107 protein-coding genes and 2 tRNA genes (1 of these 109 running past the window's edge) are annotated in these 115,343 nt (G+C 57.6%); 21 read left to right on the top strand and 88 right to left on the bottom strand.

Annotated features, from left to right (window positions below):
• From ACQQ92_RS02365 to pyrR, 27 genes are all read right to left on the bottom strand, one after another.
• On the bottom strand, positions 1 to 954 hold the 5' end (the start) of the coding sequence (locus ACQQ92_RS02365) for a polyribonucleotide nucleotidyltransferase (RefSeq protein ID WP_154516316.1). The gene continues 1,293 nt to the left of window position 1, outside the view; only the first 954 of its 2,247 coding nucleotides appear in the window; it begins with the start codon at positions 952 to 954; its stop codon lies beyond the left edge, outside the window.
• A 150-nt stretch (positions 955 to 1,104) separates the two neighbouring features.
• Positions 1,105 to 1,383 (bottom strand): 30S ribosomal protein S15, encoded by a 279-nt coding sequence (gene rpsO, locus ACQQ92_RS02360; protein WP_154516313.1) that lies wholly within the window; start codon positions 1,381 to 1,383, stop codon positions 1,105 to 1,107.
• Positions 1,384 to 1,521: 138 nt separating this feature from the next.
• Positions 1,522 to 2,271, bottom strand: coding sequence for a DNA repair protein RecO (recO, locus tag ACQQ92_RS02355; protein ID WP_427748019.1), 750 nt, complete (start codon positions 2,269 to 2,271; stop codon positions 1,522 to 1,524).
• Positions 2,272 to 2,286: 15 nt separating this feature from the next.
• Entirely contained in the window at positions 2,287 to 3,360 is a 1,074-nt protein-coding gene (era, locus tag ACQQ92_RS02350) for a GTPase Era (RefSeq protein ID WP_195838553.1), read from the bottom strand.
• Between the two features lie 12 nt (positions 3,361 to 3,372).
• Positions 3,373 to 3,750 carry a diacylglycerol kinase family protein gene (locus ACQQ92_RS02345; RefSeq protein WP_427726826.1) on the bottom strand — a complete coding sequence of 126 codons (378 nt, stop codon included), beginning with the start codon at positions 3,748 to 3,750 and terminating at the stop codon, positions 3,373 to 3,375.
• 9 nt (positions 3,751 to 3,759) lie between these two features.
• Positions 3,760 to 4,269: an rRNA maturation RNase YbeY gene (gene ybeY, locus ACQQ92_RS02340; protein WP_427747937.1), complete on the bottom strand. Its 510-nt coding sequence runs from the start codon at positions 4,267 to 4,269 to the stop codon at positions 3,760 to 3,762.
• Positions 4,266 to 5,252: a PhoH family protein gene (locus ACQQ92_RS02335; protein ID WP_427717503.1), complete on the bottom strand. Its 987-nt coding sequence runs from the start codon at positions 5,250 to 5,252 to the stop codon at positions 4,266 to 4,268. Before ACQQ92_RS02335 ends, ybeY begins: the two co-directional genes overlap by 4 nt.
• On the bottom strand, positions 5,233 to 6,525 hold the full coding sequence (locus ACQQ92_RS02330) for a MiaB/RimO family radical SAM methylthiotransferase (RefSeq protein WP_427795677.1): 1,293 nt from the start codon (positions 6,523 to 6,525) through the stop codon (positions 5,233 to 5,235). Before ACQQ92_RS02330 ends, ACQQ92_RS02335 begins: the two co-directional genes overlap by 20 nt.
• Positions 6,526 to 6,534: 9 nt before the next feature.
• On the bottom strand, positions 6,535 to 7,683 hold the full coding sequence (gene dnaJ, locus ACQQ92_RS02325) for a molecular chaperone DnaJ (protein ID WP_427795676.1): 1,149 nt from the start codon (positions 7,681 to 7,683) through the stop codon (positions 6,535 to 6,537).
• Between the two features lie 81 nt (positions 7,684 to 7,764).
• On the bottom strand, positions 7,765 to 8,868 hold the full coding sequence (locus ACQQ92_RS02320; RefSeq protein ID WP_427793467.1) for a DnaJ domain-containing protein: 1,104 nt from the start codon (positions 8,866 to 8,868) through the stop codon (positions 7,765 to 7,767).
• 58 nt (positions 8,869 to 8,926) lie between these two features.
• Positions 8,927 to 10,159 (bottom strand): radical SAM family heme chaperone HemW, encoded by a 1,233-nt coding sequence (gene hemW, locus ACQQ92_RS02315; protein ID WP_427726836.1) that lies wholly within the window; start codon positions 10,157 to 10,159, stop codon positions 8,927 to 8,929.
• A gap of 2 nt (positions 10,160 to 10,161) precedes the next feature.
• The gene (gene dusB / locus ACQQ92_RS02310; protein ID WP_427726838.1) at positions 10,162 to 11,205 is read right to left on the bottom strand and encodes a tRNA dihydrouridine synthase DusB; all 1,044 of its coding nucleotides are present in this window, start codon (positions 11,203 to 11,205) and stop codon (positions 10,162 to 10,164) included.
• Positions 11,206 to 11,209: 4 nt separating this feature from the next.
• The gene (lepA, locus tag ACQQ92_RS02305) at positions 11,210 to 13,021 is read right to left on the bottom strand and encodes a translation elongation factor 4 (RefSeq protein WP_427726840.1); all 1,812 of its coding nucleotides are present in this window, start codon (positions 13,019 to 13,021) and stop codon (positions 11,210 to 11,212) included.
• 96 nt (positions 13,022 to 13,117) lie between these two features.
• A complete protein-coding gene (rpsT, locus tag ACQQ92_RS02300) occupies positions 13,118 to 13,384 on the bottom strand; it encodes a 30S ribosomal protein S20 (RefSeq protein WP_022094714.1) in 267 nt (88 codons plus the stop codon).
• A 133-nt stretch (positions 13,385 to 13,517) separates the two neighbouring features.
• Complete coding sequence (gene holA, locus ACQQ92_RS02295) at positions 13,518 to 14,480, bottom strand: DNA polymerase III subunit delta (RefSeq protein WP_427795675.1); 963 nt, start codon at positions 14,478 to 14,480, stop codon at positions 13,518 to 13,520.
• Between the two features lie 78 nt (positions 14,481 to 14,558).
• The gene (locus tag ACQQ92_RS02290) at positions 14,559 to 16,862 is read right to left on the bottom strand and encodes a DNA internalization-related competence protein ComEC/Rec2 (protein WP_427795674.1); all 2,304 of its coding nucleotides are present in this window, start codon (positions 16,860 to 16,862) and stop codon (positions 14,559 to 14,561) included.
• Positions 16,859 to 17,569, bottom strand: coding sequence for a helix-hairpin-helix domain-containing protein (locus ACQQ92_RS02285; protein ID WP_427795673.1), 711 nt, complete (start codon positions 17,567 to 17,569; stop codon positions 16,859 to 16,861). Before ACQQ92_RS02285 ends, ACQQ92_RS02290 begins: the two co-directional genes overlap by 4 nt.
• A 214-nt stretch (positions 17,570 to 17,783) precedes the next feature.
• Positions 17,784 to 19,028, bottom strand: coding sequence for a tRNA uracil 4-sulfurtransferase ThiI (gene thiI, locus ACQQ92_RS02280; protein WP_427726849.1), 1,245 nt, complete (start codon positions 19,026 to 19,028; stop codon positions 17,784 to 17,786).
• Positions 19,029 to 19,310, bottom strand: a complete 282-nt coding sequence (locus ACQQ92_RS02275) for a DNA-directed RNA polymerase subunit omega (RefSeq protein ID WP_370450597.1) — start codon at positions 19,308 to 19,310, stop codon at positions 19,029 to 19,031.
• Positions 19,311 to 19,315: 5 nt separating this feature from the next.
• Entirely contained in the window at positions 19,316 to 19,885 is a 570-nt protein-coding gene (gmk, locus tag ACQQ92_RS02270; RefSeq protein WP_427794783.1) for a guanylate kinase, read from the bottom strand.
• A complete protein-coding gene (mihF, locus tag ACQQ92_RS02265; protein WP_006236130.1) occupies positions 19,886 to 20,194 on the bottom strand; it encodes an integration host factor, actinobacterial type in 309 nt (102 codons plus the stop codon). It abuts the gene before it with no gap.
• Positions 20,195 to 20,434: 240 nt separating this feature from the next.
• Positions 20,435 to 21,151, bottom strand: a complete 717-nt coding sequence (gene pyrF / locus ACQQ92_RS02260; RefSeq protein ID WP_427747926.1) for an orotidine-5'-phosphate decarboxylase — start codon at positions 21,149 to 21,151, stop codon at positions 20,435 to 20,437.
• Positions 21,145 to 22,053, bottom strand: a complete 909-nt coding sequence (locus ACQQ92_RS02255) for a dihydroorotate dehydrogenase (protein WP_154516266.1) — start codon at positions 22,051 to 22,053, stop codon at positions 21,145 to 21,147. Before ACQQ92_RS02255 ends, pyrF begins: the two co-directional genes overlap by 7 nt.
• Before the next feature lie 14 nt (positions 22,054 to 22,067).
• Positions 22,068 to 22,835, bottom strand: coding sequence for a dihydroorotate dehydrogenase electron transfer subunit (locus ACQQ92_RS02250; protein WP_154516544.1), 768 nt, complete (start codon positions 22,833 to 22,835; stop codon positions 22,068 to 22,070).
• 116 nt (positions 22,836 to 22,951) lie between these two features.
• Positions 22,952 to 24,241, bottom strand: coding sequence for a dihydroorotase (locus ACQQ92_RS02245; RefSeq protein WP_154516264.1), 1,290 nt, complete (start codon positions 24,239 to 24,241; stop codon positions 22,952 to 22,954).
• Positions 24,225 to 25,169, bottom strand: a complete 945-nt coding sequence (locus ACQQ92_RS02240) for an aspartate carbamoyltransferase catalytic subunit (RefSeq protein ID WP_035138537.1) — start codon at positions 25,167 to 25,169, stop codon at positions 24,225 to 24,227. The genes ACQQ92_RS02245 and ACQQ92_RS02240 overlap by 17 nt, the downstream gene beginning before the upstream one ends.
• A gap of 4 nt (positions 25,170 to 25,173) precedes the next feature.
• A complete protein-coding gene (pyrR, locus tag ACQQ92_RS02235) occupies positions 25,174 to 25,758 on the bottom strand; it encodes a bifunctional pyr operon transcriptional regulator/uracil phosphoribosyltransferase PyrR (protein WP_138374176.1) in 585 nt (194 codons plus the stop codon).
• 450 nt (positions 25,759 to 26,208) lie between these two features.
• On the opposite strand from pyrR, the gene rpmB reads away from it, so the two are divergent.
• A complete protein-coding gene (rpmB, locus tag ACQQ92_RS02230) occupies positions 26,209 to 26,397 on the top strand; it encodes a 50S ribosomal protein L28 (protein ID WP_022094725.1) in 189 nt (62 codons plus the stop codon).
• Positions 26,398 to 26,593: 196 nt separating this feature from the next.
• On the opposite strand, the gene ACQQ92_RS02225 is transcribed toward rpmB, so the two are convergent.
• Positions 26,594 to 27,037 (bottom strand): hypothetical protein, encoded by a 444-nt coding sequence (locus tag ACQQ92_RS02225; protein ID WP_427795672.1) that lies wholly within the window; start codon positions 27,035 to 27,037, stop codon positions 26,594 to 26,596.
• 233 nt (positions 27,038 to 27,270) lie between these two features.
• Here ACQQ92_RS02225 and adhE point away from each other — a divergent pair, with 233 nt between their 5' ends.
• Together adhE and ACQQ92_RS02215 are read left to right on the top strand one after the other, a co-directional pair.
• Positions 27,271 to 29,919, top strand: a complete 2,649-nt coding sequence (gene adhE / locus ACQQ92_RS02220; RefSeq protein WP_427795671.1) for a bifunctional acetaldehyde-CoA/alcohol dehydrogenase — start codon at positions 27,271 to 27,273, stop codon at positions 29,917 to 29,919.
• 87 nt (positions 29,920 to 30,006) lie between these two features.
• Positions 30,007 to 30,771, top strand: a complete 765-nt coding sequence (locus ACQQ92_RS02215; RefSeq protein WP_154516259.1) for an aminoglycoside phosphotransferase family protein — start codon at positions 30,007 to 30,009, stop codon at positions 30,769 to 30,771.
• A 173-nt stretch (positions 30,772 to 30,944) separates the two neighbouring features.
• Here the strand turns inward: ACQQ92_RS02215 and ACQQ92_RS02210 are convergent, their stop codons facing one another.
• The 26 genes from ACQQ92_RS02210 to rpsP all read right to left on the bottom strand — a co-directional run bounded on the left by ACQQ92_RS02210 (position 30,945) and on the right by rpsP (position 57,690).
• The gene (locus ACQQ92_RS02210; RefSeq protein ID WP_427794825.1) at positions 30,945 to 32,654 is read right to left on the bottom strand and encodes a proline--tRNA ligase; all 1,710 of its coding nucleotides are present in this window, start codon (positions 32,652 to 32,654) and stop codon (positions 30,945 to 30,947) included.
• Positions 32,655 to 32,666: 12 nt separating this feature from the next.
• Positions 32,667 to 33,749 carry a flavodoxin-dependent (E)-4-hydroxy-3-methylbut-2-enyl-diphosphate synthase gene (ispG, locus tag ACQQ92_RS02205; protein ID WP_427795670.1) on the bottom strand — a complete coding sequence of 361 codons (1,083 nt, stop codon included), beginning with the start codon at positions 33,747 to 33,749 and terminating at the stop codon, positions 32,667 to 32,669.
• 13 nt (positions 33,750 to 33,762) lie between these two features.
• Positions 33,763 to 35,124 carry a M50 family metallopeptidase gene (locus tag ACQQ92_RS02200; RefSeq protein WP_427795669.1) on the bottom strand — a complete coding sequence of 454 codons (1,362 nt, stop codon included), beginning with the start codon at positions 35,122 to 35,124 and terminating at the stop codon, positions 33,763 to 33,765.
• 25 nt (positions 35,125 to 35,149) lie between these two features.
• The gene (dxr, locus tag ACQQ92_RS02195) at positions 35,150 to 36,337 is read right to left on the bottom strand and encodes a 1-deoxy-D-xylulose-5-phosphate reductoisomerase (RefSeq protein ID WP_427795668.1); all 1,188 of its coding nucleotides are present in this window, start codon (positions 36,335 to 36,337) and stop codon (positions 35,150 to 35,152) included.
• Entirely contained in the window at positions 36,337 to 37,236 is a 900-nt protein-coding gene (locus tag ACQQ92_RS02190) for a phosphatidate cytidylyltransferase (RefSeq protein WP_427717552.1), read from the bottom strand. Before ACQQ92_RS02190 ends, dxr begins: the two co-directional genes overlap by 1 nt.
• Before the next feature lie 2 nt (positions 37,237 to 37,238).
• Positions 37,239 to 38,033, bottom strand: a complete 795-nt coding sequence (locus tag ACQQ92_RS02185) for an isoprenyl transferase (RefSeq protein WP_427795667.1) — start codon at positions 38,031 to 38,033, stop codon at positions 37,239 to 37,241.
• A 1-nt stretch (position 38,034) separates the two neighbouring features.
• Complete coding sequence (frr, locus tag ACQQ92_RS02180; RefSeq protein ID WP_006236112.1) at positions 38,035 to 38,571, bottom strand: ribosome recycling factor; 537 nt, start codon at positions 38,569 to 38,571, stop codon at positions 38,035 to 38,037.
• 2 nt (positions 38,572 to 38,573) lie between these two features.
• Entirely contained in the window at positions 38,574 to 39,296 is a 723-nt protein-coding gene (pyrH, locus tag ACQQ92_RS02175) for a UMP kinase (RefSeq protein WP_427795666.1), read from the bottom strand.
• A 117-nt stretch (positions 39,297 to 39,413) separates the two neighbouring features.
• The gene (tsf, locus tag ACQQ92_RS02170) at positions 39,414 to 40,283 is read right to left on the bottom strand and encodes a translation elongation factor Ts (RefSeq protein ID WP_409064982.1); all 870 of its coding nucleotides are present in this window, start codon (positions 40,281 to 40,283) and stop codon (positions 39,414 to 39,416) included.
• A gap of 45 nt (positions 40,284 to 40,328) precedes the next feature.
• The gene (gene rpsB / locus ACQQ92_RS02165) at positions 40,329 to 41,057 is read right to left on the bottom strand and encodes a 30S ribosomal protein S2 (protein ID WP_055285135.1); all 729 of its coding nucleotides are present in this window, start codon (positions 41,055 to 41,057) and stop codon (positions 40,329 to 40,331) included.
• 230 nt (positions 41,058 to 41,287) lie between these two features.
• Positions 41,288 to 42,196, bottom strand: coding sequence for a tyrosine recombinase (locus ACQQ92_RS02160; protein WP_427795698.1), 909 nt, complete (start codon positions 42,194 to 42,196; stop codon positions 41,288 to 41,290).
• An 8-nt stretch (positions 42,197 to 42,204) separates the two neighbouring features.
• A complete protein-coding gene (gene trmFO / locus ACQQ92_RS02155) occupies positions 42,205 to 43,542 on the bottom strand; it encodes a methylenetetrahydrofolate--tRNA-(uracil(54)-C(5))-methyltransferase (FADH(2)-oxidizing) TrmFO (RefSeq protein WP_427795665.1) in 1,338 nt (445 codons plus the stop codon).
• A gap of 14 nt (positions 43,543 to 43,556) precedes the next feature.
• Entirely contained in the window at positions 43,557 to 44,489 is a 933-nt protein-coding gene (locus tag ACQQ92_RS02150) for a DNA-processing protein DprA (RefSeq protein ID WP_427793438.1), read from the bottom strand.
• The gene (locus ACQQ92_RS02145; protein ID WP_427793436.1) at positions 44,489 to 46,012 is read right to left on the bottom strand and encodes a YifB family Mg chelatase-like AAA ATPase; all 1,524 of its coding nucleotides are present in this window, start codon (positions 46,010 to 46,012) and stop codon (positions 44,489 to 44,491) included. Before ACQQ92_RS02145 ends, ACQQ92_RS02150 begins: the two co-directional genes overlap by 1 nt.
• Entirely contained in the window at positions 46,012 to 46,497 is a 486-nt protein-coding gene (locus tag ACQQ92_RS02140; protein ID WP_154516246.1) for a YraN family protein, read from the bottom strand. Before ACQQ92_RS02140 ends, ACQQ92_RS02145 begins: the two co-directional genes overlap by 1 nt.
• Before the next feature lie 188 nt (positions 46,498 to 46,685).
• Entirely contained in the window at positions 46,686 to 47,474 is a 789-nt protein-coding gene (locus ACQQ92_RS02135; RefSeq protein ID WP_154516244.1) for a ribonuclease HII, read from the bottom strand.
• Positions 47,475 to 47,567: 93 nt separating this feature from the next.
• Positions 47,568 to 47,909, bottom strand: coding sequence for a 50S ribosomal protein L19 (gene rplS / locus ACQQ92_RS02130; RefSeq protein WP_117583231.1), 342 nt, complete (start codon positions 47,907 to 47,909; stop codon positions 47,568 to 47,570).
• A 209-nt stretch (positions 47,910 to 48,118) separates the two neighbouring features.
• On the bottom strand, positions 48,119 to 50,869 hold the full coding sequence (gene ppdK / locus ACQQ92_RS02125; RefSeq protein ID WP_427795664.1) for a pyruvate, phosphate dikinase: 2,751 nt from the start codon (positions 50,867 to 50,869) through the stop codon (positions 48,119 to 48,121).
• 340 nt (positions 50,870 to 51,209) lie between these two features.
• Entirely contained in the window at positions 51,210 to 52,085 is an 876-nt protein-coding gene (locus tag ACQQ92_RS02120; protein WP_154516238.1) for a pyruvate, water dikinase regulatory protein, read from the bottom strand.
• Positions 52,086 to 52,119: 34 nt separating this feature from the next.
• Complete coding sequence (gene glyS, locus ACQQ92_RS02115; RefSeq protein ID WP_427795663.1) at positions 52,120 to 54,216, bottom strand: glycine--tRNA ligase subunit beta; 2,097 nt, start codon at positions 54,214 to 54,216, stop codon at positions 52,120 to 52,122.
• Positions 54,217 to 54,219: 3 nt separating this feature from the next.
• Positions 54,220 to 55,131 (bottom strand): glycine--tRNA ligase subunit alpha, encoded by a 912-nt coding sequence (locus ACQQ92_RS02110; protein WP_006236091.1) that lies wholly within the window; start codon positions 55,129 to 55,131, stop codon positions 54,220 to 54,222.
• A gap of 59 nt (positions 55,132 to 55,190) precedes the next feature.
• Entirely contained in the window at positions 55,191 to 55,754 is a 564-nt protein-coding gene (gene lepB / locus ACQQ92_RS02105) for a signal peptidase I (protein ID WP_427795662.1), read from the bottom strand.
• A 2-nt stretch (positions 55,755 to 55,756) separates the two neighbouring features.
• On the bottom strand, positions 55,757 to 56,515 hold the full coding sequence (gene trmD / locus ACQQ92_RS02100; protein ID WP_427795661.1) for a tRNA (guanosine(37)-N1)-methyltransferase TrmD: 759 nt from the start codon (positions 56,513 to 56,515) through the stop codon (positions 55,757 to 55,759).
• 10 nt (positions 56,516 to 56,525) lie between these two features.
• Positions 56,526 to 57,017 (bottom strand): ribosome maturation factor RimM, encoded by a 492-nt coding sequence (gene rimM, locus ACQQ92_RS02095; RefSeq protein ID WP_427795660.1) that lies wholly within the window; start codon positions 57,015 to 57,017, stop codon positions 56,526 to 56,528.
• A gap of 34 nt (positions 57,018 to 57,051) precedes the next feature.
• On the bottom strand, positions 57,052 to 57,297 hold the full coding sequence (locus ACQQ92_RS02090; protein WP_154516529.1) for a KH domain-containing protein: 246 nt from the start codon (positions 57,295 to 57,297) through the stop codon (positions 57,052 to 57,054).
• 42 nt (positions 57,298 to 57,339) lie between these two features.
• On the bottom strand, positions 57,340 to 57,690 hold the full coding sequence (gene rpsP / locus ACQQ92_RS02085; protein WP_427717582.1) for a 30S ribosomal protein S16: 351 nt from the start codon (positions 57,688 to 57,690) through the stop codon (positions 57,340 to 57,342).
• A gap of 201 nt (positions 57,691 to 57,891) precedes the next feature.
• Here rpsP and dinB point away from each other — a divergent pair, with 201 nt between their 5' ends.
• Entirely contained in the window at positions 57,892 to 59,148 is a 1,257-nt protein-coding gene (gene dinB, locus ACQQ92_RS02080) for a DNA polymerase IV (protein WP_427794791.1), read from the top strand.
• Positions 59,149 to 59,318: 170 nt separating this feature from the next.
• Here the strand turns inward: dinB and ACQQ92_RS02075 are convergent, their stop codons facing one another.
• The 20 genes from ACQQ92_RS02075 to ACQQ92_RS01980 form a co-directional block, all read right to left on the bottom strand.
• Complete coding sequence (locus ACQQ92_RS02075) at positions 59,319 to 60,068, bottom strand: transposase (protein WP_195838550.1); 750 nt, start codon at positions 60,066 to 60,068, stop codon at positions 59,319 to 59,321.
• 230 nt (positions 60,069 to 60,298) lie between these two features.
• Positions 60,299 to 60,754: a ribosome silencing factor gene (gene rsfS / locus ACQQ92_RS02070; protein WP_427718691.1), complete on the bottom strand. Its 456-nt coding sequence runs from the start codon at positions 60,752 to 60,754 to the stop codon at positions 60,299 to 60,301.
• A 27-nt stretch (positions 60,755 to 60,781) separates the two neighbouring features.
• Entirely contained in the window at positions 60,782 to 61,315 is a 534-nt protein-coding gene (gene yqeK, locus ACQQ92_RS02065; RefSeq protein ID WP_427718844.1) for a bis(5'-nucleosyl)-tetraphosphatase (symmetrical) YqeK, read from the bottom strand.
• 87 nt (positions 61,316 to 61,402) lie between these two features.
• Positions 61,403 to 62,080, bottom strand: a complete 678-nt coding sequence (gene nadD / locus ACQQ92_RS02060; RefSeq protein ID WP_427795659.1) for a nicotinate-nucleotide adenylyltransferase — start codon at positions 62,078 to 62,080, stop codon at positions 61,403 to 61,405.
• Positions 62,081 to 62,083: 3 nt separating this feature from the next.
• A complete protein-coding gene (gene obgE / locus ACQQ92_RS02055) occupies positions 62,084 to 63,550 on the bottom strand; it encodes a GTPase ObgE (protein ID WP_427795658.1) in 1,467 nt (488 codons plus the stop codon).
• Positions 63,551 to 63,635: 85 nt separating this feature from the next.
• Positions 63,636 to 63,893, bottom strand: coding sequence for a 50S ribosomal protein L27 (gene rpmA / locus ACQQ92_RS02050; protein WP_154516202.1), 258 nt, complete (start codon positions 63,891 to 63,893; stop codon positions 63,636 to 63,638).
• 33 nt (positions 63,894 to 63,926) lie between these two features.
• Positions 63,927 to 64,301, bottom strand: a complete 375-nt coding sequence (gene rplU, locus ACQQ92_RS02045) for a 50S ribosomal protein L21 (RefSeq protein WP_035138585.1) — start codon at positions 64,299 to 64,301, stop codon at positions 63,927 to 63,929.
• Positions 64,302 to 64,368: 67 nt separating this feature from the next.
• Positions 64,369 to 65,181 carry a TIGR03936 family radical SAM-associated protein gene (locus tag ACQQ92_RS02040; RefSeq protein ID WP_427748093.1) on the bottom strand — a complete coding sequence of 271 codons (813 nt, stop codon included), beginning with the start codon at positions 65,179 to 65,181 and terminating at the stop codon, positions 64,369 to 64,371.
• Entirely contained in the window at positions 65,178 to 67,055 is a 1,878-nt protein-coding gene (locus ACQQ92_RS02035; RefSeq protein WP_427795657.1) for a TIGR03960 family B12-binding radical SAM protein, read from the bottom strand. Before ACQQ92_RS02035 ends, ACQQ92_RS02040 begins: the two co-directional genes overlap by 4 nt.
• A gap of 9 nt (positions 67,056 to 67,064) precedes the next feature.
• Positions 67,065 to 67,994 (bottom strand): YcjF family protein, encoded by a 930-nt coding sequence (locus ACQQ92_RS02030; RefSeq protein ID WP_427795656.1) that lies wholly within the window; start codon positions 67,992 to 67,994, stop codon positions 67,065 to 67,067.
• Between the two features lie 18 nt (positions 67,995 to 68,012).
• Positions 68,013 to 69,239 carry an FtsW/RodA/SpoVE family cell cycle protein gene (locus tag ACQQ92_RS02025; protein ID WP_154516190.1) on the bottom strand — a complete coding sequence of 409 codons (1,227 nt, stop codon included), beginning with the start codon at positions 69,237 to 69,239 and terminating at the stop codon, positions 68,013 to 68,015.
• Positions 69,240 to 69,248: 9 nt separating this feature from the next.
• Positions 69,249 to 71,318 carry a penicillin-binding protein 2 gene (gene mrdA, locus ACQQ92_RS02020; protein ID WP_154516187.1) on the bottom strand — a complete coding sequence of 690 codons (2,070 nt, stop codon included), beginning with the start codon at positions 71,316 to 71,318 and terminating at the stop codon, positions 69,249 to 69,251.
• A gap of 13 nt (positions 71,319 to 71,331) precedes the next feature.
• A complete protein-coding gene (locus tag ACQQ92_RS02015; protein WP_154516184.1) occupies positions 71,332 to 71,898 on the bottom strand; it encodes a hypothetical protein in 567 nt (188 codons plus the stop codon).
• Between the two features lie 12 nt (positions 71,899 to 71,910).
• On the bottom strand, positions 71,911 to 72,852 hold the full coding sequence (gene mreC / locus ACQQ92_RS02010; protein WP_427794828.1) for a rod shape-determining protein MreC: 942 nt from the start codon (positions 72,850 to 72,852) through the stop codon (positions 71,911 to 71,913).
• A gap of 78 nt (positions 72,853 to 72,930) precedes the next feature.
• Complete coding sequence (locus ACQQ92_RS02005; protein ID WP_006236061.1) at positions 72,931 to 73,962, bottom strand: rod shape-determining protein; 1,032 nt, start codon at positions 73,960 to 73,962, stop codon at positions 72,931 to 72,933.
• 127 nt (positions 73,963 to 74,089) lie between these two features.
• On the bottom strand, positions 74,090 to 75,394 hold the full coding sequence (locus tag ACQQ92_RS02000) for a tetratricopeptide repeat protein (RefSeq protein ID WP_427726917.1): 1,305 nt from the start codon (positions 75,392 to 75,394) through the stop codon (positions 74,090 to 74,092).
• Positions 75,395 to 75,406: 12 nt separating this feature from the next.
• Positions 75,407 to 75,949, bottom strand: coding sequence for a peptidylprolyl isomerase (locus tag ACQQ92_RS01995; protein ID WP_154516178.1), 543 nt, complete (start codon positions 75,947 to 75,949; stop codon positions 75,407 to 75,409).
• Positions 75,950 to 76,054: 105 nt separating this feature from the next.
• A complete protein-coding gene (locus tag ACQQ92_RS01990) occupies positions 76,055 to 77,209 on the bottom strand; it encodes a zinc ribbon domain-containing protein (RefSeq protein WP_427795655.1) in 1,155 nt (384 codons plus the stop codon).
• Between the two features lie 215 nt (positions 77,210 to 77,424).
• Positions 77,425 to 80,142, bottom strand: coding sequence for an HAD-IC family P-type ATPase (locus ACQQ92_RS01985; RefSeq protein WP_427795654.1), 2,718 nt, complete (start codon positions 80,140 to 80,142; stop codon positions 77,425 to 77,427).
• Positions 80,143 to 80,217: 75 nt separating this feature from the next.
• Positions 80,218 to 80,294, bottom strand: a tRNA-Arg gene (locus tag ACQQ92_RS01980).
• A 203-nt stretch (positions 80,295 to 80,497) separates the two neighbouring features.
• Between ACQQ92_RS01980 and aroF the strand changes: the two genes are divergently transcribed.
• From aroF to ACQQ92_RS01920, 12 genes are all read left to right on the top strand, one after another.
• The gene (aroF, locus tag ACQQ92_RS01975; protein ID WP_427795653.1) at positions 80,498 to 81,520 is read left to right on the top strand and encodes a 3-deoxy-7-phosphoheptulonate synthase; all 1,023 of its coding nucleotides are present in this window, start codon (positions 80,498 to 80,500) and stop codon (positions 81,518 to 81,520) included.
• Between the two features lie 3 nt (positions 81,521 to 81,523).
• Positions 81,524 to 82,438, top strand: a complete 915-nt coding sequence (locus tag ACQQ92_RS01970; RefSeq protein WP_427795652.1) for a prephenate dehydrogenase — start codon at positions 81,524 to 81,526, stop codon at positions 82,436 to 82,438.
• Positions 82,439 to 82,474: 36 nt separating this feature from the next.
• Positions 82,475 to 83,581: a 3-dehydroquinate synthase gene (aroB, locus tag ACQQ92_RS01965; RefSeq protein WP_427795651.1), complete on the top strand. Its 1,107-nt coding sequence runs from the start codon at positions 82,475 to 82,477 to the stop codon at positions 83,579 to 83,581.
• Positions 83,575 to 84,894 (top strand): 3-phosphoshikimate 1-carboxyvinyltransferase, encoded by a 1,320-nt coding sequence (gene aroA, locus ACQQ92_RS01960; RefSeq protein ID WP_427794801.1) that lies wholly within the window; start codon positions 83,575 to 83,577, stop codon positions 84,892 to 84,894. Before aroB ends, aroA begins: the two co-directional genes overlap by 7 nt.
• A gap of 1 nt (position 84,895) precedes the next feature.
• Positions 84,896 to 85,993: a chorismate synthase gene (gene aroC, locus ACQQ92_RS01955; protein WP_427795650.1), complete on the top strand. Its 1,098-nt coding sequence runs from the start codon at positions 84,896 to 84,898 to the stop codon at positions 85,991 to 85,993.
• A gap of 169 nt (positions 85,994 to 86,162) precedes the next feature.
• On the top strand, positions 86,163 to 87,308 hold the full coding sequence (gene pheA / locus ACQQ92_RS01950; protein ID WP_427795649.1) for a prephenate dehydratase: 1,146 nt from the start codon (positions 86,163 to 86,165) through the stop codon (positions 87,306 to 87,308).
• Positions 87,309 to 88,547, top strand: coding sequence for a shikimate kinase (locus ACQQ92_RS01945; RefSeq protein WP_427795648.1), 1,239 nt, complete (start codon positions 87,309 to 87,311; stop codon positions 88,545 to 88,547).
• Positions 88,548 to 88,647: 100 nt separating this feature from the next.
• Positions 88,648 to 89,085, top strand: coding sequence for a type II 3-dehydroquinate dehydratase (aroQ, locus tag ACQQ92_RS01940; RefSeq protein ID WP_427795647.1), 438 nt, complete (start codon positions 88,648 to 88,650; stop codon positions 89,083 to 89,085).
• A 129-nt stretch (positions 89,086 to 89,214) separates the two neighbouring features.
• Positions 89,215 to 89,664, top strand: a complete 450-nt coding sequence (locus tag ACQQ92_RS01935; RefSeq protein WP_427748113.1) for a DUF4869 domain-containing protein — start codon at positions 89,215 to 89,217, stop codon at positions 89,662 to 89,664.
• Positions 89,664 to 90,665: a hypothetical protein gene (locus tag ACQQ92_RS01930; protein ID WP_427795646.1), complete on the top strand. Its 1,002-nt coding sequence runs from the start codon at positions 89,664 to 89,666 to the stop codon at positions 90,663 to 90,665. The genes ACQQ92_RS01935 and ACQQ92_RS01930 overlap by 1 nt, the downstream gene beginning before the upstream one ends.
• Before the next feature lie 164 nt (positions 90,666 to 90,829).
• Positions 90,830 to 91,954: a UDP-galactopyranose mutase gene (gene glf, locus ACQQ92_RS01925; protein ID WP_427795645.1), complete on the top strand. Its 1,125-nt coding sequence runs from the start codon at positions 90,830 to 90,832 to the stop codon at positions 91,952 to 91,954.
• Positions 91,955 to 92,190: 236 nt separating this feature from the next.
• Positions 92,191 to 93,966, top strand: coding sequence for a phosphotransferase (locus ACQQ92_RS01920; RefSeq protein WP_427748118.1), 1,776 nt, complete (start codon positions 92,191 to 92,193; stop codon positions 93,964 to 93,966).
• Between the two features lie 264 nt (positions 93,967 to 94,230).
• Here the strand turns inward: ACQQ92_RS01920 and ACQQ92_RS01915 are convergent.
• From ACQQ92_RS01915 to ACQQ92_RS01905, 3 genes are all read right to left on the bottom strand, one after another.
• Positions 94,231 to 94,307 (bottom strand) — tRNA-Arg (locus ACQQ92_RS01915).
• Positions 94,308 to 94,360: 53 nt separating this feature from the next.
• Entirely contained in the window at positions 94,361 to 95,128 is a 768-nt protein-coding gene (locus tag ACQQ92_RS01910; protein ID WP_117776189.1) for an ABC transporter ATP-binding protein, read from the bottom strand.
• Between the two features lie 12 nt (positions 95,129 to 95,140).
• The gene (locus tag ACQQ92_RS01905) at positions 95,141 to 95,986 is read right to left on the bottom strand and encodes an ABC transporter permease (protein ID WP_427748120.1); all 846 of its coding nucleotides are present in this window, start codon (positions 95,984 to 95,986) and stop codon (positions 95,141 to 95,143) included.
• A gap of 161 nt (positions 95,987 to 96,147) precedes the next feature.
• Here ACQQ92_RS01905 and ACQQ92_RS01900 point away from each other — a divergent pair, with 161 nt between their 5' ends.
• Positions 96,148 to 97,083 (top strand): glycosyltransferase family 2 protein, encoded by a 936-nt coding sequence (locus ACQQ92_RS01900; protein ID WP_427748122.1) that lies wholly within the window; start codon positions 96,148 to 96,150, stop codon positions 97,081 to 97,083.
• 173 nt (positions 97,084 to 97,256) lie between these two features.
• On the top strand, positions 97,257 to 98,333 hold the full coding sequence (locus ACQQ92_RS01895; protein ID WP_427748124.1) for a LicD family protein: 1,077 nt from the start codon (positions 97,257 to 97,259) through the stop codon (positions 98,331 to 98,333).
• A gap of 157 nt (positions 98,334 to 98,490) precedes the next feature.
• On the opposite strand, the gene ACQQ92_RS01890 is transcribed toward ACQQ92_RS01895, so the two are convergent.
• The 5 genes from ACQQ92_RS01890 to ACQQ92_RS01870 form a co-directional block, all read right to left on the bottom strand.
• Positions 98,491 to 100,383, bottom strand: coding sequence for a DUF4422 domain-containing protein (locus ACQQ92_RS01890; RefSeq protein ID WP_427795644.1), 1,893 nt, complete (start codon positions 100,381 to 100,383; stop codon positions 98,491 to 98,493).
• Between the two features lie 11 nt (positions 100,384 to 100,394).
• Positions 100,395 to 101,405 carry a hypothetical protein gene (locus ACQQ92_RS01885; RefSeq protein WP_427795643.1) on the bottom strand — a complete coding sequence of 337 codons (1,011 nt, stop codon included), beginning with the start codon at positions 101,403 to 101,405 and terminating at the stop codon, positions 100,395 to 100,397.
• A 149-nt stretch (positions 101,406 to 101,554) separates the two neighbouring features.
• Positions 101,555 to 103,612 carry a DUF6541 family protein gene (locus tag ACQQ92_RS01880; protein WP_427795642.1) on the bottom strand — a complete coding sequence of 686 codons (2,058 nt, stop codon included), beginning with the start codon at positions 103,610 to 103,612 and terminating at the stop codon, positions 101,555 to 101,557.
• A 161-nt stretch (positions 103,613 to 103,773) separates the two neighbouring features.
• Complete coding sequence (locus ACQQ92_RS01875) at positions 103,774 to 104,112, bottom strand: DUF2304 family protein (protein WP_427795641.1); 339 nt, start codon at positions 104,110 to 104,112, stop codon at positions 103,774 to 103,776.
• 6 nt (positions 104,113 to 104,118) lie between these two features.
• A complete protein-coding gene (locus tag ACQQ92_RS01870) occupies positions 104,119 to 104,793 on the bottom strand; it encodes a glycosyltransferase family 2 protein (protein WP_427795640.1) in 675 nt (224 codons plus the stop codon).
• A gap of 204 nt (positions 104,794 to 104,997) precedes the next feature.
• Between ACQQ92_RS01870 and ACQQ92_RS01865 the strand changes: the two genes are divergently transcribed.
• Together ACQQ92_RS01865 and ACQQ92_RS01860 are read left to right on the top strand one after the other, a co-directional pair.
• Entirely contained in the window at positions 104,998 to 105,975 is a 978-nt protein-coding gene (locus tag ACQQ92_RS01865) for a glycosyltransferase family 2 protein (protein WP_427795639.1), read from the top strand.
• 83 nt (positions 105,976 to 106,058) lie between these two features.
• Positions 106,059 to 107,174 carry a glycosyltransferase family 4 protein gene (locus ACQQ92_RS01860; protein WP_427795638.1) on the top strand — a complete coding sequence of 372 codons (1,116 nt, stop codon included), beginning with the start codon at positions 106,059 to 106,061 and terminating at the stop codon, positions 107,172 to 107,174.
• A gap of 56 nt (positions 107,175 to 107,230) precedes the next feature.
• Here ACQQ92_RS01860 and rfbB read toward each other — a convergent pair whose 3' ends face one another.
• From rfbB to ACQQ92_RS01840, 4 genes are all read right to left on the bottom strand, one after another.
• A complete protein-coding gene (rfbB, locus tag ACQQ92_RS01855) occupies positions 107,231 to 108,247 on the bottom strand; it encodes a dTDP-glucose 4,6-dehydratase (RefSeq protein WP_427795637.1) in 1,017 nt (338 codons plus the stop codon).
• A gap of 77 nt (positions 108,248 to 108,324) precedes the next feature.
• Complete coding sequence (wecB, locus tag ACQQ92_RS01850; RefSeq protein ID WP_427795636.1) at positions 108,325 to 109,431, bottom strand: non-hydrolyzing UDP-N-acetylglucosamine 2-epimerase; 1,107 nt, start codon at positions 109,429 to 109,431, stop codon at positions 108,325 to 108,327.
• Complete coding sequence (locus tag ACQQ92_RS01845; protein WP_427795635.1) at positions 109,428 to 110,579, bottom strand: acyltransferase family protein; 1,152 nt, start codon at positions 110,577 to 110,579, stop codon at positions 109,428 to 109,430. The genes wecB and ACQQ92_RS01845 overlap by 4 nt, the downstream gene beginning before the upstream one ends.
• Before the next feature lie 26 nt (positions 110,580 to 110,605).
• The gene (locus ACQQ92_RS01840; protein ID WP_427795634.1) at positions 110,606 to 112,129 is read right to left on the bottom strand and encodes a hypothetical protein; all 1,524 of its coding nucleotides are present in this window, start codon (positions 112,127 to 112,129) and stop codon (positions 110,606 to 110,608) included.
• A 62-nt stretch (positions 112,130 to 112,191) separates the two neighbouring features.
• On the opposite strand from ACQQ92_RS01840, the gene ACQQ92_RS01835 reads away from it, so the two are divergent.
• The gene (locus tag ACQQ92_RS01835; RefSeq protein WP_427795633.1) at positions 112,192 to 113,055 is read left to right on the top strand and encodes a glycosyltransferase family 2 protein; all 864 of its coding nucleotides are present in this window, start codon (positions 112,192 to 112,194) and stop codon (positions 113,053 to 113,055) included.
• Positions 113,056 to 113,089: 34 nt separating this feature from the next.
• Here the strand turns inward: ACQQ92_RS01835 and ACQQ92_RS01830 are convergent, their stop codons facing one another.
• Positions 113,090 to 113,893 (bottom strand): glycosyltransferase family 32 protein, encoded by an 804-nt coding sequence (locus tag ACQQ92_RS01830; RefSeq protein WP_427795632.1) that lies wholly within the window; start codon positions 113,891 to 113,893, stop codon positions 113,090 to 113,092.
• A gap of 22 nt (positions 113,894 to 113,915) precedes the next feature.
• The coding region (locus ACQQ92_RS01825; RefSeq protein ID WP_427795631.1) for a hypothetical protein at positions 113,916 to 115,343 on the bottom strand (1,428 nt) is incomplete at its 5' end.

Genomic DNA, 115,343 nt, shown 5'->3' with positions numbered 1-115,343 from the left:
CTCACCGGTCTCGACGACCATGGTGCGCATGGCCTTCTTCTCGAGCTTCTTGAGTGCCACGGGGATCTCGCGCTCCCAAGCGGCCTGCTCCTCCTCGGTGAACTCGGCACGGATGGACTCCTTCAAAGCCTCGACCTTGCCGATACGGGAGAGCTTGTCGGCGTCGCGAAGGGCGGCTGCCATCTCGTCGTAGTGGGCGAAGATGCGCTCCTGGACCTCCTCGACGGGCTGGTCGAGCGGGTACTCCTTCTTGACGATAGCGCCGTTGACCTGCTCCCACTCGGCAACGAACTCGTCCTGAGCCCGGCAGAAGGCAGCGAGGGCCTCCTGGCCAAACTTCATGGCGGCGAGCATATCGTCCTCGGAGATCTCATCGGCGCCGGCCTCGACCATCGAGATGAAGTCGGCAGAGCCGCCCAGCTCCAGGTCCAGATCGGAGTTCTCGCGCTCCTCATAGGTGGGGTTGACGATAAACTCGCCGGTCTCCACGTTGCGGCCGATGCGCACGCACGCAAGCGGGCCCTCGAAGGGCACGCCGCCGAGCGTCATGGCCAGGGAGGCACCCATGACGTTGATGACGTCGAAGGGGTTGACCTGATCGGCGACGAGCGAGGTGGCGACGATGTGCACCTCGTTGCGGAAGCCGTCCGGGAAGCTCGGGCGAATAGGACGGTCGATCATGCGGGCCGTGAGCGTGGCCTTCTCGCTGGGACGGCCCTCGCGCTTGAGGTAGCCACCCGGAATACGGCCGGCAGCGTACATCTTCTCGTTGAAGTCGACGGTCAGCGGAAAGAAGTCGTAGTTCTTGCGCTCCTTGGAGACGACCACGGTGTCGAGCATCGTGGTGTCGCCCTGCTTGACCAGACAGGCGCCGGTGGCCTGCTTGGCAAGCTCGCCCGACTCAAAGGTGTAGGTCTTGCCGTACAGCTCAAAGGTCTTGGATACGAGTGTCATTGTTCTCCTTTACCCCGCAGGCCCCTTGCCTGCGGGCTTCTCATGTGACGCGGGCCCCCTGCCCCCGCCACGCTTCAGAGCGTGATTGTTCACGCCCTTACACAAAAAGAGCGCCCCGCTGCGCAGGACGCTCTTAGCATGTACAAATCCTTACTGGATGTTGTCGCGGATGCCCAGAGCCTTGATGAGCTCACGATACTCGACGACGTCGTTCTTCTTGATGTAGGAGAGAAGACGACGACGGCGACCGACGAGCATGAGCAGACCACGACGGGTGTGGAAGTCCTTCTGGTGGGACTTCATGTGCTCGGTCAGCTCCTTGATGCGCTCGGTCAGGATGGCGACCTGAACCTTGGGGTTGCCGGTGTCGACCGGGGTGTTACCGAACTGGGCAGTCAGCTCCGCCTTGCGCTCTTTGGAAACAGTCATTGTTTCACCTTTCGTTTCGCGTCGCCCGCGGGCGACTCTATTCGCCTCGGACTGGGAAGCCGCCGGTGGAGCGAGCATCCAAGGTCGAGGTACCAACAGGTCGGTATGTTACCACAAGCGGACCGCGTATGCCCATCATCACCGACCCAACATGAATTCCATCGCGCGAAGACGCTGATCGGTGTGCGTCGCAGCCCAAACATGCGAAAGCCCCAGCAAAAAGGCGGCAGTATGGGGATCGACCCTCTCGGCCATGAGCGCATCGAAGGTCATGGACATGAGGGCGCGCAGCCATGCGACCTCGCCGGTCGACACCAGCTCGGCACCCGGAACGCTCGACGCGCACGACCCGCACATGAGCCCGCCCGCCTGGGGCGAAAAATACGACAGCATGGGGTCTCCGCACAGTACGCAGGCCGAAAAATCGGGTCGATAGCCAACGTGCGACAGCAGCTTAAATACATATGCCGCCACAAGCAGGTCCATATGTGCCGTGTCGAGCCTGCTGCCCACCAGGGCAAGTGCTCGCTGCGTAATGGCAAAGGTAAACGGGTCCTCGGCGTCCTCGAACGAGCACACGCGCGCGACCTCGGCGATCGCGCTTGCGGAGCAGGTCGTCTCGTAATCGGGCGCGGCGCCGAGCGGCGCCTCCATAAGCTCGGCCTGGGAAACCACGTCGAGCGACCGTCCGTGCGCGAGCAGCATATCGACGGTACAGAACAGCTCGCAGCGCGCCGCCAGGCGCCCGCCGGGTTTGCGCGCGCCCTTTGCCACGGCACGGACCTGCCGGCCACGCTCATCAAGCATCGTCAAGATCAGATCGGTCTCCTTGAGCTTGGTCTTATCGAGGACGAGTACCTTTGTGCGATATGTCCGTGAGCCTGCCATGAGCGCCGCGCGCCCTTAGTCCTCGGCGTTGTAGCCAAAACGGCGAATCTGGGCCTCGTCGTCACGCCAGCCGGCCTTTACCTTCACATCCAGCTCCAAAAAGACCTGCGTGCCAAAGATGCGCTCAAGATCGCGACGGGCGTCGATGCCGATATGCTTGATCATCTCGCCGCCCTTACCGATGATGATGCCCTTTTGGCCCTCGCGCTCGACGTAAATGGTGGCATGCACGCGCAGCACCTTCTTGGTCTGCTCGAGCGCATCGCAGATTACGCCAACGGAGTGCGGAATCTCATCACGGGTGCGGCGCAAGACCTTCTCGCGCACAAACTCGGCAACGAGCGTCTCGTCGGAAGCGTCGGTACCCATGTCCTCGGGGAACCAACGCGGGCCCTCGGGCAAAAAGTGCGCAACGGTCTCGATGAAGGCATCGACGTTAAAGTTCTTGACCGACGACGTCACGATCTCATCGTCATATTCCATGAGCTCGTGGGCGGCCTTAAGCTGCTCCATGACCTGTGCGGGATCGGCCTCATCGGCCTTGGTGAGCACCAGGACCTTCTTGGAACGGGCGCATCTAACGCGCTCGGCAACCCAGGCGTCTCCCCTGCCGATCGGTTTGGTGGCATCAATCAAAAACGCGACGACATCGACATCGTTCAGCTCGAACAGCGCGCTCTTGTTGAGCTCGGACCCCAGGCCGTCCTTGGGTTTGTGAATACCCGGGGTATCGACAAAAACCAGCTGGTAACCGGGGCGATTGACGACGGCGCGCATGCGACGGCGGGTCGTCTGGGCCACCGGCGAGGTGATGGCGACCTTTTTGCCATAGCAGGCGTTGAGCAGCGTGGACTTACCGGCGTTGGGGCGACCGACCAGGGCCACGAAGCCGCTGCGGAAACCGGGCTCAACGTCGCCAAAGCCCGCGAGGCTGTCGTCCTCGTCGCACAGGGCGTCGAGCTCCTCGTCACTCATGCCCTCAAACGGGTCGAACTCCTCGACCTCGCAAGCCTCAGTCGCTTCGGCATCCACAGCATCCAGGGGCTCGTCGTCCAGCGTTTCATCGATAGGCTGCATATTGTCGGACATGAAGATCCCTTTCTAAATAAAGCCGAGCGCGTGGGCAAATACCAACAAGCCCACAATCGCGGCGGTGATGGAAAGAACGTATACGGAGGCGGCGGCGATATCCTTTGCACGCTTTGCCAGCGGATGGAACTCCTGGGTCGCCAAATCGACAATCGCCTCCATGGCGGTGTTGCACAGCTCGCCGTGAATCACCAGGCCGCAGCAAATGATAATCGTAGCCCACTCGGCAATGTCGAGCCCCACGATGCAGCCGGCAATGACAGTGCACACACCCGCCACGAGCATGACCTTAATGTTACGCTCGGTCTTGACGGCGGTAACGAAGCCCTCCATGGCGTAGGAGAACGACTTTAAAAAGGACGGATGGTCCTTGTTCGATCCGGGAATCATAGACGGCTCCTAGTCGTGGGCATGGTTGGTGATGGGGCCGACGTGAACCAGCTTGGGGTCCTCGCCGCGCTCGAGCGCCAGATCGCGCAGGATGGCGTCCTCGCGGGCCTCCATGACCTCGGCCTCGTCGTCCACGATATGATCGTAGCCCAGTAAATGCAACATGCCATGCACGAGCATCAGGCGGCACTCATCGGCAGGGCTATTGTCAAAGCCGGGGGCCTGACGGGCAATGACCTGCGGGGCCAAGATGATATCGCCGAGCTCGAGCGTCTCGTCGGCTGGGATATCCTCGTCAAAGGCCGAGTCGCATTCAAACGAGAGGACATCGGTGGTACGGTCGATACCGCGCCACTCGTGGTTGAGCTCGTGCATCTCATCCTCATCGACATACGAAAGGGAAATCTCGACTTTTCGCTCAACGCCCTCGGCAGCAAGCACGACCTCGCAGATGTGCTCTACCTCCTGCGCGTCAAGCAGCGTATCGAGCTCGGCATCGTTGCTGATCAATACACTCAACGGGACTCCTTTCGGTCGCGCACGCGTTTCTCGCGCACGTCATCATAAGCATCATATGCCTCGACGATTCGCCCCACCAAGGCGTGACGCACCACGTCGGCACGCTCGAGGTGCGAAAACGCGACATCGTCGACACGACCCAAAATCTGCTCAACGTCGGCAAGACCGCCACGACGACCTACCAAGTCACGCTGGCTCAGGTCACCGGTAATCACAAACTTGGAGTTAAAGCCCAAGCGCGTCAGGAACATCTTCATCTGCTCGGGCGTGGTATTTTGAGCCTCGTCGAGCACCACGAAGGCATCGCTCAGCGTACGACCGCGCATGTAGGCAAGCGGGGCGATCTCGATCACGCCACGCTCCATAAGCTCATCGGTGCGCTCGCGATCCATCATGTCAAAAAGGGCGTCGTAGAGCGGACGCATGTAGGGATCGATCTTTTCCTCGAGGGTACCGGGCAAAAAGCCCAAGTTCTCCCCCGCCTCGACAACCGGACGCGTCAAGATCAGACGGCCCACCTCGTGACGCTTGAGCGCGGCAACGGCAAGCGCCATGGCCAGATAGGTCTTACCGGTACCGGCAGGACCCAAGCCAAACGTGATGGTATGCGAGCGGATGGCATCCACATAGCGCTTTTGACCGAGCGTCTTGGGGCGAATGGCACGACCGCGATACGACAGCAGCACATCATCGCGAAGCGACGTAGCCCCGTACTCACCGTCGCGCAAGACGGCCAGGCAGCGAGAGACATCGTCGACAGACAGCGTCCGTCCGGCGGCAACCTCGCGAAAAGCATGCTCGAAAAAGCGCGCCACGAGCTCGACCTCGTCCGGGTCACCGCACACGGCGATACTGTCGCCACGGGCGACCACGTGGGCGCGAACCAAGCTCTCGAGCGCACGAAGGACACCGTCGCCGGCACCCAAAACGCGCGAGGGATCAATTCCATCGGGAACGGTAAGTCTAATCTTCGAGGCTTCCATGAACCTCCCTGCGTGCATGGACCAAGCCGGAATCATCGACTCCGATGATAGCAACATCGAGCAGGCACGGGGCTGTGAGTCCGCAGGTATCGTCAAGACGGGCATGATGGAACGAACCGAGCGTCAGGTTGTCGCCATACTCGAGCACGGCACGCTCGACGGTGCCCACGCGACGGCGGGCGTCGGCAATGGCGAGTTCCTGCGCCGCGGCTCGCATACGACGGCTGCGCTCAGCCATAACCTCGGGCGGCACCTGGTCGGGCATGTCGGCAGCAAGGGTACCGGGACGCTTGCTATAGCGGAAGACATGCATGCGCGAAAAGCCCACGCGACGGCACAACGCCAGCGACTCCTCAAATTCCTCGTCCGTCTCGCCGGGAAAACCGACGATGACGTCGCACGAAAGGGACGCCTGAGGCAAGTTAGCGCGGATCATACGCACCGTCTCCTCAAATACCTCGGCGCTATAGGGACGGCCCATGCGATGCAGGGTCGCCGTACAGCCAGACTGCACGGGCAGGTGCAAAAACGGGGCGATGCGCTGCGGATAGCGCGCCATGACCTTAAGCAGGGGCTCGGAGATATCCATGGGCTCGACCGAGGAAATGCGCACATGCGGAATAGACGTACGCTCCATTATGGCCTCGAGCAGCTCATCGATCTCGACGTGTTCGTCAGTCGCACTCTTGCCATCGTAGGCGCCCAGGTTCACGCCCGTCAGCACCACCTCGGGCACGCCGGCCTCCTGAGCCTCACGAACTTGTTCGAGCACAGACTCGACCGGCACGGAGCGCTCGGGGCCGCGGGCCTTCCACACAATGCAATAGGTGCAACGATGGTTGCAGCCGTCCTGGATCTTCACACCCAGACGCGAGCGACCGAGCGCGTCGACCACATCGCCGTCGCTACAGGCGGCCACGCTATCGGACTCAACGCCCAGCACCTCGCAGACGCGTTCGGCGACATCGATCTTAGACGGCTCCGCGATCACGCGGTCCGAAAACTCCAGAAGCTCCTCGGGGTGCAAATTGACAACGCACCCGGTCACGACCACATAGGGCTCTTTTGGATGAGCCAGCGCATGGCGGACGGCCTTACGGGTCTTGGCCTCGGCCTCGCCCGTAACGGCACAGGTGTTAATGACGATCAGCTCCGCATCCTGAGGCTCCACCATTGCAAAACCCAGGCGCATAAGATCGGCAGTGATACGGTCGGACTCAACCCGGTTGACACGGCAGCCGAGGTTGACAACAGAGATATGAGGTGCGAGCACGCGGGCTCCTTAATCGAGGATGTCGTCGAGAGCGCTCTTAATGCGATCGGTCACCGATTTCTTGCCGGAAGCGACATCGTCGCCCGACTCGGCGGCGAAAGCCTCGAGCAGCTCGCGCTGCTTGGCGGAAAGGTTCGTGGGGACGAGCACGCGCAGCTGAACGATCAAGCGTCCACGCGAGCCGCCACCGCCGATACGGGGCATACCGTAGTTGTTGACACTCACGGTGTCGCCGTACTGCGTACCGGCGGGGACGCACACCTTGACGATCTCGTCGGGCAAAATGCCCTCAACCTTAATCTCGCAGCCGAGCGCAGCCTGCGCAATCGAGATATCGCTCACGAGGTACAGGTCGTCGCCGTTGCGTTTAAAACGCTCGTGATCGGCGACGCGCACGTTGACGATCAGGTCGCCCGAGGGCTCACCACGAAGGCCTGCCTCGCCAAAGCCGCTCACGCGCAGCTGACGACCGGTCGAGACGCCAGCGGGGATATCGATGTCGGTCTTTTCGTGCGAAGGCGTGCGGCCCTGACCGTCGCAGGTCTCGCAGGGATGGTCGATGACCGTGCCTTCGCCATGGCAGTCGGGGCAAGGCGAAGAGGACTGAACCTGACCCAGGAACGAGCGCTGGACCGTCGTGACATAGCCCGTGCCGTGGCAACGGCTGCACTGCTTTTCGGCCGCACCCTCGGCCCTACCGGTGCCATTGCAATCATCACAGGGGGCAAGGCGGTCATAGCTGATCGTCTTTTTGCAACCGAGCGCCGCCTCCTCAAGGGTCACCGAAAGGGAGATGGCCATATCGCGGCCGCGACGACGCTCGCGGCGATTTCGGGCGCCACCGCCGGCACCGCCGCCAAAGAACGACGAAAAGAGGTCGTCCATGCCCATGCCGCCAAAGATATCGTTAATGTCGACATAGCCGGAGCCACCGGGGCCGTCGGGCGAACCGTAGCGATCGTAGTTTGCACGCTTCTGCTCGTCGGAAAGAACGGAATATGCCTCGTTGAGCTCTTTGAACTTGGCCTCGGCATCGGGGTCGTCCGAAACGTCCGGGTGTACGATACGGGCCTTCTTTAGAAACGCGCGCTTAATCGTCCGCGCGTCGGCATCCTTGTCGACGCCAAGTACCTCGTAGTAATCCCTATTTTCCGACACGACCGAATCCTTCCGACTTTCATTATTGTCACAGTGCGTCCTATACCCAAGCTGGGCCGACCGCAAACAAAGGGTTTGATGTTATTGCATTGCGTAGGGCGAAAGCATGGCACGTTGCGAGCAGCTCGCAAACCAAACCGACACGAGAGCAAACATAAATCCGTTGGCAAAACCGTTGGCAAACTGCATCGCGCCGCGCTTCCACCACAGCAGGCTGCGGTGAAGCACGCCGTCCGAGAGCACCATGAACAAGCCCATGGCAAACGGAACAAAGCACATCATGGCAAAGGCCGAGAACACGCCCGAGATGGCCGACAGCACCAAAAAAGGCGCCACGATGCCCATCAGGTAAAAACCGGTACGAGCCTTGCCCTCCAGGCGTTCGGCCTCGACATGGGCGCGCCCGACCAAATCGCCGCCCGAGGCACCGTTGGTGCCGGCGTGACCCATGCCGTCAATATGGACCTCGTCGCCATCATGCGTGCCGGCGGGAAACTCAATCGTCTGCTCGGAGGTCACACGGGTCCGCCCGCTGCCACCGCAATAGGGGCAGGGGTCGGCGACGACCTTACCGGAACCGCCGCACTCGGGGCAGACCGACTGGAACGTTCCGGCACCAAACAGGAAGGACAGGTCGACGTCGATGTGGCCGCGACCGCCGCAGCTCGGACAGGTATGTGCATGCTCGGACGAGACAGAGCCCGAGCCTCCGCAATGACCACAGGTATCGAAGCGCGTATAGCGGACGGTCTTGCGGGCACCGCCCTTGGCCTCCTTGGCGTCGAGCTTAATATCGACCACCACGTTGGCGCCGTTCTCGGGATTATAGGCAGCCTGGCTGCGACGCTGCTGGCCCCAGGCGCCACCAAAGGGAAAGCCGCCCTCAAAGGGATTGCCATAGCCTGCGCTGCCGGCGTAGCCGCCGCCATAGGGCGAAGCAGAAGGAGCGCCGGCGAAGGGATTGCCCGAGCGCATGGCATCATAGCGCGCACGCTTCTGCTCGTCCGAAAGCACGGCATAGGCCTCGGAAACCTCTTTAAACTTTTCCTCGGCATCCGGCTCTTTGTTGACGTCCGGATGGAGCTTGCGGGCCTTTTGCTGAAAGGCCTTCTGGATATCACGCGAGGTGGCGTCCTTGGAGACACCCAAGATCTCGTAGTAATCTTTTTCGTTCATCGTCGCCATGCGCGGCAACCTCCTGCTCACAGCAGCGTATATATTGCGGTAATTCTACCCGAGCGGCCTAAGCTAGACCCCAAAACAGCTCGAACAGCATATTTCCATCGAGCCAGCCCAAGTGGGTGGGCGCTAAACGGGCGCGGGCGCGACCTGCTACAACATCTTTTGAGGTGATGCGCCCCGCATGCCCCTCGACATTATCGGGTACCCAGGTGGCAAGGCCCAACTCGAGCGCACGGTCGCAGGACGCCGCCAGCTCGTCTGCAGGAATCACGCTTGCCGAGCGAACCAACAGGTCGGGCCCAATGCCACGCGTCATGCGGCAGGCGAGCATCAAATCCTCCGCCGCCGCCTCGCGCTGCGAGAGATACTCGGCATCAAACGTCGTCGCGGCATCGTCGCGTTGCACCAGACGCACGCGATACGCATCGCCGCGAGCGGGCACGTCGGGATAAAGCCCGGCCAAGCGATCGAAATCCTCGGCGTCGAGCATGCCCGCGGCAGAGCGACCCAGGCCCAGATAGCCCCGTCCGGTCCAATAGGCGATGTTATGCGAGCACTCATGTCCGTCGAGTGCATAGCTTGCCACCTCATACGGGTGATAGCCGGCCGCACCAAGACGCTCGCGCGCCGCTTCCATGCACGCAGCCTGAAAATCCTCGTCGGGCTCGAGCGACTCGTCGTAACACGCCATGCGGTAGAGCGGCGTGCCTTCCTCGAGCGTGAGCGGGTACACCGACACATGATGCGGCGCCGCTGTCAACATGCCATCGAGCGTGCGCTTCCAACTCGCTGCGGTCTGCCCGGGAAGGCCGCACATAAGGTCGCACGACACATCGAGTCCAGCGTCCTTAACCGTCGTGATGGCAGCGAGCGCCCGATCGGCATCGTGAATACGGCCGATGGCGGTAAGTTCGGCATTATCGAGCGTTTGCACACCCAGAGAGACACGTGTGACACCAACCTTGGTAAGCGCAGCGGCAAGCTCGGCGGTCAGCGACTCAGGATTAGCTTCGCAGGTAAACTCAACGGGCTTGCACCACATGCAAATACGCCGGGCAAGCTCCACCAGACGCTCTCCCGCCAGCGACGGTGTGCCGCCGCCAACATAGACGGTGCGGACTTGCGCAAGCGCCCCGGTGTCTCCAAAGGCATCTAGGCGCGTATACAGCTGCTCAAAATAGGCATCGAGCGCAGCGCTCAGGTCGCACGGAGCAAAGCTGCGTGAGTCAAAGTCGCAGTACCGACACTTTTGAGCGCAAAACGGCACATGCACGTACAGCGCGGTAACGGCCACCGTTAGGCCTCCAGCGGATGAGCGGGCACCGACTCGCCAGCGGCAAGTGCGGCCTCGCAGGCCACCACATCGTGCTCGATATCATCGACCAATGCCATGAACTCCTCATATGTGGAGCAACGCACCACCTGGGCACGCCAGGCGGCAGCATGGGGCATGCCCTTTAGATACCAGCTTGCATACGTACGGGCACGAGACATGAGCGGCAGAAGCTCATGCGTCAGCGTGAGATGCTCGCGCAGGGCGTCCAGGCGCTCGACAGAGCTGCGCACCGGCACCTGTACGCCATTGAGCGCAAGGGCGCGAGCATCACCAAAGACCCAGGGATTACCGTAGATACCGCGTGCGATAAACACCGCGCTGGCACCCGAGTTGCGCAGATGCTCCGCGGCATCCTCGGCCGAGAACACGTCGCCCGAACCGATAACGGGAATCTCGACGGCATCGGCCACCTCATCGACGACCGACCAATCGGCCTGACCCGTATAGAGCTGCGTGGCACAGCGACCATGCACCGCCACAGCAGCGGCGCCCGCCCCCTCGAGCATCTGGGCAAACGTCGCGGCATTGCGATCTTCGGCGTAAAAGCCTTTGCGGATCTTAACGGTCACGGGCACGTGCGCCGCGCCCACCGCCGCCTCGACGATCTTTTCGGCCAGCTCGGGCGTGCGCATGAGCGCCGAGCCCTCGCCTTTGGTGACGACCTTGCGAGCCGGGCAGGCCATGTTGATATCGATCAGCGACAGGCGATCGCCCACACGCTCCTCGACGGCAGCGACGGCACTCGCAAATTGATCGGGCTTGGAGCCAAAGAGCTGTACGCAGATCTGCCGCTCCTCGTCTGCCGGCAGCACCAGGCGCCACGTCTTATTGCTGGCATAGGCAAGGCCCGCCACGCTCACCATCTCGCTATAGGCAAGATTGGCGCCGCGGCGTCGGCACATGATGCGATAGGCGGGATCGGTCACGCCGGCCATGGGAGCCATAAGGAACGGCTGCTCGGCATAGGCACCCAGCAGCCGCGTACTGTATTCAGAAAGCGCCATGGAACTACTCGTCCACCTTGAGGATCGCCATAAAGGCCTCTTGCGGGACCTCGACCGAACCGATGGCCTTCATGCGCTTCTTGCCCTCTTTCTGCTTCTCGAGCAGCTTGCGCTTACGCGAGATATCGCCGCCATAGCACTTGGCCAAAACGTCCTTGCGGCGCGCCTTGACGGTCGAGCGGGCAATGATCTTGTTGCCGATGGCACCCTGAATGGGCACCTCGAACAGCTGGCGCGGAATAATTTCCTTAAGCTTGTCGCACAACCCGCGGGCCAGGCCATAGGCCTTGTCCTTGTGCACGATAAACGAAAGCGCGTCCACCTCGTCGCCCGAAAGCAGGATATCGAGCTTGACGAGCTCGGAGGGACGATACTCGTTGAACTCATAGTCGAGCGACGCATAGCCCTTGGTGCGGCTCTTGAGCTGGTCAAAGAAGTCCAGGATGAGTTCGGCGAGCGGCATGTCGAAGCGCATCTCGACCGATTTGCTCGTGAGGTGGATCATGTCGGTCGTAATGCCGCGGTGCTCGATAGCGAGCTGCATGACGGCTCCCGTATACTCGGGCGGGCAGATAATCTTGGCCTTGAGGTAGGGCTCCTCAATGCGCTCGATGCGCGTAGCCTCGGGCAGATCCTGCGGGCTGCGGACATCAATCATCGCGCCGTCGGTCTTGTAGACGTGGTAGTCCACCGAAGGGCTCGTGGCGATGAGGTCCAGGTTGAACTCGCGCTCCAGACGCTCCTTGACGACCTCCATATGCAGCAGGCCCAAGAAGCCAACGCGGAAGCCAAAGCCGAGCGCCACCGAGGTCTCGGGCTCCCACACCAACGACGGGTCGTTGACATGCAGCTTATCGAGAGCGTCACGCAGGTTCTCGTAATCCTTGTTGTCGATCGGGAACAAGCCCGTATAGACCATGGGCTTGGCCTCACGGTAACCGGGAAGCGGCTCAGGGCAGGGATTCGACGCCCACGTGAGGGTATCGCCCACGCGAACGGCCTCAGGGTCCTTCAGGCCCGTGACCACGTAGCCCACCTCACCGACCGTCAGCGCGTCGACCGGAGTCTCGGCGGGACGCTTGACGCCCACGCCATCGACCAAAAAGTCGCCCTCGGCCTGCATCATGCGCAGGGTATCGCCCTTCTTGATGGAGCCGTCAAAGACGCGGACCGTGGCGACGACACCGCGGTACTCGTCAAAATACGAATCCAGGATGAGCGCCTTGAGCGGCGCCGTCGCATCGCCCTTGGGCGGTGAGATCAAAAAGACGATGGACTCCAGCAGATCATGGATGCCCTCGCCGGTCTTGCCCGATACGCATACGGCATCGTCGGCAGGAATCGCAAGGTCATCCTCGATCTCGGTCTTAACCTCGTCGGGGTGTGCCGACGGCAAGTCGATCTTGTTGATAGCGGGCACGATATCCAGGTTGGCGTTCATGGCGAGCGTCGCGTTGGAGACGGTCTGCGCCTCGACGCCCTGCGTGGCGTCGACGACGAGCACTGCACCCTCGCAAGCGGCAAGCGAACGCGAGACCTCGTAGGTGAAGTCCACGTGGCCCGGCGTATCGATCAGGTTGAACTGATACGTCTCGCCATCGTCGGCGTCATAGGAAACGCGAACGGCATTGGACTTGATCGTGATGCCGCGCTCGCGCTCGATATCCATGGTGTCGAGCAGCTGCGATTCCATGTCGCGCTCGTCGACGGTATGGGTGAGCTCGAGGATGCGATCACTGATCGTGGACTTGCCATGGTCGATGTGCGCAACGATCGAGAAGTTGCGGATGTGGGAAATGTCAATTGAAGTATTCATGCGGACTATCTTACCCGAGCGGTACAAAAAATGGAGCCTGTTCCATAAAACAGGCTCCATTTATGCGCGTAATCTGTGTGGTGTGAAATTTACAACTTAGGCGTTGATGCTGTTCACGAGCTTGGCAAGACCGGACTTGCGGTTGGAAGCCTGGTTCTTGTGGATAACATGCTTGGCGGCAGCCATGTCGAGGCGCTTGGTGACGGTCTTGAGGGCAGCCTGGGCCTTCTCGGCGTCGCCCTCGGCGACGGCGGACTGGACATGCTTGGTCAGCGTCTTGAGCTCGGACTTGACAGCCTTGTTACGCATGCGAGCTGCCTCATTGGTGCGGATACGCTTCTTCTGAGACTTGATGTTTGCCACTTCTGGAGTTCCTTTCGAGTTCCTTGCAAAAAATGTATGACACCTCTGAGACACGGTGAGGTCATGCAAGCGCCTACTATAGCACGCTCCCCCTCAAAGGGATAGAACGAATTTGTCAAATAGACAGGTATCATCACGATTTTCTCAAGATGTTCGTAATCCAGAGCAAAAGCGCGTTCTGAGAATCGGCCGAACCCTTAAGAGCGAGCTCAACATCGACCGCGCCCTCGAGCGCCGCGACGAGCTCCGCCATCGAAAAGCGGCGTGCCCAGGTCAGGTGATTCTTAACCTGCCAGGGTTGAAGCTTGAGCGTCGCGGCAAGCTCGCGACCCTGCCCACGCGCATCGAGCGCCTTGGCGACGATAAGCTCGCGAATGCGTCCGCACAGCAGCGTGTAGGTCCACACATAGCTCTTGGCGGGTAGCAGCCCAAAGAGCTCAAGCGAGCGGCGCATATCACGAGCCGAGACCGCGTTAAGAAAATCCCAGGGCTGAACTTCGGCCGTGCGCACGATCCAGCGTTCCACATCGGCAAGCTCAATTTGCGGCGCATCGACCATCTGGGCAAGCTTGGCCAAGTCGTTATCGAGCATGCGAGTGTTTTCACCCGAACGCGAGACGAGTTCCTCGGCGGCCGCCGTCGAGATCGACTTGCCGTGCTGCGTCGCCATCTGCTGCACGCGGCGCGGTAGCTCCCAGCGCTTGGTGCCGGAGCAATCGATCACGGCCTTCTTGTCGATCTTGGCGATCGCCTTATACAGGCGCGTGTTCTTGGCAAGCGAGTCGGCGATGATGAGACAGACCGTTGTGGGGCTTGGACTCGCTAAATACTCGACAAGCGGCTCCGAGACCGCCTTGGCGAGCTTTGAGCAGCCGTCAAGGATTACCAAGCGAAACTCGCTGCCCATGGGAAAAGTGTTGAGCGATCCGATAATGGACTCGATATCGGGGTCCTTGGTCATGTCGCGCTCGTCGAGGTTGAACGCGACCATACCCGACTTTTCCAGACGTGCTTTCATACGCGAGACGGCGTGGTCGCGCTTGACTCCGTCGGTACCGACGATCAGATATGCCGGCAGCAGACCGGTTTCAGACATCGCGCTCCCCTCCCGCAGGCTCTCCTGTTCGTACCGTGCCATTCTATCCCACGGGTTGGTCCCGCGCCAACGGCAGCATCACGGTCGCTGACATCGCATGGCAAAACCGGCCACAGTCGGCGAGACGGTAATGTCGCCTCTCTCGATAGTGCATGCGAACGCGCCGCCCGCATCGCTAACGGCATCGATGCAGGCATCGGATGGATGGCCGTAGCGGTTGCCCTCGCCCGCGCTCGCAATAGAGAGCTCGGGCTTAAGGGTTTCCAGCAGGTCTGTATCGACAGAAACTTTTGAGCCGTGATGCCCCAGCTTGAGCACATCGATATCACCCACCTCCTGTACAAACTCGCACTCCTGATCGAGCTCGGCATCACCAGTGAGGAGCATACGCAGGCTTTTGCCTTCCTGAGCATAGGAGAGCAGCAAGACAAGCGAGTCCTCATTGCCCTCACCGTCAACCGTATCAAACGGCCACATCACACGAGCCCGAAATGCGCCGATATCGACTGTGTCTCCGCGAGCCACCTGCCGATACGTGACGCCTGGGCGATTCAGAACCTCAGCAGGCGCACTGCCCAGCGCATCCGCCGCAACCGCAATGGTTCCCACCGAAAACCGATCGAGTACGTCGGGAAGACCGCCCCAATGGTCTTCATCCCAATGTGTCACGAAGACGGCGTCGATATGGTGGACGTTATTGCGAACCAACGCCGACACCACGCGCGCGTCGAGCCCACAGTCGACGAGCGCCACGGCGCCACCCTGACGAACCAGAATCGCATCGGCCTGGCCAACATCAAGGACTGTCACCGAAGGCGGCGCACATCGATCCCAATAGACATACGGAACGCCCGCCGCAAGCATCAAACACAGCAGCCCCACCGCCATGGGCCGCGCACTGGGGCGTGGCCACAAGACCAAGAGGACCACCAGCGAAAAAGGCACCACGTATACCAAGGGCGTATCGGGCGGCACGCTTACGGATGCGCCCGGAACGGCAGCAAAGAGCTGCTCAAAGAACAGGGCACAGCGAGCGATAGCCATGGGCACCACAAGCGCCCCGTGACGCAAGAGCGGCACAAGCGAGCAAGGCACCAGCACAACCGAAGATGCGAGCAGCACGCTTATCACCGGACCGATCACGGCATTTGCAAGCGGGGCAATGAGCGAAAACATCCCAAATGCGGGAATGGTTACGGGAAGTGTCGCGATCTGCGAGCACAGCGTGACGGACAAAATACTGGCAACCCCCGATGGCACGCCCAGCTCGCCCAAGGCGTAGGTAGCGTAGGGGCAAAAACAAAGGATGGCAAAAACACTGGCGCACGATAGCTGAAAACCCATCTCGAACAATACTGTCGGCCGCAGCAACATAAAGATTGTCATGGTCAAAAATAGAGCCGAAAGGCCATGCCGACGACGTCCGGCGCCGTTGACGACAAGCGTCACCGCCACCATACAGCACGCGCGCACGGCCGAGGGCGAAGCGCCCGTAAAGACGGCATAGGCAGCGAGGGCCAGCACCAACAGCCCTCTCTGCAGCCCACGAGAGAGGCGAGTCTTTTGCAGGGCGCTCTCAATCACAAACCCAACGATGGCAAGATGGCTGCCCGAGACGGCGATAAGATGTGCGGTGCCCGTTACCGAAAACAAATCGCCCGCCGGCTGAGCACGCAGCTCGGAGGAGCGTCCGCAGACAACGCCGGCAATGAGCGAGCGCGCCGGATCGGTCTCGGGCGCGATAGTGGCAAGGAGCTCGTTTCGCAGCCAAGGCAACAGCCCCGGAAAGCCCTCGTCAACCGATACCAACCGGATGACCTTAACTTTTCGAAGCTCGCCCCGAAGCACGCGTGAGCGCCCATACGCATCATTCTCAAAACGCGAAATTCGACCGACAGCATGCACATGAGAACCGGCACCGAGCTCACGATCACACGACAGCCGTATCTCGCCCAAGCGCTTTCCACCCGCATATGAATCACAGGTATAGGAGTACGTCCCGTCATTGATGGATGGATCACCCTGTACAACAAACTCGAGACTGCTCGCAGCTCGATTATCCAGTGCCCCCGAAGCACGCAGCGCCCCTATCGCCCAACCCGCGGACACGACCGCTCCCGCCAGGAGGCCGAAGGCCGCGGCATACAGCCATCGCCTCCACCGCACAAGACGCATACAAAACCGAGCCAATACGATGCACGCGGCAGCCGCAACGGGAATGGCCATAAGCAATGTGACGGGCGCTGCCCGCTCTCCCAGCAGCAAATCGGCTGCCACATTAAGTACCAGGCCGCAGCTCGCACACAAACCAGAACAAAGGGCCATCGTCCACGGCATCAGGGGCCGCGGCGGCATCACATGCTCGCACTCGGACACACTCATACGCAGATGCAATCTTTAATTTTGGCGAGCTTTTTCTCACCGATCCCCGATACGCGCATGAGGTCATCGACCGAGGCAAAGGCCCCGTTTTGAGTCCGCTCATCGATAATCGACTGGGCCGTAGAAGGCCCGATGCCCGAAAGCGTCTGCAGTTCCGCCGCACTTGCCGTATTGATATTCACAAGCCCCGACGAAGACCCCGCACCAGCAGTCATGGCAGCACCGCTATCGACCCCGCCGACCGCCGCAGCCGCTTGTTGCTCCCCCACCATCGGAACATAGATCTTTTGACCATCTGTGATCTTGGACGCACGATTAAGCCCTGTCACATCCGCCTCAGCCGTAAGCCCTCCGGCGGCATCGATCGCTTGGGACACCCGCGCTCCGTCTTTGAGCCGGTACACGCCAGGCCTCGCAACGGCGCCATCAACATCGACGTACACCTCAGCAGCAGAAGAACTCTTGGCAGACGACTCATCGGCATCATCAGGTAACCCATCCCCGGCCCCGCGCACATCCGAGGCGCCCGCCTCATCACTACGCTCAAACGACACGCCGCTGGAGCGGCTACCAAAACTTGCCATCGCCAAGCCGCTCGCGGCGGCAATGACAATCAGAATCGCCACGACCATCGCCTTATGGCCGAGCAGCTTTTCTGCCCAGCGGTCCATCCGTTTAACCCGTTCGTGTTGCTCGCGTTGCGCCATAGCAAACACCTCCCAACACCATCGTGTCAGGAAACGAGCGCCGTAGCCTCCGCACGCCCGCACCGGTTATCGAAGTCAAACCAAAAGCTGACCAAAACCTTGCAGGATAGTGTCCATTTATTCAGATACACGTCGACAAATGAACCGTTTATCGCCTAATGCCCAGGTAGATTAAGACCGACGATGCAAATGCACCGCCGGTCTATACACAACATTATTCGTGATCTTGGTAAATCTCACGTGGAGCAAGCTGAGGATGTTTACGTTTTAAGGTCTTAGGGGCCTTGTACGTGTTGCTCTCGAAGTCGATGTACTCGGTCTGTTTGAGCAAGCGCTCAATCATCTCCTCGTGATCGAACAGCTCCCACGCCTCATGCACGGCATCGAGTTTTGCGTGCGTCTCGGGGCGGCGCGGCATAAAGAGCGTGCAGCAATCGGGAGCAGCCTCGGTCGAGATATCGAAGGTACCGATTTCCTCGGCACGCGCGATGATCTCCTGCTTGTCCGAACCGATCAGCGGGCGGAACACGGGGATCTTGACGGCCTCGTTGACGGCCATAATGTTCTCGAGCGTCTGGGAGGCAACCTGACCGAGCGATTCACCGGTCACGATAGCCTTGGCGCCCTCGATATGCGCAATGCGCTCGGCAACCGAATACATAATGCGGCGATACATGATCACACGCAGGTTGCTGGGGCAGGCCACGGAAATCTCACGTTGGCAATCGCCAAACGGCACCACGTACAGGCGTCCGATCTGGACGCCCGGCGCAAGCGCACGGATAATGTCCTGCACCAAATACTCGCTCGTATCGGGTGTCTGCGGACGACCGGAGAAATGCACCGGCACGCACACCGCGCCGCGACGCGCGAGCATCCAGGTCGCCACCGGAGAATCGATGCCCGACGACAGGAGCGTCACAACCTTGCCGGCGGAACCCACCGGCAGACCGCCCACGCCGCGCTCGGAGCGCGCATACACGTAAACGCTACCCTGGACCACCAGTACGTGCACCATCGCGTCGGGGTCGTGCATCTGGACCTTTTTATCGGGGAAGGCCTCGCACAGTACCTCGCCAACCTGACGATTGATATCAATCGAGGTGAGCTCGTAGTCGGTGTTAGAGCGTTTGGCATGCACCTTAAACGAATCGAAGGGACCAAACTCACGCAGCGCCTTCACGGCGGCGGCGCAGTACTCCTGCGGGTCGCGGTTGGTGTGATATGCCAGGGACACGCGGGCAACGCCGGGGACGGTGCGAATGACACGCGCCGCCTCGTCGGCCTGATGCTCGTTAAAGGTCACGAGGATATAACCGGAAATTCGAGACACGGCATTCACGGAAAAGGCGGCCAAGGCCGCCTTGATGTTATCCATGAGGATATGCTCAAAATGTGCGCGGTTCTTGCCCTTCAGTCCAACCTCGTGATAGTGGACCAGGCAGACGCGAGCTGCCATTTAGGCTTCAGCAACCTTGTGGCCGAGCGCCTTCTTGTAACGAGCCTCGTCGTAGGAGATATCGCCGTCGACAATCTCGTCCATAGCCATCGAGATGGTATCGGCGCCGGAGAGGCCAATGGTAATGTCATCGACATCCTGAACGGCAAGCACGCGGTTGTGCTGGCCGCGCAGCATGCTGTTAATATCGCAGGCGCGCTTGGAGGCAAGCGAGGCGAGCAGGAAGCGGTTGTGATCGGTCTTCTCCAGAAGATCGTCAATACAAGGCTTTACAACGGACACGGACCTCAGATCCTTTCATGCATATCGAGAACGCGAACGAGCTCATCGGTCGCGCGGTCGAGATCGTCATTCACCACGACGTCGTCGTAGCGGTCGGCAAGGGCAAGTTCATCGGCGGCGTTTGCCATGCGCAGCTCGATCGTCTCGGGCGTCTCGGTGCCGCGACCGACCAGGCGATCGCGTAACACCTCAAGCGAAGGCGGCTTGATAAAGATCAACACGGCCTCGGGGAAACGCTCCTTGACCTGCAGGGCACCCTGGACATCGATCTCCAGGATCAGAGACGAGCCAGAGGCGAGCTTGGATGCGACCTCGCTCACCAACGTGCCGTAGCAGTTACCGTGGACCTCGGCCCACTCAACAAACTCACCGTTTGCCACGCGGCGGTCGAACTCCTCGCGCGTCAGGAAAAAGTAGTTGACGCCGTCGACCTCACCTTTACGTGGCGCTCGCGTGGTAGCCGAAACCGTCAGGCCCAGGTTCGAGCGGCGCTCGCGCACACGACTGACGAGCGTGCCCTTGCCTGCACCTGACGGTCCAGAAATCACAAAGAGCTTTGAATCCTGAGCGCTCACTTATTTGGTCAGCTGCTCGAGGAGCTGCTCGCGCTGACGGACGCCGAGGCCCTGGACGCGACGGGTAGCGGAGATGCCGAGCTCCTCCATGATCTTGGCGGCCTTGGCCTTGCCATAACCGGGCAGAGACTCAATGAGGGTGGAAACCTTCATGCGGGAAGCGATGGGGTCATCGGAGTTGAGCACGGACTCAAGGGACTTCTCGCCCTTCTTGATCTGCTCGCGAAGCTCAGCGCGGGCGTGACGTGCGGCGGCAGCCTTCTCAAGAGCCTGCTTACGCTGCTCGTCGGTAAGCTGAGGGAGTGCCATTCGAACCTCCAAATAGTTGGGTTATATCTGATGCAATAATTGGCATTTTAGCACGTCAAACGCACTAAATGCCCAATCGACGGCTCCATAGGTTAGACGATACCTGCGAAAAGTGCAATATACGGAGGTCAAAGTTGAGCCCCTGACCTGTGATTCCACACAAAGGATGGGAAAGTTTTCGCAGGCGCAAGGGCTCATTTGTGCTAATAAGACCCAAAAGTGGTGACTTGAGGGAATCTTTTACGCGACGTTCTCGACCAGCTCGGCGACGATGGCGTCAAAGGCCGCAACCGGATCGTCGGAGCCGGTAATAGGACGGCCCACCACGATGTGGCTCGCACCGCGCTCGATAGCCTGGGAAGGTGTCGCCACACGGGATTGATCGCCCAGGGCGGCACCCACCGGACGCACACCCGGAGTCACGATCAGCGCGTCGGGGCCGAGCAGCTCACGCATGTCGTGAGCCTCCATCGGCGAGCACACGATACCGTCGATGCCGTTGGCCTGAGCGAGCTTTGCCAGGCGAGCGGCCTCCTCGGCCACGGGCGACTCGACGCCGATCTCCGCCAGCGCGTCCTGATTCATGCTCGTAAGTACGGTAATGGCGACGAGCTTGGCGCGGTCCTCGCGCGCCTCCTCGGCACCCTCGCGGCAGGCAGCGAGCATGGCGCCCGAACCCAAGCCGTGGACCGAGAGCAGGTCGGCACCGGCAAGCGAGGCCGAGCGAGCGGCACCGCGCACCTGATGCGGAATGTCATGGAACTTGAGGTCGAGGAAGACCTTAAAGCCCAAATCCTTGAACGTCTTGACGATCTCGGGACCCTCGGCGTAATAGAGCGTCATGCCCACCTTGAGCCAGGCGGCATGGCCCGAAAGCTCGTGGGCGAGCTCGAGTGCGCGCTCACGGTCGCAGTCGAGGGCGACGATAACACGGTCACGGGCATCGGTCTCTAGCATTCGAACGCACCTACCAGCTCGTTGATGTCCTTTACGCCCTGGGACTCCGCCCAGGCCTCGAGCTCGTGCGCGATCTTAAGCGAAGCACACGGGTCGACGAAGTTGGCCATGCCGACCGACACGCAGGTGGCGCCGGCCAGGATAAACTCGGCCGCATCCTCGCCGGTCATGACACCGCCGACACCGTTGATGGGGATATCGACGGCCTGGGCGACCTCCCAGACCATGCGCACGGCGATGTGGTGGCACAGCGGGCCCGAAAGGCCGCCCTTGGGCTTGGCCACACGGGACCTGCGGGTGTGCACGTCAATGGCCATGCCCTGGATGGAGTTGATGACGGAAAGGCCATCGGCGCCGGCAGCCTCGAGGGCGCGGGCGATCTCGGCGACGTTGACCGGAGCCATCTTAACGAACAGCGGCTTATCGGTCACCTTGCGGCAGGCAGCCATAACGGAAGAGGCACCCTCGGGCGTGGAGCCCATGGCGGCACCGCCGGCGGCAATGTTGGGGCAGCTCACGTTAATCTCATAGCCGGCAGCCCAGGGGCACAGCTCGACATACATCTCGAGCGCGCGCACGAACTCATCAACGGAGTGACCGGCAACCTGGCAGATGACCTGGCAACCGTCCTTGGAGAGCTGCTCGAGCCACGGACCGGACTCGCGGGCGAAAGCGGCCACACCGGGGTTTTGCAGGCCCACGGAATTGATCATGCCGCCGGGGATCTCGGCCATGCGGGGTGCGGGATTGCCGGGCCAGGGCTCGGCAGCGCAACCCTTGGTGGTGATGGCACCCAGCTGGGAGACATCAAAGAAGTTCTGAAACTGCCAACCGTAGCCAAAGGTACCGGCTGCGGTGTTGATGGGGTTCTGCATCTTGACGCCGCCGAAATCGACGGACATGTTCACGGTACCCACTAGAAGACCACCACCTTGGAAGCATCAAACACGGGGCCGCACATGCAGGCGCCCTTCATACCGTCGACCGTCTCGACATTGCAGGTGTTGCAGGCGCCAAAGCCGCAGCTCATCATGCGCTCGAGCGACACCTCGCAGTACGCGCCGGCCTCGGCGGCAGCGGCGGCGACTTTCTTCATCATAACGGCGGGACCACAGCTGGCGACGTAGTCGTAACCGCCCTTGCCGAGCAGCTCGGCGGCAGGATCGGTGCATAAGCCGTGCGTACCCAACGAGCCGTCGTCGGTGCACACGTTGACCGTGGCTCCCAGCGCGCGGAACTCATCGACGCCCACGACCTTGGACGCGGTGCCAAAACCCAGGCACACGTCAACGGCCACGCCCTGCTCGGCAAGCATGCCAGCGAGGCACAGAACGGGCGGAACACCGATGCCGCCCGCCACGAGCAGCGCCTTCCTGGTGCCCTCGGGTACCAGCCAGCCGCGGCCGCCAGGGCCCAACAGGTTGGACTTGGAGCCGGGGCCCATCTGCGACAGACGACGGGTGTCGTCGCCCACGACGGCGTACCACAGCTCGACGGTACCGGCCTCGGCGTCAGAGCGATAGAAGCTCAAGGGCACGCGAAGCAGCGAAGAGGCATCGCCGGGCACGGCGATGTTCACAAACTGACCGGGCTTGAGCGCACTTGCAAGCTTGGGGGCCGAAATAACGAGCGAGAAGATGCCGTCGGCGATCTCCTGGTTCGAGACGACCTCGAAGTCGTGCATGCGTGCAGTGGAAGGTGTGGGCATAGACGCTCCAATCCCCCATGCAGTTGCATGGACCAAACGAACAGAAAGCGCGGCACCGCAAGGGCACCGCGCGCAAAAGCGATAAGGCTATGCTAGCAGATGCAGCCGTCGGCAAGCGTCTGTTTACCGCCGACAAACACATCGGTGGCACGACCGGTGAGCGTGCGGCCGGCAAAACCGGAGTTCTCGGCGCGCGACTCGTAACCGTCCTCGCCGACCGTCCAGGTGACAGACGCGTCGAAGACGGTCAGGTCGGCAACAGAGCCCGCCTTGACCTGAACCTGATCAAGGCCCAGGATCTCACGCGGCTTAATAGCCATGAGCTCGACCATGCGGCCCATACCCATCTTGCCCGTGTTGACCAGCTCGGTGAGCACGAGCGACAGCGAGGTCTCGAGGCCGATCATGCCAAAGGGCGCGAGCTCGAACTCACGGGCTTTCTCCCACGGCGTGTGAGGAGCGTGATCGGTGACGATGACGTCGACGGTACCGTCGATGACACCCTGGCGGATGGCCTCGGCATCCTCGTCGGTACGCAGCGGCGGGTTAACCTTGAGCGAGGTGTTGTAGGTCTCGTCCAGGTCGTTCTCGGTCAGGAACATGTGATGCGGGGTGGCCTCGCAGGTAACCTGAACGCCAGCGGCCTTGCCGGCACGCACGAGCTCCAGGCCATGGGCGGTGGAGATGTGCTGGATGTGCAGCTTGGCACCGGTCAGTTTTGCGATCTCGATGTCGCGGGCGATCTGGAGCTCCTCGCCGGCAGCCGGCCAGCCCTCGAGGGCCAGACGAGTCGAAACCTTGCCCTCGTTGATCTGGCCGTGGCCGACCAGGTCCTCGTCCTGGCAATGGCTCATGAAGACCTTGCCGAACATCTTGCCGTAGTCCATGCAGCGACGGAGCATGCCCGCACCCTGCACGCCGCGACCGTCGTCGGTGAAGGCGACGGCGCCGTGGGCGACCATATCGCCCATCTCGGACATAGCCTCGCCCTTAAGACCGCGGGTCATGGCGCCAGAAGGATAGACGCGGCAGTGGCCGACCTCGGCAGCGCGGGACTTGACGAACTCAACAACGGTACCGTTATCGGTAACGGGGTCGGTGTTGGGCATGGCGCACACGCCAGTGAAGCCGCCCTTGGCAGCTGCGCGGGTGCCGCTCTCGATGTCCTCTTTAACCTCGTAGCCGGGCTCGCGCAGGTGGACGTGCATGTCCACCAGGCCAGGGACAAGGTACTTACCGGAAAGGTCGCGGACCTCGGCTCCCTCGGCGGCGAGGTTCTCGCCGACCTCGGCGATCTTGTCGCCGTCGATCAGGACGTCAACGACCCCGTCAAGCTCGACGGACGGATCGACGACGTGGGCATTCTTAAGAAGCAAGGCCATTATCGGCACCTCCAAGCAGCAGATACAGGATAGCCATACGCACGCAGATACCGGCGTAGACCTGCTCCAGGATGACGGAGCGTTGCGGGTGGTCGGCCATATAGGAGTCGAACTCGACGCCGCGGTTGATGGGACCCGGGTGGCAAATGATCGCGTCGGGCTTCATGAGCTTCTCACGGTCCTTGGTCAGGCCGAAGAGCTTGTGGTACTCGCGAATGGTCGGGAACGGGGCACCCTCGAGGCGCTCCTGCTGTACGCGCAGCATGTAGACGACGTCCAGCTCGGGCAGGACGGAATCGAGGTCGCTCGTCACGTGGTCGCAGCCCAGAACCTCGGGCGCCGGCGGCAGCAGCGTGCCGGGGGCGACGGCGTAGGTCTCGCAGCCCATGATCTTCAACGCGGGGATCAGCGAGCCGCAAACGCGGGAGTGGGCGATGTCGCCGACGACGGCGACTTTCAGACCGTGGAAGTCACCCTTGTGCTCCCAGATGGTGTACAGGTCGAGCAGAGCCTGCGTGGGGTGATTGTGCTTACCGTCACCGGCGCAGATAACACTCGCGGGCGAATTCTGCGTGACGATGTAGGGAGCACCGGCATGTTTGTCGCGCACGACGATGCAGTCGATCTTGTAGGCGTTGAGCGTCTCGACGGTATCGACGAGGCTCTCGCCCTTGACCGTGGAGGTCGAGGAGCCGCCAAAGTTGAGGCTGTCGGCCGAAAGACGCTTCTCGGCAAGCTCGAAGGAGCTGCGGGTACGCGTCGAGGGCTCATTGAACATATTGACGATGGTCTTGCCCTTGAGCGTGGGGACCTTCTTGATGGCACGCTCGTTGACCTCGGAGAACGCCTTGGCGGTCTCGAGGATGAGCTTGATGTCCTCTTCGGAGTACTCGGTAATGTCGATCAGGTGCTTATGATTGAACGCCACGGTACTACTCACCTCCCAGCGGCGCGGAGCCCACGTGGGAACCCGGCGCGACGTCGTTGATCTCGACAGCGGTACGGCCGTCGACTTCCTTCATATATAGGTGCACGTTCTCCTCGTGCGACGAGGGAACGTTCTTGCCGACAAAGTCCGGCGAGATAGGGAGCTCGCGGTGACCGCGGTCAACGAGAACTGCCAGCTCGATGCGGCTCGGACGGCCCAGGTCCATAACGGCGTCCAGAGCGGCGCGGATGGTGCGGCCCGTGTACAGGATGTCGTCCACCAAAACGACGCGCTTGCCGTCGACGCTGAAGGGAATGTTGGTAGCGTGGATCGCGGGAGCGAAGTTAGTCGCATAGTCATCGCGATAGAAGCTGATGTCCAGGCTGCCGAGCGGAACGTCAACACCCTCGATCTCCTTGATCGCCTCGGCAAGCTTCTTTGCCAGAAGGTCGCCGCGCGTGACGATGCCGACCAGAGCGAGGTCTTCACAGCCCTCGTTGCGCTCGAGAATCTCGTGCGCGATGCGGGTCATCGCTCGGTTGACGGCGGTCTCGTCCATGATGACCGCCTTGGGGGAAGTCGTGCCCATCGATCTCCTTCCTCACATGTCTTGACTGCTGATACAGTCAAAAAAATAGATGCCCGACCGCTCAAAGCGGACCAGACACCCACAGGAAGGACTGCTCTATGGCAGCAATATAAATCCATGTGGGTATCTCGTACCCCTTTAATGGTCAAGGGATAGTGTAGCCAACCCCGAGCTTAATTGCGAGCATTAATACGGAGCAATCCGCAAACGGACTCAACGCTCCATAAACCTATATATATTTGCGGGACAAGCTTGAAAACGTCGATGCGAGCTGGCATAATCCCCTCTGCTACACGCAAAACGGATCTACGTCCAGGGCCGTAGCGTGGGCACTATCGCCATAAGAGAAATATCTCTGTGTAGATTACGCACAGGGAGCTGCTTCTGTGCTATAGTTCAGGCTTGTTTGTTAACGCGACATGTTCGTTTGTCGCCCAAGGAGGGTCAGTTATGTCCAAAGTTTGCGAAGTTTGCGGTAAGCACCCCGTTGCCGGTCGCTCCATCAGCCACTCTCACCGCGTCACCAACCGTAAGTTCCGCCCCAACATCCAGCGCGTCTACGTCGTCGTCGATGGTCACCGTCGCAAGATGAACGTTTGCTCCACCTGCCTTAAGTCTGGCAAGGTTGCGCGCTCCTAAATAAGGTCTTACCAACAAGTACCTCGGACTCTCCGGGTCAAAGACCTCGCGTTCACATAGAACTTACCAAAGGCGTCCTCTCTTGTGGAGGGCGCCTTTTTGCACTCATTGGGGACAGACTTACATGGGTGTTTTCACTCATTGGGGACAGACATGATGCGTGTCTGCGGCGCCCCGACTAGCTCCGGCCCCTGCCTCACGCAGCTTCCTTCCAGCCTGCAGTGGCCTTGGTCACACTTGTAGCGCCGATACCGGTGATACGGGCAATTTGCTTGACCGTGAGATGTGCCTGCCGGAGCCTCAGCAGGCAGGCATCGCGTTCGGGGCGTGGCAGGGCCTTAAGCAGCGTAGGATCTATGCTCGGCAGGACTTCGCGCGCAACGGAAAGGGCCTCCTCATCGGGGATCCGACGGCGTGGAAGAACCTCCACCGACCAGACGCGCCCGGCAACTTCCTTGAGATGCTCGCAATAGCAACGGGAGCCTCCGACAATATCGAGCATAGGGGCCGCATCACAAATGTCAAAGGGATCGTAGCCCAGCTGATAGGCCTTGAAGCTTGACCATCGGTACGCCTCGAGTGAGTCGAGCGAACCTTTCACAGGATTGAGATGAATATAATCGAGCAGCTGCACCGCCATAACAGGTCCAGAACAGCGAAATGGCAAAACGATGTCTGTCCCAAATGAGTGAAAGCACTCATATAAGTCTGTCCCCAATGAGCAGGCCGATGCCAGGCTGATATTTTTAATTAAAACGCTTCAGTAGATTGAAGCGTTTTAGTGTGCCTTTTACGGGAATCTTACCGTTCGCCGAATAATTTCTTGCTATCATGCAACACGTAGGGTAAATCTCCGATCGCAAGGAGACACAAATGGTGAAAAAGTCACCGGAAAACACTACTCCCGCAATTGTGGACAACGTAGAGGCGCTTGAGGCTAAGCTCGCTCAGATGCGAGAGGCCCAGGCGCTTTTTGCTACGTACACGCAGGAGCAGGTCGACAAGATCTTCTACGAGGCCGCCATGGCCGCCAACAAGGCTCGTATCCCGCTGGCGAAGATGGCCATCGAGGAGACCGGTCGCGGCGTTCTTGAGGACAAGGTCATCAAGAACCACTACGCCGCAGAGTACATCTACAACGCTTACAAGAACACCAAGACCTGTGGTGTCATTGAGCGCGACGAGGCCTACGGCATCACCAAGATCGCTGAGCCCATCGGCATCGTGGGCGCCGTCATCCCGACGACCAACCCCACCTCCACCGCGATCTTCAAGACGCTGATCAGCCTGAAGACCCGCAACGCCATCATCATCTCCCCGCACCCGGCTGCCGCCAAGTGCACCATCGCCGCCGCCAAACTCGTGCTTGACGCCGCCGTCAAGGCCGGCGCCCCCGAGGGCATCATCGGCTGGGTCGATGTCCCCTCCATCGAGCTGACCAACATGGTCATGCGCGATGTCGACATCATCCTCGCCACCGGTGGCCCGGGCATGGTCAAGGCCGCCTACTCCTCGGGCAAGCCCGCCCTGGGCGTTGGCGCCGGTAACACCCCGGTCGTCATCGACGACACCGCCGACGTGCTGCTCGCCGTCAACTCCATCATCCACTCCAAGACCTTCGACAACGGCATGATCTGCGCCTCCGAGCAGTCCGTGACCGTCATCGACACCATCTATGACCAGGTTAAGGCCGAGTTCCAGAAGCGCGGCTGCTACTTCGTCAAGCAGGGTGCCGAGATGGAGGCCCTGCGCGGCGCCATGTTCAAGAACGGCGCTCTCGATCACCGCATCCCCGGCATGGCTGCCGCCAAGATCGCCGAGCTCGCCGGTATCGAGGTTCCCGCCAAGACCAAGATCCTGATCGCCGAGGTCACCTCCACCGACCCCGCCAAGGAGGAGTTCTCCCACGAGAAGCTCTCCCCTGTCCTGGCCATGTATCACGCCAAGGACTTCCAGGAGGCCGTCGACAAGGCCGAGCACCTGGTACTCGCCGGTGGCCCGGGCCACACCGCCTCTCTGTACGTGCATCCCGCCCAGGCCGATAAGATCAGCCTGTTCGAGCATGTCATGAAGGCCTGCCGTATCGTCATCAACACCCCGTCCTCGCACGGCGGCATCGGTGACCTGTACAACTTTGGCATGAAGCCGTCTCTGACCCTGGGCTGCGGCTCCTGGGGCGGCAACTCCGTCTCCGAGAACGTTGGGGTGAAGCACTTGATCAACGTTAAGACTGTGGCCGAGCGCCGTGAGAACATGCTGTGGTTCCGCGCTCCCGAGAAGGTCTACTTCAAGAAGGGTTCCACGCCCGTCGCTCTCGACGAGCTGGGCAGCGTCATGGGCAAGAAGCGCGCCTTTATCGTCACCGACCAGTTCCTCTTCAAGAATGGCAACACCCGCGCCATCGAGGCCAAGCTCGACGAGATGGGCATCGCCCACGACTGCTTCTACGACGTCGAGCCCGATCCGTCGCTGCAGTGCGCACGTCGCGGCGCCAAGCAGATGGCTCTCTTTGAGCCGGACGTCATCATCGCCGTCGGCGGTGGCTCCGCTATGGACGCCGGCAAGATCATGTGGATGATGTACGAGCACCCCGAGTGCAAGTTTGAGGACATGGCCATGGACTTCATGGACATCCGCAAGCGTATCTTCACCTTCCCCGAGATGGGCAAGAAGGCCTACTTCGTCGCCGTCCCGACCTCTTCGGGCACCGGTTCCGAGTGCACGCCGTTCGCCATCATCACCGACAAGGAGACCGGCATCAAGTGGCCGCTCGCCGACTACGCGCTGCTCCCCAACATGGCTATCGTTGACGCCGACAACTGCATGACCGCCCCGCGCGGCCTGACCGCCGCCTCCGGCATCGACGTCATGACCCACGCCATCGAGTCCTATGTCTCCATCATGGCCTCCGACTACACCAAGGGCCTCTCCGAGCGCGCTGCCAAGCTCGTCTTCGAGAACCTGCCCTCCAGCTTCGAAAACGGCGCCAAGGACCCGCATGCCCGCGAGGAGATGCACAACGCCTCCTGCATGGCCGGTATGGCCTTCGCCAACGCCTTCCTGGGCCTCAACCACTCCATGGCCCACAAGCTCGGTGCCTTCCATCACCTGCCCCACGGCATCGCCAACGCCATCATCCTGACTCGCGTCATGCGCTACAACGCCGCCGAGGCCCCCGTCAAGATGGGCACGTTCTCCCAGTATCCTTACCCCAACGCGCTGCACAACTACGCCGAGATGGCCAAGTACTGCGGCATCGAGGGCAAGGACGACAAGGAGGTCTTCGAGAACTTCATCACGAAGCTCGAGGAGCTCAAGGACTTCATCGGTGTCAAGAAGACCATCGCCGACTACGGTGTTGACGAGCAGTACTTCCTCGACACCCTCGACGAGATGACCGAGCAGGCATTCAACGACCAGTGCACCGGCGCTAACCCGCGCTACCCGCTCATGAGCGAGATCAAGGAGCTCTACCTGGACGCCTACTATGGCCGCGAGCCCCAGGACTACGCCGTCTGCTAGTTTTTAGCACGGTTATTTCGGCGGGGGTGAACGGGCGCACGCACGCCCCCGCCGCTTCTTCTATCGCATCGTTGAAAGGATGCAATCATGCTGCTCCCCGAATCCAAGACCGAGCTCGTCCGTCGCGGCAACAAAGTCGTTTACGACCTGGGCGACAAGATCGTCAAGGTCTTTAACGAGACCAAGCCCGTCTCCGACGTGTTCAACGAGGCTTTGAATCTTGCCCGCATCAATGAGTGCGGCATCCGCAGCCCCAAGGCTCTCGAGGTTTCTCAGCTCGAGAACGCCAACGGCTGGGCGCTCGTGACCGAGAAGGTTCCGGGCACCACCCTTGCCGAGAAGATGACTGCCGAGCCCCAGCGCTTTGGTGAGTACCTCGAGATGTTCGTCGACCTCCAGATCGAGATCCACGGCTACACCTCCCCGCTGCTCAACCGTCAGCGCGACAAGTTCGCCCGCATGATCGACAGCCTCGATCAGCTCAATGCCACCACGCGCTACAACCTTCAGGAGCGTCTGGACGGCATGACCAAGGAGTTCAAGGTCTGCCACGGTGACTTCAACCCCTCCAACGTCATCGTTGGCGACGACGGCCAGCTGTACGTCTGCGACTGGGCACACGCCACCCAGGGCTCTCCTGCTGCCGACGTTGCCACCACCTACCTGCTCTTTGCCCTCAACAGCAAGGACCAGGCCGAGGCCTACCTGGAGCTCTACTGCGATCGCGCCGACATGCCCATGCAGGTCGTGCGTCAGTGGACGAGCATCGTCGCCGCTTCCGAGCTCGCTCGTAAGCGCAACGTGAACGATGAGTTCCTGAAGAACTGGATCGACGTCGTCGATTATCAGTAATATCTGAGCGATTTATTTCGCATCGGAGGCACAAAGGAAAACCCCACAGCTCGCATGGGCTGCGGGGTTTTCCTTTTAGCAACAAATGTCCCTTAGACGCAAAAGCGGCCCTGCATCTCTACCTCGAGAGACGCAGGGCCGCTTAACAAGTGCACTAAACGCAGCGGGCTCGATTAACGGCGTGCTGCTTTCACAAGCTCAGCGACCTTGGCGACAATCTCATCGATCGCCACATCCTCGCGCTCGCCCGTGGCACGATCCTTGAGCTCGACGGTGCCGTTCTTAAGGCCGCGCTTGCCGAGCACCACCTGATAAGGGAAGCCCATAAGGTCGTTGTCGGCAAACTTAAAGCCGGGACGCTCGTCACGGTCGTCTACGACAACCTCGATACCCTCGGCGCACAGACCCTCGACGATTTGATCGCAAACAGAAGCGCACTCCTCCTTCTTGGGGTCGAGCGGAATCACCGTAACCTCGTACGGGGCAACGGAGACCGGCCAAACGATACCGTGCTCGTCGTTGTGCTGCTCCACGACGGCAGCGAGCGAGCGGGACACGCCCACGCCGTAGCAACCCATGATAAGCGGCTTCTCCTTGCCGTCCTCGTCCATAAAGGTGGCACCCATGGCCTCGGAGTACTTGGTGCCCAGCTGGAAGACCTGGGAAACCTCGATGCCGCGAGCAGCGGAGAGCGGCTTGCCGCAGTGCGGGCAAGGGTCGCCGGCAACGACGGTAACCAGGTCGGCCCACTCGTCGACGGTAAAGTCGCGCTCGGGGCAGGCACCGGTAAAGTGATAGTCGACTTCGTTGGCACCGCAGGCCCACTGCTTGGACTCGCGCAGGCTCTCGTCGCAGACCAGACGAATGCCCTCGGGCAGGTTAACCGGTCCGATAAAGCCCTTATGCAGACCGTAGGTCTGGAGCTCCTCGTCGGTCATCATGCGATAGCCCTTGCCAAAGACATGCTCGGCCTTGCAGTCGTTGAGCTCATGATCGCCCGGAACGATGGCCACAACCGGCTTGCCCTCGGCGTCGATGAGAGCCAGCGACTTGCGCGTACCGTTCTCGGGGAAGCCGAAGAACTTGGCGACGGCCTCGATGGTGCCCATACCCGGAGTCTCGACCTTGGTGAGTGTGCCGTCGCCGGGGCCCTCGGTCACAACGACCTTGGTGCTTGCCGCCTCGTCATCGGCAGCAAAGCCACAATCGTCGCAGTAGACCAGTGAAGCCTCGCCGGCATCTGCCAGCGCCATGAACTCGACGGAGGTGTCGCCACCGATCTCGCCGGAATCGGCGACGACGGGCAGGGCCTTGATGTAGCAGCGCTCGCAGATATTGGCGTAGGCCTGCTTCATCTTGTCGTACTCCTCCTGCAGGCTCTCCTGCGTGGCAGAAAAGCTGTAGGCGTCTTTCATGATGAACTCGCGACCGCGCATCAGGCCAAAGCGGGGACGGAACTCGTCGCGGAACTTGTCCTGGATGTGATAGAGATTCACCGGCAGTTGCTTGTATGAACGCAGCTCGTTGCGCACCAGGGCAGTCACGGTCTCCTCGTGCGTGGGGCCGAGCACGAACTCGCGGCCGTGGCGGTCATCAAAGCGCACGAGCTCCTTGCCATAGGCATCGATACGGCCGGACTCACGCCACAGCTCGGCATCGACCATGATGGGCATCATGAGCTCCTGAGCGCCGGCGGCGTCCATCTCGTCGCGCACGATGTTCTCAATCTTGCGAATCGAGCGCCACGCGAGCGGCAGATAGGAATAGAGACCGGCAGCCTCCTTGCGGATCATACCGGCACGGAGCAGCAGGCGATGGCTCGCAAGCTCAGCGTCGGCTGGATCCTCTTTGAGCGTCGGAGCATACAGCTTAGACATATACATTGCTCGGGTCATTTATTTCTCCTCAATAAGCTTGTCGACCTCGGCCATAAGCGCGTCGACAATTTGGTCCTCCGCTACTTTACCAATGATCTGGCCGTGCGAAAAGAGCAGGCCCTGACCACGTCCGCAAGCAACGCCCAGGTCGGCATCAGAAGCCTCACCGGGGCCATTGACGGCGCATCCCATGACGGCAATCGAAAGCGGCGCGGCATAGTTCTTAAGCCGCTCGGTTACTTCCTCGGCGATTGCGATCAGGTTAACCTGACAGCGGGCGCACGTTGGGCACGAGACAATCTCGGGGCCGCGGCGACGCAGGCCCAGCGACTGCAAAACTCCCCAGGCGACCGGCGGCTCCTCAACCGGATCGGCCGTGAGCGAAACGCGCATGGTGTCACCGATTCCCTCGGACAGCAGGATGCCAAGGCCCACCGAGCTCTTGATGGTGCCCTGCAGCTTGGTACCCGCCTCGGTTACGCCCAGGTGGAGCGGAACGTGGGGAATCTCACGCGACAGGGCACGATAGGTGTCGAGCGTCGTTTGCACGCTATGGGCCTTGGCCGAAAGCACAATGTTCGTAAAGCCGCGGTCTTCAAAATGCTTGACGAAACGTTCGCTCGACATCACGAGCTTCTCGGGCTGCGTGAGGTCGTCGCGCTCAGCGATATCCTGCTCAAGCGAACCAGCATTGACGCCGATACGAATCGCACAGCCCGCGGCACCCGCAGCATCGATCACCGCGTCAACCTTGGCCCAATCGCCGATATTTCCGGGATTGATGCGCAGCTTGGCAGCACCGGCCTCAACGGCACCAATGGCGAGCTTATGGTTAAAGTGGATGTCGGCAACGATCGGCACCGGAGACTCGGCACAGATGGTGCGGAAACCCTCAAGCGCGGCCTCGGTGGGCACGCTCACGCGTACGATATCGCAGCCAGCCTGCGCCAACGCGCACACTTGCGCAAGCGTTGCCTGGGCATCAGCGGTATCGGTGCAGGTCATGGATTGGACCACCACCGGCGCGCCTCCACCGATCTGCACGCCGCCCACATGCACGGGGCGCGTCAACTCGCGAGGCAAAGGATGGGATAAAGACAATCCAAACACTCCCCTACAGAATAAATCGAAGGATGTCGGAACGAAGCATATAGACAAACAGCAGCGCAAAGAGCGCGATGCCCACATAGCTCACAATCGTCTGGACCTTGAGCGGAAGCTCGCGGCCCGCAATCTTTTGAATGATCTCGATGACCAACTTGCCGCCATCGAGTGGCGGGATGGGCAGCAGGTTCATAAAGCCAAGCGAGAACGAAATGAGGGCGGCAAACGAAAGGAACGTGGCAGGGCCGGCAGCAGCAGCTTGCGAGGACATAACGCTAATACCCACGATCGAAGAGGACTGATCGAGAATCTCCATCGTATGCTGAGGCTGGAGCAGGCGCATCACGCCCTTCGCTGTCTGCACGACATAGGAGAACGACAGGCGAGCCGACGTGATGGGGTCTAAACGGACCACCTGCGTAGAGACATACACACCTAGGCGTTCGTCCTCTTTGAGCGCAACCGTGGTCGAATGCTTCTTGCCGTCACGCTCGTACTCAATGGCGATATCGTCCTTACCGGCAGCCTTGCCAATGGCATCGTAAACGTCCATCCAGGTAGAGCACGATACTCCGTCGACCGAAAGAATCGCGTCGCCATCCTCGATTCCCGCCGCGGAGGCAATCGAGCCTTCATCAACCTGGCCGATCACATTGGTGTCCACCGGCACCGTGACACCCGCGATGGAATAGATGCTCATAAGGAGCAAAAAGCCCGTCAGGATATTGACGATAATGCCCGCAAGCAGCATAAAGGCACGCTTGACAAAGACCTGACCCAAATAGGTGTGCGAGCGCTCGCGTGCAAGGAATTCGGCCTCGCCGCACGGCAGTTCCCATACATCGCCCTCGGCAGTCGCGTGCTCGCGATCGAACCGACGGCCGTCAAAGGTGGTATAACCCGCCGCATCACGCGGCAGGGTCTGGTACTTGGTGGGATAGTAACCAGGCGAAGGCTTTTCTCCTTCTTCATACCAAGGAGCTATGGAGCCCCAACCCAGCAGCAAAGCACAGGCCTCGAGCACATCCTCCTCGGACAGCTCAAGCTCGACGGCAAGATCGACCACCGTCACACGGCCGTGGCGATAGATGGCGGCAAGCACGCGATCGGCATACGAGACATCGGTCGGATCCATGCCACAGATGGCAGCATACCCACCCAGCAACAGCGGGGTCACGCCAAACTTGGTGCCAATCCGACGAGACGTATGGTGAATATCAAAGCGACACGGCAGGCCCAAAAAGAACTCAGTCACCCGGACGCCGCAGGCACGCGCCGCCAAAAAGTGGCCGCCCTCGTGCAAAAACACGAGGACGGAAAGCATCAGCAGGCCCCAAAAGACCGATGAGAGAACGCTCAGAACAGTTTCCATAAAACGAAAAAGCAATCCTTATGGGTTAAGAACGGGTTGCGACGAGCACTTGCGCGGCCTTTTCACGCGCCCACGCATCGATACCGCGAAGCTGTTCAAACGAATCGACCGTCTGCGCATCATGCGCATCCATACAGGATTCCACAATGCGATCGATATCGGTAAAACTGCAGCCATCATGCAGGAAGGCATCGACGGCGACCTCGTTGGCGGCATTGAGCACGCACGGCATGGTGCCGCCCGTCTTGCCCGCACGCTCGGCCAGCGCCAGGCAGCGGAACGTATCCATGTCGGCCGCAGCAAAGGTAAGCTGACCCAACTCGCGGAAATCGATGCGCGGAGCCGGAGTATCCCAGCGCTCGGGATACGAGAAGGCAAACTGGATGGGAATGCGCATGTCAGATGCCCCGAGATGCGCCATCACGGAGCCGTCGGCAAACTCGACCATCGAATGAATCTTTGACTGGCGCTGAACGACCACGTTGATAAAGTCGAGGTCGCAACCGAAGAGGTGCATCGCCTCGATACGCTCCAGGCCCTTGTTCATGAGGGTAGCGGAGTCAATCGTGATCTTGGCACCCATAGCCCACGTAGGGTGCGCCAGGGCATCGGCGCGCGTCACACGGTCGAGCTCCTCGCGCGAACGGCCAAAGAACGGACCGCCCGAACAGGTAAGCCAAATACAATGGGCCTCGCGCGGATTCTCACCCAGATAGCATTGGTAAATTGCAGAGTGCTCGGAATCGACCGGGATAAGCTGACCGGGCTGGGCCAACGGCATCAGCAGGTCACCGCCAACAACGAGCGACTCCTTATTGGCAAGGGCAAGGCGCTTATTCGAGGTCAAGGCCGCGTGGCTCGCCCCGAGACCAGCCGCGCCAACAATGGCAACGAGCACGCAATCGACATCATCACGGCACGCGAGATCACAGACCGCCTGTGCACCAACGCCGACGTTCGTGCCCTGAGGCAGCTCCTGCAGCACGGCATCAGACCCGTGAGCGGTATCTGCGATGGCAACAGCCGGAACCGAGAACTCGCGGGCAGCGGCAACGAGCTCGGAGGTGCTGGAATTAACGGAAAGCGCCGTCACCTGCAGACGATCGGCATGCTGACGGCAAACATCGAGCGCCTGAGTGCCGATAGAGCCCGTACAGCCCAGGATGGCAACACGGAGACGTCCATCGGAGCCATAGGTCGTCTGGAAGGACATTACAGCACGCCTCCGATCATCAGCATCAGCTGCGCGGTGATGCAGCCGAAGATAAGCGAGTCGCTACGATCGAGCATGCCGCCGTGGCCCGGGATAAGGTTACCGGAATCCTTGACGCCCACACCGCGCTTGATGCGCGACTCGATAAGGTCGCCGATAACGCCCAGGATGGACACAACCACGCCACAAAGCAGCGCATAGGGCAAGCTCAGCTTATAGAGATGCGTCACCCACAAAATGAGCCAGATGAGAACCGAGCCCAAGATGCCACCAACAAAGCCCTCCCAGCTCTTGTTGGGAGAGATCTTGGGAACCATCTTGTGTTTGCCGATACGGCTGCCCACGATGTAGGCAAACGAATCGGAGACCCAAAGGGACGCGCAAACACCCACTGAAAGCAGGGCGCCGGCAAAACCGGGCACGGCATCGCGCAGCAGCACAATAGCCGACAGCATAAAGCCTGTGTAGATGGGACCCATGAGCGTCACGGCCACATCAGAGATGCGGGTACGCGGCGACCAAACATACCAAATGCCCACCGCGAGCATCAGTGCAAAAAGCAGGGCGTTCAGCAAAAGCGAATCGCCAAGCGCCGATAACGGAAAGAGCACGGCGGCAATAATGCCCAGATGCTCGTTGGCGACCTTGCCATCGAGCCTCGTCATACGGAAAAACTCAAAGCAGCAAAGCCCGCTCATGACAGAGACAAAAATGGCGGTGGGCACGATACCCAAAACCAGGCACAGGATAAAGACGACGGCGTAGACGATACCGGCGGCGGCACGGGTAATAAAGCCCGCAAGCCACGAACCGGTGCCGCTCTTCGCTGCAGGCGCTCCCGCAGTGGCAGCTTTGCGCGCAGGCGTCTTGGGAGCAGATGCCTTGGGACGATCGGACACGATTAAGCCTCCTCGGTCTTGCTCAGTCCACCAAACCTACGGTCACGGCCCTGATAGGCCAAAATGGCGTCAACAAGGCCCCAACGATCAAAGTCAGGCCAATAGGTATCGGTGACATAGAACTCGGAATAAGCCACCTGCCACAGCAGATAGTTCGAAAGGCGAAGCTCACCAGAGGTGCGAATGACCAGCTCGGGATCGGGAAGACCGGCGGTGTACAGGTGCGAAGCAACCATATCATCGTCGATAGCAGCAGGGTCGATCTTGCCGGCGGCGGCATCGAGCGCAAGCTGACGGGCGGCACGGGTAATCTCGGCACGAGCGCCGTAATTGACGGCGAGCGCCAGCGTCATACCGGTGTGATCGGCGCACTCGGCAAGACCGCATTCAAAAACGTCGCGGGTCTTCTTGGGCAGCGCGGAAATATCACCCAAAAAGATAACACGGACGTTTTCGCGCTTCAGAAGCGGCAGCTCATCGATAAACGTCTTGGCAAACAGATGCATCAAGACGTTAACCTCATGCTGCGGGCGGTTCCAGTTTTCGGTTGAAAACGCATAGGCGGAAAGCACGTCGACACCCAGACGCACGCAGGCAGTAATGATCTCGCGAAGGGAGACGATACCCGCCTTGTGACCCTCGGTACGGGCAAGACCTCGCGCCGTAGCCCAGCGACCGTTACCGTCCATGATGCACGAGATATGGCGCGGAATGTTATTGAGGTCAAGGTCGGAAAAACCGACGCCCGCAGGGGCGTCGGCAAAGTACTCGACCAGTTTGTTCTCATCGTATTGCACCTTAGATCTCCATGACCTCGGCTTCTTTTTCCTTCAGAAGCTCCTCGACCTTGGCGACATACTCGTCGGTATGCTTCTGCACCTTGGCCTGCTCACGGCGGACGTCGTCCTCGGTGAGCTCCTCATCGCGCTCGAGCTTGTTGTTAAAGTCGCGACGGATGTTACGGATAGACACCTTGGCCTGCTCGGCGTACTCGCGGCACTCCTTGACGAGCTCGCGACGGCGCTCCTCGGTGGGAGCCGGGAACGGAAGACGAACAACGGTGCCATCGGAGTTGGGGGTAATACCCAGATCGGAAGCGCCGATGGCCTTGACGATGGCGTTGATAAGCGCCTTATCCCACGGCTCGATGAGCAGCATGTGGGCCTCGGGGGTCTTTACGGCGGCAACCTGCGTGACCGGCGTGGGAACACCGTAATAATCGACGGTGATGTCGGACAGAATGTTAGCGTTGGCTCGGCCGGTACGGACCTTGGAGAAGTTATGCTTGAGGGACTCGAGCGACTTGTCCATGTGGGCGGTGATGTTCTCTGCCATGCTTAATCCTCCTGATAGACGAGCGTGCCGACGGGCTCACCCGAAAGCGCGCGCTTGACGTTGTCCTCGCCATCGATGTTGAGGACCAAAATGGGCATACGGCTATCCTGGCACAGGGCCGTAGCCGTGGAATCCATAACCTGCAGGCCGCGGACGAGCACCTCGTGATAGGTGATCTTGTCAAAGCGGACGGCATCGGCGCACTTGACGGGATCCTTGTCGTAGATACCGTCGACCTTGGTGGCCTTAATCAGAATCTCCGCACCGATCTCGCAGGCGCGAAGGGCCGCGGCGGTGTCAGTCGTAAAGTACGGATTGCCCGAGCCGGCTGCGAAGATAACGACATTGCCCTTGGACAGGTGATTGATGGCGCGACGACGAATATAGGGCTCGCAAATCTCGTTCATCTGGATGGCACTCATAACGCGGCAAGGAACATCGTTATGCTCGAAGGCATCCTGCAGGGCGAGCGCGTTCATAACGGTTGCAAGCATGCCCATGTAATCGGCCTGAGCACGCTCCATACCGCCGGCAGCTCCAGCCATGCCGCGGAAAATATTGCCGCCGCCGACAACGATGCCGACCTCATGGCCAACGGCGAGCAGCTCCTTGACCTGCTTGGCAAGATGGTCGGTAATCTTGGGGTCGATGCCATAGTGGCCATCGCCCATCAGTGCTTCGCCGGAAAGCTTCAGAAGCACGCGTTTATATCGGATGTCGGACAAAGCGATCCTCCTTTAATTTGACTCTCAATATGATAGCAAAGGCTCTGCTTGGAGCCATGAAAAAGCAGGCTGTGAGTAAAACCCACAGCCTGCTCATTACCAGCTACAAGAGCTTATTTACTCGCCACGGACCAGACGGTCGAAGGCAACGACGGTAATGGTATCGCCGAGCTCCTTGGAGACCTGCTCAGCGTACTTCTTGATGGTGAGGGAGCTGTCCTTGATGAACTCCTGCTCGGTGAGCACGGACTGCTTGTAGAACTTCTCCAGACGGCCAACAGCCATCTTCTCCTGGATGGCCTCGGGCTTGCCGGACTCGGCAGCCTGAGCCATGTAAATCTGCTTCTCATGCTCGACGGTCTCGGCCGGAACCTGATCGCGGGTAGCGCAGATCGGAGCGACAGCGGCAACCTGAAGGGCAACGTCGTGGGCAAAGGTCTTGAAGGACTCAGCCTGAGCGGTCTCAGCCTTCTCGAAAGCAAACTCGACGAGGACGCCGATCTTACCACCCATGTGGATGTAAGAAGCGAGAGCGCCGTTCTCGACCTTGCGGGCGGCGAAGCGGGAGATCTTCATGTTCTCGCCCATGATGTGAATCATCTCGGTGAGCTCGGAGGAAACGGTCTCCTCGCCCATCGGCTTCTCGAGCAGAGCGTCGACATCGGCCGGCTCGGTGGTGGCGACAACCTCGGCGACCTTGGAAGCAAAGCCGGTGAACTTGGCGTTGGAGCCGACGAAGTCGGTCTCGCAGGAGAGCTCGAGCAGAGCGCCGGTCTTGCCATCCTCGGAGACGAACGCGGCGACAGCGCCCTCGTTGGTCTCGCGGCCAGCCTTCTTGGCAGCCTTAGCGAGGCCGTTCTTACGCAGAACGTCAACAGCGGCGTCCATGTCACCGTCAGCCTCGACGAGAGCCTTCTTGCACTCCATCATCGGGGAGTCGGTCATCTCGCGGAGCTGCTTGACCATAGCGGCGGTAATCTGGGCCATTGTGGTTCCTTTCAAAGAGATGAAAAAGACTTAAATAGGACTGATTTACTCGGCCTTGGGCTCAGCGGCCATCTCGGCCTCGGAGACCTGCTCCTTGCCGGAGCCAGCGAGGCAAGCGTCGGCCATGAGCTCGCACATAAGGGTGACAGCGGAGATGGCGTCATCGTTGCAGGGGATGCCGTACTCGACCTCGTCGGGATCGGAGTTGGTATCGATCAGAGCGACGACGGGGATGTTCAGGCGCTGGGCCTCCTTGATGGCGTTCTCCTCGCGCTTAGTGTCGATGACGAAGAGAGCCTGGGGCAGACCCTTCATGTCGCGGGCGCCACCGAGGTTGGTCTGGAGCTTAGCGAGCTCCTTACCCAGAACAGCCTGCTCCTTCTTGGGAAGAACAGCCATGCGGCCGTCCTCGACCATGGCCTCGAGCTCCTCCATGCGGTTGATGCGGGAGCGGATGGTGACGAAGTTGGTCAGCATGCCGCCGAGCCAACGCTGGTTGATGTAAGGCATGTTGGCGCGCTCAGCGGCGTTCTTGACGGCCTCCTGAGCCTGCTTCTTGGTGCCAACGAACAGCACGTTGCCACCCTTGGCAACGTTCTTGACGAAGGTGTAAGCCTGGTCGGCGTCAAGAATGGTCTGCTTGAGGTCGAGGATGTAGATGCCGTTGCGCTCACCGAAGATGAACGGCTTCATCTTGGGGTTCCAGCGACGGGTCTGGTGACCGAAGTGGCAGCCGGCCTCGAGCAGGGTGCGGATATTAATCTTGGTAGCCATGTTAAACCTCCTGTGGTTTGCCTCCGCGCGGGGTCATCCTCCAAAACCAACCCGGACATGTGCTACCAAAGCCCGGGCACCACGGTATGAAGTAGCCGCGCGTGCGTGATAAAAACCTGTTGCCGTGAAGCAACCCGATGAATGATAGCAGGATTACATCTTTCTGCCAACCCGAAATCAAAACCACACACACGGACGCGCGATCGATCGGATAGAACCCCTCTCCTGCCTTATTCGCCGCGCGGAAGGGCTTGGGTAACGGCGCGTTTGAGCCGATCGGGCGTGAGATGCGTATAAATCTGCGTGGTGGACAAGCTTGCATGCCCCAGCAACTCCTGGACAGAGCGCAAGTCCGCTCCGCCCTCGAGCAAATCGGTCGCAAAAGTATGGCGCATCGCATGCGGGGCGATATCGGAAGGGATACCCGCAAGCGTCGCCAACATATGAAACCGTCGCCTAAGCATGGCGGCGCTCATACGGTTGCCGCGTGCCGAGATAAACAGCGGATGCACACCGTTCGTACCGTCGCCACGCTTTGTCTGAGCAAGAAGCTCCGGTCTTCCTTCCTCAATATAGCGGTGGGTCACATCGAGAGCACGCCGATACAGGGGCACGATACGCTCCTTGCTCCCCTTACCCCAAAGCCGCAGCGTTCGCTCGGACCAAGCAATGGACTCAACATTGAGTGCCGCAAGCTCGGAGATGCGAGCCCCAGATGCATAGAGCAATTCGAGCATCGCCGCATCGCGCAGTCCCGCAGGCGTTGAAACGTCTGGCGCCTCAAGCAGTGCCTTAACCTGCTGGGTGGTCAGCACTCCGGGCAAATCGCGTGGAAGCTTGGGCGAGGCAATCGCAGAGACAGCGTCTCCATCGATAAGACCCTCGGCAGCCATCCATCGATAGAACGAACGAATGGCAGACAGGTGCGCCGCAATCGTCCTGGGCGCCACCTGCTCGCGCGACAGCTCCGCCAGATACATACGAACGGTACGTATGTCCGCCGTGCGTGCATCGATATCCCCACGCTCGCACCAAGCGGCAAAACGCTCCAGACGAGAGCCGTAAGCGATAACAGTGTTAGAAGAAAGCCCCTCGACGCGTGCAATATAGGCTATGAACGAGTCGACGGCACCGTACAGGTCAAAGGCTATGGCCGGTCGCCCCCAAACAGGTCGGAGCGCGATTCCAGATAGAAATCCAGGGCCTTAAGGGCGCGATCCGCATAGGCCTGATAGCGCTCACGTTTGCTGCGGCGTTTACCGTCCTCGAGGGGAGGTACCAGGCCAAAATTAACATGCATGGGCTGATATCCGACCGTAGCAGGATCGGTCGCATAGCCCACGAGCGCGCCGAGAGCGCCCACGCGCGGCAGCTCGACAGGAGCAACCTCGATAGCCTCGGCATAGGTATTGAGCGCAGCGAGGAGACCCGTCGCGACCGCTTCCATGTAACCCTCCGTACCGGTAATCTGTCCGGCAAGGCGCACGCCCGTGCCGGGCACGGCGAAGGTCCCATCGAGCACATGGGGCGCATCGACAAAGGTATTGCGATGCATGACGCCGTAGCGGAAAAACTCGGCATTCTCCAGACCGGGAACCATATGAAAAACGCGCTTCTGCTCGCCGAAGGTCAGGTTGGTCTGAAAACCAACCAGGTTATAGGCGGTCTTCTCCTTGTTCTCGGCGCGCAGCTGAATCGCCGCCCAGGGACGGCGACCGGTGCGCGGGTCGGTGAGCCCGACGGGCTTCATAGCGCCAAAGCGGATGGCATCCTTGCCCGTGCGCGCAACCTCCTCGGCTGGCTGACAGGCCTGGAAGAGGTCCCCGCCCTCAAAGTCCTTGAGCACCACGCGATCGGCCGTGGTAAGCGCCTCGATAAAGGCCTCGTACTCCTCCTTGTTGAGCGGGGCATTGAGATAGTCGCCACTCCCCTGCTCCTCGTAGCGCGACTGCGAGAACAGCACATCCATATCGAGCGTCGAGGCATCGACAATCGGGGCCGCGGCGTCAAAGAACGCCAGGGAATCACCACCGACGAGCTTCATGACCTCCCCGCTCAACGCCGGCGAGCACAAGGGACCCGCGGCGATAACCACATGGCCCTCGGGAATCTGGGTGACCTCGCCGTGAACGACCTCGATATTGGGACGGGCGGCAACCTCGGCCTCAACGAGCTCGGAGAATTTAACACGGTCGACCGCCAAGGCGCCACCAGCGGGAACGGCAGCGCGATGAGCGCAGTCGAGCAGCACCGAACCCATACGCTCGAGCTCGGCCTTCAACAGGCCGGCGGCGGAATCGGGTCGGGTCGACTTAAACGAATTGGAGCAGACGAGCTCCGCCAAGTGATCGGTATGGTGGGCAGGAGAGGTCACCAGCGGCCGCATCTCGCACAGCTTTACGGCAAACCCGCGATCTGCCAGCTGCATCGCGCATTCCGATCCCGCCAGACCGCCACCGATAACCGTCACTTGATCAAACAGCATCTGCAAACACCTTTCTAATTGACACGCTTTCCATTGTGACCGAAGGGCGTCTGAGCGTGAAGCGCAAACTTTGAGGGCGCATACCTTCCATCCATCATGCGCTCGATGAGTCCCTCGAGCTCGAGTGAGCCCAGGAGTTTGAGCACGCCGACGGCATCGAGGGAGACGAGCGCGGCAATGTCATCGACCTTGAGCGGCGAGGCAATGAGCGCGTGCATCACGGCTTGCTGCGTGGGGTCCAGATCGGCGATACCGGGCGCATCGGGACGCGAATAGCGCAGGGTGCCGTAAATTCGCGAGATGGCCATCTCAATAGACTCCTCGTCAACAATGCAGCAGGCCCCGTTGGCGATGAGGTAGTTGGTCCCACGCGACTCTGGTGACAAAATGGAGCCCGGTACCGCGAGCAGTTCGCGCCCCAGGTCCATGGCGGCCTCCGCTGTCGAGAACGTGCCCGAGGGCATGCCGGCCTCCGACACGAACAGCGCCTGCGAAAGCGCGGCAATCACCCGGTTACGCCGCGGAAAGGCAAACTTGCGTGGTCCCATACCCCAAGGCGAGATGGACACCACCGCGCCGCCCGTATCGATCGTGCGCGCGATGAGCCCTGCACTCGAACGCGGGTAAACCACGTCGGCGCCCGTACCCAACACCACGACGTGCCTGCCACCAGCGTTGACCGCGGCCCAACCCGAGGCCTGGTCGCAGCCGACCGCACCGCCCGAGACCACCGTCACCCCCGCCTCGACCGCAACTTTCGCGGCCAGCTCTGCCACGGCAAGGCCGTACGGCGAGGCCTTGCGAGCGCCGATGATGGAGAGCGAGGGCGTCGACAGTGCGGCGGGGTCGCCACGCACATAAAGCGTCTGGGGGACATCAGAGAGCTCCAAAACGGTATCTGGATACAACGCATCACCGGGATGCAGCTCAAAAGTCTCCTCGGGCATTACTGGTCCCTCCTCCCCTGGTACATCGCCGCCTCGAGCACGTGGTCTTGGGTTACCCGCTCACTTTCGGCAACATCGGCAATCGTGCGCGCGATACGCACCAAGCGCACGATGCCGCGCCCTGTGAGATGTGTGCGCCTCGACAGGCCGAGCACGCACTTTTCCGCTGCCCCATCGAGTGCAAAGGTCGAAACGACGCCGTCGATGGAACGTGACTCATCGTCCTCGGCCTCGGCATCTGCATCGTCCATACGGGACTCGCGCCAGGCGCGAAATGCCCGACCCCGCACAACATAGTCACGTAGTTCAGCTGACGACATACCCTCGGCGCCCTCGATAATTACCTGCGGGTCAGGTCGGGTCACGTCAATCATAAGGTCAATACGATCGGCCAAGGGACCACGTAGCTTAGACCGATAGCGCTCAACCATCGAAGCCGAGCAGCGGCACGGTACCTCGCGATCGCCCAAAAAGCCGCAGGGACAGGGATTGCTCGCGGCAAGCAGCTGGAACCTCGAGGGAAACGTGAAAGCCCCATCGACGCGTACGATCTTGACGTAGCCGCGCTCTATGGGCTGGCGGAGTGTCTGCAGCACGCTGTTGGGAAACTCGGCAAGCTCGTCTAAAAAGAGCACGCCGCCGTGCGCTAGGCTAATCTCGCCCGGGTGCACCGGCCGTCCGCCGCCAATAAGGCCCGCAGTCGAAATGCTGTGGTGGGGGCTACGGAACGGCCGGTGTCCCGCCAGCAAACCATCGATGTTCTCGCCCAAGACCGAATGGATGCACAGCGCCTCTTGCTGATCCTCGAGAGAAAGCTCGGGCAAGATACCCGTCATGCGGCGTGCGAGCATGGTCTTGCCCGAACCCGGCGAGCCAATCATAAGCAGGCCGAGCTCCCCCGCCGCCGCGAGCGCAATGCCGCGCTTGGCAACCTCCTGCCCCAGCACATCGGCATAATCAAGTTCTGGCTCAAACGACGCCTCGACACCCTCGGAATCCAGATAATGCCGAGCCGCCTCGCCCATACCGCGGGCGAGCTGAGACAGATGGTCGATAAAGCCACAGTCCACACCGGCAAGCGGTACATGTTGATCCGATCTTCCTGCAATAAAGGACAGGCCCATATCACGCGCCAACAACTGAAACGCAACCTCGCCTTTTACGGGCAGCACGCTACCATCCAGCCCGAGCTCACCGGCAATAAGGCAATGGTCTAGATGGTCGCGGGGAATCTGCCCATCGGCCGCCAGTACCGCGACGGCAATCGGCAGGTCAAAACCACTGCCCGTTTTACGGATGTCGCCCGGAGCCAAGTTGACGGTAATGCCCGCCCGTGGAATCTCAAATCCCGCCGAGCGCATTGCGCAGCGTATGCGGCCACGCGACTCCATCACCTCCATACTTGGAATGCCAAGCATTTGGATACCCGGAATACCGCCGGCAAGCGAGACCTCGACCGTGACGGGAATCGCCTCGACGCCACGAATACATGCAGCGTGGACGGCAAAGGTGTCAAACGCCATCACGATACCTGCCAATCGAATGCGTTGTATTGATGCTCAATCTCCGCAATATGACCGCCGCGGATAGTAACGCCCACCGCGTCGAAGCGAATCGCCTTAAGGGGATAGTGATCCATAAGGTAACAACTCGCGATACGGCGGTAGCGACGCTGCTTCTGGGCGTCCACCGCCTCCTCGGGAAAGACCCGCGTGTTGCAATCTAGGGCGACGCGCCTTGTCTTGATCTCAGCCATCACCACGACATCATCAAGTTCATCAAGCAGTACCAGATCGGCCTCGCCCTCGGGACACCGGTAGCCCTGTTCCAAGAGGGCATAACCGCGCTCGCGAAAGTAATCGATTGCAATAAGCTCGCCCAGCATGCCCAGTTCTCGAGGACTGAGGCCCTTAATGAACCCAGGCGTAATCGACGCGCAATCAATCTCCCCGCTCTCCCAAAGCTCTTTGAGCTGTTGCGTCTTGCTCTTTGCACTTGCGGCGCACATGGGGTCTCCTTTCCCGCGCACGATATTGACCCGATCATGGGGCCGCCTTTCTTGCGGGTAGGTACCAAAAGAAAACCAAAGACCAACCAAAAACAAACAAAAAAGGGACCGCATGCAACAATTGCGTTGCATGCGGTCCCCACCAGCTGGTTTATAAAATCCCAGAAGTCCCTGTCTCCATATTTGCCTTAAAAAAGACGCTCCGTCTGCAAAAAATTTCCGCAGAAGCTCACACGATGCAACGGAGAAAGGCCATGTTTACGAATAGCCTCAATGTGCTCGGGGCTCGCATAGCCCTTTGACTCAGCAAGATGATATTCGGGATACTCGGCGTCGTACTCGACCATCATCTCGTCACGCGTGACCTTGGCCATAATGGAAGCAGCGGCGATGCAGGCGATTTTGGCATCTCCCTTCACCACATCGCGCTCGTTAGGGACGGCGCCCAAAGGGTTGCCGTCCATAAGCACGCAATCGGGCTCGAGCCCCGTATCGGCCACCGCGCCCGCGACGGCAGCGCGGATGGCGCGGGCCATGCCCATCTCATCGATATCCGCAGGAGCGATATGGCAAAAACCAATGGCCGTAGCCACCTCGGCAATCTGCACCGAGAGCAGCTCACGACGGGCAGGCGTGAGCTTTTTGGAATCGTTAATGCCCCAAACGCGCGGCTCCATGGGAAGGCAGACAGCGCAGACCGTCAGCGGGCCGGCGACAGAGCCGCGCCCCACCTCGTCAACACCAACGACCACGCCATCGCCGCCGAGCTCATGCATAAGCTCGTACATGCCGTTGACGCGCTCGCGCTCGGAAAGTTCCTTGGCATGGCGCTTAAGTGCGCGTTCGCAAGCCTTGATCACCTGCTGGCGCGGATCCTCGCGATAGTGCTCCACGAGGGCGGGAATCTCCTCGAACGTGGCACTCGCCAGCTCGCCGGCAACCTGCGATGCCGAAATCGAGCTCGTCATATTGGCCATACCAGGCCCTCCTTGCATGGAAATCAGATAAAAAGAAGGGCCACCCGAAGGTGACCCTTGTGTCCAAACGAGTGGACAGACGCTGCGATCTTCTTAGCGCTTCTCGGGGATGCGAGCAGCCTTGCCCACCTTGTCGCGGAGGTAGTACAGCTTGGCGCGACGGACGCGACCATGACGGACGACCTCGAGCTTGGCGATCTTGGGGCTGTGAAGCGGGAAGGTACGCTCAACACCGACACCGAAGGAAATCTTGCGGACGGTGAAGGTCTCACGGGCACCGGCGCCGGCCATGCGGATGACGTCACCCTGGAAAACCTGGATGCGCTCGCGGTCGCCTTCCTTAATGCGGTAGTGAACCTTGACGTTGTCGGCAACGCGGACCTGCGGGATGTCCTCGCGGATCTGCTGACGCTCGATTGCGCGGATGTAATCCATGTGCAATTCCTTACTCTTCTAGAGGTGCCGTACCACCTTGGCCGGCACGTAGTTGAACAAACGTATTCGAGTATACACGCGCGGGTTTCTGCTGCAAGAACAATTTTTTTCGCAGACAAAAAGACAAAACCCGCACATGATAACCGCCCGCCTCACAAATGAGACGGGCGGCATGAAGGGGGCTACGCTAGGGGTCTATACACTAAACGCTAGGCGGAACGCTTGGCATCGAGCTTGGCCTGGGCGGCAGCCAGTCGTGCGAGGGGCACGCGATAGGGCGAGCAGGACACGTAGTCCACATCGGCCACGTTGAACAGGCCCTTGATGGACTTGGGGTCGCCGCCGTGCTCGCCGCACACGCCAAAGTGCATATCGGGGTTGGCGGCGCGACCCTTCTCGACGGCCAAACGCACCAGCTCGAGCACCGCCGCGTCGATGGTCTCGAAGGGGTTATCCTTCAGGATCTTCTTGTGCATGTACAGCGGGATGAACTTGGCCTCGGCGTCGTCGCGCGAGAAGCCGAAGGTTGTCTGGGTGAGGTCGTTGGTGCCAAAGCAGAAGAAGTCGGCATGGTGGGCGATATCGTCGGCGACCATGCAGGCGCGCGGCAGCTCGAGCATCGTGCCCACGGGAATATTGAGCTCGACGCCCTCCTCGGCGGATACCTCGGCGATCACGCGATCGATGACCTCGCGGGTCTGGACATGCTCGGCTGTGATGGAAACGAGCGGGACCATGATCTCGGGGCGCGGGTCAACACCCTCCTTGATAAGGCGGGCAGCAGCCGTGGCGACGGCGCGAACCTGCATGAGCGGCAAATCGCCAAAGACAACGGACAGGCGCACACCGCGCAAGCCGAGCATCGGGTTGGACTCAACCATGCCGTCGATTCGACGCAGGCGGGCACGCAGGGTGGCAAGCTCTTCCTCGCTGGCGCCGGCGGCTTCCTTCTTGGTGATGGCGACCTCGAGCTCGCGAGGATTATCCAGGAACTCATGCAGCGGCGGATCGAGCAGGCGAACGACCACATCGCGACCGGACATGGTCTTAAACATCGCCAGAAAGTCCTCGGTCTGAACCTTGAGCAGGTCGGCCAGGGCCCGCTGCTTCACGGCCTCGTCGTCGGACAGGATAAAGCTCTGGATAATGTTCTTGCGATCGCCCAGGAACATGTGCTCGGTGCGGCACAGGCCGATGGCCTCGGCGCCAAACTCGAGTGCGAGCGCGGCATCCTCGGGGTTGTCGGCATTGACGCGCACGTGGTTGGCGTGACCGTCGGTCTCGTCCAGGCGAATCTCGTCTGCCCAGGACAGAATGGTGTCCAGATCGCCGGTGAGCTCGGCGGAGACCAGATCGACGGCGCCATCGACGACGATACCCTGAGTGCCGTCGATGGAGATGATGTCGCCCTCGTGAAGCACGCGGTCGCTGCCCTCGATGCGCACGACCTTCTCGGCGGCGTCAATATGGAAGCGCTCGACACCGCAGACGCAGGGGGTACCCATGCCACGGGCAATAACGGCGGCGTGGCTCGTCTTGCCGCCGTGGCTGGTAAGGATGCCCTCGGCAGCGACCATGCCCTTCAAGTCATCGGGGTTGGTCTCCCAGCGAACCAGAATGACCTTGTGGCCCTCGTTGGCGCGCGCGACGGCATCGTCGCTCGAGAACACGACCTCGCCTACGGCGGCGCCGGGGCTGGCGTTAAGGCCGCAGGCCAGGGCCTCGTACTTCTTGGAGGAGTCGAACTGCGGATGCAGAAGCTGGTCGAGCTGCGCCGGATCGATGCGACTCACGGCCTCCTCGCGGGTGATGAGGCCCTCCTCGACCATCTCGATGGCGATGCGCAGCGCGGCGGTAGCGGTACGCTTGCCCACGCGGGTCTGAAGCATCCACAGTTTACCCTGCTCGATGGTGAATTCGATATCGCACATATCGCGGTAATGATCCTCGAGCGTCAGGAAAACGCGCTCGAGCTCCTCGCCAGCGGACTCGAGGCCCGGGGTGGTCTTGAGGTCGGCGATGGGCTCAGTGTTGCGGATGCCGGCGACGACGTCCTCACCCTGGGCGTTAACCAAAAAGTCACCGTAGAACTCTTTGGTGCCATCGGCCGGATTGCGCGTAAAGGCGACGCCGGTCGCAGAAGTCTCGCCTTTGTTGCCAAAAGCCATGGCCTGGACGTTGACGGCAGTACCGAGCTCGTCGGAAATGCCATGCTGTTTGCGGTAGATGCAGGCGCGCTCGTTCATCCAGCTGCCAAAGACGGCCTGGATGGCAAGGCGCAGCTGGAGCTCCGGATCGTGCGGGAAGACGGGCTTGCCGTCGACAACCTCGAGCTCGGGATACAGGGCAGCCTCGACGTTCTCGGAGAAGATACCCTTGAAGGTCTCGACGAGCTCCTGCAGGTCCTCGGCCGAAAGCTCGGAATCGACGCGGACGCCGGCGACCAAGCGAGCCTGGGTCAGGGCGTTCTCAAACAAGTCGGCATCGACACCCATAACGACGTTGGAGAACATCTGGATAAAGCGGCGGTAGCTATCCCAGGCAAAACGCGGGTTTTGCGTCTGGGCAATGAGGCCCAGAACGGAGTCGTCGTTAAGGCCCAAGTTGAGGACCGTGTCCATCATGCCGGGCATGGAGAACGGAGCACCCGAGCGAACCGACACGAGCAGTGGGTCGGATGCGTCACCAAGCTTCTTGCCGCAGCGGGCCTCGAGATCGGCCTCGGCGGCAACAATCTCATCGAGTGCGCCTTCGGGCCACACGTTGCCGGCACCAGAGTACTCGACACAGGTTTGGCAGGTAATGGTAAAGCCACCGGGAACCGGCAGGCCGATGCGGCTCATCTCGGCAAGATTTGCACCCTTGCCGCCAAGCACGAAGTTCATGGACTTGTCGCCCTCAGTGACACAGGTGCCCTGGGCGTCGGTTCCAAAACGGTAAACCCTCTTGCAATCGCTCACGATACTCCCCTTCCATGCGCTGTCGCGCACGACCGTGGTAACGAATCGACCCGCCGGATGCGAGCCGTGAGGGTACTATACGGCGGGTATTGGAAGTGCTTGCGTAGAGGGTGCGAGGTTTGGTAAACGTGGTAAAACTGACGGTAAACGGTAGATAAAGGTGGTTACCTTATGAAGATACCAGTGTAGGAGACTTGCAGGTCAACTGAAAGAACTTTGCTAAATCGCTTTACCATAAGTGGCTAATTTGGGACGGGGCTTTTTAGCTACCCCGTCGGCAATCGGCCAAAAAGCTCGCGGCCTCAGCCGGGGTAGCTAAAAAAGCCCCGTCCCAAATTAGCTACTTTTGTTGAGCGCGGCGAGCGGCACGACGGGCTCGAGCTTCTTGGATTTCCTCCAAATGACCGATGATCTCGGATGCACTCTCCTCAATCGCTTTACCGTCGGTACGCACCACAAAGCAGCCTAGGCGCTTCATGAGGGCACGGGCTTCCTCAAGCTCGCTGCGCACACTCTCGGGCTCGGCATAGGAACCGGCGACGGCGCGGGCGTAGTCATCGCCCAAGCGGCTGTCGCGAATCTCAGAAATAACGTCAACGGTCGAAATCAGGCCGAACAGGCGCATCGGGTCGACCTCGTAAATCGACTTCGGCGGCTCCATGCCGTGCGCCAGCGGAACGTTTGCGACCTTGTAACCCTGATAGGCCAAATACATCGACAGCGGCGTTTTGGACGTACGCGACACGCCCAGCAGCACGATATCGGCCCCCGAAAGGTCGTCGCAACCGCGCCCGTCATCGTGCTCAACGAAATACTCCATAGCCTCAATGCGGTGGAAATAGCGGTCATCCGTTTTGTGAATAACGCCCGCAACGCCCTTGGGCGGCACACCGATGAGCGACGACAGCACGGCAAGGGTCGGACCGATCAGGTCGACAGAGCGAATATGCAGCATACCCAGGTAATCGAGCACGCGGGCGCGAAGCGCCGGATCGACGATAGTGTGGAACACGGCGATATCACGATGGTCCGCATCGACGCGCGGGCCCACAAACGACTTGACCTGCTCCACCGAGTTCACTTTGGGCAAGCGCAAGAGACGAAAAGCCCCTTCATCAAATTGCCCGGACGCCGCAAGCACCACCTCACAAGCGGTATCACCGAGCGAGTCGGAGATAACGATAACGGTGGGACGTGCGGTGACCGGGCAATCCATGCGGGGCTCCTTTTGCGCTTATGCGCAGGCTGGCTTACTTTTTGCGGGCAAGCTCACCGATGTTGGCGATGCCAGAGAAAACGGCCTCGAAGCGGTTGAGCAGCTTAAGGCGATTATCGCGGAGCTGCTCGTCCTTGTCCATGACCATAACCTCGTCGAAGAAGCGGTCGATGGGGGCACGCAGGGCGGCAAGGGCGGCAAATGCGGCCGGGTAATCCTCGGCAGCAAGGGCGCCATCGACAGCGGTCTGAGCAGCCTCGGAGGCATCGGCAAGCGCGAGCTCGGCCTCACCCATCAGGCTGCGATCGTACTCCATACCCAGCTCGGGCTTGGAGATGTGCGCGGCGCGGGCATAGGCAGTAGCCAGGTTGTCGAAGGTCTCGGCATCGTTCTTACGAGCCTCGTCGAGCGCGGCGCAGCGGGCGAAGAAGACGGACGGAGCGATGATGTGCACCGCGGAGACGGCGGCGACGGTATCCGCCGGAATCTTCTCGTCGCGGGCCATGCTCACCAGACGGCCGTGGAAGAAGTCACGGACCTGCTGGGCGACCTCGGCGGCGTCGAACTCGATACCCTGCTCGCTATAGAGCTCAAGGGCAAAGTCGATGAGCGTCGTGGGGTCGATCGGCAGACGATCGCGCAGGATGTTGATAATGCCGATAGCGGCGCGACGCAGCGCGTAGGGGTCGGAAGAGCCGGTCGGGGGCTCACCGATGGCAAAGATACCGGCAATGGTATCGAGCTTGTCGGCACAGGCCACGATGCAGCCAGCGGTGCCCTCGGGCAGCTCATCGCCGGCAAAGCGGGGACGATAGTGATCGCGAATGGCGTGGGCGACCTCGTCGTTCTCCCCCATCGCAGTTGCGTAATAGCCACCCATCACGCCCTGCTGGCTCGTAAACTCGACGACGGCGTTGGAAACCAGGTCGGCCTTGCACAGGTGCGCGGCGCGAGCGGCATCGGCAGCGAGGTGGGCGCCCAGATGGGCCTCGCGGGCAATAGCGAGCGCGAGCTGCTCAATGCGCTCGGACTTGGCGAGCACGCTGCCGAGCTTCTCCTGGAAGGCAACCTTGGCCAGACGCTCACGGAACTCGTCGAGGGAGATCTTCAGGTCCTCCTCGTAGAAGAACTTGGCATCGTCCAGACGGGCGCGCACGACGCGCTCGTTGCCGTCGATCACACGATCGGCATTCTCGGGCTTGCTGTTGGAGACGACCACGAACTCACGCGTGAGCTTGCCCTCGCCGTCATAGATCGGGAAGTAGCGCTGGTTGGTGAGCATGGACTCGCAGATGATCTCGTGCGGGACCTTGAGGAACTCCTCGTCGAAGGTACCGACGAGCACCGTCGGCCACTCGCAGAGGTTAATGACCTCCTCGAAAACCTTCTTGGGCGTGTCGACATGGCAGCCAGGGCGAGCGGCCTCGACCTCGGCAATACCGGCAAGGATGGCCTCACGACGACGCTCGGCAGAGAGCACGCCGGCGTCCTCGAGCACCTGCTCGTAGACGGCGGGACTGGCGACAACATGGTCACCGGCGCCCAGCACGCGATGTCCGCGCGTGGTATTGCCGCTCGTCACATCGGCAAAAGTCACGGGCACAACGTCCTCGCCCAGAAGGCAGCAGATCCAACGGACCGGACGCACAAACGTAGCGTGCTCGTGGCCCCAGCGCTGGCTGCGGTAGTTGGGCCACTGCAGGCCTGCGATCGTCTTCTCGCACAGGGCCGTCAGAATAGGGGTAGCCGGCGCGGAGGGAATGTTCTTCTCGGCGAATACGTACTCGCGGCCGTCGGTATCCTCACGACGGATCAGGTCCTCGGCAGCCACACCGCACTTGCGGGCGAAGCCCTGGGCGGCCTTGGTGGCGTTGCCGTCGGCATCGAAGGCAATGTTTGCCGCAGGGCCGCGCTTGACCTCGTGGACCTCATCGGTCGCGGTGGCGACGTTGGCCACGAGCGCAGCCAGACGACGCGGGCTCGAGATCACGCGGACCTCGCCATGGGCCAGGCCGGCCTCGTCGAGGCCCTTGGCGATCATATCGCCAAGCTGCTTGACGGCATTGTTCAGCGGTGCGGAGGGCATTTCCTCCGTACCGATCTCAAACAGGAAATCCTTAGCGTCTGCCATGGCTTACGCCACCTCGCCTTCCTGGTCGGCATTCTCGTTAACTCCGGCGACCTCGGCCATATAGGCCTCGCAGCACGCCTTGGCGACAGCGCGGACGCGCAGGATGTAGTTGGCGCGCTCGACTGCGGAAAGGGCGCCGCGGGCATCGAGCAGGTTGAAGGCATGGCTGCACTTCATGACGCAGTCGTATGCGGGCAGCGGCAGCTTGCGCTCCAGACAGGAGTGGCACTCGGCCTCGTAGTCGTCAAACTTCTGACGCATCATCTCGACGTTAGCGACCTCAAAATTGTAGGCGCTAAACTCGCGCTCGTTCTCCAGGAACACGTCACCGTAGGTCATGGGCGTGCCGTCGGGCAGGTAGCTCCACACCAGGTCATAGACGGAGTTGACGCCCTGGGCGTACATTGCGATGCGCTCCAGGCCGTAGGTGATCTCGACGGGCACGGGGTCGACCTCGATGCCGCCCACCTGCTGGAAGTACGTAAACTGTGTGACCTCCATGCCGTTGAGCCAGACCTCCCAGCCAAGGCCCCAGGCACCGAGCGTCGGGCTCTCCCAGTCGTCCTCGACAAAACGAACGTCATGGTCGTTGGGGTCCAGGCCAATGGCGGCAAGAGACCCCAGGTAAAGCTCCTGAGCATTGACCGGAGAGGGCTTAATGAGCACCTGGAACTGATAGTAGTGCTGCATGCGGTTGGGGTTCTCGCCGTAACGGCCGTCGGCGGGACGGCGGCAGGGCTGCGCATAGCAGGTGCGCCACTCGGCAGGACCGAGCGAGCGCAGCGTGGTCGCGGTATGGAAGGTACCGGCACCGACCTCGGAGTCATAGGGCTGCATAATGACGCAGCCCTGCTCGCCCCAGTACTGCTGGAGGCGCAGGATGATGTCTTGGAAGGAAAGCGATGAAGCGTTCATGCCTCTAATATCCCCTCGTCGAAACGATTACACGGTTAGGTACTGTACTATAGCGGTTTTTAGTCGATAGCGCCCAGACGGTTGAGCGGCCAGTAACGCACGAGCGCCACGGCGATCAGGTCCGAACGGTCGACCGGGCCAAAGTAGCGTGAGTCGGCTGAGTTCTCGCGGTTGTCGCCCATCACCCACACGCACCCGTCAGGGACGGTGTAGGGATAGCTCACCTGAGCACCAGGCGCCTGGACCGACAGTGGCCAGCTCATGCCCGTCGTATAGTCCTCGTCGAGCGCTTGGCCGTCAACGACCACCTTGCCGTCCTGCAGGTCGACCGTCTGGCCGGCCGTGGCAATAACACGCTTAACGAGTACATCGTGCTCAGAGGTGCCATCGGGGTTGTGGAACACCACAATATCGCCCTGTTTGACAGGCTGGCCGAGCTCAAGCGTCACCTTTTGCGCCAGGATCTGGTCGCCAATCTCAATCGTGGACTCCATGGAACCGGTGGGAACCACAAAGGGCTCGACCACAAAGGTGCGAATCAAGAAGGTGGCCACGAGCGCGATTGCGACGACCACGACCCACTCAAACGCGCCCTTTAGCATGGAATGCTGCGACGGAACCATTCTCACTCCTCGCTCTGCGAATACGAAGCGTCCAAAATCTCTTGCGCATACGCGCGTTCCTTAGGCGTAAGCCGCGCCGTCTCAATTAAGTCGGGACGCCAGCGACAGGTGCGCTCGATGGCATTCTTGCGACGCCAGGCATCGACCTTAGCATGATCGCCGCTCACAAGCACGGGAGGCACGCCCTCGCCGTTAAACTCGGCAGGACGGGTGTACTGCGCGTACTCGAGCAGCCCACCGTCCTCGGCGGTCGAGAATGATTCGTCAACGTTGCTCATCTCGTCACCAAGCGCGCCGGGAATCAGACGCACGACAGCGTCAGCAACGACCATAGCAGGCAGCTCGCCGCCCGTGAGCACATAGTCGCCGATCGACAGGCGCTCGTCGGCATAGGCATACGCGCGCTCATCGACACCCTCGTAACGGCTGCACACAAACAGCAGGCGCTCGCTTTGGAGCAGGCGCTCGGCTACATACTGCGTAAAAGGCTCACCGCAGGGCGTAAAGAACACCACGGTGGGCTTGGGGCCCTCAGAGCTGATGGCCTCGATTGCCTCAGCGATGGGCTCTACCTTCATGAGCATGCCCTGACCGCCGCCGTACGGCTCGTCATCGACGGTACGATGGCGATCGTGCGTCCAGTCGCGCAGGTTATACGCCTTAAAATCAAAAAGGCCGGCCTTGCGGGCACGGCCCAAAATCGATGTGGACATGACGGGTTCAAACATCTCGGGAAAGACCGAAAGGGTCTCGATCAGCATGTTGTCCTCCCTACTTGTCCATATCGATCAAGCCGTCCATAACGCGGACGGAAATTGTCCCCTGATCGGGAAGATCGAGCACAACTTGCTCGATCACGGGAATCAGCACCTCGCCGTACCGATTGCCCTCGACAACCCAAACGTCGTTAGCAGGCGTCGACATAATCTCAACGATCGTTCCGAGCGACCCAAAGCGCTCGTCAACCACCTCGCGACCCATAAGGTCGGTATAGGCGGCATCGAGTGAATCGAGCTCAAAGTCATCACGGTTCGTCAGAACGAAACAACCCGTGATGCCCTCGGCGGCCGTCAAGTCGTCAATGCCCTCAAACGAAACCAGATCGCCATCGCCCGTATCGGTAACGGATATAACCGTGCAAAAGCGGTCACGCTTGAGCGCCGGTGGCGTCAGGGCGACACGCATACCCGGCTCCAATACAGAAGGAAGCCCCCGCAGCGGCTGCGCGAGGACCTCCCCCTTCCTTCCATGCGGCTTAACCACACGGGCGATGTTTTTGTACTGGGACCTCAAGGTCCTAGCCCAGAACCTCTACCTCGACGGAAGTGTCGAGGCGAGCGGCCAGTGCACGGGCGAGCGTGCGAATGGCCTTGATGGTACGGCCGCGACGGCCAATGACCTTAGCTACGTCATCCTCGGCGACCGAAACCTCAATAGTTGAGGCATCGTCGCCATCGATAACTTCCAGGCTCACGGAATCCGGGTCGTCGACGATCTGAACAACGAGATATTCGACGAGATCGGCGATGCGATCTGAGAGCATTGCCTCACCCTCGAGCTGTGCAGCGTCAACCTCAGGCACGATTTACTCCTCGGCGCCCTCAGCGGCCTCAGCGGCCTCAGCGGCAGCCTTAGCGGCCTCGGCCTCTTTGGCGAGCTGCTTCTTGGACTTCTTGACGACGGTCTCAGTCTTCTCGCCCTCGTTGGCGGCCTTGACCAGGGCAGCGACAGCGTCGGTGAGCTGAGCGCCCTTGGACTGCCAGTCAGCAATCTTCTCGAGATCGAGGTTGATGGTCTTGGGGGCGGTCATCGGATTGTAGCGGCCAACCTCCTCGATGATACGACCGTCACGCGGGGCGCGGGAATCGGCGACGACGACACGGTAGTACGGACGCTTCTTAGCGCCGTGACGAGCAAGGCGAATCTTGACTGCCAAAGGAAACTCCTCCAACCAAGCAGCTTTAGGCTGCAACTACAAACAAACAGTTGAACATAATACGCCATCGACGCGGGCAGGTGAAGTCCGTGAGACCAACTTCTTCGGTGTAGTCGAAGGCAAATCCATATCTTAGACAAGAATTCGCGATTTGCAAGCACATCCACGCACCCCACATGAGCTGCGCGGTATACTCATGCCATGAAAAGATGCGAACATACATACGGTTATGAGGATACTGCGGGCGTCACGCCGCCGCCCTGGACGGGTCCGGCGGTGGGTCTGATGGATCTCGATGCATTTTTTGCGAGTGTGGAGATGCTCGATCATCCCGAGTGGCGCGGCAAGCCGCTTATCGTGGGCGGAGACGCCGAATCGCGCGGCGTCGTCTCCACCTGCTCATACGAAGCACGCCGCTTTGGCGTGCACTCCGCCATGCCCTCGGCCGAGGCGCGCCGCCTCTGTCCGCAGGCCATTTGGACACACGGGCATTTCGATCGCTACCACGAGGTCAGCGCACAGGTCATGAATATTCTTGCCGACGAGACACCACGCGTTGAGCGCGTGTCCATCGACGAGGCCTTTATCGACATCACGCCGGGCCGCTTTGCGCCCGAGGACCCACTGCTCGTCGTACGACGCATCAGCGATCGCGTGGCGGCACTGGGGGTGACCTGCTCCATCGGCGTCGGTTGCAACAAAACGGTGGCCAAGATTGCAAGCGAGCGAGACAAGCCGTTTGGGCTTACGGTCGTACGCCCGGGAACTGAGCAGCGTTTTCTGGCACCGTTACCTGTTTCTGCCATGAGCGGTATCGGGCGCTCGGCCGAGGAGCGGCTGCGCCGCATGCGGATTTACACGCTGGGCGAGCTGTCTCGCGCACCGGAATCCACACTGTCTGCGATTTTTGGCGTTAACGGCGAGCGCATGCGCCAGCGTGCGTTGGGGCTCGAGGTTTCCGAAGTCACGAGCCTCGATGAAGAGCGTGAGGTCAAGTCGGTAAGCAATGAGCGCACCTTTGCGAAAGATTTGACCGAGCGCGGGGACATCGAAGCGGCGATTGCACTATTGGGCGAATCCGTCGGACGTCGCCTGCGCCGCCAGGGGCTTACCGGCACCACGGTGACGCTCAAACTTAAGTACTCGTACGGCAGCGGTCGCTCGGCACAGCGACGACTCCCCCATCCCACCGACGACGAGAACATCTTTGTGGCGGTAGCGATCGAGTTGCTCGACAACATCTGGCAGGAAGGAATGCATGTACGCCTTGCCGGCATAGGCATGAGTGACTTCAATCATCAAGGCGGCATACAGACCGACCTGTTTTGCGAAGTCGACGACCGCGGAGCCCAATCCAGCGACCGCCGTGACCTCTCCGTCGCCATCGACGCAGTCCGAGACAAGTTCGGCGACACCGCCCTATCCTTCGGCCGCCAATCACGCTTCTCCTCCCACTAAGTAGTCAATTTGGGACGGGGCTTTTTTAGCTACCCTTCAGCTGGCAGCGAATCACCCGGGGCCGGAATAAAACTCAACGATTTGTAGGGTTAGCTAAAATAGCCCCGTCCCAAATTAGCTACCCAATCCATACCTGACGCGGTCGCAACACAGACCTCGTCCAAAATGAGCTATTTTTTGACTTTGACCTTTTGTATGGTGCAGTGTCCAATGCCCGTAAGACGGACGATCTGTTTAATCGAAAAGCCCTCGCTCTTCAAAGTACGAATGCAGGCATCGCGCGCCCCCTTTGGCAAAGCCTTAAGGTGATGAGGCTCGTACGGCTTAAGAAGCGCCTGCGCAAACTCCAGCGCATCTGTGTCGCTCACATGAGCGCCGTCACGGAAGCAATAGCGATTGGGCTCACCCGAGGTGCTGAAGGCAAAAAATCTCTGAGAGTCACCAAGCAACCCAAGAACGCAATCCGTTTTGCAGATACCCGGATATCCCATATACTCGCGAAAGCTGCTCCATCGATACAGCGAAGCGGTCCCAATCCTCGCCTTCGCGGGATTGTCGTGAATGTATCTCACGCAGTTGAGCAGCTGATCATCATCGAGGATCGGCACACTCTTAAATCGATCCTGGAAAACAGGCCCCTTCCTGCCTGTCTTTGAGTTGAAATACATGGCATACGCCGTCGTAATCGAATGCATGCAATCGCTCAGATGAACATGCTCGTCGTCAAGCAGAAGATGAATATGGTTATCCATAAGGCACCACGCGATGACATCCACTTTAAACTTCTGGCATTTCGAAGCAATCAGCCGAATCAGATAGAGCCGATCTTCGTCATCCTCAAATATGAGTTGGTCGGCACATCCCTTTTGGACGACATGGTAAAAACCATATACAGAGATTTCTCGCGCAGTCCGAGTCATACGCATCCCCTCCTCTACAGATAACAATTACGTTACCCGAGCCAGAGTAGAAAAAAACGTACTGGGAGCTATAAATCGCGATGTTCGGCGAACGGTAGGTAGTAGCTAAAAAAGCCCCGTCCCAAATGAGCTACTTTTGGGCAAAAAGAAAGCCGGGCGGCCGCGGAAAAACGCGACTGCCCGGCGAAATACTTGAGGGTAGCTAAAAAAGCCCCGTCCCAAATGAGCTACTAGAGGAGGTCAAGGGAGAGCTGGGGAGCATCGCCCCAGAGCTTTTCGAGACGGTAGAACTCACGCGCCTCGGGAGTGAAGACGTGGACGACAACCGAACCGTAGTCCATGAGCATCCAGGTCTTCTGCTCGCGGCCCTCAATGGAAAACGGGTGTTCGCCGCAAGCCTCGGCGACTTTCTCCTCAATCTCGTCGACGATGGAATCAACCTGGCGGTTGTTGGTGCCGGTAGCAAGGACAAAGTAGTCGCAAACATCGGAAAGCTCAGTCAGGTCGAGCACCTGAACGTCCTCGCCTTTCTTGTCGTAGGCGGCCTGCGCGGCAGCGCGGGCGACATCCTCGGCGGCGACACCGCTGGCGGAGAGCGTCGCGGCGGTGCGGTCGGACGTGGCCACGAAACTCTTGTGCTCCTCACCTTCAAGAATCTGCTCGTCGGTCATGGTCTCATCGGCCATGGAATACCTCTTTCTAGACAGCCCAAGCTAGCGCAGCTGGGCGTAATGGTTGTAAATCGTAATAGCCGTGGGATAAAGATAGCGCCCGGACTGGATCACATAGACCAGACCCTGCGCAAAACAGGAGAAGAACAACTCGTCGAGCGAGGACTTCCCCACCATCTTGCGCAGCGCATGGGCATAATCGCCGTGGCGGTTGGGTTCGATGGCATCGGCCACAAAGACCACCATATCGAGTGGCGTCATGTCGCAAGCGCCCACGGTGTGACGGTCGACAGCCTGAAAGACCGCCGGCGACAGCTCGGGAAAAAGCTGCGGAAGCTCATAGGCGGCAACCGGGCCATGCAAAAGCGGCGTCGCGGCAGACGGAGAGCCGGCAATCTTAATGCCATAATGCAGAGCGCGCGTGACCAGCTCGTCGTCGGAGAGCACTTTGTCCCAGTCATGGATCAGGCCGGCGGCAGCGGCATCAAAGCGGTCGACGCCGTATACCTCGGCTAGGTGCAGCGCCGTCTCGGCAACCCCGAGCGAATGCACGTAGCGCTTACGCTTATCCTTCATGCGCACATCGAGCAACTCGTGGATACGCGTCAAGAGCGCGCGCTCGTCGCCCTCAAACTGATCTTCTACCGACAACGTTTCCCCCCGTCAATCAAAATCGTCTTGCCCAAGATCGGCATACAGGCCGCGTTTACGGATATAGCCGAGCACGGACTCGCTCGTAAGATAGCGCACGCTCATGCCGCGGGCAACCCGCTTGCGAATGTTGGTCGAGCTAATCGCCAGCGCCGGAATCTGAATATAGCGCACATCGAAGGGCAGCCCCGATTCCTTAATCCTCGACCGGGCCGTATCGATGTCAAAGCCGGGGCGTGTCGCAGCGATAAAGGTTGCCAGTTCGGCAATCTCATGAGCATTGTGCCAAGTCACAATATCGATAATCGCATCGGCGCCCGTAATAAAGTAAAGCTTCACCTGTGGCGGGTAAAACTCGCGAAGGGCACGCAGCGTATCGGCTGTATAGGTGACACCGGCACGATCGATCTCGAAGCGGCTTGCCAAAAAGGCCGGGTTCGCGGCAGTCGCGAGGACCGTCATGGCATAACGGTCCTCAGCAGGCGTCACCGGTTTGTCGAGCTTAAAGGCAGGAGAGCCGGCCGGCATAAAAAGCACAGCGTCCAAGTCGAGCGACTCGCGAGCCTGCTCGGCAGTCACCAAGTGCCCGTAATGAATCGGGTCAAAGGTGCCGCCCATAATGCCAAGCCGAAACTCGTGCCCATCCTTGATGGGCAGCTCTGGCAATCCGACTCCACCGCGCAGCGACATGGCTTACTCGTCCTCCGGGGTCTCAACAACGTCGACATCGGTAGCGCCTTCGGAGCCCTCGGCGACATGAGCCACGTCCGCACCCTCGGCCGCTACGTCAATAACCTCAACGCCTGCATCCTCGAGCTCCTCCTCGAACTCCGAGAAGTCCTCGGCGCCCTCAAAGTCAAAGGCGCGCTGGCAAATGCGAACCTCGTCGCCCGCACGGCAGCCGGCCTTCTCGAGCGCGTCGTCGACACCCATGCGCGCAAACTTATGCTGCAGGTAGATGACAGCTTCCTCGTTTTCCCAGTCGGTCTGGATAACCATGCGCTCGATCGCGCGACCAACCACGCGGAAAGCACCGGGCTCTTCCTCAACAATGCGGAAGCGCTTCTCGCGCTGCAGACGGCGACGCTCCCACTCCTCGTCGCGCAAATCGACCGGCTCATCGGAAACCGCAAGCTCCGCGCGAAGCTTAGCCACCTGCTCGCCCACGGCAAGCATCAGCGTGTTGAGGCCGGCACCCGTCACGGCTGAAACGGCAAAAAACATATGGCCGTCGTCGAGCGCCGCGCGCTTAAGGTCGGCAATCTTGTCGGCCGTACCCGGCGCATCGCACTTGTTGGCGACAACGATCTGCGGGCGTTCCGAGAGCTCGGCACCATACTGCTCGAGTTCGCGGTTAATGATGCGATAGTCCTCAACCGGATCGCGATCCTCAAAACCGCCCGTCATATCGACAACGTGCATAATCAAAGCAGTGCGCTCAATATGGCGCAGGAACTGGTGACCCAAGCCCTTGCCTTCACTCGCACCCTCGATGAGACCGGGGACGTCGGCAACGACGTAAGAATATTCACCGGCACGCACCATGCCCAGATTGGGCACGAGCGTGGTAAACGGGTAGTCGGCGATCTTGGGACGGGCGGCGCTCATACGCGCGATGAGCGAGGACTTGCCCACCGAGGGAAAGCCCACGAGCGCGGCATCGGCCATAAGTTTCATCTCGAGCTCGATCAAGTGCTCCTCGGCAGGCTCACCCAGCTGGGCAAACGCGGGCGCGCGGCGCACCGACGTCACAAAGTGGGTGTTGCCCAGACCGCCGGCCCCACCGGGCGCCACGACAACGCGCTCGCCATCGTGCACCAGGTCGGCAATCTCGAACATCGGGGTCTGCGTCTCGGGATCGAGCTCGCGGACCACGGTGCCCATGGGAACTTTCAAAATCAGGTCCTCGCCGCTCTTGCCATTGCGACGGGCGCCCTGGCCGTGCGTGCCGCGCTCGGCACGGAAGTGATGCTTAAAGCGGTAATCGATCAGCGAAGACAGCTGAGCATCGGCCTGGATGACGACATTGCCGCCACGGCCGCCGTCGCCGCCATCGGGGCCGCCCTTGGGAACAAATGCCTCGCGCCTAAACGACATGCATCCGGCTCCGCCGTCGCCGCCGCAAACGTTAATGCGGCTGATATCGGTGAACTGTGACAACAGAATCGCCTCCAACAAAAAAGAGGGAGACCCTTGAATCCTAAAACTCAAGTGCCTCCCACATATGTGCTCTATGAAGGGTGAATTACGCGTTCGCGAGCGGGCGTACGCTGACCCTGTGCTTGATACCCTTGTGGAACTCAACGGTACCGTCGACCAGCGCGAACAGCGTGTCGTCCTTGCCACGGCCAACGTTCGCACCCGGGTGGATGTGCGTGCCATGCTGACGGACGAGAATCGTGCCCGTGGTTACCGTCTGGCCGGCGAAGCGCTTCGTGCCAAGGCGCTGACCGCGGGAGTCACGGCCATTACGGGAGGAACCGAGTCCTTTTTTGTGTGCCATTGTGTATACCTACTCTTTCGTTACGAGTGTAATCTACTCGGCGACGGGAGCCTCGGCAACAGCCTCAGCCTCTGCCTTGACAGCCTTCTTGGCGCGGGAGGTAGCCTGAACCTTCACGATCTTCAGCTTGGTGAGCTGCTGACGGTGACCCTTCAGACGACGATAGCGCTTACGCTTGTGGAACTTGAAGACCAGCTGCTTCTCGCCCTTGAACTGCTCAACGATCTGAGCGGTAACCTTGGCCTTGGCCAGCTTGTCGGGATCGGTGACGATCTTCTTACCATCGTTGAGGAAGATGACCGGCAGGGTGACCTTGTCGCCCTCATTGCCCTCGATCTTCTCGACGGTGATGACATCGTCGGTGGCGACCTTGTACTGCTTGCCGCCCGTGTTAACGATTGCGTACATGTTTACTTGCCCTTCATGCATCAGTTAGTGCAACAGCCGAATATAGTAGCAGGCGATAATACCCCCGTCAACGAGTATGTGGAGCAAATCCACAAGTTCGCACAGGTATGGGGCTGACGAGTCGGCCCTCGTCGTCTTCGCATGCTTGATTCTGACGCTCGACATCGTAGGAGCAGATGGTCACGAGGTCTTGCATACCGGTGGAAACAATAGGTGCATCGACGCCCGGGGTCAAGCCCTGCAACAAAACATCAGCAGCAGAAAGCAAAATTTCCGGACGCATGGAGCCCTCGTTGTCGGCATGGGTGTCGAGTATGAGCACCAGATGGTCCGGGCGCTCCCCCGCCTTAAGCTCGTAGCCCACGAGCGTATGGTCCAAGTCCAGGCGCTTGCTCTTTTTGCCGCGCGCATAGTCGATGCCGTGGCCCGCACGCAACGTGTCGATTGCGCGACGCACCTCGTCGAAAGCGACCGGCGCCTCAGGGTCCAGATGCAGGTCGATACGGTACGACAGGCGCGTGAGCTGGGCCGTGAGCGCCGGCGTGCGCACGTCGATGTAGGCGGCCTCGATGGGCGCCAAATCGGCCGGAGATGCCGCGGCCAGGCGCCCAAAGGCCTCGTCGAGCGCGACGAACTCGGTCATAAACAGGTCATACCATTCGCAGGTCGACGACGTGCCCACGGGCAGCGCCGACGAAAAGCCCACGCGCATGTGCGGAGAGAAGCCCTGCGTCACGGCATAAGGCAGACCCGCGCGACGCACGATACGCTCAATGGTATGGATTAGTTCCAAATGGCCCAGGTACTTAAGGCGGTCGCGCTTGCCGTAGCGAACGCGAAGCCTAAAGAGCGTGGGGTTGTCGGTCAAGCGCTCACTCATGCGCGATCACCCACCAATACGTTCTTGGCGTGGAGCGTGGGGCAGATTCCGCAGCCGGTGCACGACGTGCGGGTGCAGTCGGGCGTCGTGACGCCCTCCAGCGAGCGGCGGTATTCGCGCTCGAGGAAGCCGCGCGAGCAACCGGGACTCACGTGCTCCCAGGGCAGGTGCCAGTCCAGCTCATAGGGCAGGTGCACGAGCTCGTTGAGGTCGATGCCGTTTTTGGCCGCGGCCTCTTTCCAGTTATCGAGCGAGAAATGCTCCACCCAGGCGTCAAAACGCGAACCGGCACGCCAGGCATCGATGATGACAGGCGTCATGTCGCGGCCTGCACGAGACAGCGCCGCCTCGATAAGCGAGGTCTCGGCATCGTGGTAGTGCACGCGGACCGCACGGTTGCGAACGCTCGTAATGAGGAGCTTCTGGCGGCGTTTGACGTCGTCGTAATCGAGCTGCGGGCACCATTGGAAAGGCGTGGCGGCCTTGGGAATAAACACCGACACCGAGATGGACACCGAGATGGAGCCGCGGCGCGCCTTGGGTACCACGGAGCGGCCGAGCTCCAGCACGTGATCGGCCAGGTTGGCGATGGCCACGATATCCTCATCGCGCTCACCGGGAAGACCCATCATAAAGTAGAGCTTCATGCGGTTCCAGCCGGCCTCGAAGGCCGCCTTGGCCGCGCGGTCCACGTCCTCCTCGGTCACATTCTTGTTGATGATGTCGCGCATGCGCTGGCTACCGGCCTCGGGGGCAAACGTCAGGCCGCCCTTCTTTTCTCCGGCGACCGACTCGGCCATATCCACGCCAAACGAATCCAGGCGCTGCGAGGGAATGGACACGCGAATGCCCGTATCTTCCAGGCGGCGGTTAAGGCGACCGAGCACATCGCGGATGCAGGAGTGGTCGGTGGTCGAAAGCGACGTGAGCGACACCTCGTCATAGCCGGTCTTTTCCAGGCCCTGGATCACCGAGGACACAATCTGGTCGGCCGAGCGCTCGCGCACCGGGCGATACGTCATGCCGGCCTGGCAAAAACGGCAACCGCGAGCGCAGCCGCGCAGGATCTCGATAGACAGGCGATCGTGAACGAGCTGCGCATAGGGCACGCACGACTGCGACAATGGATTGGTAGCGCCAAAGTCCTCGACGACGCGCTTGTAGACCACCGGCGGGACGTCTTTGCCCTCACGCGGCACGGTATAGCCGTGCGGTGAGCAGGGTTCGTCATAGCGCACCTCGTACAGCGACGGCACGTAGGTACCGGAGACGGTCGCGAGCCGCTCGACAATCTGGGCGCGCGGGACGCCCTCGTCACGCAGGCGGCGATGCAGGTGGCAGATCTCGAGCAGCGACTCCTCACCCTCGCCAATCAGGATGGCATCGAAGAAGGCCGCATACGGCTCGGGGTTATAAACCGAAGGTCCGCCGGCGACGACGATGGGATCGTCCTCGGTGCGGTCGGCCGCCAGCAGCGGAATGCCGGCGAGGTCGAGCGCCTCGAGAAAGTTTGTCACGGCCATCTCGTGCGGCACGTGCATACCGACGATATCAAACGAGGCCACGGGCGCTGCGCCCTCGAGCGACAGCAGCGGGATACCGGCCTCGCGCATGGCATCGCCCATATCGGGCCACGGCACATAACCGCGCTCACAGGAGATGCCCTCGGCCTGGTTAAGGATGTTGTACAGGATGGCGATACCCTGGTTGGGCAGGCCGACCTCGTACACGTCCGGGTAAATCATGCAGCAACGATAGTCGGCATCGGCCTTGGAGAGCGTACCCCACTCGTGGTCGATATAGCGACTCGGCTTTTCGACCTTCGCGAGCAGCGGCTCAATCAAATGAAAACAGTCTTGGTATGGAACGCGCAAAAGAAACCCCTAAGCAGCGAGATCGGATGCATCCTCAAAAGGATTCATGGGACGGGTAGCGCCGGCAACCGTGGTCACCAGGTCGCGGACGCGCGAGAACGTGGCGGCAACCACCTCGTTGGCACGGCTGTAGTCGATATCGCGCTCGTAGAGAGACACGAGCGCACGACCCATGCCATAGGTGCCGAGGGCGGCGGAGAGTGCCTTGACGGCAAAGCCGATATGCGGCGTCTGCTTCACCAGGGCGCGAGTGACGGCGCGCATTACCAAGCCGCCGGCAAGCACGCCCGCGACCTCGTAGCCGCGCTCGGGCTTAATGCCGCGTCCAAAGATGGCGGCAAGCTCAAAGAGCATGCCAACCTGCGCCAGCGCCATAACGGGATAATCGGCCCCCGGCAAAAACACCAGCGCGCCCGTCGCCATATTGGTAAGCGCGCACGAGGTGATGATGCGGTTGGCGGCGGCGATGCGCATAAAGGCAAAGTTCGCCGCAAAGGCCGTCTCCTTTTCCGTACGGTCCAGGATCCAGCGGGCGAGTGTCTCGAGCAGATACGTCTTATCGGTGGCCGCTACCACGCCGAGCATGGGCGTGGACTCCTGAATAAAAGGCACCTCGACAGCGGACTCGGCCAGCACGCACACGGGCGCGCCGGCAATGACGAGCTCCTGCACGGCGCTCTCAAGGCGGTCGGAACCGCACGAAAGCACCAGCACCACGTCGGTATCGGTCTTGGGGACGATACGCTCCTCACCCAGGCGCTCAACGCGGACAATACCCGAGGTCGTCTGCGGCACAAAGGCATCGCGCACCGTCTCGACCAAAAAACGCGAGGCGGTCGAATCCAGGTAGACCGAAACGCGCACCGGCGTATCGGAATCCCTCTTGGTGGTCGCGCCCATTTTAAAAGCGCGGGTCAGCTTTTCCACGGGAATCTTCATGGCAAACCCCTCCAGCGGTTACGCGGCGCCCGAACGATGCCGCCATATGGATTGTACGATACCCACCGTCAACAACTGGATCATCATCGACGACGAACCAAAGCTAATGAACGGCAGCGGAATACCGGTAATCGGCATCATGCCAATGCACATGCCGATGTTCTCGAACGTCTGAAATGCCCACATGCCGACAATACCCACGCATGACAAGCGTAGAAACAGAGACTCGCACTTAAAGGCGACGCGGATCGTCGAGAAGATGAGCAGTACGTACAGGCACAGCAACAAAAAGGAACCGCAAAAGCCGAACGTCTCTGACAAAAAGGCGAAGACGAAGTCGGTATGGAACTCGGGCAGGAAGCCGCCGGCCGACTGCGTCGCATGCCCCAGGCCCTTACCAAAGAAACCGCCCGAGCCGACCGCGATCAACGACTGCTGCAGGTTGTACGCATCGTCCGAATCGGCGTTGTCGGGGTCGATAAAGACCGTCAGACGATTCATCTGGTACTGCTTAATGAGCACATCGTGGCCGAGCAGCGAATCGAAGACCGAATCGAGCGCCAGGACGAGCGCCACCAAACCCACGAGCAGAGCCAAAGTCGACAGCACCCATTCGCGGCGCGCACCGCTCATGCAGATGACGATGGCGCCCGACACCAGCACGACCAGACCCGAGCCCAAATCGCCCATGGCGACGACGGCCAAAAACGGAACGGACAGCATGCCGCAGAGCTTAATGTAGTCGCGAGCGGTATCGATGCGCCCGTTGTACTGCGAGCCAAGCGTGGCCATAAAGAAGATGGTGATGAGCTTGGCAAGCTCAACGGGCTGGAATGTTAAACCGATACCGGGAATCTTGATCCAACCCGTCATTCCCAAGCCGCCCGTGTAGGACAGGCCCGGAATCTTAGGCGAGAAGATCACGATGAGATCGATGACGAGCAGGGCCGTCGAAAAGTTGGAAATACCGCGCAGGTCGGTGCGCCAGACGAGCACCGCCAGCACCGCGCCAATACCGATACCCAGCAGGTGACGCGAGAACGAGGCGTCGGCTTTAAACTGCGAGGCGGACCAGATAATAATGGCGCCATAGGTGACGAGCGCCACAGTCGCCAACAGCACGCCGACGTGCACCTTTTGGCGAAACGTTCCGCGCGATGCGGAAATCTGCTTGTTGACGCGGTCCAGGCTGCTGCGAGAGCCGGTTTTGGTTGAGCGGAACAGGTCCGCCGGCGAAAAGTCCATCGCAACCTCCTATCGAACCGAGGAATCGCCCGTGGCCGTCGACGTGTCAGGCTCGTCATAAATCGCACCGAGGACATCGCGCACAACGTGCAGCGCGGTATCGGAGCCGCCACCGCCCTGTTCCAAGACAGTGGCAATCACGTACTTGGGGTCATCGGCCGGCGCGTAGGCGCAAAACCACGCGTAATCGTCCTCGCCGCTCTTCTCACCCGTGCCGGACTTGCCGTAGACCGTAGGGGTCAGGGAGTTAAAGTGCGCGGCGGTCGAAGTCGACGCCGAGTAAATCACATCGTGCATGCCGTTGCGGACCAGCGCAAGATCGGCATCGTTGTTAATTTGAGCCTCAAGGCGCTTCTTTTTGCCCTTGCCGTTGTACTTGTAGGCATCGCCGTCGCCATCACGCGAGACAGCAGACAAGAACACATGCGGCACATACTGTTTGCCGCCGTTGGCAATACCCATGTAGGCGCAGGCCATCTGCAGCGGTGTCACCAGAATGTCGCCCTGACCGATGGCGATGTTGGTCATATCGCCGGCATTCCACTTGCGGTCCTCGGCCGAGGCGTCGGTAAAGTACGACTCTTTCCACTCTGCATCGGGAATGCGGCCCGCACCCTCACTCGGCAGGTCGATGCCGCAGGTCTTGCCCAGGCCCCAACGGCGAAAGACCTCTTGCAGGCCTTCGGGATGCTGGTCGTTGTAGAAAAAGGCCTTGCCCATATCGTAGAACACGGGGTCGCAGGAGTTAGCGATACCGGACTGCAGCGTCATCGTGCCGTGGCCGGAGTGCAGCCAGCAGTATTTTCCCCAAGATTTGCCCAAGCCGGTCCAATATCCCGTGCAGTTGGTCGTTTGACTCGAAGTGTACGTGCCAAATTCGAGGCCAGCCAACGCCGAGAGGGGTTTGATAGTCGAGGCAGACATGTACTGGCCGCTAATGGCGCGGTTGAGTAGCGGATGCGAGCCCTCGTCATCGTTAAGCTCGGTCCACACGTCATTGGAAACGCCGCCGATAAAGACAGAAGGATCAAACTTGGGTTCGCTTGCCATGCCCAAGATCTCGCCGTTGTTGGGGTCAAGGCACACCACGGCTCCGTTGCCGGCATTGCTATGGCCCGTAGTCTTGGCAAGCTCAATGGCATTCGCCAGAGCCGTCTCGCAGGCCTGTTGAATCTTAAGATCGAGCGTAAGCTTAATGTCAGAACCGGCCTTGGCGGGAACGGCGCCGGCTTGACCGGTAACGTTACCCGAGGCGTCAACTTTCACGGTCTGCTCACCGCGAATGCCCTGCAGCAGATTTTCGTAGTAAATCTCTACGCCCGCCTGGCCCACAATATCGCCCGATTGATACGAGATCTGGCCAGCCGCGCTTTCGTTGCCGTCCGACGACTTCTTGTTCTGCGCCTCGAGCTGCTCGGAGGTAATGGTGCCGGTATAGCCCAAAATATGGCAGGCGGTCTCGCCATACGGGTACTGGCGCTCGGTGCGCTCGGCGATCTTCACGCCGGGAAACTCACCGGCGTGCTCCTGAATGTAGGCGACAGTAGAGCGGCGCACGTCAGTCGCGATCGTATGCAGGCTCTGCGCGCCCTCGGAATTGTCCTGGATGTTGCGCAGCACCGCGACATACGGCATGCCGAGCACGTTGGCAAGATGACGCACCAGCACCTTGTCGTCGGCAAGATCGCGATAGGCGACGACGGCGAGCGAGGGGCGGTTTTGCACCAGTGCGACGCCGTTGCGGTCCAAGATGCGGCCACGGACGGCCGGCGTGGTAACGGTACGGGTCTGATTGCTCTTGGCCTGCTTGTCATAGTAGTCCGACGAGACCATCTGCATGCCCCACAGCTTAACGGCAAGCGCGGCAAACATGGCGCCCACGCCCGTGGTGAGGATGGAAAAACGGCCCTTGAAGGCCGTGGCGGCCGTATTGCCCTCGCCCTCGGTGGCGCGCGGGGCCGTTCCGTGCTGTGTGTCGTAGGTAAAGCGGGAGTCGCCGCGGCGCATGATGACCAGCGCGACCACAATGGCCACGACCAGCGCGATACCGGCGACAACAACCGTCAACTGGGAAGACATCTTGAGGCCTCCCCTATTTGAGCTTACGGGTCTTGGGCTTAAAGCGCATGCCCGTCTGACGCCCACCGCGCGCGGAGAACCCATAGCCAGACTGCGGAGCGGCGCCGGACATCAAAAACGGAATGGCAATCAAGCCCGTCAGGATCGAGGACGGCAGAGCGTGCCCAAAGATGGCCACCACAAAGCTCGTCTCCAGACCCATAAACAGCAAGATGATGCTGTAGACCACGTTGATGGCAAGCGCAAAGGCGCCCACGGTAATGCCGCGCGCGCTCGGCGAGCCGCCCGTCTGACCAGCCGCGCTGTGCACCAAAGCAAAACTGCCCACGGTCAGCAGCAGCGACATAACGCCCACCGGCACGGCGGCGGAAAGGTCGTAAAACAGACCGCTGCAAAAGCCGCACACGACGGCACGCGTAGGGTCGCCCGAAAACACGCTCAGGCACACCAAAATAATCATAAAGTTGACGCGGCCGCCCGCGATGGAGATTTGCGGTGCCAGTCCCGCCTGCAGCAGCACGCAGACGATAGCGGCGATTGCAAAGGCACGGGAGCCAGTCCCCTGCTCGTGTAGATCCATGGACATGCCTCCCTATTCGCTCGATCCAGAATCGGACGCTTCGGCCGTGTCGGAATCATCATCCGATTTCTCGTCCTTAGACTGAGTCGCAGCATCGCGCGACGTGCCCTGCGGGGCACTATTGGCCGAGCTCACATCATCGTCCGAAGCCGACTGCTCGTCGGTGAGCGAGGTAATGACGAGCACTTCCTCGTTATTTTCGGCCGTGGTCTGCGCACGCACCACAATGGTGTAGTACACGTCGTTAGCCGACTTCTCGACCGAAGACACGGTGCCGAGCGGCAGTCCCTTGGGGAACACGCCACCGATGCCCGAGGTCACGATGATATCGCCAACCTTAACATCGGAGTCGACGCTCACGTACTCGAGACGCAGCGTGCCATCGGGCTGGCCCTGTAGCATGCCTTGTGCGCGCGTGTCCTGCACCATGGCGGACACACCAGAGTTCTCGTCGCCAATCAGGCGCACGGTCGATGTCTTGGCCGAAACCTCGATAATCTGGCCGATGACGCCGGCCGAGCTCGTCACGGGCATGTTGATGGTAAGCCCGTCGGCAGAACCTTTATCGATGGTGACGGTCGACGTCCAGGCGTCACCCGAGGCTCCGACAATACGAGCCGCAGTGGACTTGAGGTTATAGGTCGACTGCAGGCCCACAAGACCCTCAAGGCGCTCAGCGGTCTTTTGGGCCTCGGAAAGCTCCGCGACCTTGGAAGTGAGAACCTCGTTTTGCTTTTTAAGGTCGTCGAGCGACTCCTGCGAAGCGGTGAGGTTGGAGAACACGTTGCCGATGGCATTGAATGGCGCCGCCACCGCCGAGCCAACGAAACGCACCGGAGAGGTGATTGTCGTGACGCCCGAACGCACGGCATGTATCGGCCCGGCCTCGCCCTCTCGAATGTAAAACGTGAGCAGCAACACAGAAATCAGGCTGAAAACAATCAACGGGCGCATACCCGTTGATTGTCGTTTGGTATTCAGATTTGAAGAGAAACCCGAAGATCGTGCCAAATGGAATCCACCTTTTGGAAATTAAGCATTGGTCTGGACGAAACCGCCGTCAAACGCGTTGGCCTCGAGCACGCGGGCGCAACCGTTTACGACGTTGTCGAGCGCCGTGGGGCTCACGTTGACCGAAACGCCTGTCTCGTCGCGCAGGCGGACGTCGAGGCCGCGCAGCAGCGCACCGCCGCCGGTCAACAGAATGCCGTAGTACATAAGATCCGAGGCAAGATCGGGCGGCGTGGCGTCGAGTGCGTCCTTGACGGCCTTGGCCATCTCGTCGAGCGGCTTATTGAGCGCACGACGAATCTCCTCGCTCTCGATGCGCACGGTCTTGGGCAGGCCCGTGATCACGTCGCGGCCATTGACCTCGACGTCAAGCTCGTCCTTGAGTGGCACGGCAGAGCCGACCTTAATCTTAATGTCCTCGGCCGTGCGCTCGCCGATGGCCAAATTGTAGGCATCGCGAACATGCGTGAGGATAGCCTGATCGAACTCGTCGCCGGCAATGCGGATAGACTGCGACACGACGATACCGCCCATAGCGATAACGGCAACCTCGGTGGTGCCGCCACCGATATCGATGACCATGGAGCCGGTCGGCTCCTCGACAGGCAAGTCAGCACCGATAGCCGCGGCCATGGGCTCCTCGATCAGATAGGCCTGGCGAGCGCCAGCCTGAATCGTAGCCTCGAACACGGCGCGCTTCTCGACCGACGTGACACCAGAGGGAACGCATACGACGACGCGCGGACGAGGGGTCCACGGATAGCGCTTCTCGGAAGCCTTATCGATAAAGTAGCGAAGCATGGCCTCGGTGACATCGAAGTCGGCGATGACGCCATCCTTAAGAGGACGCACGGCCACAATGTTGCCGGGCGTACGGCCAAGCATACGCTTGGCCTCGATACCGACTGCAAGAATGCGCTCATCGTTTTTGTCGATGGCGACGACGGAAGGCTCGCGAATGACGATGCCCTTGCCGCGCACGGAGACAAGCGTATTGGCGGTGCCGAGGTCGATGGCTAGATCGCCCGCATAGCTACCGAAGAACATGTCCATCAAAGAAAACAACGCAACTCCTGATGTGTTGGATGATTGCTGGAAAACTACTAGCTCATCATACTAGCGCAAGCCCGGCACCTCACTTGCGGTGAAGCACCGGGCAGCGCCAAATCTCATAAGGTCACTACTGGTTGTCAGCGGCCGAGAAATCGATGTCGAGCGAAGACACCGCCCAGCCGATATGGTTGTCGGAGCGCACGAATTTGACGGTATATTCCTGCTCGCCGCCCTTGGACAGCGAAGCTTTCACCTTCGCGGTGGTCTCGGTCATGGACTGATCCATGCCCTCGATGGAGACGGTGGCGCCCTGCGGGATCGAGGAGATAATCATCGCCTTGGCGTCCTCGGACAGGCTGGAGGCCAGGCAGGACTCGGCCTTGGCGGTATCACCGTCGCCGGCAGCCTGGAACAGATCGGTGATGACGGACTCCTGCGAGGGGATACCCATGCCGCGCGTGTAGGCAAAGCCCAAACCGCCCGCGGCAAGAACAATCAGCAGAAGCAAAACCAGGAAGACCTTGAGGCCCGTATGGCGATGGCGACGACGGACCTTGGCCTGCTTGCGGTCCTGACGATCCTGCTGGACCATCTCGGACTCGGACAGCGTAAAGAAGCCCGTGTCGGACGGATCGGGCATAAACTGGCCAGTGGCACCCGTGGGATCGAGCGAATCGACAGCAGTCGTATCCATGGCGGGCGCCGGGGCCGTGGCCATGGCGGTCTGGGCCGAAAGCGCGGCAAGTGAATCGTGCACGCGGGCAAGCTCATCGGCCTGCTCGGGCGTGAGCTGATAGATGCCGTCGGCGGTGGCGGCATTAAAGGCATCGAGCGCCTCGGAAGGACGACCCGCGGCAGAAAGCGCCTCGCCCATACCCGCGTTAAGCGCACGCGTGTCATCGCGCGGACCGGCAAAGTCGATGGCCGTGCGATAGGTCTCCACGGCGTCCGCCGGTCGGCCAAGTTTGATGAAGCAGCGGCCGAGTTCGCCAAGGGCGGCCGCGGGGGCTGGATTGGCGCCATCGATGGCGGCCTGGCGGAAGGCAGTGCCTGCATTGGCGAAATCGCCCGACTGGAACAGCGCGTTGCCAAGACCCAGATAGGCCTTAAACGGCGTGGCATAGGAAGCATCCTGCGTTGCGGCGGAGAACGCCTGGGCTGCGGTCACATAGTCACCCACGGCAGCGAGCGCCTTGCCGCGGTTGGTGAGCAGCGCGCCGCGCTTTCCATAGGTGCCGTCGTTGAGGGCAGCCGCGTACGCCTCGGCAGCCTCGGCATACATACCCAGGTGCATCAGAGCGTTGCCACGCAGATGGTCGGCCTCGCCCATGATCTCGCTGGGGGTCTTTGCCGCACCGAGCATCTGAGCGGCTGCAGAAAAGTCGCCCGCACGATAAGCGGCTCGACCCTGTTGAATCAGCTGGCTATTCAAGGAAGTCCCCTTTTACTCGTGAACGATCTCGACATGGACGATCTCGTCGCCGGCACGCAGCTGCGAAATCACGTCGAGGCCCTCGACCGTGGTGCCAAAGACGGTGTAACCGGAATCCAGATTGTGCTGGGCTCCCAGGCAGAAGTAGAACTGGGAGCCCGCGGAATCGGGATCCATGGAACGTGCCATGGCAAGCGCACCGTCCACATGGCTGTTGCGCGGGTTGGTGGCAAACTCTCCCTTGATGCAGTAGCCGGGGCCACCGGTGCCGGGCATACCGTCGGGGCCCTCAAGGCCGGCGGCGACGTCAGCGCCGGACATATCGCGGGTATTGGGGTCGCCGCCCTGGATCACAAAGCCGGGCACATAGCGGTGAAACTTAAGGCCGTCATAAAAGCCCATGGTGGAAAGCTCGCAGAAGTTCGCCACATGGATGGGAGCGCCCTCGCCGTCAAATTTGACCTTGATCGTACCCTTCGACGTCTCGATGATCGCACACTCGTCACCAGCGAGCTGGTACTCGGGCGTATAAAGCTCTTTCTTAAAACCAAACATGTGGTTCCTTCCTCGTGCGTTTAAAGCATATTTGTACGAATTGTAGCAATAAGCACGGGCTTCCATCAATTGCGCACGCAGGTTATGCCGTCGGAGGGCAACAAATTACGAACGCGGCTGCGGCTTCCAGGCGCTCACATTGGCATCGTACTGGTTAAGGGCGCTGTTACCGCCCTGTGCGATGGGCGCCAAGATTTCACTCTGGCGGGCGCTCAGCGACTCGCCATCGGGAATGGACAGCGAGATATCCCAGCTCTGGCAGATCATGTCGACGCGCTCGTACATCCACTCGGCAAGCTGTTTGAGGTGCTCGATATCCTCTGCGTAGACGGTATCATCTTGCACCTTAAGGTTGTTGAGCTCGTCTTGGGTCTTTTTGATCTGGTCGCGCAGGGCATAAGCGCTCTGCGACAGCTCCTGACGCGTGGAGAGCGGCGTGCGCAGGTACCCGCTGTTAAACGAGTCGACAACCTCGCCGATCTGATCATCGTCGCCATACGACACGATCGTCCGATACAGACCGTCGAGCTTGGTATAGAGCTGGTCGTCGGAAAGGACGGTTTCCTCCTGGACCACCTCGGCGGTATCGTCGGACTTGGTCTCTTCCTCGGTAGCCTCGCCCTTCTGGCGCGAGGGGAACGTCGTCTTGGCGGCCTGGCCAAACTGGTCGTAAAAGCCCGGCATAACGCCCATGGGATCCGACGTCACAAACCAATAGGCACTGCCGCACACGGCAGCGAGCAACGCGATGACGATGAGCGGCTTGGGAATACGGCGCTTGTGCTTGTGGTAGGCATCCTCGTCCGGATGCACCTTGCGCTTGGGTTTTTGATTTTTGAACTGAGCGTCGTCACGAAGGGACACCGGCAGCGGGATATCGACCTTGGGAATGCCAAAATCCCTGTCGAAAGCCGGCAGCACGCAGGTCTCATTGGGATCGGCGGCATCGGAAAGTACCGCGGCGGCAGAGGCCGGCGCATGGGGTACCTCGGTATCGATCTGCTCCTGCGTCAGGCGGGGAAAACCAGCCGTGCGCCCAGCAGCCAGGTCGGATGCTGCCGCATCCTCGGATAGAATGCCCGGGGCAGGGCGCCCGCACTTGGAACAGGTACGGTCATGAGGCGACAGACGGGCACCGCAGCCTTCGCAGAACACAAACTCGGTGTGCTCGGGGCCATCGCCCGGGCCAACATAGGTATTGCAATAGGGGCAGAACGAGGAGCCGTCCTCTATGGTCTTGAGACAATGCGGGCAAATCACGGCATCCTCTTTTCGGAATCATTCGAACCATCGAGGTTAGAGCATAACATCGCTACGCCCCTAAAGGCACAGGGCACCAATTCAACATCGCAGGGTAGCTAATTTGGGACGGGGCTTTTTTAGCTGCCCTGGCCGCCAATCGGCCAAATAGATCGCGTCATCAGCCGGGTAGCTAAAAAAGCCCCGTCCCAAATTAGCTACCCTGTGAGGTGCGGTTACTTCTTCTTTTTGCTCGGCATCGAGACCTTAATGCCCTGGGCGGACTTGGTCACGCGCGAGCGCTTGACGCCCGCGCCCTTCTTTTTCTTGGGCTGGGTCTTTTCCACGCCCTCGAGCGCTCGGGCCTCGGCCTCACGGGTCGTACGCTCCTCGCGACGCTGCGCCATGTCGGCGGCGAGGCGCTTGGCAAAACGCTCGGCCGTCGAGCCCGTCGAGCTCACCTTGCCGCCACCGCGGCCCAAGCGAACGCGCACGCCGCGGCCAAAGCCAGTGGCGGCATGACGGCGACGCGGCTTCAGCGAATCCATCATCGTGGCGAGTTTAAAGAACACGCCGCAAGTAAAGACCACAATCACCAGAAGGATAATTGCCTCGCCCATCGACAAGTTGGCGATGGACAGCAGCTCGGGGAATCCGATAACGCCCGCCAAGATGCCGACGACGACAAATACAAAGAGCACCACACGCAAGGGTGTGAGCGGCTGCGAGATACGCCAGATCAGGCTCACGCTTGCTGCGCACGACGTGAGAAGGCACATCGTCGACAGCGTGAGCTGGCTAAAGCCAAACACGCGCGCCACAAAGATATCGAGCGCCGCGGCCAAAATGACTGCAACCGATGCCGGCAACGCACGCTTGAGTACGTTGGTTAAGAACGACCCCTTCACGCGGGCATTGTTGGGCTCAAGGCCCAGCACAAAGCCCGGCGCGCCGATGCAGAAGAAGTTGATGAGCGTCATCTGGATTGGCTCAAAGGGATACGGCGGCAGCGCGATGCACAGTGCCGCCAGGCCCATCGAGAACAGCGTCTTGGTCAGGAACAGCGCGGCCGAACGCTGCAGGTTGTTGATGGAGCGACGGCCCTCGGCCACCACGGCGGGCATCGAGGCAAAGTCGTTATCGACCAGCACGATCTCGGCCACGTTGCGTGCGGCGTCGGAACCGGCGGCCATGGCCACGGAGCAGTCCGCCTCCTTGAGTGCCAGCACATCGTTGACGCCGTCGCCCGTCATGGCAACGGTATGGCCACGACGCTTGAGCGCCTGCACGAGCTCGCGCTTCTGCTGCGGGGTCACGCGGCCAAAGACGTGATAGCGGTCCACCGCCGCATCAATCTTGGACGGCGTATCGAGCGTCGTGGCGTCCACATAAGCGTCCGCCCCCGGCACGCCCACCACGCGTGCGATCGACGACACCGTGCGCGGGTCGTCGCCACTGATCACGTTGAGGGTCACGCCCTGCTCGTTAAAGTAGCCGATGGTCTCGGCGGCCGAAGTGCGAATCTCATCGCGAATGGTCACAAAGCCCACGGGCTCGGCCTCGCCCACCATATCGCCATCGGGCGTAAAGCCGTCCACACGGGCCACCACAAGTACGCGGCAGGTGTCGGCAAGCTCGGCCACACGATTTTCGACCTGCGCAAAGATACGCTCCGAAAGCACAAATTGCGCCGCACCCATCACATAGGAGCCCTGTGCAAACGAGGCGCCGCTCCACTTTTTGGAGGACGAAAACGGAATGACCGACAGCGGCTCGGACACCTCGACCGGGCGGTCGGCGTAATAGTTGAGCAGCGCCTGACAGGTCTCATTGGCATCGGCCGAGGTCGCGCGCGCGACATTGGCAAGCGCAAAATCGAGCACGGTAGTATCGACGGGGACAGGTGCCTCGTCCGGGGCCAAGCCCACACCCTCAACGGGCAACGGATAGGTGCCCTCGACCTCCATGCGACCCGACGTGATAGTGCCCGTCTTGTCCAGGCACAGCACGTCGACGCGCGCGAGCGTCTCGATGCAGTAGAGCTGCTGGGCGAGTACCTTGCGGCGCGCCAGGCGCACCGTGGCGATGGCAAGCACCGACGAGGTCAGCAGCACCAGGCCCTGCGGAATCATGCCCAAAAGAGCGCCCACCGTGGACAGCAGCGCCGACGAAGGCACGCGACCGGCCAGCAGCTCGGAAAAGCACCACGAAAGCGCGCTATCGCCCGGCGTGCCCGCGGCGTCCCACAGCCCACTTACACTCGAGGCAAACAAGGCCAGACCGAGCGGAATCATAATGACGCTCGCAAAACGCACGATGGCGTTGAGCGCGTTCATGATCTCGGAATTGACCTTTTTGACGTACTTGGCCTCGTTGTTGATCTTGGCCACATAGTTATCCGCACCAACATGGACCACGCGGGCACGCAACAGGCCCGAGTCGATAAAGCTGCCGCTCATGAGCTCGGAGCCAGGCTGCTTTTTGATGAGGTCGCTCTCGCCCGTCAGCAGACTTTCGTTAACGAGCGCCTCGCCCGATACCACCACGGCGTCGGCAGGTATCTGGTCCCCGCGCCCCAGACGAATGATGTCGTCGAGCACGATCTGGTCCAAGTCGAGCTCCACCTCGGCGCCGTCGCGCACCGCGATGGCCTTCTTAGAAGTGAGGAGCGTGAGCTTGTCGACCATCTTTTTGGAGCGCATGGACTGGATGACGCCAATGGCGGTATTGAGGAACACCACGAACAGGAACGTCAGGTTCTTAAACGATCCGGTCATAATGACCAAAATCGCTAAAATCACGTTGATCAGATTGAACAGCGTGCAGAGATTTTCGATGATAAGCTCACGAACCGATTTGGTCTTGAGCTCCATGTTGCGGTTGATCTTGCCGGCGGCAATGCGCTCCTCGACCTCGGCGGTCGAAAGTCCGCGCTCGATATCCGTCGTTGCCATACCACGTCCCATCACGTCGCATCGGTATAAGAAAACCGCCCGGACCATACGAGGTTCGGACGGCCTTGCTCCCTATGGTGCCCCATGTTGGATTCGAACCAACGGCCTTCTGCTCCGGAGGCAGACGCTCTAATCCCCTGAGCTAATAGGGCCAACGGTTGGCATTATACCCAAGTGCGCCACGAGCTAACAACATAATAGAAAAAGCTCTGCAATTACGTGGGAGACGAAGCGCAACGGCTCACTTTAGGACGCAAAAGTGAAATAATTAGTATAAACTCTCATGCACCATATGATACGGCTCGCACTGCGGGCCGTTTTTGCAAGGGTTATCCATCGAGGTGAGAGGCACACCATGATTGCAATTTTAAAGCAGAGCGCCAGCGATGAGGCCATCGGCCACATCGTCAGCTGGATTGAGAAGAAGGGTCTCAAAACCGACGTGTCGCGCGGCGAGAACGAGACCATCATCGGCCTGGTGGGCGATACGACCAAGATCGACCCGTTCCTGCTCGAGTCCATGGACGTCGTCGAGCGCGTGCAGCGCGTCTCCGAGCCGTTCAAGCGTGCCAACCGCAAGTTTCACCCCGAGGACTCCGTCATCGACTGCGGCCACGGCATCAAGATCGGCGGCGACCAGTTCCAGGTCATCGCCGGACCCTGCTCCGTCGAGGGCGAAAACCTCATTCGCATCGCACGCCGCGTAAAGGCCGCCGGCGCCACGATGCTGCGAGGCGGTGCCTACAAGCCCCGCACCTCCCCTTACGCCTACCAGGGCATGGGCCCCGCCGGCCTGGACCTGCTATGCGAGGCCTCGGCCGAGCTCGACATGCCGATCGTCACCGAGATCATGGACCCGCGCGATGTGCAGGTCTTCTTGGATAAGAAGATTGACGTCATGCAGATTGGCGCCCGCAACGCGCAGAACTTCCCCCTGCTCAAGGAGGTCGGCAAGACCCAGACCCCGGTCCTGCTCAAGCGCGGCATGTCCGGCACCGTCGACGAGCTGCTCATGGCTGCCGAGTACATCATGAGCGAGGGCAACGACAACGTTATCCTGTGCGAGCGCGGCATTCGCACCTTCGAGACCCGCACCCGTAACACCTTCGACCTCAACGCCGTGCCGGTGCTGCACCACCTGTCGCACCTGCCCGTCGTGGCCGACCCCAGCCATGCGACCGGCTACACCCGCTACGTTGAACCCATGGCGCTCGCGGCGACCGCCTGCGGCGCCAATGGCCTGGAGATCGAGGTCCACGACGAGCCCAGCCGCGCATGGTCCGACGGCGCCCAGGCCCTCACCCCCGACCAGTTTGACGACACCATGCGCCGCATCCACGCCATCCGCGAGGTCGTCTGCCAAGAGACCATGGAGTAGCCCATGGGTACGGTAAGAAACGCACGCGTTAACCAGGGCGGCCCCAAATGCGCCGGCGTTGTGGGCCTGGGCCTCATCGGCGGCAGCTTTGCCCGCGGCTATGCGCAGGCGGACGTCCGCGTGCTGGCCTGGGACCCCGACGATGACGTCATGACGGCCGCCAGCATGGGCACCGTCGCCGGCGAGCTCAACGACGAGACGCTCGGCGAGTGCGACATCATCGTGCTGGCCTGTTACCCCGAGGCCTGCATCGAGTGGCTCGAGACGCACGCCCAAGCGCTCGCCGACGCCACCGATACCGAGGCCATCATGGGGCCCGTGGTGATTGACACCGTGGGCGTGAAGGGCATCGTGTGCGAGCGTGCCTTCGAACTCGCCCGCGAGTACGGGTTTTACTTTGTGGGCGCGCACCCCATGGCGGGCACCCAGTACTCGGGCTACGCTCACTCCCGTGCCGACCTGTTCCAGGGCGCGCCACTCGTGCTCGTGCCGCCTGCAGTGGACGATGCGCTCAAACTGGAGCTTTTAGGCCAGGTGCGAGAGATGGTGCGCCCCTTAGGGTTTGGCAAGTTCAGCGTGACCACCGCCGCCGAACACGACCGCGTGATCGCCTTTACGAGCCAGCTCGCGCACGTCGTCTCAAACGCCTACGTCAAAAGCCCGACCGCCCAGGTTCACCACGGTTTTTCGGCCGGTAGCTACCGCGACCTTACCCGCGTGGCGCACCTCAACCCGCAAATGTGGTCCGAGCTCATGATTGACGACGCCGACGCGCTCGCCTTCGAGATCGACCATCTGATCGACTCGCTTAGCGCATACAGCCGCGCGCTCAAGGACCGCGACCAGCGTTATCTTGAGAATCTCCTTGCCGAGGGCGACCGCATTAAGCGCGCGCTCGACGACGAGGCCGCCCACTAGACCACCTATCACGCCAGGTCGAAAGGACCAAAGCTTATGGCGATTACCATCGATATCGACACCGCACGCCCCTACCAGGTGCACGTCGGCACGTTTTTGCTGGAGCAGGCGGGCCCGCTCGTCCGCGCCACCGCCGGCGGTACCAAAGCCGTCATCGTGACGGACACCAACGTGGGCCCGCTCTACCAAATGCCCGTTAAGCAGAGCCTGGAGGCTGCGGGCTATACGGTGAGTGTCTGCACCTTCGAGGCCGGCGAGGCCCACAAGCGCGCCGAGACCTACATCAACATCTTGGAGTTTGTGGCCGAGCACGAGCTCTCGCGCTCCGACGTGATCGTGGCACTCGGCGGCGGCGTTGTAGGCGACGTGGCTGGCTTTGTGGCCGCCACCTACATGCGCGGCTGCAAGTTTGTGCAGATCCCCACGAGCCTGCTCGCCATGGTTGATTCGTCGGTGGGCGGCAAGACGGCCATCGACCTAGCTGCCGGCAAAAACCTGGCCGGCGCCTTTTGGCAGCCGAGTGTGGTTATTGCCGACGTGGGGTGTCTCGCCACCCTCACGCCCGAGCAGTTTGCCGACGGCTGCGGAGAGGTCGTCAAACACGCCGTGATCGCCGACCCCGAGCTTTTCACCGAGTTGGAGAAGACCCCGCTCACGCTGGAGCTCCTCAACCGCGACGTGGCCCGCGTGGCGCTCATCATCGCCCGCAATATCGACATCAAGCGCGCCGTGGTTGTCGCCGATGAGCGCGAGACCAACCAGCGCAAGCTCCTCAACTTTGGGCACAGTGCCGGACACGCTGTCGAGGCCTGCGAGCACTTTGAGCTGGGACATGGCAACTGCGTGTCGATCGGCATGGGCATCATCACGCGCGCCGCAGCGCTTCATGGCATCTGCGACGCCGCGCTGCCCGCACGTATTGAGGAGCTCTGCGCCCGCCACGGTCTCAAGACCCGCTGCGAGCTTTCGGCCGACGCCGTCTTTGCCGAGGCGCTGCACGACAAAAAACGCGCCGGTGACACCATCGACCTGGTAATTCCGCACGACATTGGCCGCTGCAGCATCGACCGCACGCCGCTTTCCGCCTTTCATGATTTAATTGCCGAGGGCCTCGGCCAGAAGGGAGACGCCTCCGCATGCTAGCCCGCATCACTCCGTCCCCACTCAAGGGCACCGTCCCCGCCATCGCATCCAAGTCGATGGCGCACCGCCTGATCATCTGCGCCGCCCTTGCCAACGGTGAGACGCATGTGACCTGCAACACCACCTGCGCCGATATCGAGGCCACGGTGCGCTGCCTCACGGCGCTCGGCGCCCGCATCGAGACCGTCGAGGATGGCTTCCAAGTCCATCCCACTATGAAGAGTATTGAGTTCGGCCTGCTCAAGGCACTTGCCGGCGGCACGCTCGACTGCGGCGAGAGCGGCTCCACGCTCCGCTTTATGCTGCCCGTCGCCTGCGCGCTGGGGGCAGAGGCAACCTTTGTGGGCCAGGGCCGTCTGGGCGCCCGCCCGCTCTCCCCGCTCTCCGACGAGATCATCGCCGCCGGCTGCGACCTGCAGGGCCTGGGCGGCTTTCCGCTCAAGACGAGCGGCCGCATGCGCCCGGGCACATTTATCCTGCCTGGCAACGTGAGCTCGCAGTACATTTCCGGCTTGCTGCTGGCGGCCCCGCTGCTGGCCCAGCCCTCCTGTGTGCAGGTGACCGGCCTTATCGAGAGTCGCCCCTATATCAACCTGACCATCCAGGCCATGAAGGCGTTTGGCGTCGAGGTCAACGTCGAGCGTATCCCCGCCAAGAATGGCAAGCCCGAGGTCACGAACTTCCGCGTGAGCAGCGGCTCGTACCGCACGCCTGGCAACGTGGCTGTCGAGGGCGACTGGTCCAACGCCGCCTTTTGGCTGTGTGCCGGCGCCATCGGCTCCGATCCCATCACTGTGGAAGGCGTATCACTGAGCTCCGCGCAGGGCGACCGCAACGTGCTCGCCGCGCTTTCGCGCTTTGGTGCCCGCATCGTGCGCTCCACCAACGCCGCCACCGTGCAGTCCGACAAGCTCGCCGGCTTTGAGATGAGCGCCCACGACATTCCCGACCTGGTACCCGTTATCTCGGCCGTGGCCTCGCTGGCACAAGGCCGCACGTTCATCCGCGATTGTGCCCGCCTGCGCATCAAGGAATCCGATCGCTTGGCCACTACCACCCGCGAGCTCACCGCGCTGGGCGCGCAGGTGCGCATTGCCGGCGACGACCTCATCATCAAGGGTGTCGATGCCTTTACCGGCGGCGAGGTCGATTCGCACAACGACCATCGTATCGCCATGATGGCCGCCATCGCCGCGAGCCGTGCTACCGGCGAAGTTGTGATCCACGGCGCCGAGGCCGTCAACAAGTCCTATCCCGATTTCTTCGACCACTACCGCCTGCTGGGCGGCAAGGTCACGCTCGAGGAGGAGTAGCATGTCCTCGACCTTTGGCAACGTTTTGCACTTAAGCATCTTCGGCCAGTCGCACTCCCCCGCCATCGGCTGCTCGCTCGACGGCATTCCGGCAGGTATCGCCGTTGACCAGGAGGCGTTGCAGGCCTTTTTGGACCGTCGCGCCCCCGGTCGCGACGAGACCGCGACCAAGCGCCGCGAGGCCGACGCCGCGCACATCATTGCCGGCGTGGTCGATGGGCACACCACCGGCGCGCCCATAGCCGCGATTATCGAGAACACCAACACGCGCTCCAAGGACTACTCCGAGTTGCGCCGCAAGCCCCGTCCGGGCCATGCGGACTACCCCGCGCGCGTGAAGTACCACAACATGCACGATGTCGCCGGCGGCGGACATTTCTCCGGCCGCCTGACGGCACCCTTGTGCATCGCCGGCGGCATTGCGCTGCAGGCGCTCGAGGCCCGCGGCATTCAGGTGATGGCGCACGTGGCGCAGATCGGCGGCATATCCGACCTGCCCATGGACGACATGGTCTATCGCGAGGCCGACCGCAAGGCGATCCTTTCGAACGACCTACCGTGCATCGACGCGGCAGCTGCCGGCCGCATGCGCGAGGAAATTCTCGCCGCACGCGATGAGCTCGATAGCATCGGCGGCATCGTGGAGTGCGGCATCTACGGCCTTCCCGCGGGCATCGGCGACCCCATGTTCGACGGTATCGAGAACCGCATCGCGCAGATCGCGTTTGGCATTCCCGCCGTAAAGGGCGTGGAGTTTGGTATGGGCTTTGCCGTGGCCGCCATGCGCGGCAGCGAGAACAACGATCCGTATCGCGTTGATGCCGAGACCGGCGAGATTGCGGTCGAGTCCAACAACGCCGGCGGCATCCTGGGCGGCATTTCCACCGGCGCGCCCGTCATGTGGCGGATGGCCGTAAAGCCGACGCCCTCCATTGGCCGCGAACAGCAGACCGTGGACATTGATGTCATGGAAAATGCGGAGCTCTCGGTCCACGGCCGCCACGATCCCTGCATTGTCCCGCGCGCCGTCCCCGTAGCCGAGGCAGCCGCGGCGCTCGCCATCTGGGACGCCCTCCTGGAGGACGCCGCCCAACTTTAGCCCACCCACCCCGAGGGTAGCTAATTTGGGACGGGGCTTTTTTAGCTACCCCCATATGCCAGTGAGTATTTGCCCCGGCACCCATCGATTCGCCGCCAGTCAAAGGGTAGCTAAAAAAGCCCCGTCCCAAATTAACTACCCCAGGCAACAATTCACGAAAGGGGTCTCCATGGACCTTGCCGATATTCGCCAGGCCATCGACGGCATTGATACCACGCTCCTCAATAGCTTTATCGAGCGCATGGATATTGCCACCGAGGTCGCCAAATCAAAGATCGAGATGGGCAAGGCCGTCTTTGACCCCGCCCGCGAGCGCTCCAAACTCAACAACCTTGCCAGCCGAGCACCCGAGCGCTACGAGGCCCAGACCATTACCCTGTTCCGCCTTCTCATGAGCATGAGCAAGGCCGAGCAGCAGCGCTACATCAACGAGCTCAAGGGCATCACGGTGTCGCAAAAAGCCCACGCCACGGCCGTAGCCTTCGATACGCCCTTCCCTCAAACGGCCTCCGTCGCCTGCCAGGGCGTGGAAGGCGCCTACAGCCAAATCGCCGCGTGCAAGCTCTTCGACGTGCCCGACATTGCGTTCTTCGAGACCTTTGAGGGTGTCATGCACGCCGTGCGCGACGGCTTTTGCGAGTTTGGCGTGCTGCCCATCGAAAACTCAACCGCGGGCTCGGTCAACGCCGTCTACGATCTTCTCGCACAGTTCGACTTCTATATCGTGCGCTCGCTGCGCCTCAAGATCGATCACAACCTGCTCGTCAAACCCGGCACCAAGCTCGCCGACGTGCGCGAGGTCTACAGCCATGGCCAGGCCATCGCCCAGTGCGCCGGCTTTATCGAGGCCCACAGTCTGCACGCCACCAAGTACCCCAACACTGCTATGTCGGCCGAGATGGTCGCCAACTCCGATCGCACCGACGTCGCCGCCATCGCCTCGCGCAGCTGCGCCGCGCTGTATGGCCTCGAGGTGCTGGAGCCCAATATCCAGGACTCGGACAATAACTACACACGCTTTGTCGTCATCAGCCGCGAGCCGCGCGTCTATCCCGGTGCCAACCGTACCTCGCTCATGATCACCACGGCCAATGAGCCGGGTGCCCTCTACCGCGTGCTCGAGCGCTTCTACGCGCTCAACATCAACCTCATCAAGCTCGAGAGCCGCCCCATCCCCGGGCACGACTTTGAGTTTATGTTCTACTTTGACCTGGACTGCCCCTTTGGCAGCAAGGCCCTCGACGACCTGCTCGACTCGATTGACGACGTGTGCGAGAGTTTCACCTACTTTGGCAGCTACACGGAGGTGCTCTAGATGACCGAAACCGCTGCAACCCGCCCCTACGGCGTGCTGGGCCGCGTGCTGGGCCACAGCTACACCCCGACCATCTACAAGGAGCTCGCAGGGCTGGAGTATGTGCGCTTTGAGCGCGAGCCCGAGGACCTCGAACCCTTTATGACGGGCGACGAGTGGGAAGGCACCAACGTGACCATCCCCTACAAGCGAGCCGTCATGGAATACCTGGACGAACTGAGTCCCCTGGCCGAGCGCATGGGCAACGTCAACACCATCACGCGCCTACCCGACGGCCGCCTGCGCGGCGACAACACCGACTACTTTGGGTTTCAGTGTCTAGTCGAGGAGTTGGGCGTAGAGGTTGCCGGCAAGAAGGTCCTCGTGCTCGGCGCCACCGGTGGTGCCGGCACCACAGCAAGCATGGTGCTCGGTGACCTGGGCGCCGTCGTTGTGCCTGTCGGCCGCACGAGTGAAGTCAACTACGACAACATCGCACAGCAGTCCGACGCGACGCTGCTCGTCAACTGCACGCCTGCTGGCATGTTCCCCCACTGCCCCGACGCGCCTTGCACGCTCGAAGGGCTCGATGCGCTCGAAGGCGTCATCGACATTGTCTACAACCCCGCCCGCACGGGACTCATGCTCGAGGCCGAGCGCCGCGGCATCCCCTGCATCGGCGGCCTGCTGATGCTCGTGGCCCAAGCGGCACAGGCTGTTGAGCGCTACACCGGCCAAGTCACCCCGCGCGAGCGCATCCTGGATGTGACGGAGCGCCTGTCCCGCCGCAAGCAGAACATCGCGCTGATCGGCATGCCGGGCTCGGGCAAGACCCGCGTGGGCGAGCAGATCGCCCAGCTCACGGGCCGCGAGCACATCGACTTGGACCGCGCGCTCGAGGAGCGTCTGGGCATGCCCTGTGCCGACTTTATCGTCGAGCGCGGCGAGGCGGCCTTCCGCGAGCAGGAGACGGCGGCGCTGGCCGACATCTCCAAGCGCAGTGGCCTGGTGCTCTCCACCGGCGGCGGCGTGGTCACGCGTGACGAGAACTACCCGCTGCTGCACCAGAATAGCCAGATTGTGATGCTCAACCGCAAGCTCGACGAACTCGCCTACAAGGGACGCCCCATCACTGCCCGCGATGGCATCGAAAAGCTCGCCGAGCAGCGCATGCCGCGCTACCGCGCCTGGGCCGACCACATCATCGACTCACGCGACTGCGCCGCCAGCACCGCCCAGGCCCTCCTCGACACCCTCTAAAACCTGCCAAAAAGGGACAGGTTTATTTTGGCAGGTTTTATCTGGGCAAACGCCACAGACAGCAAGCCCCGCCACCAACCAGACCGCAAAGGAAGCAACCATGAAAGCACTCGTCATCAACGGACCCAACCTCAACATGCTCGGCATTCGCGAGCCGGGTATCTACGGCAGCGACAACTACGACCGCTTGGTCCAGATCTGCCAGGAGGCAGGCGCCGCGCAGGGCTTTGACGAGGTCGAGGTCTTCCAGTCCAACCACGAGGGCAGCATCGTCGACAAGATCCAAGAGGCCTACTGCGAGGTCGACGGCATCGTCATCAACCCGGCAGCCTACACGCACACCAGCGTGGCGATTCTCGACGCCCTCAAAGCCGTCGCCATCCCCGCAGTGGAAGTCCACATCAGCGCCGTCGAAACACGCGAGGACTTCCGCCAGGTAAGCTATGCGCGCCTGGCTTGCTTCGCCACCATCACCGGCGAGGGCCTGCAGGGCTACGCTCACGCGCTGGAGCTGCTGAAGGAGCATCTCGAAAAGTAGCGTCGCGAGCAAATCCATCAACACGACTACGCGCTAATAAAGCCAGCGCCGGCAGTAGCGACCTCGCTGCTGCCGGCATTTTATTACTGGCATATAATCGTTGCAGTCACACTACGTCTGGAGACCCACATGCTGAGCATTCACCTGGGGGATTACCCCGGTTCCATCTACGATACCGAAACCTATTTTAGGAACTCATACTTGGACTCATGGTTCGAAGACCCCATGGCCGCACAGATTATTAAACGCGTGGACGGATCAGAGCTCATCGGTCCCCACAACATCGTAAGCAAGCAGCTGGGCTCAATCACTCCACTCGAACTGTCCGGCGGCGTTAAGACGCTGCTGCTGGTGCGCAATCTCCCAAATATGGTGTTTAACGCATCCACCTGCGGAGACAACTGTGCCCGCTGGCTACTCAAGATCGGCAAAGAACAGGATGTGCTGGTGACCCTTTACCACATCATGAAATTCCCCTGGAAGAACTTTGAAATCCGCATTGAAAACGATGGCCGCATCGTCAGGAACATGCAGGAGTTTGTCGGTGCCACGAATGACTTTTTGGATGTTGATGAGTAATGAGGGGAACGCACACCGTTGTCGTAGAGCGTGCAAAGGTCAAATACACGCTCACGTTTAAACGAAATATTTCCTTCATACGCGGCAACAGCGGCACGGGCAAAACGACGCTCATCTCGATGATTCGCGACTACAACGACCGAGGACCGGAAAGCGGCGTTGCACTCAGCTGCGACGTACCTTGCGAAACGCTTTCTGGCAGACGCTGGGAGCGCGAGCTGTCGATCATCGAAGATTCAATCGTCTTTCTAGATGAGGGTAACGAGTTTATCTACTCAAAGGACTTCGCCAAAGCCGTCAACGGCTCGTCCAACTATTTTGTTCTGATATCTCGTCGCGACGCCAACGAGCTCCCCTACAGCGTCGACGAGATCCTAAAACTGGTCAACACCACAAGCAAGACGATCAATGGCCGCAAGAGCGACAGGCGCTTCTACTCGGTGACCAAGCCGCTATATGACCACACGGCAAGTATGCTGTATCAGGACCTTAACGTAGGTTTCGACAATCCCGATGCCGTAATTGTCGAGGATAGCAAGTCTGGTTATCAATTCTACAGCGCCCTTTGCAACCGACTGGGAATCCCCTGCTACACCGCTACCGGCGTAGCAAACCTAAAACGAACGATTCACGAATGCCCTGAGCAAAACGTTCTTGCCATTGGAGACGGCGCAGCGTTTGGCCCCTACATCGAAAAGGTGCTGGGACAGCGCGTTTACAAGAACGTTCGCTTGTTCCTCCCGGAATCATTTGAGTGGACGCTTCTGCAATCCGGCCTCATCCCCAACAACGACATTCCAAAAATCCTCAAGGACCCTTCGAGCTATATCGAAAGCCGCAAGTACCTAAGTTGGGAGCGATTCTTCACCGACGTATTGATCAAGTACTCGACAGACACTCGCTATGCCTACAGAAAAGCAAAGCTCAATGAGCAGTACCTGAAGCCGCAGGCGATGAATGCCGTATCGAAAGTCTTACCGGAGTGTTTGAGGACGAATTAGCAGATTCTTTAAATCATCTAGAAACCGAGGCTATGCACATGAGCTAAAGCTGCAGAAAGAACGCCTACAACACGCCTGCTACACTAATCCGTGGAACGGAATTATCAGGTTTATTTGTCCCAAATCTTAAGTAACTGTTTGATTACATACAAAGGAGCACATCCATGTCCCAGTACGATTACCTCGTCGTCGGTGCCGGCCTCTCGGGCGCCGTCTTTGCCAATGCCGCCAAGCGCGCTGGCAAGTCGGTCCTGGTCATCGACCGCCGCGACCATATCGCCGGCAACGTCTACACCGAGGACGTCGAGGGCATCCAGGTCCACCGCTACGGCGCGCACATCTTCCACACCTCCATGAGGGACGTCTGGGACTACGTCAACCACTTCGCCGAGTTCAACAACTACGTCAACTCGCCGGTCGCCAACTTCCGCGGCAGCATGTACAACATGCCCTTCAACATGAACACCTTCGCCAAGATGTGGCCGGGCGTCGTCACGCCGGCCGACGCCAAGGCCAAGATCGCCGAGCAGGTGGCCGCCGAGAACATCGGCGAGCCGGCAAACCTCGAGGAGCAGGCGCTGTCGCTCGTCGGCCGCGACATCTTCGAGACGCTCGTGAAGGGCTACACCGAGAAGCAGTGGGGCCGCGACTGCAAGGACCTGCCCGCGAGCATCATCAAGCGCCTCCCCTGCCGCTTCACCTACGACAACAACTACTTCAACGACCGCTACCAGGGCATCCCCATGGGCGGCTACACCAAGATGGTCGCCAACATGCTCGAGGGCGTCGAGGTGCGCTGCGGCGTGGAGTACAAGGAGCTGGCCGCCGCCCAGCCCGACATCGCCGCCAAGACGATCTACTGCGGCCCCATCGACGCGTTCTACGACTTCAAGCTGGGCACGCTCGAGTACCGCAGCCTGCGCTTCGAGACCGAGACACTCGACGAGCAGGACCACCAGGGCGTGGCCGTGGTCAACTACACCGAGCGCGAGATCCCCTACACGCGCATCATCGAGCACAAGCACTTCGAGTTCGGCACGCAGGCCAAGACCGTCGTCACGCGCGAATACCCGGCCGACTGGAAACCCGGCGACGAGCCCTACTACCCCATCAACGACGCCAAGAACGAGGCCCTCTACAAGCAGTACGAGGAGCTGGCGGCGCAGGAGGGCGACGTGATCTTCGCCGGTCGCCTGGGCGGCTACAAGTACTACGACATGGACAAGGCCATCGCCGCGGCCTTCGAGCTCGTCCGCAACGAGCTGGGCGTGGAGCCCACGGAGGCGTAGGGTTAAGCATTAATCATCGCCGGCCACCCTGAATGCTAGACGACATTTGGTTTAAGAGTTGCACGTAACAGTCCATAACGCCTTTTTGATAAAAGTCTCCCCCACTCACGTATTGGAGGGTTCGAACAAATGACATTTGCTCGAACCCTCCAATGGATAGTAAAACGGAAAGTAATGCCTTCGGCTGTTCAGGTTTGCGATAGCATTTGACAAAACCGAACGCAAAGGAACCATTAATGCAGCTTACGCATAAACAGTTTAACGTCCTCTATGCCCTGAGCAGACGCCCCGGCATTACGCAACAACAACTTGCGGGCGAGTGCGAGATTGGGCTTACAGCGGCAAATGCCGCCGTAATAGACCTCTCAGAAGCCGGCCTCATCAAGGAAGCCCGCCTCACGCCTAAGGGCATGACCGCACTAAAACCCTACGCCGTGGACAATGCCGTTATCCTTGCGGCAGGCCTCTCCAGTCGCTTCGCCCCCATCTCCTACGAGCGCCCCAAGGGGCTTCTTAAAGTTCGTGGCGAAGTCCTGATCGAGCGCCAAATTGAACAGCTACACGAAGCCGGGATTTTCGACATCGTCGTCGTTGTGGGATACAAGAAGGAGTCCTTCTACTACCTCGAGGACAAATATGGCGTTAAAATCATCGTGAATTGCGCCTACGCTGAGCGCAATAACAATTCCTCGATTATGCTCGTGCGTGAGATGTTGGGCAATACGTACATCTGCTCCTCGGATAACTATTTCGAGAAGAACCCTTTCACAGACCATGCCTGGAAGGCCTACTACTCAGCCGAGTTCAACCAGGGCCAGACACCTGAATGGTGTCTGGAAACCGACACCCACGACCGCATCACCAAAGTTAGGGTCGGCGGGTCCGATGCATGGTACATGATTGGCCACGCTTATTTCGATCGAGAGTTCTCAACTCGTTTTCGAGAAATTCTTGAGGAAGAATACGACCTCCCCCAAACCCGCAACAAGCTCTGGGAAGATCTCTATGCCGATCATATCGACGAGCTTGACATGCAAATCCGCAGGTACGATCCGCCCACCATCCACGAGTTCGACTCACTCGACGAGCTGCGCAACTTCGACCCTCTTTTCCTCGAAAACCTTGATTCCGAGATTTTCGACAACATCGTTGCCGTCTTGGGATGCGATAAATCAGAAATTCGTGACGTCTATCCGCTCAAACAGGGACTTACGAACCTCAGCTGCCACTTTACGACCGATGACGGCGAGTGGGTCTACCGCCACCCCGGCGTAGGAACCGAGCTCCTTGTAGACCGCAAAGCCGAAAAAACCGCACTCGAAACCGCATGCACGCTCGGCCTTGACTCCACCTTTGTTTTTGCGAATCCCCGCCGCGGCTGGAAGGTGTCACGATTTGTGACGAATTGCAGAAACCTCGACGTTCACGACGACGCCCAATTGGCCCAAGCCATGCAAATGGCCCGCAGGCTTCACGAGAGCGGTGCAAAAGTTAATCGCTATTTTAGCTTCTATGAAGAAGGAAGGGGCTACGAACGTGCCATTCTAAAACACGGGCCCATCGATGTGCCGGATTTGTCCGAGATGGATACGCAGGCAGCCGAACTGAACAGGATGCTCATTGCCGACGGCGGCGATCCGGTCCTCTGCCACAATGATTTCTTTAGTCTCAACTTCCTCGTAAGCGGCGACGGCCATGTCGATCTCATTGACTGGGAATACGCCGGTATGAGCGACTATGCTAACGATTTTGGAACATTCTGTGTTTGTGAACAGTTAACCGAGAAGAAAATGCGCAGGGCACTAGAGCATTACTTCAGCCGCAAGCCAACCGATGCGGAATGGCGTCACAACCTGGGCCAGGTGGGCATGGCGGGCTGGTGCTGGTACACATGGGCACTGCTTAAAGAGGCAGAAGGCGATAACGTTGGCGAGTGGTCCCATATCTACTACCGTTATGCCAAAACTTACCTTAAGAAGGCGCTCGAGCTCTACAAGGAGTGCAGCGGGTAAGCAGCGGATTGTCTCCCCATCACATGTTTAAGAGGAGCAAAATCAAGGCGGCATCATCAGCGGCGACGACCGCCATAGCAAGGGGTACCGAAAAGGAAGCGAACACACTTATTATCGTATAAGCCCCATAACCAAGCATGCAACCATTATCGAAATAAGGCTGCAAGTCATCCCCATGCCTTACAGTCCGCGTTAAACAATGTCACGGCTGAACGCTTATAAAGCAAAGACCCGGCATGATAACCGGGTCTTCAAAAACTCTTTTGGTGCTCCATGGCGGATTCGAACCGTCGACCTTGGGATTAGAAGTCCCCTGCTCTATCCAACTGAGCTAATGGAGCATAAAGTCGCGTATCCAAGCGAGTGCAAGTTCACGCGGCTAATAAATTATAGCCTACTTGAACTGGTCGTGGTACGCCTTGCAAACCTCATCCACGGGGCCATCCATGCGTAGATCGCCCTTCTCGATCCATACGGCACGCTGGCAAATGCGCTCAACCTGCTCCATGGAGTGAGAAACGAACAGAACCGTGACGTCGCCGCTCTCAATAAAGTGCTGAATGCGGCGCTCGCACTTCTGCTGGAAAAAGACATCGCCAACAGAAAGCGTCTCATCGACGATAAGGATATCGGGCTCGGTAATCGTGGCGATAGCAAAGGCGATACGCGCGACCATACCCGAAGAGAAGTTCTTCAGCGGCATGTCAACGAAGTCTTTGAGCTCAGCGAACTCGATAATCTCGTCAAAGCTAGCGTCGATAAACTCCTTGGTATAGCCGAGCAGCGCACCGTTCAGATAGATATTCTCACGCGCGGTAAGCTCCGGGTCAAAGCCAGCACCAAGCTCAATCAGTGGCGCGATATTGCCGTGGACCTTGACCTCACCCTCGCTGGGCTCCAAAACGCCAGCGATAATCTTGAGCATCGTAGACTTACCGGAGCCGTTAGTACCAACAAGGCCAACAACCTCGCCGCGATGCACATCAAACGAAATGTGCTTAAGCGCCCGGAACTCCTCAAAGAACAGCTCGTGCTTAGCGAGTTTAATGAAGTACTCCTTGAGATTCGTAAGCGACTCAGACGCCATGTTAAAGATCATGGTGACGTCTTTAACCTCGACAGCAAGGGGCTGCTTGCTGTAATCAATAGCAGATTCAGTCATGAACAGCACTCCTTAGATGTAGAGAATAAACTTGTGCTCGGTCTTGTGGAACACGGTATAGCCAATGGCAAGAGTAAAAACAGCCCAAGCAACGCACAGACCAAACGTAAGCGCAGAAGGCATGGTATTAAACAGGAAGATATCGCGCATAAACTGCAGATAGTTGTACATGGGATTCACAACCACCAGAACCTGAATCCAGTGAGCCATCTTGCCAATGAAGTCAGTCGTCCAGAAAATCGGCGTCAGATACATCCAGGCAGTAATGACAACACTCCACAGATGCATAACATCGCGGAAGAAGACTGCCAACGCCGAAAGCATCAAACCCAAACCCATGCAGAAACACATGAGCAAAAGGAGACAAACCGGCAACAGGATTAAATGCCAAGTAGGAACTACATGGAACCAGAGCATGACCAAGGCGACGGCGACCAGAGAGAAAGCGAAGTTAACAAGCGAAAACAATACCTTCTGCACCGGGAATACCCAGCGATGCACCTTGACCTTCTTTAGCAGTGAGGAAGCCCAAATGATGGACATAAGCGCTTGGTTCGTCGACTCGGACATGACGGAAAACGTCACGTTACCAACGATCAAATAAAGCGGATACATCTCAGGCGTGATGGAGCCATTACGACCTTGAGCAAAGATAGTCGAAAACACGATCGACATGACAATCATCATCAACAAAGGATTAAGAACGGACCAAGCTACGCCCAAAACGCTGCGACGATACTTAATCTTAAAATCCTTGGTAACCAACTGCCTGAGGATAAATTTGTCCTTCTCATAATCATTTTTAGCGTGAGAGGCCGGTTTAGCCACCGCTTTCTGACTCTCAAGATTGTCAGCCACGGACCATCTCCTTGTCTCGCAAAACATAACAGTGGAAAGTATAGCCCTCCCGCGCAGACGATAACTCACCGCAACAAATCTGGAGAACTAACCCATATCTAATCAAAGGGATAGTTGATGGTTATACTTTCGACCAGTTGAGTCATTAAAGGAGGTCCTATATGGACTATTCGAATATCGCCGTCATTATCCCTTGCTACAACGAAGCATTAACGATCGGCAAAGTTGTCGATGACTTTCACCGCGAATTGCCAGACGCAACAGTATACGTTTACGACAACAATTCTGCCGACAATACGGCACAGATAGCCAAGCAGCACGGGGCTACAGTGCGACATGAACCAAGACAGGGCAAAGGCAACGTCTGCCGCCAAATGTTTCGCGATATCGACGCCGAGTGCTACTTGATGGTTGATGGAGACGACACGTACCCCGCCGAAGCCGCCAAATCGCTCTGTGAGCCCATCCTTAATGGCGAGGCAGACATGACCGTCGGAGACCGTCTCTCTAATGGCACCTATGCAGAAGAGAACAAAAGAGCATTTCACGGGTTCGGAAACAATCTTGTTCGCGCTATGATCAAGTGGATTTACGGCTACAGCTTTGACGACGTGATGACCGGCTACCGAGCCATGAGCAAACCCTTCGTCAAGACCTTCCCCGTTTTGAGCGAGGGCTTCCAAATTGAAACCGAGCTCTCCATCCATGCCGTCGATCACCGCTGGCGCATTCAAGACGTACCAGTAGAGTATCGAGATAGGCCCGCAGGCTCCGAGTCCAAGCTCAACACAGTAGGTGACGGTATTAAAGTTATCGCAATGATTGGAACGCTTTTTAAGGATTACCGGCCACTCAAGTTCTTTAGTCTTATTGCATTCATCTTTGCCGTCATAGGTCTCACTCTCGGAATCCCAATTGTTGCGGAGTACTTCCAAACCGGCTTAGTCCCCCGCTTCCCCACAGCCATGCTCGCGGCCTCATTCATGTTTCTGTGCGGGCTGAGCCTGGCAACCGGCCTCATCCTCGACTCCGTAGCAAAAGTTGAGAAAAAACAATGGGAACTGCAGGTGTATAGCAAAACAGAATGCAGTCACTAGCGATGCCACAAATTAAAGGGCGGTATACAAATTTTATTTAGCATTTAATCATGCTATCCACCGCTTAATGGGAGCCGGGCTCCACTCATCCAGATTTAATCAGTCGTCGCAAAACCATCGAACTACGTAGGCTATATTAAACAGAACTCAATTCTCAACACGAAGGATACAGAATGGGCATCCTGTCACGCATCGTCGACCATCTTCCCGCATCAAAGCGAGCAATTAGAGATCTTCGCTCAGATGTCTATGAACTCTATGAACTCAACCGATCCATCAATGCGAGGATCGAGCAGGCTGACAACGGTATTAACGACAACCTGAATTTTAGGGCCGAATGGCTTAAAAGTGATAACGACGGCGTTTCGATGAGAATCGAAACGATGCTTTGGCAGCTTTACCGAAACGACAACGAAGATCTACAAGACACAAAGAAGCGTTTTTTCGCATCGCTTCCAAAAGCCAATGGCGGGCTCAGGGCAATGCAACTCGGATGTGCAAAGCTGCTTGGAGAGTTTGACTCATTATGTAAAGACAACGGTCTTCAATACTGGATTGCATTCGGAACGCTTCTTGGAGCAATCCGACACCAGGGCTTTATTCCTTGGGATGACGATAGCGATCTCGGCATGATGCGATCGGAGATTGACAGACTTATCGATATTGTCAGCGATGACGAACGGTATCGAATCTCAATCGTTTACGATGTCTGGAACTTCTGTAAGCAAGTTCGTTTTATGTACGCAGACATTAATAATCCCTGCTTTTTAGACTTGTTCATATTTGAAGAGAGCGGCAACGCCGATAAAAAGACGTTTGAAAAACAGCTAGAACTAAGAATGAAAATGATAGCTGAGATGAAAGACGCCCCCTACTACAGCGAATGGAAAGAAAAGGAATTCATTCCAGCATCCGATCCACTAACAACCCAAATAGAAGAAACGTTTGCAAAATACCGCTCGATCGAAATGAGCCAGGGAATAATTGATGGCCAAATAACTAATGGCATGCTTTGGGGCATTGAAAACATCTACTATTTATCTGATTACAAATGGGCTTGTCAAAAGCGAGAAGTGTTTCCGACGCAGACAATTTCATTTGAACGGATTTCTTGCCAGGCGCCAAAAAATCTAAGAAAGTTTACCGAAGATGTATATGGAGACATCTATCGTGTTCCAATGGACATAACTACACACTGCGAACATGTCAGCAAAGAGCAACTCCGCGCATTAGAGAACCAAGAGTTATAGGGCGCTGCCATCAATGGATTGGCGTTCGACTCGAAACACCAATCCATTAAATGTGTTTAAACTTCATTATGACGACCGTGTAATTGTCCCTGCAATAGCACGGTCGAATCTACTATGACGGCCACTCTGTGACGATAGCTTGAATAGACTATTTTAGCTATCGAAAACGCCTAATCAGAGAAACCATCTTAAACATAACCCTATGTCGCCTTGTCCCAACTGGAAACAACGTCCGTTTTAATCCAAGCGGTCGGTATTCCGCAAGCATAACTAAAAGTGACTCATACGCATCCATACACCTGGCCAAACGCCAATAATCACGACAAAGTGCATTCGCCGGTTCAGAGAATGGAGTCGTATCCGATGAATAGAGCAACAATCCACTCTCATCGGAGGCCTTATACTCCTTTGCCGTGCACTCGTTGGCCCACATGCCAACTTCTTCAAAGGACACCACGGGCATACTGCTCGAATTCGGGATAAAGCTGAAATTTAGTTTGCGCATCATAAGGCTTCGAACCGCAAATACGCTTAGCGGGAAGCAGAAAGCATCTTTAGCGCTGCCCGGTTTCTTTTTATGCGACTGATACTTTTGAAACTCTTTAGCCAAATCGCCTCTTGGATCGATGCCCAGCTCAGATGCACAGGCACAGTACAACTCATATGGCTCAGGACAGATAGTAGAAAGCTGAGACAAATCAACTATAAGAGCGGACGCCTCGCTCATCTCCCAGCCACCTGCAGCAGCAAGATATAAGTCGCGCAAACGAGACGAAACGGGCTTATTAAGCTCTTTCTCGAGGAAAACGCTCTTTATAGCAGCGAGTGAATATACTGAACCTTCAATAATTACGGCTGGGTCTTTTTTAAAGAAAGCACACCCCTCAACCCAAAGAACTCGATGATGACTAGTCGAATCGGCATCCATGATGCGAGGAAGCATAAAAGGAAGGACAATATGCGCTTCAGCGGCATCCATAGAACCAAAGAGGTTGTTGGGTCCAACTACCGGGAAAGTTGCTTGTCTAATTTCAAGATTCTCCGGAATAGCCTCGAGTATGTTAAGGCAATTGGCAAAGTTAAACTGACAATTATGAATTAGAAGCAATCGATACTTTCGATTCGCGTCAAGCTGACGAATTAAGCTCTCCAGCGCGACGGAAAATTTAATAGGCGTCGATTCCGCATAGCGCCATACGATATCAACCGTTTGGCTATCGACTACAGCAGCGTCAATCGGAGCAGGAGTCTCTTCAAAGAAAACAAGCGGACGCTCAGCGATCTTAATCCCCCTCTTAGAGATATGAGAAACGAATACGCTGTATAGGATCTCGCCCAAATAGCCACAAATACGTTTGTGAGTAGTCGTCTTGTTCTCATAGTCGTATTCAAAGTCAAACTGCTGAAGAATCGAAAACTCAAATGCACAGAGTTCATCGAAGAGGGTCTTCTTCATCACGAAGCAGTTATAGCCCAGATACTTGGAACCGTTAAGATATGCGACAAGCTCGTCTACAAAATCAGGCTGAACAATCTTGCAAATATCAACCATATGGTCTAGCTCGGCTTGAGTAACAAGGCCATAAGCACACATATGGTCCCTTATAGTTTTTTTAGGGCCGCAAGGAGTGGGAACTCCCCTCACGTCCCAATAAGGAGCGCGTACAAGGTCGACCTTCTCGACACAGTCCCTAATCAAAGCCTCGTTTGCTAGCTGATACTTTTTAATTGACAGTGGAGACAAACATTCATCCTCAATCTGAGCATGATCGTTCGACTCATATTTCTTCTCATCAAAATTGAAAAAACGGCGGTAATGGCATTGGCCAACATAATCTGCCTCTAAGTTTTTCCAGGCCCAATACTGACCGCTCATTTCACAAAAAGTGAAATTCCGATCGGAGATATTCTCGCCGCAATCATCGCGCTGGCATCCAGGAATAGTCTCCTTGCCCAAAGAGCCTACATGAACAGGTAGATACAGGTCGGAGCAAGGAATGCAGACGGGCTTATGACACGAAACTAGAATCTTGATGTTGGGTTTAGACATATATCCCCCGGCTACGCCTTAAGCTTAAATTGATCACGATGATTGGCGTGGAACTCAACCATCGTCTTTGTTTGCGCGCCACCGTAACCAAGATGGCCCACAACAATATTTTCATTTACAACCATCACTCGCCCAGTAAAGCATGCATAGTTGCAAATATGCTCCTCGTCGTCTCCAAGGCCATATGGACCTCCGACAAAGGTCAACGGGAAATGCCCAAACTCATTCCATGCATCGCGTGTGAACAGAATGGCACCGATGCTATAGCGAATCGGGCAAATTGAATACTGGAAACCTTCATTTTCAATTGAGAAGCGCTCCGTAAGCGCATCGATATCGCGCAAAACAGGCTGAGACTCGCCCCACATATAGCGAGCGACCTTAGGTTCGGAAATGACCTGTCGATTGTGATGCAAACCATCCGAATATTTCATATCCGTGAGACCGGTATTCCTGAAATCATCCAAGAGATTCAACTTATCTAGCAAGCGAAGATGCCCATAGCAACTGACATTAATTAGAGGAGAGACAAACGCAGGCTTATACAGGGTGTTAGACTCAAGTTCCTCATAGGTATCAAGCATCGCCTCAAAGAAGCCCTTGGTCAAAAACATATCCTCATCGAGCTTATAAATCCACTTAGCCCTGGGATGGCATTCAATCGCAATATTCTGAACAACAGATAGATGATTAACAGAAGTCGAAAGATAGGACCAACCATGCTCAGCGGCAATTTTCTTAAGCTCTTCGTTCACAAGCCCGCTGGTCATTACGCACACATCAACATCGGAAGGCACATATGCCGCAATACGGCCAAAAACGTCTTCCCATAATGTCGGCTTATATCCAGCGAGAATAATACAGAGTTTATCACTGCCCTTGCTACGATCGATAAAGTCATGAGTTCCGGATTGGATAGCCCGCATGGCCTCGTCGCCCCGAATATCACGACGAGCCTTTAAGAAAGCCTTTCCAAACTTATTTGAGTTAATGGCATCATAAACAGTGTTTTTAAGAGACATGAAATACTCCTACGAATCAGTGACATGAAAAATAATAAGCCACCCGCTTGTCGACGAGTGGCTTATCGCGAAGCACTAAAAATGAATAGAAATGGAACTTAGCCTTAAAGATTATTCATAAGGTGCTTTGACAACAACAGAAAGAATAATTAATTGAACGCAGAATAGTCTATCTCATAAAGTCGCATATCATCTTCCGACATAAGAAGCTTGAGTCCCGGAGTCGAATCTTCGATCGAATTAATGCCTTGCCATTTGTCCCAAGTATAGTAACCATAGTAGCAGCGCTCGTCGTTGACCTCACCACCATAGTCCAGATCAAGAATGTACTTAATACCATTTTCTTTAAGGATGCGTTGGACATCTTCGTTTGTAGCAAGCTTGTCGAGATGCAATCTTAGCGTTTGATTATCACTTGTCTCATTACCGAGCATCTCTGCAGCAGATCGGCGGTATAGAAGGTTTAAGCCATATAAGGGGTATGCGAAAGCGCTACCGTCATCTGCGTTGTTATATATCAAACTATCATCTTTTTCGAGAAACTCGGCTACGCGCTTACAAAAAACCCGCTCTTTAGGGTCAAACAAGTTGTCACGCTTCGAATCATTCGCAAGCGTCGAACAGTTCTGGTAATCACCCAAACCCGTGTAAACCCATCCAAATCCAGGCAAGTTGAAATCGTTAACATATAGGGCACACATAGTAATAATCAAACATACAAAACAAGCTGATATCTTTGCCCAAGGTTCATATCCAAGTCTGTTGAATATCCTCAAAGCAAGCGAATAGACAGCCTCTAAACCAACAGCAGCCAAGGGAATTGCCATGAGGCTGGCACATGCACCCAGACGATACGGATCGGTATACCAAAAACCCGCAAGAAAATGCTTTAAAAACCCGGATGATGATGCCCCGATTATATATATGATGGCAGCGAACATATACGAGAAACACAACCATGAAGACTCTTTATTGCGAAGCAAGGCAAAGAAGCCAATTGCAACGAACAAAGCAAGGAGATAATTGCCTGCCGGAAGCCGAAAAGACAGAGCCAATACATTAATAATAGCCTGTAAATGCGAGGCGGTTACACCCCAGGTGAAAGAAACAGTATTACTTAAAGCTGGATTAATAAAGCAAACAATCCAAATAACTAGAATCAATAAAGCGGGAATCGCGAGGGAAGTTAATCTCACTGATAGAGGCATGTCAGAATCTACATATTTTTGTTTCACAACATACCAACGCGAAAAGCGCAAAACAACAAAAGGCGCAAGAAGGACAGCCATCGTAAATATTGCATTTGGGTGAGAAAAACAGAGCGATAGAACGCCTAATAAAAATGCAGCAATGTAGTTCAGGCTGAACCGCTTTGCGCACGCACCGATCGTATTAATAAAAATAGCGGCACAAGCTGGCACAAGCATAAGACCCAAAGTATTAGGGAACAAAGGACCTGACACTGAAATTAAAGTGCCCCAGGGAAAACTATTAAAAGCGAATAATACTAGCGCCCCAGCAATTACCACACCGCGTTCTTCCTTGAATACTGTTTTTAAAAACAGAAATACGCTAGACGGTAAGACAAATAATAGCATTACATAATTTGTAACGTTTGTCGCAAACGCAACATCTTGTCCAGAGAAGCTCGCAACAAGGGCTGCAAGCAAATGCCAAGCCGCAGGATAAAAGCCGCTAGCAACTGAAATAATCGAACTAGACATCACATCATGATAAATGCCGACATTAACTGTCGAATAATCACCGCTGTCAATAAAAGATCTAATAACAGCAAGATGAAAAGAATTATCCGAATCCTGTATGAAAGAAGACGGCCCATCTAAAGGAAGCACATACGTTTTAGTTGCAATAACAAAGGCAATGCCAATGTACAGAAATAGTATTAACCAGTTTGAACGACCCGAGGATGGCTTTGCTACATCAGTATTGCGTGAGCGACTAAATGATGCAATCAGTAAAAGTATCAAAGCAAGGAGTAGACAGGGGAGACTCAGACTTACCCATGAAGCATAAAATCCAAGCTTAGAGTAAATAATGCTTATTATTTCAAGCAATGCAATTGAAAACAACGGTGCAGCTAAAAGTGAATCAATCCTGCTAAAACACATCAAACGTGAAAAAGCAAATCCAGGAATCTCCAAGAGGAACAATAGAAAAAGCGAAGAAATGAAGAAAGCGGCCCACATAGAATTAACCAACCTAGGTTCAGGTACATTGCTGAAATGCACAGGCATTAAAAATGAAATACAAGCATGAATTAACACGCACAATAAATCTTGTTATTTACAACAAAGCATGTACAGAAGAAAAGCAAATGTTGAAAAAGAACGTGTTCAGGATCAGTCGATCATTTGGCTTTATCAATATCGCTAAGCGCAATCGACTGAGCCAACCCATTAATACGCTCCTCCTGCTTCGAAAGTCGCAAGGAATTTGAGAAATCCCTCACTACGAGAACGGCGATAACGTAAAGAAAAACAAAATTAGAGGCGGACACAAAGCCAAGTTCTGAAGAAATAATTAAAGCTATTTCGGGAAATAGGCCCAACAATACAAAACTCAAGCTAAACAAGATCCAAAACATGGAATCGAGAACCCGCATCTGAGATCTCTTCAATTTATGAATAACGAAGAAGAAAACAAGAGCAGCAAATATAATGAGTAATGCACGCAACGTAAAAGTCATTTACAATCACCTAAACCATTGAACAATTAGCAGCGTAGCAAACACTCTAAGCATATACTGCATTGACTTTACAGGATTTAAGTAGCTCACGCCGCCTTGGCGTTCACGCATTGATACCTGAACTTCAGAGACCGAATATCCTTGTTTTAAAAACAAAGCGATTGATTCGGGTTCAGGATTGAGAGTGTTGTCGTAATAGTATCTTTCAAGCACGGGACGGCTAAATAATCTTAAGCCCGAGGTCGGATCGCTGATGCGATGCCCAGTCAGCATCTTGATTAGCACTGTAATCATGCGCGAGCCAAGCATGCGCATCGATTTATCTTTGCGAATAGTAAGAAACCTGGAACCGATAACGATATCTGATCCAGCGCGTTCCGCTTTCTCAACAAGAGAAGCCAAATACTCCGGGCGATGTTGTCCGTCAGCATCAAACTGAATCATATAGTCGTAACCATTATCAACAGCATATCGAGCCGCAGCCTGAAATCCAACAGTCAGGCCGCAATTAATTGGCATGGTAATGACATCGCAGCGTAACGAGTCGCAAATCTCTCCCGTTCGATCTCGAGAGCCGTCATTGATAATAATGAAGTCAAACTCTGGCGCAATCGAGCGGAGCTCTTTCACCGTGCCTTCAATGCATTCCTCTTCGTTATATGCAGGAATTGCAACAAGCACATTCGATCTAGACGACAATCGAGCACCATTCTCTCGTGACATAATTAGTAGAACCTAAACAGCCATTCAATATATCTTATGAGTAGCTGAAACATACACTTATTATATATTCACTCATATCGCATTGGCATATACGATAAGAAACAAACGGGCATGGCCTATTCATGCAAAAATCGTCCTTTACCGTTGAGATAAGGAATTCAAATGAAAGCTACAATCATCGTCCCAGTCTATAACGTTGAAAAGTACCTCAGTCGCTGTCTCGATAGTCTCGTTCACCAGACTATCTCTGATTATGAAGTTCTCTGCGTAAATGATTGCAGCCCCGATAATAGCGATCTCATTCTCTCGGAATACCAAGAGAAATACCCCTCAAAAATTCGAGTTCTAAATAATGAGTGCAATTTAGGTCTTGGACGAACAAGGGAAAGAGCCCTCGAATATGTTTGTAGTGAATATGTCTTCTTTGTAGATAGCGATGACTATGTCGCTCCCAATTATATCGAAACTTATCTTCAGGCAGCTGAAGATGGCGACTACGACATCATCGCAGGAGGTTTCATAAGGGATATTGATGGCAAACTGAAAAGGCATCGCATATCAAACAGCGTATGGAGTACGACAACTTATGCGATTGCATGGGCAAAACTCTTTAAAAAGTCCTTTATTGAAGAAAACAAACTGGGCTTTACCGGTGTCCCTTGCGGTGAAGATATCTACTTTAGCCTCTGCGCCTTTTACTGCAACGCGAAAGTGAAAATCATTCCATACGAGGGTTATTATTACTACTTCAATCGCCAATCAATCACCGGTTCAATGAGCTACAAGAAAAATCATGAGCAAATCATGGCGGAAATGTTTGACCTTTTCCTTGAAAGCCACGATCTCTCAAAACTTCCGAAAAGCAGATTCGATGTTATTGAATACACCTATTTAGCAAACATGATCAATGCCTTGGTTGTTTTTAATAGGGGTTGCGGTCCAGAGCTGATGAGATCAAAATATAATCTCGTTTTCTCGCACGCACGAAAGCATTTTCCGAACTATCTAAAGAATCCTCATATAGGTATTTTAAAACCAAAAGGCCAGACCTTAAAAATTCGCCTAGGAGTAGGGGTGCTACTTGGTTTGCAGAAATTTCACCTTGACTGGCCCGCATACTACATCATTTCTAAACTGTAATTACCCTTAACAACGACAACCACTTGACGCAAAGGATAGCCGTGCGACGAATACTAATTGCCAGCGCATATTACGCCCCTCATATGGGAGGTGTGGAGCGATACACTGAAAACCTCGCCAAGAAATTGGTTGAACTTGGAAACGAAGTTGTTGTTGTCACCTCTTCAGATTCGGAAAGAATTGGCAGCTTTATAAGCGAAAACAACGTCTCTCTAATTGAGATACCCTCGGTGTCTCTTATGAATGACAGATTTCCCATAATTAAGCCGATACCGAGCACATTTCGAGCTTTCCGTCACATTATGGAATTGCCCATCAGCGATATTATTATTAATACTCGTTATTATCCGATTTGCCATTTTGCATGCAGGGTTGCCGCGAAAAAGTGCATACGGCCAGTTTTAATTGACCATAGCTCCGGATATTTGTCTACAGAAAAAAGTCCAATGGGTTATCTCATGCGATTATATGAAGGACTGTCAACAAAAATCATTTCTAGAAACAAGCCAGTTGCATGCGCTGTTTCAAATCGAAGTTTACAATGGATAAAAAGCTTGGGATTTTCGCCCCATTCCGTAATACCCAACTCAATTGATGCGGTCGCATACTGCGCATCCGCATCAGAAAGAAACTGGGATTCTGAGCTTAATATATCTCCCGATGCATTTGTTGTTGCATATGCCGGTCGCCTGATTGAGGAAAAAGGCGTTATGAAGGCAATAGAAGCAATCAACGGCATTCATGGCAAAAACATTCATTTAATTATTGCTGGCAGTGGCCCATTAAATACAGCAATATCCAACGCGCAAAATGAGAGAATCCATTTTGTCGGAAGATTAAATGAATCTGACATGTCATCCTTGCTACGCTATGCGAGCTGTTTTCTTATGCCTAGTGAATATCCAGAGGGCATGCCAACCGTTCTTCTTGAGGCTGCAGCTCAAAAATGCGCAATCGTAGTTAGTAATTGCGCAGGCGCATCCGATATCATCCCTGAAAGCAATTTCGGTACAGTTTTGCAAGACTGCGCAATTGACTCTATTCAAAAGGCTGTCCTAGTATATTTCGAAAACCCAAATATACTTTTTGAACACTCTCATAATGTTCATGATCTAGTATGCTCTCGATTCACATGGAGTCAGACTGCCTTGAATCTAGTCACAAATGTCCTAGATACGCTATCTGCCGACACTAATTGAGGGCACCAGACGGCTATTAAATCCCCTGTTGCCCTCAACCCATCAAAACCATAATACTACAAGGGCACGCTACTCCCCTGGGCCCTGTACCTGGCCTCGGTGGCCTCCTTGGCCGGGCGCCACCAGGACTCGTTGGCGACGTACCAGTCGATGGTGGCCTTCAGCCCCTCGGCGAAGTCGGTGTGCGCCGGCCTCCAGCCGAGCTCGCGCTGGAGCTTGGTGGAGTCGATGGCGTAGCGGCGGTCGTGGCCGGGGCGGTCGGCGACCCAGTCGAAGTCCTCGGGGTCGCGGCCCATGGCCGTGAGTATCATGCGCAAGACGGTGATGTTGTTCTTCTCGCCGTCGGCGCCGATGAGGTAGGTCTCCCCCATGCGGCCCTTGGTCAGGATGTCCCAGACGGCCGAGGAGTGGTCCTCGGTGTGGATCCAGTCGCGGACGTTCTCGCCGCGGCCGTAGAGCTTGGGGCGCACGCCGTCGATGATGTTCGTGATCTGCCTGGGGATGAACTTCTCCACGTGCTGGTAGGGACCGTAGTTGTTGGAGCAGTTGGAGATCGTGGTGCGAAGGCCGTAGGTGCGGGTCCAGGCGCGCACGAGCATGTCGGAGGACGCCTTGGTGCTCGAGTACGGAGAACTCGGCTTGTACGGCGTCTCCTCGGTGAACTTGGCCGGGTCGTCGAGCGCCAGGTCGCCGTAGACCTCGTCGGTGGAGACGTGGTGGTAGCGGACGCCGTATTTCCTAACGGCCTCCAGCAGGCGGAAGGTGCCCTCGACGTTGGTGCGCAGGAACGGCTCCGGGTCGGCGATGGAGTTGTCGTTGTGGCTCTCGGCGGCGTAGTGCACGATGGCGTCGTGGCCCGGGACGATCCTATCGAGAAGCGCGGCGTCGCAGATGTCGCCCACGACGAGCTCCACGCGGTCGGAGGGCAGCCCGGCGATGTTCTCGGGGTTGCCGGCGTAGGTCAGCTTGTCCAGGACGGTAACGTGTACCCCGGGGTGGTTGTCCACCACGTAGTGTACGAAGTTGCTGCCGATGAAGCCGCAGCCACCCGTGACGATGATGTTCTTAATCATGGAACCTGCATTATTCAACACATATCACTTTGAACCAGCCCACATCAAACGATAACTCGAAATCATTTAATAGTTAATCAACGATTTTCCAGCACATTCGCAATATATTCGCTCGCATGACCATCACCGTAGGGGTTAGACGCATTGCTCATTGCCGCATATTCTGTTTCATCAGAAAGCAGGCGACTAAACTCGCGATAAATGACATCTTCCTTTGTTCCAACAAGTTTTAAAGTTCCGGCCTCTATGCCCTCAGGACGCTCAGTGGTGTCTCGCATGACAAGAACGGGCTTACCAAGACCAGGCGCTTCTTCCTGAATACCGCCAGAATCGGTAAGGATAAGATAACTTGCCGCCATGAAGTTATGAAAATCAAGCACTTCAAGCGGATCAATAATATGGAGTCTTTCAAAACCATCGAGCTCTTCGTGTGCGGCCTTACGCACAAGAGGATTCATATGAATCGGATAGATTGCCTTAGTATCTGGATGCTCTTCCATCACACGACGTATTGCGCGAAACATCCTATGCATGGGTTCGCCCAGATTCTCACGACGGTGTGCGGTAATTAGTATTAGACGAGATCCATTCGCCCAATCTAGTTCGGGATGGGAATATGTACCGCAGACAGTCGTTCTCAGGGCATCAATACCAGTATTACCTGTGACCCAAATCTTTTGCGTCGACTTCCCTTCATCAATCAGATTCTGCTTACTCTTCTCCGTAGGCGCAAAGTAATATTCACTTATGATGTCAACTGCCTGTCGATTAAATTCCTCAGGCCAAGGACTATAGATATCATGCGTACGAAGACCAGCTTCTACATGTCCGATTGGAATCTGCAAGTAGAAACAAGCAAGCGCGGCAGCAAAACTAGTAGAAGTATCTCCGTGAACAAGCACGACATCAGGTTTTTCGTTCTCAAGAATAGCCTTAAGTCTCAATAAGACATCACTTGTCACATCAAAGAGAGTCTGACCCGGTCTCATAATAGCAAGGTCATAATCAGGCTTGACATTGAAAACGCGCAGGACCTGATCAAGCATCTCACGATGCTGCCCCGTAACAACGACAGTAGTGTCAAATTTGTCGAAACGACGCTTAAGCTCATTGACAAGTGGGCACATCTTGATCGCCTCGGGACGCGTTCCAAAAACTAACAGAACCCTTTTCTTACGTATCATTTATTTCCCCTGTCTACTCGATCAATAGCAATGGCACCCAAATCAAACTGTAAATTAGTAGATAATTTACGCCACAAGTAAGAAAGAAATAAAGTAAGCAGCAGCGAAACTAGAAAACCAATCAGCCTTGGGGCATCAGAGAAACACATTTGGAAAACTATCCAGATATAACGAATTACGACGTCATGAATAAGAAACGCATAAGGGCTCATCTCGGCCACCCATTGTAATGGCTTTATGCTCCATGCCTTTTCAACAACACCGGTTGCAGTGGAAAGCAGCCAAATCAAAAGCATTGTGGAGGGAAGAAATAGCAGAGAGAACCTAAAGCTATCTAGACCAAGTATTGTGACTCGATAAGTATAGACATACATTGATGCGGCAATTAGAAGAAAGCAAAAGAGCAGGCAGGAAATCTGAAACCAGCTCTCATGATGACTCGATTCTCGAGAGGCTCGATGCAAATACAGCCAACCTAAGATACCGCCTATTCCAAAGTCACAACATCTCACTGGCGGAAAATAGTATGTGAGCCATTTTATATATTCCGGATTAAAACCCGCTTTAAGTAAATAGGTAGAAACCAAAGAGAAAAAAACATGAACAATAATAAATATCATCAGCATTTTAAACGCCGATAAAACAGAATCAATATTCCTGAGAGCACTCAAAAATATAGGGAAAAAAAGATACGCAAGGGCTATGACACACATAAACCAGGAAGGTCCGTTTAATAAAGTATATAAGGATTCGTTTGGAATCCAAATTTGTAAAAGCGTTACATTTAGGCAAATAGCAACAAGCAACAACGCAAGGGAAACCCATCCGCGAAATAAATACACAAATGCAAACGGTAGCTTTGCAATCATCATAATTATATGGAGAGGGTATAGTTTCTTGAGTTTAGACCATACAAATGAAAAGCCGAATGTTGGCGTATTCGATTTTTGAAGATATCGATATGACATCAAAAAGCCCGACATCATAAGAAAAAGGGAAACACCCCAGGGCCCAAAACACCCAAAAGGACCAATCCCAGAATGCGAAAGAAAAATTGCAAGAAACGCAATCGCCCGTAGACCCTGCAGTGCCCCAAACCAACGAATCGGTTTGTCCATCTTGATCGGATTCGCGGTAAATGAATTCACAAAATAATCCTTAGTGCTTAGAAAAACTAATTATTACGAATAATTGGGCCCACAAATCTTCTAGCAAACTCTCTTTCATAAGCATCGAAGCAAAAATTAATAGAAACCACCGTATATAGAAGTGAATAAATCAAACCTCCAGTAACCAGCGCCGACCAACCATGCCAATCAAAATAAATCCAAATAGCATTAAACCCAAAAGAGGTAATTAAAAGAGGGACTAAAATCGATAGAATATTCTTCCAAAACTGAAGAATATCCATATCTAACTTTCTTGCATAATACCAGTTCATAATAAGGCCATTTCCTATGGCAATTGAAACAGCTGTTGATATGGCTGAACCTGTTACTCCGAACAACCTGCATAGAAATATAGAAATAAATACGTTAATTACAGCAATTGCGGCATTCATGTAGCCTCGAAATTGATATACATCCTTGACCTGCATAATTATAAGACCCAGATTTTGAATGATATCAACTGTAAATGGCACCATAACTATCATGGCAACCCAATAAGCATCAGCGAACTCTTGTCCCGCCCAGAGGGTAACAAAATCCTGACCAAAAATCGCAAAACCGCTGAGAACAAGAAATGCAACATAAAAGGAAATTCTTCCAACTTTGATGAAAAGCTGAGAAAGATCAGCAGCTGAATCAACCGAATGAAGCACAATATCAGTAACCTTTGGAAGAAATACAGTAGATATAGATGTTCCTAAAACCATGTAAACAGAGTAAATTTGTGCACCTATCGCAAATACAGCAATTAAGTCGGCACCATAAAAATATCCTAGAATTAGTTGGCCTGATTTCCAGAAAACTTGATCGGAAAAGGCAACCAATATTACCGCCGAAGAAAACAGCAGCATCTCCTTAGCGAGCTTCCAATCCATTCCATGGAAAGTAGACTTTGCTTTAAGAATGTTAGAAACAAACAATCGCTGGATTAAAGCACACAGTAGATTTGCAAGAAAGGTCATGCAAGTAACCAGCAGTGCAGAAGGCCAGAAATGCATAAACACAACTACTAGCAAAGGCTGAAGAATGGCTGTAATCAATTGGGACAGACGCAGAAAAACGAATTTCTCATGAGCGGTGATAACGGCGATGCTAATAATGTTATTCATAACCACAACCATATCTGCGGCCAGAACAACAAACATTAATGACATTTCGAAGAGCTGAGCCGTGCTGAACGAATTCGAGTATGAATAGACGACTATTGTCCCCACAAATAGAATTACGACAACTGCAGCGAACGAAATGATCCAGAACAGCCTTTTTGCTATTGCAAGAGTATTTTCCATCACTTCAGAATCGTCCTGAAGATATGCCTTGCTATAAAACTTAGTCACGCTCGAAGCAAGAACAGTATTGATTACCGTAAGGTAAGCCATAATAGAGCCAACGAATTGATAGAGACCGTATTCGGCCTGGCCGATACCCTTTAATAAGATGGGAACATATAGCAACTGAACGAGAATCTGAACAATTGAATAGGCATAAGATATAATTACGCCTGATTTTCTACTGGATTCAATCTTCACACGGGAACCTTTCAAACTCATATTCGAAAAACGTAAATCTTAATTAAGATAGAGGCATAGAAGTGAAACAGCTTTGCATTTTTACACCTACATATAATAGAGAACATACCTTAAAGCGGTTATACGAAAGCCTGAAAAAACAAACTGACTCTCGTTTTTATTGGCTTGTAGTCGATGATGGCTCGACGGACGGAACACAGAGCTTATTTGATTCATTTGCAAAGGAATCAGCTATCGAAATCGAATATATAAAGGTAGCGAACGGCGGAAAACAACGAGCCTGCAATTTAGCTGCAGAAAAATGCACTTCAGAACTGTTCATGTGTGTTGATTCCGACGATTATCTCACGCCTGATGCGGTGCACTTCATATTAACGGCGTGGCAAAACGCAGGAGATGCTATTGGTATTGCTACTCCCCAGTTCGCTCGAAACAACCAATTTCCCAGCAAGACCGCAGCAAAGCTATCATCGCTCTACAAACAATATGGCTATAAAGGAGAGACCTGCATTGCAACATTAACGAGCGTTGTAAGGTCACATCCTTTTTACATAGCCGAAGGAGAAAACTTCATTCCTGAGGTTTATCAATTTGATCAAATTGACCGTAAATATAACCATCTGCTGTGCAATAGGGAAATATGTAAAGGTGAATACTTGCCCGATGGTTATACAGCCAACTACAAACGCATATTATTAAAAAATCCACGCAGTTACGCCGAATATAAAAAGCAGTGCATAGAGTTCAGTGACACACTCATACAGAGATTCAAGGAGACTATTCTTTATCTAATGTGGTCAAAGATTGCCGGAGACAGCATCCTTTTTGCATTTAAAAAAGCAAAGTCTGTTGGCGCCATTTCTCCGGCAATACCATTTGCCGCAGTATTAGAACCATTGTTTAAGAAATACATGAATAGAGCCTAATCATTGATTAGGCTCTATTCTAAGACCATTCAAATTAATTCCGGTTTGCAAAAAAGGCTTTTAATGCCGAAGTCAACGGCCTGAAGTCATTTGTTTTAAATCCATGCTGGAGCCGTACTATTAATCCAGCCAGCATTGGGTTGACCCAAGAATGACGGGTTAGGAAACGACGCCTTTCTTTCAGCAAACCCCGCTCAACCTCATCGATCCAAGACCCGTTAAAATGATGTATGGTAACAGAATTTTCAGTAAGATGAATATCACCAGATTCATGACTCTTGGGACAAAACCAATCGCTTGGGTACAGTGTGAATCCATCAACTATCTGCATTGTATTATCAAGCTTTAGTCCGAGGGCCTTACAAGCTTTTGTAATCACTACAACATTTGTCGTTAGGTCGTATGATCCATCGCTTTTAATAAAAGAACGCACATCGTAATCATTCAATAGCTTCCGGAATAACGGGAATCCTTTTTCACAAGCCATAATTCCAGTTGGCACAGAAGCGTCCGATTCGAAACCTGAAAAAGCGCGGTTGGTCAAAAAAGGATCGAGAGACTTAAGGACCTCAACGTCGGTATCCATATAGATACCGCCCTCATTAACGAGAATCCATAAACGCGCGTAGTCACTTACAAAAGCCCATTTCTTAGCTTCATATGCCTGTTTAACATAATTGTTAGAAGATAAATCGAAATTTGATTCGTCCCAACGCTTTATCTCATAATCTGGGCAAAATTTCTTCCAAGACTCAATACATTCGATTGCCTCTTCGGGCAAATCATTATTTCCGAACCAAATGTAGTGAATAACTTTTGGGATATGGTTCTCGTTCAACTGAAACTCCAAACTCAATCGACTATTTAATCAAAACAACGCTTTGGTTGTATTCACTTTTATTTGCATTGTTAAAGCAGGGACCAATTAAATTGCCCGGAAGAATCTGATGCCACATCTTATTCTCATAAGGAGTATCACCCCAGAAAAAGCCTATATGACAATCGATTGCCCCATTCGTCTTGAAGAAAAGAATATCGCCTTTCTGCGCATAGCCGCTATTCAGCATATCTCGAACAGTTCTAAACTCATACATTTTGCAACCAGAGTCACAAGCATAACCATACCAACGCCAGGCATTAATATAGCCTCCCCCACCAGGCCCGCCGGCCCATGGCGAATGTGCGTTATTCCTGCCTATCGCTGAAACATCCCCACCAACAGCAGCATAAGCATGAGCAACAAATCCAGTGCAGTTCATACCCGTATAGCCGTCCCATCTTGGACTTCCGTTGGGGTAAAGACATGTGTCATATGAGAAGCCGCCGGAATAACGCGTGCCCAGATAATAAGAATCATACTGATGCGAAGTAAGCCATGTCAGCAAGCTAATTCTGCTGACGCCAAGAACGGTCGAACTTCCGATTGGATTGTAATAAACCTGCGTAGACTTAGTATGGACCGACCCATCGGGGTAGGATACATCACAATACAAGGCATAGTAACCCGGACCCAAGCCCAAATCGGATGGATTAAAGTACGCATTGTTAATGGTTGATTTCGCTCTCAGGACGCCCCATTGACTCCAATCCGGTTTCGCCCAGACAAATTTAAATTCAAATTGACCGGATTTTTCCGCATCAAGAGTCCCCATATCCGCACGAACGCCCCATGAGTAATCTCCATCAGTAGATATAGCTGTAATTCTCGAATAGTCCCAAACACCGATATGAATCCTGCGAGTAGTAACCTTACCGTCAGAGCCGCTCACATCACAATAAATATCATACTCACCTGGTTTATCAGGAGTCCAAGATAGGGAAGCATCGGAACCATTCTGAGCAATGCCCCAATTTGACCAGTTGTTCCTACTCCAAACATACCTATAGTTCAGAAAACGAGTATCCCCCAAGCACTCAGTTGTAACTGACACTTTATCACCAGGCTTAACAAAAGCGCTGGAAGCGGATATGCCTTTATAAGACCAGTCTTCTGGGACAAAATAGCAGACTTTTTTACACGTAAGCGTTTGTCCAGTTAAAGTATCAATTACATCTATATAGAGTGAAATCTCCCCGGTTTTTGTAACAACCCAATCTAGTGAAGAGAGACCTTCCCCTGAATCTATAACGCCCCATTCATTCCAATTATTTCTCATCCAAACATACTTATATTTAACGCCTCTATTATTACGAACAATCAGATTGGGAGTAATAGCAACTGTATCCCCAGCGGAAACCGATCCATCAGAGGGCTCCACGGAAATCGAAGTGAAATTAGACAAGTTATT

The organism is Collinsella sp. SGI.241, from assembly GCF_050312955.1.
Lineage (GTDB): Bacteria > Actinomycetota > Coriobacteriia > Coriobacteriales > Coriobacteriaceae > Collinsella.
Note: the sequence above shows the minus strand (reverse complement) of the source record. Positions and strands in the feature narration are given on the sequence as shown.

Bases quoted from the DNA above. Each gene is read 5' to 3' on its own strand.
- rpsO (WP_154516313.1), bottom strand. From the start codon at position 1,383: ATGACTGTTTCCAAAGAGCGCAAGGCGGAGCTGACTGCCCAGTTCGGT.
- recO (WP_427748019.1), bottom strand. From the start codon at position 2,271: ATGGCAGGCTCACGGACATATCGCACAAAGGTACTCGTCCTCGATAAG.
- era (WP_195838553.1), bottom strand. From the start codon at position 3,360: ATGTCCGACAATATGCAGCCTATCGATGAAACGCTGGACGACGAGCCC.
- ACQQ92_RS02345 (WP_427726826.1), bottom strand. From the start codon at position 3,750: ATGATTCCCGGATCGAACAAGGACCATCCGTCCTTTTTAAAGTCGTTC.
- ACQQ92_RS02335 (WP_427717503.1), bottom strand. From the start codon at position 5,252: ATGGAAGCCTCGAAGATTAGACTTACCGTTCCCGATGGAATTGATCCC.
- ACQQ92_RS02320 (WP_427793467.1), bottom strand. From the start codon at position 8,868: ATGGCGACGATGAACGAAAAAGATTACTACGAGATCTTGGGTGTCTCC.
- dusB (WP_427726838.1), bottom strand. From the start codon at position 11,205: ATGGCGCTTTCTGAATACAGTACGCGGCTGCTGGGTGCCTATGCCGAG.
- lepA (WP_427726840.1), bottom strand. From the start codon at position 13,021: ATGAATACTTCAATTGACATTTCCCACATCCGCAACTTCTCGATCGTT.
- holA (WP_427795675.1), bottom strand. From the start codon at position 14,480: ATGTCTGAAACCGGTCTGCTGCCGGCATATCTGATCGTCGGTACCGAC.
- ACQQ92_RS02290 (WP_427795674.1), bottom strand. From the start codon at position 16,862: ATGAGTGTGTCCGAGTGCGAGCATGTGATGCCGCCGCGGCCCCTGATG.
- ACQQ92_RS02285 (WP_427795673.1), bottom strand. From the start codon at position 17,569: ATGGCGCAACGCGAGCAACACGAACGGGTTAAACGGATGGACCGCTGG.
- thiI (WP_427726849.1), bottom strand. From the start codon at position 19,028: ATGGCAGCTCGCGTCTGCCTGGTCCACTATCACGAGGTTGGACTGAAG.
- mihF (WP_006236130.1), bottom strand. From the start codon at position 20,194: ATGGCACTCCCTCAGCTTACCGACGAGCAGCGTAAGCAGGCTCTTGAG.
- pyrF (WP_427747926.1), bottom strand. From the start codon at position 21,151: ATGCTAGAGACCGATGCCCGTGACCGTGTTATCGTCGCCCTCGACTGC.
- ACQQ92_RS02255 (WP_154516266.1), bottom strand. From the start codon at position 22,053: ATGTCCGTCGATTTCGGCGGCGTCAAGATGCAGAACCCCATCAACACC.
- ACQQ92_RS02250 (WP_154516544.1), bottom strand. From the start codon at position 22,835: ATGCACGACTTCGAGGTCGTCTCGAACCAGGAGATCGCCGACGGCATC.
- ACQQ92_RS02245 (WP_154516264.1), bottom strand. From the start codon at position 24,241: ATGGCCTTGCTTCTTAAGAATGCCCACGTCGTCGATCCGTCCGTCGAG.
- pyrR (WP_138374176.1), bottom strand. From the start codon at position 25,758: ATGGGCACGACTTCCCCCAAGGCGGTCATCATGGACGAGACCGCCGTC.
- rpmB (WP_022094725.1), top strand. From the start codon at position 26,209: ATGTCCAAAGTTTGCGAAGTTTGCGGTAAGCACCCCGTTGCCGGTCGC.
- ACQQ92_RS02225 (WP_427795672.1), bottom strand. From the start codon at position 27,037: ATGGCGGTGCAGCTGCTCGATTATATTCATCTCAATCCTGTGAAAGGT.
- adhE (WP_427795671.1), top strand. From the start codon at position 27,271: ATGGTGAAAAAGTCACCGGAAAACACTACTCCCGCAATTGTGGACAAC.
- ACQQ92_RS02215 (WP_154516259.1), top strand. From the start codon at position 30,007: ATGCTGCTCCCCGAATCCAAGACCGAGCTCGTCCGTCGCGGCAACAAA.
- ACQQ92_RS02210 (WP_427794825.1), bottom strand. From the start codon at position 32,654: ATGTATATGTCTAAGCTGTATGCTCCGACGCTCAAAGAGGATCCAGCC.
- ACQQ92_RS02200 (WP_427795669.1), bottom strand. From the start codon at position 35,124: ATGGAAACTGTTCTGAGCGTTCTCTCATCGGTCTTTTGGGGCCTGCTG.
- dxr (WP_427795668.1), bottom strand. From the start codon at position 36,337: ATGTCCTTCCAGACGACCTATGGCTCCGATGGACGTCTCCGTGTTGCC.
- frr (WP_006236112.1), bottom strand. From the start codon at position 38,571: ATGGCAGAGAACATCACCGCCCACATGGACAAGTCGCTCGAGTCCCTC.
- tsf (WP_409064982.1), bottom strand. From the start codon at position 40,283: ATGGCCCAGATTACCGCCGCTATGGTCAAGCAGCTCCGCGAGATGACC.
- rpsB (WP_055285135.1), bottom strand. From the start codon at position 41,057: ATGGCTACCAAGATTAATATCCGCACCCTGCTCGAGGCCGGCTGCCAC.
- trmFO (WP_427795665.1), bottom strand. From the start codon at position 43,542: ATGCTGTTTGATCAAGTGACGGTTATCGGTGGCGGTCTGGCGGGATCG.
- ACQQ92_RS02150 (WP_427793438.1), bottom strand. From the start codon at position 44,489: ATGCCCGAGGAGACTTTTGAGCTGCATCCCGGTGATGCGTTGTATCCA.
- ACQQ92_RS02145 (WP_427793436.1), bottom strand. From the start codon at position 46,012: ATGGCGTTTGACACCTTTGCCGTCCACGCTGCATGTATTCGTGGCGTC.
- ACQQ92_RS02140 (WP_154516246.1), bottom strand. From the start codon at position 46,497: ATGTGCGCCGCAAGTGCAAAGAGCAAGACGCAACAGCTCAAAGAGCTT.
- ACQQ92_RS02135 (WP_154516244.1), bottom strand. From the start codon at position 47,474: ATGGCCAATATGACGAGCTCGATTTCGGCATCGCAGGTTGCCGGCGAG.
- rplS (WP_117583231.1), bottom strand. From the start codon at position 47,909: ATGGATTACATCCGCGCAATCGAGCGTCAGCAGATCCGCGAGGACATC.
- ACQQ92_RS02120 (WP_154516238.1), bottom strand. From the start codon at position 52,085: ATGGATTGCCCGGTCACCGCACGTCCCACCGTTATCGTTATCTCCGAC.
- glyS (WP_427795663.1), bottom strand. From the start codon at position 54,216: ATGGCAGACGCTAAGGATTTCCTGTTTGAGATCGGTACGGAGGAAATG.
- ACQQ92_RS02110 (WP_006236091.1), bottom strand. From the start codon at position 55,131: ATGAACGCTTCATCGCTTTCCTTCCAAGACATCATCCTGCGCCTCCAG.
- lepB (WP_427795662.1), bottom strand. From the start codon at position 55,754: ATGGTTCCGTCGCAGCATTCCATGCTAAAGGGCGCGTTTGAGTGGGTC.
- trmD (WP_427795661.1), bottom strand. From the start codon at position 56,515: ATGCTGATCGAGACCCTTTCGGTCTTTCCCGAGATGTTTGAACCCGTC.
- ACQQ92_RS02090 (WP_154516529.1), bottom strand. From the start codon at position 57,297: ATGCTCTCAGATCGCATCGCCGATCTCGTCGAATATCTCGTTGTTCAG.
- dinB (WP_427794791.1), top strand. From the start codon at position 57,892: ATGAAAAGATGCGAACATACATACGGTTATGAGGATACTGCGGGCGTC.
- ACQQ92_RS02075 (WP_195838550.1), bottom strand. From the start codon at position 60,068: ATGACTCGGACTGCGCGAGAAATCTCTGTATATGGTTTTTACCATGTC.
- rsfS (WP_427718691.1), bottom strand. From the start codon at position 60,754: ATGGCCGATGAGACCATGACCGACGAGCAGATTCTTGAAGGTGAGGAG.
- yqeK (WP_427718844.1), bottom strand. From the start codon at position 61,315: ATGAAGGATAAGCGTAAGCGCTACGTGCATTCGCTCGGGGTTGCCGAG.
- nadD (WP_427795659.1), bottom strand. From the start codon at position 62,080: ATGTCGCTGCGCGGTGGAGTCGGATTGCCAGAGCTGCCCATCAAGGAT.
- rpmA (WP_154516202.1), bottom strand. From the start codon at position 63,893: ATGGCACACAAAAAAGGACTCGGTTCCTCCCGTAATGGCCGTGACTCC.
- rplU (WP_035138585.1), bottom strand. From the start codon at position 64,301: ATGTACGCAATCGTTAACACGGGCGGCAAGCAGTACAAGGTCGCCACC.
- ACQQ92_RS02040 (WP_427748093.1), bottom strand. From the start codon at position 65,181: ATGAGTGAGCGCTTGACCGACAACCCCACGCTCTTTAGGCTTCGCGTT.
- ACQQ92_RS02030 (WP_427795656.1), bottom strand. From the start codon at position 67,994: ATGAAGATTCCCGTGGAAAAGCTGACCCGCGCTTTTAAAATGGGCGCG.
- ACQQ92_RS02025 (WP_154516190.1), bottom strand. From the start codon at position 69,239: ATGGACTTTTCGCCGGCGGACCTGTTCCGCTCAACCAAAACCGGCTCT.
- mrdA (WP_154516187.1), bottom strand. From the start codon at position 71,318: ATGTCTTCCCAGTTGACGGTTGTTGTCGCCGGTATCGCGCTGGTCGTG.
- ACQQ92_RS02015 (WP_154516184.1), bottom strand. From the start codon at position 71,898: ATGGATCTACACGAGCAGGGGACTGGCTCCCGTGCCTTTGCAATCGCC.
- mreC (WP_427794828.1), bottom strand. From the start codon at position 72,852: ATGCGCCCGTTGATTGTTTTCAGCCTGATTTCTGTGTTGCTGCTCACG.
- ACQQ92_RS02005 (WP_006236061.1), bottom strand. From the start codon at position 73,962: ATGGACATGTTCTTCGGTAGCTATGCGGGCGATCTAGCCATCGACCTC.
- ACQQ92_RS01995 (WP_154516178.1), bottom strand. From the start codon at position 75,949: ATGTTTGGTTTTAAGAAAGAGCTTTATACGCCCGAGTACCAGCTCGCT.
- ACQQ92_RS01985 (WP_427795654.1), bottom strand. From the start codon at position 80,142: ATGGCAACGACGGATATCGAGCGCGGACTTTCGACCGCCGAGGTCGAG.
- aroF (WP_427795653.1), top strand. From the start codon at position 80,498: ATGATTGCAATTTTAAAGCAGAGCGCCAGCGATGAGGCCATCGGCCAC.
- ACQQ92_RS01970 (WP_427795652.1), top strand. From the start codon at position 81,524: ATGGGTACGGTAAGAAACGCACGCGTTAACCAGGGCGGCCCCAAATGC.
- aroB (WP_427795651.1), top strand. From the start codon at position 82,475: ATGGCGATTACCATCGATATCGACACCGCACGCCCCTACCAGGTGCAC.
- aroA (WP_427794801.1), top strand. From the start codon at position 83,575: ATGCTAGCCCGCATCACTCCGTCCCCACTCAAGGGCACCGTCCCCGCC.
- aroC (WP_427795650.1), top strand. From the start codon at position 84,896: ATGTCCTCGACCTTTGGCAACGTTTTGCACTTAAGCATCTTCGGCCAG.
- pheA (WP_427795649.1), top strand. From the start codon at position 86,163: ATGGACCTTGCCGATATTCGCCAGGCCATCGACGGCATTGATACCACG.
- ACQQ92_RS01945 (WP_427795648.1), top strand. From the start codon at position 87,309: ATGACCGAAACCGCTGCAACCCGCCCCTACGGCGTGCTGGGCCGCGTG.
- aroQ (WP_427795647.1), top strand. From the start codon at position 88,648: ATGAAAGCACTCGTCATCAACGGACCCAACCTCAACATGCTCGGCATT.
- ACQQ92_RS01935 (WP_427748113.1), top strand. From the start codon at position 89,215: ATGCTGAGCATTCACCTGGGGGATTACCCCGGTTCCATCTACGATACC.
- ACQQ92_RS01930 (WP_427795646.1), top strand. From the start codon at position 89,664: ATGAGGGGAACGCACACCGTTGTCGTAGAGCGTGCAAAGGTCAAATAC.
- glf (WP_427795645.1), top strand. From the start codon at position 90,830: ATGTCCCAGTACGATTACCTCGTCGTCGGTGCCGGCCTCTCGGGCGCC.
- ACQQ92_RS01920 (WP_427748118.1), top strand. From the start codon at position 92,191: ATGCAGCTTACGCATAAACAGTTTAACGTCCTCTATGCCCTGAGCAGA.
- ACQQ92_RS01910 (WP_117776189.1), bottom strand. From the start codon at position 95,128: ATGACTGAATCTGCTATTGATTACAGCAAGCAGCCCCTTGCTGTCGAG.
- ACQQ92_RS01900 (WP_427748122.1), top strand. From the start codon at position 96,148: ATGGACTATTCGAATATCGCCGTCATTATCCCTTGCTACAACGAAGCA.
- ACQQ92_RS01895 (WP_427748124.1), top strand. From the start codon at position 97,257: ATGGGCATCCTGTCACGCATCGTCGACCATCTTCCCGCATCAAAGCGA.
- ACQQ92_RS01890 (WP_427795644.1), bottom strand. From the start codon at position 100,383: ATGTCTAAACCCAACATCAAGATTCTAGTTTCGTGTCATAAGCCCGTC.
- ACQQ92_RS01885 (WP_427795643.1), bottom strand. From the start codon at position 101,405: ATGTCTCTTAAAAACACTGTTTATGATGCCATTAACTCAAATAAGTTT.
- ACQQ92_RS01880 (WP_427795642.1), bottom strand. From the start codon at position 103,612: ATGTGGGCCGCTTTCTTCATTTCTTCGCTTTTTCTATTGTTCCTCTTG.
- ACQQ92_RS01875 (WP_427795641.1), bottom strand. From the start codon at position 104,112: ATGACTTTTACGTTGCGTGCATTACTCATTATATTTGCTGCTCTTGTT.
- ACQQ92_RS01865 (WP_427795639.1), top strand. From the start codon at position 104,998: ATGAAAGCTACAATCATCGTCCCAGTCTATAACGTTGAAAAGTACCTC.
- ACQQ92_RS01860 (WP_427795638.1), top strand. From the start codon at position 106,059: ATGGGAGGTGTGGAGCGATACACTGAAAACCTCGCCAAGAAATTGGTT.
- rfbB (WP_427795637.1), bottom strand. From the start codon at position 108,247: ATGATTAAGAACATCATCGTCACGGGTGGCTGCGGCTTCATCGGCAGC.
- wecB (WP_427795636.1), bottom strand. From the start codon at position 109,431: ATGATACGTAAGAAAAGGGTTCTGTTAGTTTTTGGAACGCGTCCCGAG.